Annotated in this window: 100 protein-coding genes, 1 tRNA gene, 1 pseudogene and 1 CRISPR repeat array (2 of these 103 running past the window's edge); of the genes and pseudogenes, 63 read left to right on the top strand and 39 right to left on the bottom strand. The window is 70.2% G+C overall.

The features are described from left to right. From treZ to U1T56_RS04455, 10 genes are all read right to left on the bottom strand, one after another. Positions 1-1081: the 5' portion of a malto-oligosyltrehalose trehalohydrolase gene (gene treZ, locus U1T56_RS04410; RefSeq protein WP_418158229.1), read on the bottom strand. 902 nt of this gene lie to the left of the window's left edge; the window shows 1081 of its 1983 coding nt (coding positions 1-1081); its start codon is at positions 1079-1081; its stop codon lies off the left edge, out of view. A gap of 92 nt (positions 1082-1173) precedes the next feature. Then, complete coding sequence (locus tag U1T56_RS04415) at positions 1174-1647, bottom strand: hypothetical protein (RefSeq protein WP_418158230.1); 474 nt, start codon at positions 1645-1647, stop codon at positions 1174-1176. 26 nt (positions 1648-1673) lie between these two features. Continuing rightward, a complete protein-coding gene (gene malQ, locus U1T56_RS04420) occupies positions 1674-3809 on the bottom strand; it encodes a 4-alpha-glucanotransferase (protein ID WP_418158231.1) in 2136 nt (711 codons plus the stop codon). 265 nt (positions 3810-4074) lie between these two features. Beyond that, a complete protein-coding gene (locus U1T56_RS04425) occupies positions 4075-4491 on the bottom strand; it encodes a DUF2934 domain-containing protein (protein WP_418158232.1) in 417 nt (138 codons plus the stop codon). Between the two features lie 282 nt (positions 4492-4773). Further along, positions 4774-6012, bottom strand: a complete 1239-nt coding sequence (locus U1T56_RS04430; RefSeq protein ID WP_418158233.1) for a M20/M25/M40 family metallo-hydrolase — start codon at positions 6010-6012, stop codon at positions 4774-4776. Positions 6013-6043: 31 nt separating this feature from the next. Beyond that, positions 6044-7252 (bottom strand): allantoate amidohydrolase, encoded by a 1209-nt coding sequence (locus U1T56_RS04435; protein WP_418158363.1) that lies wholly within the window; start codon positions 7250-7252, stop codon positions 6044-6046. A gap of 23 nt (positions 7253-7275) precedes the next feature. Then, a complete protein-coding gene (uraD, locus tag U1T56_RS04440; RefSeq protein ID WP_418158234.1) occupies positions 7276-7791 on the bottom strand; it encodes a 2-oxo-4-hydroxy-4-carboxy-5-ureidoimidazoline decarboxylase in 516 nt (171 codons plus the stop codon). A gap of 24 nt (positions 7792-7815) precedes the next feature. Continuing rightward, on the bottom strand, positions 7816-8727 hold the full coding sequence (gene puuE, locus U1T56_RS04445) for an allantoinase PuuE (protein WP_418158235.1): 912 nt from the start codon (positions 8725-8727) through the stop codon (positions 7816-7818). A 169-nt stretch (positions 8728-8896) separates the two neighbouring features. Beyond that, a complete protein-coding gene (locus U1T56_RS04450) occupies positions 8897-9202 on the bottom strand; it encodes a TM2 domain-containing protein (protein ID WP_418158236.1) in 306 nt (101 codons plus the stop codon). Between the two features lie 117 nt (positions 9203-9319). Next, the gene (locus U1T56_RS04455) at positions 9320-10738 is read right to left on the bottom strand and encodes an MptA/MptB family glycosyltransferase (protein WP_418158237.1); all 1419 of its coding nucleotides are present in this window, start codon (positions 10736-10738) and stop codon (positions 9320-9322) included. 370 nt (positions 10739-11108) lie between these two features. On the opposite strand from U1T56_RS04455, the gene uraH reads away from it, so the two are divergent. The 9 genes from uraH to U1T56_RS04500 are packed head-to-tail and all read left to right on the top strand — an operon-like array spanning position 11109 to position 22316. Continuing rightward, the gene (gene uraH, locus U1T56_RS04460; RefSeq protein WP_418158238.1) at positions 11109-11480 is read left to right on the top strand and encodes a hydroxyisourate hydrolase; all 372 of its coding nucleotides are present in this window, start codon (positions 11109-11111) and stop codon (positions 11478-11480) included. Between the two features lie 35 nt (positions 11481-11515). Beyond that, positions 11516-12904 (top strand): nucleobase:cation symporter-2 family protein, encoded by a 1389-nt coding sequence (locus U1T56_RS04465; RefSeq protein WP_418158239.1) that lies wholly within the window; start codon positions 11516-11518, stop codon positions 12902-12904. An 18-nt stretch (positions 12905-12922) separates the two neighbouring features. After that, positions 12923-14398 carry a xanthine dehydrogenase small subunit gene (gene xdhA / locus U1T56_RS04470; RefSeq protein ID WP_418158240.1) on the top strand — a complete coding sequence of 492 codons (1476 nt, stop codon included), beginning with the start codon at positions 12923-12925 and terminating at the stop codon, positions 14396-14398. Then, complete coding sequence (gene xdhB, locus U1T56_RS04475) at positions 14391-16724, top strand: xanthine dehydrogenase molybdopterin binding subunit (RefSeq protein WP_418158241.1); 2334 nt, start codon at positions 14391-14393, stop codon at positions 16722-16724. The genes xdhA and xdhB overlap by 8 nt, the downstream gene beginning before the upstream one ends. Further along, a complete protein-coding gene (gene xdhC / locus U1T56_RS04480) occupies positions 16721-17596 on the top strand; it encodes a xanthine dehydrogenase accessory protein XdhC (protein ID WP_418158242.1) in 876 nt (291 codons plus the stop codon). Before xdhB ends, xdhC begins: the two co-directional genes overlap by 4 nt. Then, entirely contained in the window at positions 17593-19170 is a 1578-nt protein-coding gene (locus U1T56_RS04485; RefSeq protein WP_418158243.1) for an ABC transporter ATP-binding protein, read from the top strand. The genes xdhC and U1T56_RS04485 overlap by 4 nt, the downstream gene beginning before the upstream one ends. Further along, positions 19160-20257 carry an ABC transporter permease gene (locus U1T56_RS04490; RefSeq protein WP_418158244.1) on the top strand — a complete coding sequence of 366 codons (1098 nt, stop codon included), beginning with the start codon at positions 19160-19162 and terminating at the stop codon, positions 20255-20257. Before U1T56_RS04485 ends, U1T56_RS04490 begins: the two co-directional genes overlap by 11 nt. Further along, positions 20254-21183 (top strand): ABC transporter permease, encoded by a 930-nt coding sequence (locus tag U1T56_RS04495; RefSeq protein ID WP_418158245.1) that lies wholly within the window; start codon positions 20254-20256, stop codon positions 21181-21183. The genes U1T56_RS04490 and U1T56_RS04495 overlap by 4 nt, the downstream gene beginning before the upstream one ends. A 47-nt stretch (positions 21184-21230) precedes the next feature. Beyond that, the gene (locus U1T56_RS04500; protein ID WP_418158246.1) at positions 21231-22316 is read left to right on the top strand and encodes a BMP family ABC transporter substrate-binding protein; all 1086 of its coding nucleotides are present in this window, start codon (positions 21231-21233) and stop codon (positions 22314-22316) included. 188 nt (positions 22317-22504) lie between these two features. On the opposite strand, the gene U1T56_RS04505 is transcribed toward U1T56_RS04500, so the two are convergent. The 3 genes from U1T56_RS04505 to U1T56_RS04515 all read right to left on the bottom strand — a co-directional run bounded on the left by U1T56_RS04505 (position 22505) and on the right by U1T56_RS04515 (position 25377). Continuing rightward, the gene (locus U1T56_RS04505; RefSeq protein WP_418158247.1) at positions 22505-23863 is read right to left on the bottom strand and encodes an SH3 domain-containing protein; all 1359 of its coding nucleotides are present in this window, start codon (positions 23861-23863) and stop codon (positions 22505-22507) included. A 211-nt stretch (positions 23864-24074) separates the two neighbouring features. Further along, complete coding sequence (locus U1T56_RS04510; RefSeq protein ID WP_418158248.1) at positions 24075-24314, bottom strand: hypothetical protein; 240 nt, start codon at positions 24312-24314, stop codon at positions 24075-24077. Positions 24315-24441: 127 nt separating this feature from the next. After that, positions 24442-25377 carry a LysR family transcriptional regulator gene (locus tag U1T56_RS04515; RefSeq protein WP_418158249.1) on the bottom strand — a complete coding sequence of 312 codons (936 nt, stop codon included), beginning with the start codon at positions 25375-25377 and terminating at the stop codon, positions 24442-24444. 147 nt (positions 25378-25524) lie between these two features. Here U1T56_RS04515 and U1T56_RS04520 point away from each other — a divergent pair, with 147 nt between their 5' ends. From U1T56_RS04520 to U1T56_RS04530, 3 genes are read left to right on the top strand one after another with little or no spacing between them, the layout of a single operon-like run. After that, positions 25525-26733 (top strand): urate hydroxylase PuuD, encoded by a 1209-nt coding sequence (locus tag U1T56_RS04520; RefSeq protein WP_418158250.1) that lies wholly within the window; start codon positions 25525-25527, stop codon positions 26731-26733. A gap of 18 nt (positions 26734-26751) precedes the next feature. Next, positions 26752-28062, top strand: coding sequence for a guanine deaminase (gene guaD, locus U1T56_RS04525; RefSeq protein WP_418158251.1), 1311 nt, complete (start codon positions 26752-26754; stop codon positions 28060-28062). Continuing rightward, positions 28052-28663 (top strand): GNAT family N-acetyltransferase, encoded by a 612-nt coding sequence (locus tag U1T56_RS04530; protein WP_418158252.1) that lies wholly within the window; start codon positions 28052-28054, stop codon positions 28661-28663. The genes guaD and U1T56_RS04530 overlap by 11 nt, the downstream gene beginning before the upstream one ends. Before the next feature lie 200 nt (positions 28664-28863). Here the strand turns inward: U1T56_RS04530 and rarD are convergent, their stop codons facing one another. From rarD to fdhD, 3 genes are read right to left on the bottom strand one after another with little or no spacing between them, the layout of a single operon-like run. Continuing rightward, on the bottom strand, positions 28864-29787 hold the full coding sequence (gene rarD / locus U1T56_RS04535; protein WP_418158253.1) for an EamA family transporter RarD: 924 nt from the start codon (positions 29785-29787) through the stop codon (positions 28864-28866). Continuing rightward, positions 29771-30412, bottom strand: a complete 642-nt coding sequence (gene mobA, locus U1T56_RS04540; protein WP_418158254.1) for a molybdenum cofactor guanylyltransferase MobA — start codon at positions 30410-30412, stop codon at positions 29771-29773. The genes rarD and mobA overlap by 17 nt, the downstream gene beginning before the upstream one ends. 5 nt (positions 30413-30417) lie before the next feature. After that, complete coding sequence (gene fdhD, locus U1T56_RS04545; RefSeq protein WP_418158255.1) at positions 30418-31296, bottom strand: formate dehydrogenase accessory sulfurtransferase FdhD; 879 nt, start codon at positions 31294-31296, stop codon at positions 30418-30420. A 104-nt stretch (positions 31297-31400) separates the two neighbouring features. On the opposite strand from fdhD, the gene U1T56_RS04550 reads away from it, so the two are divergent. Continuing rightward, the gene (locus U1T56_RS04550) at positions 31401-33302 is read left to right on the top strand and encodes a transglycosylase domain-containing protein (RefSeq protein ID WP_418158256.1); all 1902 of its coding nucleotides are present in this window, start codon (positions 31401-31403) and stop codon (positions 33300-33302) included. A 518-nt stretch (positions 33303-33820) separates the two neighbouring features. On the opposite strand, the gene U1T56_RS04555 is transcribed toward U1T56_RS04550, so the two are convergent. From U1T56_RS04555 to U1T56_RS04565, 3 genes are all read right to left on the bottom strand, one after another. Further along, positions 33821-34603 (bottom strand): alpha/beta hydrolase family protein, encoded by a 783-nt coding sequence (locus U1T56_RS04555; RefSeq protein WP_418158257.1) that lies wholly within the window; start codon positions 34601-34603, stop codon positions 33821-33823. After that, positions 34587-35747 (bottom strand): DUF3182 family protein, encoded by a 1161-nt coding sequence (locus U1T56_RS04560; RefSeq protein ID WP_418158258.1) that lies wholly within the window; start codon positions 35745-35747, stop codon positions 34587-34589. Before U1T56_RS04560 ends, U1T56_RS04555 begins: the two co-directional genes overlap by 17 nt. A gap of 75 nt (positions 35748-35822) precedes the next feature. After that, positions 35823-36689: a helix-turn-helix transcriptional regulator gene (locus U1T56_RS04565; protein WP_471683463.1), complete on the bottom strand. Its 867-nt coding sequence runs from the start codon at positions 36687-36689 to the stop codon at positions 35823-35825. 114 nt (positions 36690-36803) lie between these two features. Here U1T56_RS04565 and U1T56_RS04570 point away from each other — a divergent pair, with 114 nt between their 5' ends. Both U1T56_RS04570 and U1T56_RS04575 read left to right on the top strand, forming a co-directional pair. After that, on the top strand, positions 36804-37571 hold the full coding sequence (locus U1T56_RS04570; RefSeq protein WP_418158259.1) for a class I SAM-dependent methyltransferase: 768 nt from the start codon (positions 36804-36806) through the stop codon (positions 37569-37571). Positions 37572-37600: 29 nt separating this feature from the next. Then, positions 37601-38902, top strand: a complete 1302-nt coding sequence (locus tag U1T56_RS04575) for an MFS transporter (protein WP_418158260.1) — start codon at positions 37601-37603, stop codon at positions 38900-38902. Here U1T56_RS04575 and U1T56_RS04580 read toward each other — a convergent pair. The 3 genes from U1T56_RS04580 to dusA form a co-directional block, all read right to left on the bottom strand. After that, positions 38814-39797, bottom strand: coding sequence for a zinc-dependent alcohol dehydrogenase family protein (locus U1T56_RS04580; RefSeq protein ID WP_418158261.1), 984 nt, complete (start codon positions 39795-39797; stop codon positions 38814-38816). The genes U1T56_RS04575 and U1T56_RS04580 overlap by 89 nt on opposite strands. 174 nt (positions 39798-39971) lie before the next feature. Beyond that, on the bottom strand, positions 39972-40187 hold the full coding sequence (locus U1T56_RS04585) for a Flp family type IVb pilin (protein ID WP_418158262.1): 216 nt from the start codon (positions 40185-40187) through the stop codon (positions 39972-39974). An 83-nt stretch (positions 40188-40270) separates the two neighbouring features. Further along, complete coding sequence (gene dusA / locus U1T56_RS04590) at positions 40271-41272, bottom strand: tRNA dihydrouridine(20/20a) synthase DusA (RefSeq protein ID WP_418158263.1); 1002 nt, start codon at positions 41270-41272, stop codon at positions 40271-40273. Between the two features lie 98 nt (positions 41273-41370). Here dusA and U1T56_RS04595 point away from each other — a divergent pair, with 98 nt between their 5' ends. From U1T56_RS04595 to mltG, 25 genes are all read left to right on the top strand, one after another. Further along, positions 41371-41574 carry a hypothetical protein gene (locus tag U1T56_RS04595; protein ID WP_418158264.1) on the top strand — a complete coding sequence of 68 codons (204 nt, stop codon included), beginning with the start codon at positions 41371-41373 and terminating at the stop codon, positions 41572-41574. Further along, the gene (locus U1T56_RS04600) at positions 41571-42164 is read left to right on the top strand and encodes a tyrosine-type recombinase/integrase (RefSeq protein ID WP_418158265.1); all 594 of its coding nucleotides are present in this window, start codon (positions 41571-41573) and stop codon (positions 42162-42164) included. Before U1T56_RS04595 ends, U1T56_RS04600 begins: the two co-directional genes overlap by 4 nt. Positions 42165-42323: 159 nt before the next feature. After that, complete coding sequence (gene cas3 / locus U1T56_RS04605) at positions 42324-44933, top strand: CRISPR-associated helicase Cas3' (RefSeq protein WP_418158266.1); 2610 nt, start codon at positions 42324-42326, stop codon at positions 44931-44933. Continuing rightward, entirely contained in the window at positions 44930-46498 is a 1569-nt protein-coding gene (locus U1T56_RS04610) for a type I-E CRISPR-associated protein Cse1/CasA (RefSeq protein ID WP_418158267.1), read from the top strand. Before cas3 ends, U1T56_RS04610 begins: the two co-directional genes overlap by 4 nt. Beyond that, on the top strand, positions 46482-47081 hold the full coding sequence (gene casB, locus U1T56_RS04615; RefSeq protein ID WP_418158268.1) for a type I-E CRISPR-associated protein Cse2/CasB: 600 nt from the start codon (positions 46482-46484) through the stop codon (positions 47079-47081). The genes U1T56_RS04610 and casB overlap by 17 nt, the downstream gene beginning before the upstream one ends. Continuing rightward, positions 47081-48292, top strand: a complete 1212-nt coding sequence (gene cas7e, locus U1T56_RS04620; RefSeq protein ID WP_418158269.1) for a type I-E CRISPR-associated protein Cas7/Cse4/CasC — start codon at positions 47081-47083, stop codon at positions 48290-48292. Before casB ends, cas7e begins: the two co-directional genes overlap by 1 nt. After that, positions 48289-49035 carry a type I-E CRISPR-associated protein Cas5/CasD gene (cas5e, locus tag U1T56_RS04625; protein ID WP_418158270.1) on the top strand — a complete coding sequence of 249 codons (747 nt, stop codon included), beginning with the start codon at positions 48289-48291 and terminating at the stop codon, positions 49033-49035. Before cas7e ends, cas5e begins: the two co-directional genes overlap by 4 nt. Further along, positions 49032-49769, top strand: a complete 738-nt coding sequence (cas6e, locus tag U1T56_RS04630; protein WP_418158271.1) for a type I-E CRISPR-associated protein Cas6/Cse3/CasE — start codon at positions 49032-49034, stop codon at positions 49767-49769. The genes cas5e and cas6e overlap by 4 nt, the downstream gene beginning before the upstream one ends. 7 nt (positions 49770-49776) lie before the next feature. After that, positions 49777-50643: a type I-E CRISPR-associated endonuclease Cas1e gene (gene cas1e / locus U1T56_RS04635; RefSeq protein ID WP_418158364.1), complete on the top strand. Its 867-nt coding sequence runs from the start codon at positions 49777-49779 to the stop codon at positions 50641-50643. Between the two features lie 11 nt (positions 50644-50654). Next, positions 50655-50948, top strand: coding sequence for a type I-E CRISPR-associated endoribonuclease Cas2e (gene cas2e / locus U1T56_RS04640; RefSeq protein WP_418158272.1), 294 nt, complete (start codon positions 50655-50657; stop codon positions 50946-50948). A 63-nt stretch (positions 50949-51011) separates the two neighbouring features. Continuing rightward, a CRISPR array of direct repeats spans positions 51012-55797; the repeat unit is 28 nt; unit sequence GGCTCCCCCGCGCACGCGGGGATGAACC. Between the two features lie 380 nt (positions 55798-56177). Then, on the top strand, positions 56178-56318 hold the full coding sequence (locus tag U1T56_RS04645; RefSeq protein ID WP_418158273.1) for a hypothetical protein: 141 nt from the start codon (positions 56178-56180) through the stop codon (positions 56316-56318). A gap of 334 nt (positions 56319-56652) precedes the next feature. After that, positions 56653-57885: an MFS transporter gene (locus tag U1T56_RS04650; protein ID WP_418158274.1), complete on the top strand. Its 1233-nt coding sequence runs from the start codon at positions 56653-56655 to the stop codon at positions 57883-57885. A gap of 154 nt (positions 57886-58039) precedes the next feature. Next, complete coding sequence (locus tag U1T56_RS04655; protein WP_418158275.1) at positions 58040-59092, top strand: Gfo/Idh/MocA family protein; 1053 nt, start codon at positions 58040-58042, stop codon at positions 59090-59092. Beyond that, the gene (locus U1T56_RS04660) at positions 59089-59814 is read left to right on the top strand and encodes a ThuA domain-containing protein (protein WP_418158276.1); all 726 of its coding nucleotides are present in this window, start codon (positions 59089-59091) and stop codon (positions 59812-59814) included. Before U1T56_RS04655 ends, U1T56_RS04660 begins: the two co-directional genes overlap by 4 nt. 142 nt (positions 59815-59956) lie before the next feature. Next, the gene (locus tag U1T56_RS04665) at positions 59957-62248 is read left to right on the top strand and encodes an NADP-dependent malic enzyme (protein WP_418158277.1); all 2292 of its coding nucleotides are present in this window, start codon (positions 59957-59959) and stop codon (positions 62246-62248) included. Beyond that, complete coding sequence (gene mgtE, locus U1T56_RS04670; protein WP_418158278.1) at positions 62241-63599, top strand: magnesium transporter; 1359 nt, start codon at positions 62241-62243, stop codon at positions 63597-63599. Before U1T56_RS04665 ends, mgtE begins: the two co-directional genes overlap by 8 nt. A 542-nt stretch (positions 63600-64141) precedes the next feature. Beyond that, on the top strand, positions 64142-64549 hold the full coding sequence (gene rpsF, locus U1T56_RS04675; protein ID WP_418158279.1) for a 30S ribosomal protein S6: 408 nt from the start codon (positions 64142-64144) through the stop codon (positions 64547-64549). Between the two features lie 11 nt (positions 64550-64560). Continuing rightward, entirely contained in the window at positions 64561-64869 is a 309-nt protein-coding gene (rpsR, locus tag U1T56_RS04680; protein WP_418158280.1) for a 30S ribosomal protein S18, read from the top strand. Positions 64870-64883: 14 nt separating this feature from the next. After that, complete coding sequence (rplI, locus tag U1T56_RS04685) at positions 64884-65420, top strand: 50S ribosomal protein L9 (protein ID WP_418158281.1); 537 nt, start codon at positions 64884-64886, stop codon at positions 65418-65420. A gap of 122 nt (positions 65421-65542) precedes the next feature. After that, positions 65543-66187 carry a polyhydroxyalkanoate synthesis repressor PhaR gene (gene phaR, locus U1T56_RS04690; RefSeq protein ID WP_418158282.1) on the top strand — a complete coding sequence of 215 codons (645 nt, stop codon included), beginning with the start codon at positions 65543-65545 and terminating at the stop codon, positions 66185-66187. 109 nt (positions 66188-66296) lie between these two features. Further along, positions 66297-67253, top strand: a complete 957-nt coding sequence (gene fabD / locus U1T56_RS04695) for an ACP S-malonyltransferase (RefSeq protein ID WP_418158283.1) — start codon at positions 66297-66299, stop codon at positions 67251-67253. Positions 67254-67258: 5 nt separating this feature from the next. Further along, complete coding sequence (gene fabG / locus U1T56_RS04700; RefSeq protein WP_418158284.1) at positions 67259-67984, top strand: 3-oxoacyl-[acyl-carrier-protein] reductase; 726 nt, start codon at positions 67259-67261, stop codon at positions 67982-67984. Between the two features lie 150 nt (positions 67985-68134). Then, a complete protein-coding gene (locus U1T56_RS04705; protein WP_418158285.1) occupies positions 68135-68371 on the top strand; it encodes an acyl carrier protein in 237 nt (78 codons plus the stop codon). Between the two features lie 76 nt (positions 68372-68447). Then, positions 68448-69710, top strand: a complete 1263-nt coding sequence (gene fabF / locus U1T56_RS04710) for a beta-ketoacyl-ACP synthase II (protein WP_418158286.1) — start codon at positions 68448-68450, stop codon at positions 69708-69710. A 27-nt stretch (positions 69711-69737) separates the two neighbouring features. Then, complete coding sequence (gene mltG / locus U1T56_RS04715) at positions 69738-70727, top strand: endolytic transglycosylase MltG (RefSeq protein ID WP_418158287.1); 990 nt, start codon at positions 69738-69740, stop codon at positions 70725-70727. A 10-nt stretch (positions 70728-70737) separates the two neighbouring features. On the opposite strand, the gene U1T56_RS04720 is transcribed toward mltG, so the two are convergent. After that, entirely contained in the window at positions 70738-71511 is a 774-nt protein-coding gene (locus tag U1T56_RS04720) for an SDR family NAD(P)-dependent oxidoreductase (RefSeq protein WP_418158288.1), read from the bottom strand. A gap of 75 nt (positions 71512-71586) precedes the next feature. Between U1T56_RS04720 and gmk the strand changes: the two genes are divergently transcribed. The 3 genes from gmk (at position 71587) to U1T56_RS04735 (ending at position 74439) form a co-directional block, all read left to right on the top strand. Next, complete coding sequence (gmk, locus tag U1T56_RS04725; RefSeq protein ID WP_418158365.1) at positions 71587-72240, top strand: guanylate kinase; 654 nt, start codon at positions 71587-71589, stop codon at positions 72238-72240. A 95-nt stretch (positions 72241-72335) separates the two neighbouring features. Further along, on the top strand, positions 72336-73643 hold the full coding sequence (locus U1T56_RS04730; protein ID WP_418158289.1) for an Nramp family divalent metal transporter: 1308 nt from the start codon (positions 72336-72338) through the stop codon (positions 73641-73643). Between the two features lie 115 nt (positions 73644-73758). Further along, positions 73759-74439: a restriction endonuclease gene (locus tag U1T56_RS04735; protein ID WP_418158290.1), complete on the top strand. Its 681-nt coding sequence runs from the start codon at positions 73759-73761 to the stop codon at positions 74437-74439. On the opposite strand, the gene rsmA is transcribed toward U1T56_RS04735, so the two are convergent. The 3 genes from rsmA to U1T56_RS04750 are packed head-to-tail and all read right to left on the bottom strand — an operon-like array spanning position 74436 to position 78551. Next, a complete protein-coding gene (rsmA, locus tag U1T56_RS04740) occupies positions 74436-75293 on the bottom strand; it encodes a 16S rRNA (adenine(1518)-N(6)/adenine(1519)-N(6))-dimethyltransferase RsmA (RefSeq protein WP_418158291.1) in 858 nt (285 codons plus the stop codon). The genes U1T56_RS04735 and rsmA overlap by 4 nt on opposite strands. A gap of 33 nt (positions 75294-75326) precedes the next feature. Next, positions 75327-76289 (bottom strand): peptidylprolyl isomerase, encoded by a 963-nt coding sequence (locus U1T56_RS04745; RefSeq protein ID WP_418158292.1) that lies wholly within the window; start codon positions 76287-76289, stop codon positions 75327-75329. 15 nt (positions 76290-76304) lie between these two features. Further along, positions 76305-78551, bottom strand: a complete 2247-nt coding sequence (locus U1T56_RS04750; RefSeq protein WP_418158293.1) for an LPS-assembly protein LptD — start codon at positions 78549-78551, stop codon at positions 76305-76307. Between the two features lie 190 nt (positions 78552-78741). Here U1T56_RS04750 and U1T56_RS04755 point away from each other — a divergent pair, with 190 nt between their 5' ends. The 3 genes from U1T56_RS04755 (at position 78742) to ndk (ending at position 81351) form a co-directional block, all read left to right on the top strand. Next, positions 78742-80232: a leucyl aminopeptidase gene (locus tag U1T56_RS04755; RefSeq protein WP_418158294.1), complete on the top strand. Its 1491-nt coding sequence runs from the start codon at positions 78742-78744 to the stop codon at positions 80230-80232. Between the two features lie 10 nt (positions 80233-80242). Continuing rightward, the gene (locus tag U1T56_RS04760; protein WP_418158295.1) at positions 80243-80716 is read left to right on the top strand and encodes a DNA polymerase III subunit chi; all 474 of its coding nucleotides are present in this window, start codon (positions 80243-80245) and stop codon (positions 80714-80716) included. A 212-nt stretch (positions 80717-80928) separates the two neighbouring features. Further along, positions 80929-81351, top strand: a complete 423-nt coding sequence (gene ndk / locus U1T56_RS04765) for a nucleoside-diphosphate kinase (RefSeq protein WP_418158296.1) — start codon at positions 80929-80931, stop codon at positions 81349-81351. Positions 81352-81575: 224 nt separating this feature from the next. Here the strand turns inward: ndk and U1T56_RS04770 are convergent, their stop codons facing one another. From U1T56_RS04770 to purM, 4 genes are read right to left on the bottom strand one after another with little or no spacing between them, the layout of a single operon-like run. Continuing rightward, positions 81576-82634, bottom strand: coding sequence for a threonine aldolase family protein (locus U1T56_RS04770; protein ID WP_418158366.1), 1059 nt, complete (start codon positions 82632-82634; stop codon positions 81576-81578). A 2-nt stretch (positions 82635-82636) separates the two neighbouring features. Further along, a complete protein-coding gene (locus tag U1T56_RS04775; protein WP_418158297.1) occupies positions 82637-83371 on the bottom strand; it encodes an MBL fold metallo-hydrolase in 735 nt (244 codons plus the stop codon). Between the two features lie 6 nt (positions 83372-83377). Further along, positions 83378-84034 carry a phosphoribosylglycinamide formyltransferase gene (purN, locus tag U1T56_RS04780; protein WP_418158298.1) on the bottom strand — a complete coding sequence of 219 codons (657 nt, stop codon included), beginning with the start codon at positions 84032-84034 and terminating at the stop codon, positions 83378-83380. After that, positions 84007-85107 (bottom strand): phosphoribosylformylglycinamidine cyclo-ligase, encoded by a 1101-nt coding sequence (purM, locus tag U1T56_RS04785; protein ID WP_418158299.1) that lies wholly within the window; start codon positions 85105-85107, stop codon positions 84007-84009. Before purM ends, purN begins: the two co-directional genes overlap by 28 nt. Before the next feature lie 72 nt (positions 85108-85179). Here purM and U1T56_RS04790 point away from each other — a divergent pair, with 72 nt between their 5' ends. From U1T56_RS04790 to U1T56_RS04815, 6 genes are all read left to right on the top strand, one after another. Continuing rightward, positions 85180-86340, top strand: a complete 1161-nt coding sequence (locus U1T56_RS04790; RefSeq protein WP_418158300.1) for a DUF2066 domain-containing protein — start codon at positions 85180-85182, stop codon at positions 86338-86340. Beyond that, positions 86268-86897 (top strand): CDP-alcohol phosphatidyltransferase family protein, encoded by a 630-nt coding sequence (locus U1T56_RS04795; protein WP_418158301.1) that lies wholly within the window; start codon positions 86268-86270, stop codon positions 86895-86897. The genes U1T56_RS04790 and U1T56_RS04795 overlap by 73 nt, the downstream gene beginning before the upstream one ends. Positions 86898-86920: 23 nt before the next feature. Next, on the top strand, positions 86921-87694 hold the full coding sequence (locus tag U1T56_RS04800) for an HdaA/DnaA family protein (protein WP_418158302.1): 774 nt from the start codon (positions 86921-86923) through the stop codon (positions 87692-87694). Beyond that, positions 87694-88473, top strand: coding sequence for an SDR family oxidoreductase (locus U1T56_RS04805; RefSeq protein WP_418158303.1), 780 nt, complete (start codon positions 87694-87696; stop codon positions 88471-88473). Before U1T56_RS04800 ends, U1T56_RS04805 begins: the two co-directional genes overlap by 1 nt. A gap of 7 nt (positions 88474-88480) precedes the next feature. After that, positions 88481-89608 carry an anhydro-N-acetylmuramic acid kinase gene (locus U1T56_RS04810; RefSeq protein ID WP_418158304.1) on the top strand — a complete coding sequence of 376 codons (1128 nt, stop codon included), beginning with the start codon at positions 88481-88483 and terminating at the stop codon, positions 89606-89608. Between the two features lie 78 nt (positions 89609-89686). Next, complete coding sequence (locus U1T56_RS04815; protein ID WP_418158305.1) at positions 89687-90739, top strand: tetratricopeptide repeat protein; 1053 nt, start codon at positions 89687-89689, stop codon at positions 90737-90739. A gap of 15 nt (positions 90740-90754) precedes the next feature. On the opposite strand, the gene htpX is transcribed toward U1T56_RS04815, so the two are convergent. Beyond that, a complete protein-coding gene (gene htpX / locus U1T56_RS04820) occupies positions 90755-91696 on the bottom strand; it encodes a zinc metalloprotease HtpX (protein ID WP_418158306.1) in 942 nt (313 codons plus the stop codon). Positions 91697-91891: 195 nt separating this feature from the next. Between htpX and U1T56_RS04825 the strand changes: the two genes are divergently transcribed. Beyond that, the gene (locus U1T56_RS04825; protein WP_418158307.1) at positions 91892-94228 is read left to right on the top strand and encodes an NADP-dependent malic enzyme; all 2337 of its coding nucleotides are present in this window, start codon (positions 91892-91894) and stop codon (positions 94226-94228) included. Between the two features lie 150 nt (positions 94229-94378). Here U1T56_RS04825 and U1T56_RS04830 read toward each other — a convergent pair whose 3' ends face one another. Next, on the bottom strand, positions 94379-94729 hold the full coding sequence (locus tag U1T56_RS04830) for a hypothetical protein (protein WP_418158308.1): 351 nt from the start codon (positions 94727-94729) through the stop codon (positions 94379-94381). A gap of 219 nt (positions 94730-94948) precedes the next feature. On the opposite strand from U1T56_RS04830, the gene U1T56_RS04835 reads away from it, so the two are divergent. Next, a tRNA-Thr gene (locus tag U1T56_RS04835) sits at positions 94949-95024 on the top strand. Positions 95025-95409: 385 nt separating this feature from the next. Here U1T56_RS04835 and U1T56_RS04840 read toward each other — a convergent pair. Beyond that, positions 95410-95538: pseudogene (locus tag U1T56_RS04840) on the bottom strand (IS481 family transposase); the annotation flags it as partial. 8 nt (positions 95539-95546) lie between these two features. After that, positions 95547-96056, bottom strand: coding sequence for a ComEA family DNA-binding protein (locus tag U1T56_RS04845; RefSeq protein WP_418158309.1), 510 nt, complete (start codon positions 96054-96056; stop codon positions 95547-95549). 159 nt (positions 96057-96215) lie between these two features. On the opposite strand from U1T56_RS04845, the gene U1T56_RS04850 reads away from it, so the two are divergent. From U1T56_RS04850 to U1T56_RS04865, 4 genes are all read left to right on the top strand, one after another. Beyond that, positions 96216-96551 (top strand): HesB/IscA family protein, encoded by a 336-nt coding sequence (locus tag U1T56_RS04850; RefSeq protein ID WP_418158310.1) that lies wholly within the window; start codon positions 96216-96218, stop codon positions 96549-96551. Positions 96552-96574: 23 nt separating this feature from the next. Then, entirely contained in the window at positions 96575-96898 is a 324-nt protein-coding gene (locus U1T56_RS04855) for a 2Fe-2S iron-sulfur cluster-binding protein (protein ID WP_418158311.1), read from the top strand. A gap of 4 nt (positions 96899-96902) precedes the next feature. Next, entirely contained in the window at positions 96903-98072 is a 1170-nt protein-coding gene (gene mnmA, locus U1T56_RS04860; protein WP_418158312.1) for a tRNA 2-thiouridine(34) synthase MnmA, read from the top strand. A gap of 94 nt (positions 98073-98166) precedes the next feature. Then, positions 98167-101550, top strand: a complete 3384-nt coding sequence (locus U1T56_RS04865) for an adenylate/guanylate cyclase domain-containing protein (RefSeq protein WP_418158313.1) — start codon at positions 98167-98169, stop codon at positions 101548-101550. A gap of 23 nt (positions 101551-101573) precedes the next feature. Here U1T56_RS04865 and U1T56_RS04870 read toward each other — a convergent pair whose 3' ends face one another. Beyond that, positions 101574-102752: an NAD(P)/FAD-dependent oxidoreductase gene (locus tag U1T56_RS04870; RefSeq protein ID WP_418158314.1), complete on the bottom strand. Its 1179-nt coding sequence runs from the start codon at positions 102750-102752 to the stop codon at positions 101574-101576. Between the two features lie 155 nt (positions 102753-102907). Between U1T56_RS04870 and U1T56_RS04875 the strand changes: the two genes are divergently transcribed. Next, positions 102908-103306, top strand: a complete 399-nt coding sequence (locus U1T56_RS04875; protein WP_418158315.1) for a hypothetical protein — start codon at positions 102908-102910, stop codon at positions 103304-103306. Between the two features lie 10 nt (positions 103307-103316). Next, positions 103317-104108 (top strand): DUF6338 family protein, encoded by a 792-nt coding sequence (locus tag U1T56_RS04880; protein WP_418158316.1) that lies wholly within the window; start codon positions 103317-103319, stop codon positions 104106-104108. A 9-nt stretch (positions 104109-104117) separates the two neighbouring features. Here the strand turns inward: U1T56_RS04880 and U1T56_RS04885 are convergent, their stop codons facing one another. The 3 genes from U1T56_RS04885 to glcF form a co-directional block, all read right to left on the bottom strand. Continuing rightward, a complete protein-coding gene (locus U1T56_RS04885; protein ID WP_418158317.1) occupies positions 104118-107276 on the bottom strand; it encodes an efflux RND transporter permease subunit in 3159 nt (1052 codons plus the stop codon). Between the two features lie 37 nt (positions 107277-107313). Then, entirely contained in the window at positions 107314-108507 is a 1194-nt protein-coding gene (locus U1T56_RS04890; protein ID WP_418158318.1) for an efflux RND transporter periplasmic adaptor subunit, read from the bottom strand. Positions 108508-108640: 133 nt separating this feature from the next. Beyond that, positions 108641-109939 (bottom strand): glycolate oxidase subunit GlcF, encoded by a 1299-nt coding sequence (glcF, locus tag U1T56_RS04895; RefSeq protein ID WP_418158319.1) that lies wholly within the window; start codon positions 109937-109939, stop codon positions 108641-108643. 333 nt (positions 109940-110272) lie between these two features. Here glcF and U1T56_RS04900 point away from each other — a divergent pair, with 333 nt between their 5' ends. The 3 genes from U1T56_RS04900 (at position 110273) to U1T56_RS04910 (ending at position 112997) form a co-directional block, all read left to right on the top strand. Then, positions 110273-110452 (top strand): hypothetical protein, encoded by a 180-nt coding sequence (locus U1T56_RS04900; protein WP_418158320.1) that lies wholly within the window; start codon positions 110273-110275, stop codon positions 110450-110452. Between the two features lie 94 nt (positions 110453-110546). After that, on the top strand, positions 110547-110981 hold the full coding sequence (locus tag U1T56_RS04905; RefSeq protein ID WP_418158321.1) for an EF-hand domain-containing protein: 435 nt from the start codon (positions 110547-110549) through the stop codon (positions 110979-110981). Positions 110982-111116: 135 nt separating this feature from the next. Further along, entirely contained in the window at positions 111117-112997 is a 1881-nt protein-coding gene (locus tag U1T56_RS04910; protein WP_418158322.1) for a PHA/PHB synthase family protein, read from the top strand. Positions 112998-113126: 129 nt separating this feature from the next. Here the strand turns inward: U1T56_RS04910 and U1T56_RS04915 are convergent, their stop codons facing one another. Beyond that, positions 113127-113349: the 3' portion of a DUF1244 domain-containing protein gene (locus U1T56_RS04915; RefSeq protein WP_418158323.1), read on the bottom strand. It continues 104 nt past the right edge of the window; 223 of the gene's 327 nt are visible here — the last part of the coding sequence; the start codon falls outside the window, past its right edge; it ends in the stop codon at positions 113127-113129.

A 113349-nucleotide genomic window follows, 5' to 3' on the forward strand; every position in this document is an offset into this window, starting at 1 on the left:
TGCCGCGATGGTCGGTGAGATAGGCTTCGTTGCGGCCGGTGAGCGCCACGATGGCGCTGTGGTGGAAATCGTCGTTCCACAAAGCATCGAGCCCGTAGCCGCCCTGCGCGCGCGGGCGGATCAGGCGCGTGATCTGCGGCTCGTTCTCGCCGACGACGAGGATGGTGCGGCTTCCCGCCGCCTCGCGCGCGCGGCGGGTGAACTCGGCCAGAATGTGCTCGCGGCTCTCGTCGAAGTCGTAGATGTTCTGGGTCGCGTCGATGCGGAACCCGTCCATGTGGAACTCGTCGACCCAGTAGATGCCGTTCGTGACGACCCACTCGCGCACGGGGGCGCAGTTCTCGCCGTCGAAGTTGAGCGCCTCGCCCCAGTCCGTGTCGTAGCGTGGGTTGAAGTAGTCCTTCGAGAACTTGCGCAGGAAATCGCTGCCGGGGCCGAGATGGTTGTAGACCACGTCGAGAATCACGCCGAGCCCATGGCGGTGCGCCTCGTCGACGAAGAAGCGCAGATCGTCGGGCTCGCCGTAATGGTGGTAGGGGGCGAACAGGCTCGCCCCGTCGTAGCCCCAGCCGAAGCGGCCGGCGAACTCGTTCACCGGCATCATCTCGATGCAGGTGATACCGATCTCGGCGAGCTGCGGCAGCCGCCCGGCGGCGGCGCGCCAGGTGCCCTCGGGCGTGAAGGCGCCGACGTGGAGCTCGTAGAGCACCTGGCCCTCGCGCGGCACGCCGCGCCAGTCCTGGTCGCGCCAGCGATAGCGGTCGGGGTCGATCACCATGGAGGGGCCCGCAGGGCCTTCGGGCTGGCAGCGCGAGACCGGATCGGGCAGAAGATCGCCGTCGTCGAGCCGGTAACGGTAACGTGTGCCATGGCCGATGCCGGCGATGCTGGCGGAGAAGTGGCCCTCACCCTCGGCCTCGAGCCATGCCGCCTCGCCGTTCCCGAGCACGACGGCGAGCTTTCGCGCCGCGGGCGCCCAGACCCGGAAATGGACGCCGTTGCCGAACGGCTCGGCTCCGACCGGGAGCCGGCGGACGAGCGGATCCCGCCAGGCCGAACGCGCTGCGGCTGCTGTGCTCATCGACCGCCTTTCATCCGCCCGAACGGCCGCCGGCACGAAGGCCCGTCCGCCAGAGCTCGGGCTTCTCCTGGCGATGGGAAAAGGCTTCGACCTCAGTGGTGCACGCCGCGGCGTGCGAGGGACTGCGGCTCCACGAGCGAGGAGCGGTGTGCCGCGAGCCCGTCGAGCTCGTCGTGGTGCAGCCTGATCCGTAAGTAGTGCAGGCTCAGGAGCTCGCGCACGGATTCGCTGAGCCCCGGATCCTGGAGCGCCGCGCGCAGGGCCTGGTGCAGCCTTTTCTCCGCGATCTCGATGTCGATCCAGATCACGTCGACGTCGACCACGGGGATCGCGGCCGGCGGGGACAGGACGACGGCCTTGCGCACCTCGGGCACGGGCACGCCGCGCAGGAGCAGGCAGCGGATGAGATCGACCAGGAGCAACCGGCGATCCTCGCAGAGCTGCTCGATCACCATCTTGCGATAGCCGTCCTCGCAGGCGCGGACCGCGACCGCGCACCGGTCCGTGCTCTGGCAGGTGGCACGGACGAGGTCGTTCAAGATCGCGATCTCCTGATTCTTTCCCACGGCGGTCTCTCCCCTGGTCCCGATCGTCATGCGCCCTCATGGAAGAGAACGTCGTGCGCGGCTTCCGGTTCCGCGCGCGGAGGTTTAGACGGCGGCTGGCGCGGACGCTCCTCGCGCAGCATGGCGAGCAGATGCCGGGCCAGGGGCCGGCTGAACAGCTCCTCGAGCTCGGGCTCGAGGCGATGGTGCTCGTCCGGCTGCTCGGCCGCGAGGACCAGATCCTCGAGCTGGACGAGGAGAAGCGCTGCCGGGGTGCGGGCGAGCCAGCGATAAAGGGCCAGCGTGAGCTCGGGCAGATCGGGCACGGCACCGGTCTCGACGAGGCCCGCGCGCTGCAGGAGGCGCAAAAGGCGCGTGCGGTCGCGCTGCCGCTCGCGGCGGCCCTGGAGCACCTCCTCGGCGCTGGGATAGAGGCCCTGCCGCTCGCGCCGGTCGATGTCGCGCTCCGCGAGGAAGCCCTCGAGCGTCGGCAGGTCACGAGCGCCGATCGAGGCGACGGAGGCATGGCGGTAGCGGCGCTGCGAGCCGAAGCCGCCGTTGCGCTCGCGCTCGAAGTAGAGCACGCGCGAGGACAGGATCCCGACCTTGCGCAGCGCCGGGCGGAAGCCGCGTGGCAGCGCGCCCAGGTCCTCGCCGACGACGAGGCAGCGCTGCCGGTGCGCCTCGACCGCGAGCAGGGCCACGAGCGTGGTGAAGGGATAGCGCACGTAGGCGCCGTCCTCGGGCGCGGCGCCTTCCGGAATCCAGAACAGCCGGCGTAACCCCATGACATGCTCGATCCGCAGCGTGCCGGCATGACGCATGTTGGCGCGGATGTCGTGGAGCCAGGGGCCATAGGCGCGCGCCGCCAATGCTCCGGGCGAGAGCGGGGCGAGGCCCCAGTCTCCGCCCTTGGGATTGAGCGGATCGGGCGGCGCTCCGATCGAGACGCCGCGCGCCACCACGTCCTGCTCCGCCCAGGCGAGCGATCCGGCCGGACTCGTGCCGATGGCGAGGTCGCGGTAGAGCCCGAGCCGCATGCCGCCTGCGCGCGCGCGGGCCTGCACGTCGGCGAGCTGCTCGTCGGCCAGCCACTGCAGCCAGGCGAAGAAGGCGAGGCGGTCCGCGTGCTCGCGGGCGAAGGCCTGCACGTCGGGATGGTCGGGTCGGCGATAGGGCTCCGGCCACTGCCACCAGGCCCATCGTCCGGGCTCGCGTGCCAGCACGTGCTCGTGCAGCGCCTCGAACAGGCAGTGGAGCCGCAGGGGCTCGCCCTGAACCTGCCGGAACGTCTTGAGGCTGCTGCCGCGCGCGGCAGGCTGCGGGCCGAGCTGCTGCGCGCGGAAGTGCTCGAACGCTGCTTCCAGGAGCCGCCGGCGATGGGCGGTGGCGGGATGATCGAGGGGCGTTCCGTCCTGTGCCCGAGCCTCCTCGCGCAGGCGCGGGATCTCGGCGGCGAGGGCCGGGTCCGCGACGAGCTCCGGCACGTGGTCGGGTGCGATCAGACGCCAGTCGAGGAATGCTCGGTGCGAGAAGGTACCAGGACTTGCTGCCGCGGGCGCGGCGGAGAGCAGCGCATGGAGCGGGTCGACGGCGACGAAGTCGGCACCCTCGCGGGCGGCGCGCTCGACCAGGCTCGCGAGATCGGCGAGGTCGCCGCTGCCGAGGCCGCGCCCGGAACGCAAGCTCCGGACCCGGCAGCCGAGCCCGAAGACCTGCCCGACGCCGAGATCCTCCGGCAGCGGGCACGAGCGCGGGGCGGCCACGATCGTGATCGTGTGCTGCTGCCGCTCCGGGCGCTCGAGTTCGAGCCGGTGATAGCCCACGGGCAGCGGTGCGGGCAGGAGCAGGCGGCCGCGGCGTCCGGGATCGCGCGGCATCGAGCCCTCGAGCGTGTCGCCGCTCTCGAGCGTGAGCCGCCATGTGGCCGAACGGGCGTGGGTCGGCAGCGCTATCGCGCCGTCCGCCCCGGCCTCGACGACGAGGACGGGCGGCATCGCCTGCGCCAGGAGCGCCCGCGCCGTCGCCTCCCGCAAGGAGGAGGGGCTGCCCGCATCCACCCCCATCGCCCGGAGCAGCACCCGTTTGGTCTCGGTGCTCACCAGCCGCAGGCGGCCGCTGCTGTCGATGAACGCCCGCTCGATGCCATAGGCAGCGGCTGTCCGGTCGAGGAGACGGCTCATAGGCATCCCTTCTCAACACGCTGGACAGACCGCGAGCCGTCGCGGCCTTGCCGTCAGGAACTCCGACCGGAACGGTCGTGCCGGCGATCCGCCTTCGCGTCGCAGCGCTCGGCGACGCATTGTTTCCCGGGTACAGAACACCCTGCCGGCGTGGCAGTTGCACGCAGCGCTTGCACGAATGCGCTGCGGATCGTCCGCGAGGCAGGACCAGGACGCAGTCGACCCAGGACGACCGGTCGCGCGGCGGGACCTGCCCGCGGTCGGGTCAGCCTTCCGCTTTCTTGCGGGTGCGGCGCTGTTGCACGTGCTCCTCCCGCTCGGCCGTCACGGTCGCGGCTTCGCCGGCTGCGGGCTTGGCCTTGCGCGCCTTGGCGCTCGCAGGCTTGCCGGCGTCGTCCTCGTTGCCTTGGACAGGCTTCGCCTGGCTGCGGCTGCTGCGTCTGGGTGGTGCCTTGCCGCCCTCGCTCACCGGCGCCAGATCGGGCTCGGAGCGGGTTCCGCCGGTCTCGCCGGCCCCGCTCCCGTGCGGCGAGCCCAGATCGGAGCCGTCGTTCTGGGCGAGATCACGCTCGGCCTTCAGCCAGTAATCCAGGTCGTGGCCTTCGGGACGGCCATCCTGCTCCCACAGCTCGTACGCCCGCTGGCGAATACGATCGGCATCGACGGGCCCGCTGCTCGTCATGGTGGAAGGTGCTCCTGCGTCGGTCATTCGGCGCGGCAGGAAAGGCGTCCACGGCTCATGCGAACGGGAACGGCCCGTGGGACGATGCACCCGGCCGTCCTGAAGCGGCATGCTCCCGAGATCGAGGGAATGGATATCCCGCCCCTGCCAGTCTCGCGCGCTGTCGCACTAACGCTCGATGCGCGGCACGGGTTCCGCGATCGGTCCGGGAACCCCGGCCACGGCGCCGATCGTGCGCCTCGGTGTGACAGCGCTCTGCGGGTCGCTCCTGCCGCCAGCAGATCAGGCGGCAAGGAGATCGAGCAGAGAGAGTGCCACCACCTCGGTCGCCTTGTAGAGGTCGGAAAGCGGCAGCCGCTCGTCGGCCCGGTGCGCGTTGGCCTCCTCGATCGTGCGCGGGCCGGCGCCGTAGAGCACGATCGGAATGCCCCGCTCGGCATAGTGGCGCGCATCGGTGTAGAGCGGGACACCCTTGGGCTCCACCGGCTCGCCCATGACGGCACTCGCCCGCCGGCACAAGATCTCGGTCAGCCGTTCCCCGCCCGCGAGCGGCACCAGGGGTCGCGCCAGGAGGATCCGCCGCACGGTCACCTTCGCTTGCGGGAACGCGGCCGCCGCCTCGCCGATCACCTGCACGAGCTCGGCCTCGACCGCCTCCGAGAATTCCTCCGGCACCATCCGCCGATCGAGGCGGAAGGTGACGCGATCGGGCACCACGTTGGTGTTGATCCCGCCCTTGATCAGCCCCACCGTGAGCTGCGGGCTGCCGATGCCGGGAATGGCCGAGCGGCGCTCGGCCAGGGTCTTGCGCCAGGCATAGAGGGTCTCGAGGATGTGGGTCGCGGCCTCCAGCGCGTCCACACCCGTGAAGGGCATGGCGGCGTGCGCCGAGCGCCCGTCCACCTGCACTTCCAGATGCAGGCAGCCATTGTGCGCGTTCACCACCGCATAGGAGAACCCGGCGCCGATCGCGAGGTCGGGCCGGGTGATCCCCTGCTGCAGCAGCCAGCCCGGGCCGATCTCGCCGCCGGCCTCCTCGTCGTAGGTGAAGTGCAGCTCGACCGTGCCGCCCAGCTTCGCGCCGGCCGCTTCCGCCGCCTGCAGTGCCAGGAGCGCCCAAGCGTAGGTGGCGAAGTCGGACTTCGAGACCGCGACCCCACGGCCGTACATCCAGCCGTCCGCGATCTCGGCGCCGTAGGGATCCCTGGTCCAGCCCTCGCCGGGCGGGACCACGTCGCCGTGGGCATTCAGCGCGATCACCGGGCCCTCGCCGAAGCGCCTGCGAACCACGAGGTTGGTGGCGCTGATCATGCCGTTGGCCTGGACGAGGTCCGCGGGCACGGGATGGCGCTCGACCGTGAAGCCGAGCTGCTGCAGCAGGGTGGCCGCGACCTCGGCATGGGGGCGGCAGTCGCCGGGCGGGTTGTCGGAAGCGACCTTGACGAGCTCGGCAAGAAAGCGCGTCTGCGCCTCCCTTTGCTCCTCGAGGAAGCGGTGGATGGTCGAGGTGGCGTCGGTCACGGGCTTGGTTCCCTGGAAAGGAGGCGTGGCATCAGGCGGGCAGGGCGAGCCGGCGCAGGAAGTCGAGCAGGACGGCGACCGCGACGTCGGCATCCTCGGCCGTGATGGCCTCGGCCGGGTTGTGGCTGATCCCGCCCGCGCAGCGCACGAACAGCATGGCGACGTCGCACAAGGCCACCATGGCGAGGCCGTCGTGGCCGGCGCCGCTCGGCAGCAGATGCGGCCGGACGCCGGCGCGCTCGACCGCGGCCGCGAGCTGCCCGACCAGCCACGGCGCGCAGGTCACGGCCGGCTCGTCGTAGGTCTTGTCCAGCTTCATGCGCACCCGTCGCCTCGCGGCACAGGTGGCGAACGCCGCGGCGAGATCCTCCACGGCCTTGTGCCGGTCCTGGTCGGCAGGGGCGCGCACGTCGAGGGTGAAAGCGACCTGGCCGGGGATGACGTTCGGGGCGCCGGGCCGGGCCTCGATCCGTCCGACCGTGGCGACGAGGCCGGGCTCGGCGCCTTTGGCGCGGCGCTCGACGGCGAGGATCATCTCGGCCGCGGCGGCGAGCGCGTCCTGACGCAGGTCCATCGGCACGGTGCCGGCGTGGCCGGCCGTGCCCGTGACCTCGATCGTGAAGCGGGAAGCGCCGTTGATCGCGGTCACCACGCCCACGGGCAGGTTCAGACTCTCCAGCACCGGCCCCTGCTCGATGTGGAGCTCGACATAGCCCAGGACCCGCTCGCGGCGGCGGGCGAGGGCGGGGATCGCGGCGGGATCGCCGCCGAAGCTGCGCAGCGCCTGCTCGAGGCTGGTGCCTTCGGCATCGCGGCTCGCGAGCGAGGCCGGATCGAACGTGCCGGCGATCGCGCGCGAGCCCGAGAGCGTGGTCGGAAAGCGCACGCCTTCCTCGTCGCCGAAGGCGATCACCTCGATGACGTAGGGCAGGCGCTCGCCTCTGCGATGAAGTTCGGCCACGGCCTCGATCGCGGCGACCACGCCGAGATTGCCGTCGTACCTGCCGGCGTCGCGCACCGTGTCGATGTGCGAGCCCAGGAGCAGGGCCGGGCGACCGGGCTCCGCAGCCTCGTAGCGGCCGGCCACGTTGCCGATGGCGTCGATCGCGGCCGCCATCCCGGCTTCGGCCATCCATTGCCGCACCTGAAGGGCAGCCGCCTTGTGCGCCGGGGAGAGATAGAGCCGGGTCAGCCGGCCGGGCTCGTCGGTGAAGCCGGCGAGCGTGTCCAGTCGGTCCATCACCCGCGTGCCGAAGGGGAGTGTCACGGCAGCATCTCCCGAAGGCGGAGAAGGGCGATGCGCTCGATCTCGGCGAGCGCGGTCTCGAACTCGGTGGCCTCGTCGTGGCGGAGGCGCTCCTCGAACGCGGCCAGGATCTCCTCCTTGGTCCGGCCCTTGACCGCCATGATGAACGGAAAGCCGAAGCGCGCCTTGTAGGCCTCGTTGAGGGCCAAAAAGCGCTCACGCTCGGCGTCGGTGAGCCGGTCGAGTCCGGCCGAGGCCTGCTCCTTGGCCGAATCGGCGGTGAGCCGGCCGGCGCGGGCGAGCCGGCCGGCGAGGTCGGGATGAGCCCGGATCAGGGCCAGCTTCCTCTCGCGCGCGGCGGCGCGCACGGCCGCGCACATGGCGCGGTGCAGGCCTTCGGCCGTGTCGACATCGTCGCGCAGGCCGAGATCGTACGTGGCCTCGGCGACCCAGGGCGAAAGCTCGAACACCCCGCCGAAGGCGGCGACGAAGCTCGCCTTGTCCATCGTGGTCGGCCGCAGGGGCGCGGTCATGGTCGTTCTCCTCGGAGGCCGAGCTCAGGCCGGCGGATGATGCTCGTGCCAGTGGCGGGCGATGTCGATGCGGCGGCAGACCCAGGCCTTGTCGTGGCTCTTGACGTAGTCGAGAAAGCGCGCGAGCGCCGCCGCCCGGCCCGGCCGGCCGACGAGACGGCAGTGCAGGCCGACCGAGAGCATCTTGGGGCTGCCGCGCCGCCCTTCCTCGTACAGGACGTCGAAGCTGTCCTTGAGGTAGGCGAAGAACTGGTCGCCGGAGTTGAAGCCCTGGCTGGTCGCGAAGCGCATGTCGTTGGCGTCCAGCGTGTAGGGCACGATGAGCTGGCGCTTGCCGTCGACCTCGGCCCAGTAGGGCAGATCGTCGGCGTAAGAATCGGCGCAGTAGAGGAAGCCGCCCTCCTCGGCCACGAGCTTCAGCGTGTTGGGGCTGCAGCGGCCGGTGTACCAGCCATGCGGCCGCTCGCCCGTGACCTCCTGATGGATGCGGATCGCGTCCTGCATCTGCCGGCGCTCGGCATCGATGCCCATGTACTGGTAGTCGATCCAGCGCAGGCCGTGGCTCGCGATCTCCCAGCCCGCCTCCTTCATGGCGGCGGCGGCTTCGGGGTTGCGTTGCAGCGCCATCGCCACGGCGTAGACCGTGACCGGCATCCGCCGCTCGGTGAACAGCCGGAACAGGCGCCAGAAGCCGGCTCTCGAGCCGTACTCGTAGATCGATTCCATGTTCATGTGGCGCACGCCCAGGAGCGGTTGGGCGCCGACGATCTCGGAGAGGAAGGCTTCCGACGCGGGATCGCCGTGGAGGATGCAGTTCTCGCCGCCCTCCTCGTAGTTGATCACGAACTGCACGGCCACGTAAGCCCCGCCCGGCCAGCGCGGGTCGGGGGGATTGCGGCCGTAGCCGATCAGATCGCGCGGATAGCCCTGATCCATGATGCCCATTCTCCCTGCGTGCCCGTCGCCGGCGTGCCGCCATTCTAGCGGCACGCACGGCGACGCGGCTTTCGGGTTCCTTTGAAGCTGCTTACGCGCCGGTGCCGGGCTGCGCCAGGGACTCCGGCACGGGCGGGCCGGGGAAAGGGGGACTCACGAGGCCCCCGTGCTAGGAGCGGGCCAGCTCGTCGATAAGGCGGTTGTTGTAGACCCGTGCCATGCCCGGGATCAGGAGGGCGTCGATCAGCCACCACAAGCCCAGGATGCCGAAGCCCAGAAAGCCGATCAGGATGAAATGGGTGAGCCAGGACAGGCCGTGCAGCACGAGCATGGCGATGCCGGAGCCGATCCGGCCGAGATAGATCCGATGCAGGCCGAACCAGCCCAGGAAGAACCAGAGGACGTAGGCGACGAGCACCGACTTCCGGTTCGCGTCGTAGCGCATCATCCGCTCGGCATCGAGCTCTGTGCTCATCGCGTGTCGAACCCTCCGGGTTGCGTGGTCGGGCGAGGGGCGGCCCGGCGAGGGACGATACCAGCTCGCCTCCCGTCCGGGGAGAGAAAGAGGCTCCCCGGATAGGCCGGGCCGTCCCTAGTGGGCCTTCTGCACCTCGGCGGCCGGGAAGGTCGGCTGCGGCATCGCGCTGCGCGCGCGGGACCGCAGGCCGAGGGCGAGCAGCGCCCAGAACACGACGTACATGATGAGCTCGGCGTTCTCGCCGGCATCGGAGAAGGCGAAGTAGGTCAGGGGGCTCAGGGCCGTGAGCGCCAGGACCGCCGGCCGCGGCACGAGGCAGGAGAAGAGGACGAGCCAGACGAAGTACCAGGGGTGGGTAGGCGTCATGAACACGATCACCCCGGTGGCGAGGATCAGGCAGTCGCGCGCGACGGCCAGGGTCTCTTCCGGCTCGGGCCGCTGCTCGCGCCAGGCGATGCGCATGGCCAACACCGCCAGCACGGCGAGGCCGCCGCCGACATAGATCGCGGTCGCGATGTGCGGCAGGGTGACGAGCTGCCCGAGCGCGTAGAGTGGATAATAGCCGTCGCCGTGGATCAGGCCCTCGTCGTTGATATGGTCGAGAAGCGAGCCGAACACGCCCATGCCGACGCCGAGATAGGGCAGATAGCCGAGGATCAGGGTCGCCGCGAGGGCTGCTGGCATCCGCCAGTCCCAGCGGCGCCACAAGGCTGGTGCGAGGGTGATCGGCAGGAGCTTCACGAGCGTGGCGCATCCCAGGGTCATCCCCACCCATCCCGGTCGGCGGTACGAGCGGGCGAGGAGGGCCAGCGCCAGGAACGCGACCGCGGCGGCATCGATGTGGCCGTTGCCGGCGATCTCCCAGAGCGGCACGGGATGCCAGGCATAGACCAGCACCTGCTCGCGTGGCAGCCCGGCGCGTCGCAGGAGCCACAAGAGAACGGCGATGGCCAGGGTCTCGAAGCCGGTCAGCGCCAGCTTCATCCCAGCGATGGTCGGGGAGATCCGCGCGACGGCGGCGAAGATCGCCTGTGCTGCCGGCGGGTAGAGGGTGGCTTCGGAATCGACGAAGTTGATCCAGGGATAGATCGTGTCGTCGCGGAGCGCCGCGAGGTGCGGGTCGGCCGGCAGGTAACGGTAGGGATTGATGCCGGCATTCTGGACGCGCCCGTCCCAGACGTAACGATAAATGTCGGTCGACAGGAAGGGCGGGGTGAGAAGGAGGATGCAGCGCATGACCGCGGCGCAGGCGAGAATGCCCCAAAAGGCCCGCCGCGGCAGGCCGGGCCCGAGGACGATGGCAACGGCGCCGAGATAGAGCAGGCCCGCAATGCACAGGATGACGGCGACGATCGCCATGCCCGTGTCGTCGATCGCCGGATCGCCGCCGGCGGGCGGCCGGAACGAGGCGCCCAGGAGCGTCAGGCCCACGAGCAGCGCGCCGATCACGGCGAGGCGGTGTCCGGGCCCGAGCGCGGCCGCCGTCCGGCGCCAGGCCGTCTCGCGCATCCGTTCCGTCTTCCCTGGTCTCATGCCCGCCATCCTGCGCTCCCTCTTCTCGTTCTTCGATGTGTGGTAGCAGAACGAGCGCTCCCGCGTCACCTCGAGAGCAGCGGTGCTCGTGGTCGCGATCGCGGGTACCTGGAGCATGCGGGCGGCCGGCGGCGGCACGGGCTGGAATCCCGCCGGATATGTGCCTAAGGTCGCAGCAGCCGTGCTGGCCTGCCCAGCAACCGGGCAGCCTGCTTCCGATCGAGTGGGCATCCGATCGCCGCTCCGGCCGCTGGCTTCGCATTTGCTTTGAAACTGCTTCTGATGCTGGGACGATTACCGCCGGTGATCGTGTGACCTACCACGATGAGGCCCTACCGGGTCGCCCGGTGGGCCGGGAGGTGATCATAACATGAGCTCCACTGGGAAGACGGGTCGGCTCACGACCCACGTGCTCGACACCATGGCGGGACGGCCCGCCGCCGGCATGCTGATCGAGCTCTACCGCCTCGAGGGCGGAGAGCGCGAGGCTCTGGCTTCCGTCAGGACCAACCAGGACGGCCGCTGCGACGGTCCGCTGCTCGCGGGCGAGGATCTCCGGCCCGGAATCTACGAGCTCGTGTTTCACGTCGGTGGCTATCTGCGCGAGCAGGGGGTGGCGCTACCCGAGCCCGCCTTCTTCGACGTGGTGCCGATCCGCTTCGGCCTGTCTGCGGCCGACCAACATTATCACGTGCCGCTTCTGGTCTCGCCCTACGGCTACGCGACCTATCGAGGTAGCTGAGAGCGGGCCATCATCGGCGATCAGGGAGATCACGCATGGCAACGCCAGCTCGCCCCATCGGCTTGGAACCAACGTCCGCGACCGATGCCGTGGACGAGATCCTGCCGCCTTTGAAGCTGTTCGCTCTGGGCCTGCAGCACGTGCTCGTCATGTATGCCGGAGCAGTGGCCGTGCCGCTGATCATCGGCAGCGCCTTGAAGCTGCCGAAGGATCAGGTGGCGCTCCTGATCAACGCCGATCTCTTCGCCTGCGGCATCGCCACCTTGATCCAGAGCCTGGGTCTCGGCCGGTTCGCCGGCATCCGCATGCCGGTGATGATGGGGGTCACCTTCGCCGCGGTCGGGCCCATGGTGGCGATGGCCGGCAACCCGGATCTCGGGCTCCTCGGCATCTACGGCGCCGTGATCGCGAGCGGTATCTTCGGCATTCTCGTGGCTCCGTTCATCAGCCGCCTCCTGCCGTTCTTTCCCCCTGTGGTCACCGGCACCATCATCGTCATCATCGGTGCCTCCTTGATGCGGGTCGCGGTGGGCTGGGCCGGCGGCGGCATCGGCAACCCCGCATTCGGCCATCCACTCTATCTCGGGGTCGCGGCCTTCGTGCTGGTGGCGATCCTCGCCATCGCGAAGCATGCCAAGGGCTTTCTCGCCAACGTGTCGGTGCTTCTGGGCCTGGTGCTCGGGCTTCTCCTCGCCATGGCGCTGGGCCAGGTCAGCTTCGCAGGGCTCGCCGAGGCGCCCTGGTTCGCGCTCGTGCAGCCGTTCCAGTTCGGATTCCCGAAGTTCGATCTCGTGGCGGCGCTCACCATGTCGGTCGTGATGATCGTGGTGATGATCGAATCCTTGGGCATGTTCCTCGCCTTGAGCGATCTCACCGGCAAGAAGCTCGACGAGGGCGATCTCACGCGGGGCCTGCGCGCCGACGGGCTGGGCACGCTCATCGGCGGCATCTTCAACACCTTTCCCTACACCTCGTTCTCGCAGAACGTCGGCCTCGTCGGTGTCACCGGCGTGCGCTCGCGCTGGGTCACGGTGGCGGCCGGACTCATCATTCTGACCCTCGGCCTCGTGCCCAAGCTCGCCCACATCGTGGCCTCGATCCCGCCCTACGTGCTGGGCGGCGCCGGCATCGTGATGTTCGGGATGGTCGCCGCCACCGGCATCCGCATCCTGGCGTCGGTCGACTTCACGAGCACGCGCCACAATCTCTACGTCGTGGCGATCAGCATCGGCTTCGGCATGATTCCGCTCTCGGCCGAGAAGTTCTTCCAGTACCTGCCGAAGGCGCTCGATCCGCTGACGCACAGCGGCATCCTGCTCGCCTCGGTGGCGGCGGTGCTCCTCAACCTCTACTTCAACGGACGGCGCTCCGAGGCCGAGGCGCGGACGGCGGCCATCGCCACGGCTCACGGCGCCGAGGCCTGAGGCAAAGGATCGAGAACCATGCGCGATTCCGTGCGCTTCCTGCTCGGCCACGAGACCGTGGAGCTCGACCGGGTCGATCCGACCATGACCGTGCTCGACTGGCTGCGCACGTGCGCGCGGCGGACGGGTACCAAGGAAGGCTGCAACGAGGGCGACTGCGGTGCTTGCACGGTCGTGGTCGCGAGGCCGGAGGACGGGCGGCTGGTCTACCGGGCGGTCAATGCCTGCATCCAGTTCGTGGCGACGCTGGATGGCTGCCAGCTCCTCACCGTCGAGGATCTGAAGCGGGCGGACGGGGCGCTCCATCCGGTGCAGCAGGCGATGGTCGAGCTGCACGGCTCGCAGTGCGGCTTCTGCACGCCGGGCTTCGTCATGTCGCTGTTCGCGATGACCCGCGAGGCGGACGAGGTTCCGACCGACGCGGCGATCGACGACGCGCTCGCCGGCAATCTCTGCCGCTGCACCGGCTACGCGCCCATCGTGCGCGCCGCGCAGCGCATGTTCGAGCTCGCGCCGAAGCGCGACCATATCGAGGCCTTCGCCGGCGAGACGCTGGCGCGGCTCGAGGGCTTGCGCGACGAGGAGACCTTGGTGGTGAGCGATGGCAAGCGCCGGTTCATCGCCCCCGCCACGCTCGATGCGCTCGCCGAGACCCTGCTCGCCGAGCCCGAGGCCACGATTCTCGCGGGCTCGACCGACGTGGGCCTGTGGGTCACGAAGCAGATGCGCCGGCTCGATCCGATCGTCTATCTCGGCCGCATCGACGTCCTGCGGCGCATCGAGGAGACCGGGGACACGATCGAGCTCGGCGCCATGGCGAGCCATGAGGACGCCATGAAGGTGCTGGCCCGCCACTATCCCGACATGGGCGAGCTGTGGCGGCGCTTCGCCTCCGTCCAGATCAGGAACGCTGGGACCGTGGGCGGCAACATCGCCAACGGCTCGCCCATCGGCGACGGCTCGCCGGCCCTGATCGCGGCCGGTGCGACCTTGCATCTCCGCCGCGGGCAGGAGCGCCGCTCGCTGCCGCTCGAGGACTTCTTCGTCGCCTACGGCAGGCAGGACCGGCGGCCCGGCGAGCTCGTCGAGCGGATCAGCGTGCCGAAGCCGCCGCCGGGGATGCGCTATCGCGCCTACAAGATCAGCAAGCGGTTCGATCAGGACATCTCGGCCGTCATGGGCGCCTTCCTGATCCGGCTCGGACCGGACGGGCGGGTGGCGGAAGCGCGGCTCGCCTATGGCGGCATGGCGGCCATACCCAAGCGCGCCACCAATGCCGAGGCGGCGCTGCTCGGCCGCCCCTGGAGCGAAGCGACGGTGAAGGCGGCGATGCAGGCACTGGAACGCGACTTCACGCCCATCACCGACATGCGCGCCACGGCCGGGTACCGCCTCAAGGTGGCGCAGAACCTGCTCATGCGCCTGTTCGTCGAGACGACGGACCCGGCTTGCGAAACCCGCCTCGTCGGCGACCGGAGTCTTGCCCATGTCTGATCGCATCGAAGGTGCCGTCCACGAAGCGAGGCCCCACGACAGCGCCGCCCGCCACGTCACCGGCGAGGCGCTCTACATCGACGACCTGCCGGAGCCGCAGGGGCTGCTCCACGTCTATCTCGGGCTCGCGACGAAGCCGCACGCGCGGATCACGAAGCTCGACCTCGCACCCGTCCGGGCGGCGGAAGGGGTGGTGTGCGTGCTCACCGCCGCCGACGTGCCGGGCGAGAACGACGTGAGCGCCACCCACCGCCATGACGAGCCCTTGCTCGCGACCGACCTCGTCCAGTTCGTGGGCCAGCCGATCTTCGCCGTGGCGGCGAGGACGCGCGAGCAGGCGCGGCGCGCGGCGCGCCTTGCGATCGTCGAGTACGAGGAGCTGCCGGCCGTGCTCGACGTCGAGGAGGCGCTTCCCAGGGGCGAGCTGGTGACGGACCCGCTCACCCTGCGCCGCGGCGATGCCAGGGCGGCCATCGCCGCCGCGCCGCGCAGGCTCAAGGGCAGGATGCGGATCGGCGGGCAGGAGCATTTCTACCTCGAAGGCCAGGTGGCGCTGGCGATTCCCGGCGAGGCCGACGAGGTGCAGATCTTCTCCTCGACCCAGCACCCGAGCGAGATCCAGCACATGGTGGCGAAGGTGCTGGGCGTGCCCTCGCACAGCGTGACGGTCGAGATCCGCCGCATGGGCGGCGGGTTCGGCGGCAAGGAGACGCAGGGCAACCTGTTCGCCTGCATCGCGGCGCTCGTCGCCAAGAAGACCGGCCGGGCCGCCAAGATCCGCCCCGATCGCGACGACGACATGATCGTGACCGGCAAGCGGCACGACTTTCTCGTCGATTACGAGGTCGGCTTTGACGACGAGGGCCGGATCCTGGGTCTCGACATGACCTATGCCGCCCGCTGCGGCTGGTCCGCCGATCTTTCGGGGCCCGTCACCGACCGGGCGCTGTTCCACGCCGAGAACTGCTACTTCGTCCCCGACGTCGAGCTGCGCTCGCTGCCGCTCAAGACCAACACGGTCTCCAACACGGCCTTCAGGGGCTTCGGCGGCCCGCAGGGCATGGTGGGCGGCGAGCGGGTGATCGAGGAGATCGCCTTCGCGCTGGGCCTGGACCCGCTCGAGGTGAGAAAGCGCAACTTCTACGGGGTGGAAGAGCGCAACGTCACGCCCTACCACCAGACCGTCGAGGACAACGTCATCCACGAGATCGTGGGCGAGCTGGAAAAGCGCGCGGCTTACGCTGCGCGGCGCGAGGCGATCCGCGCCTTCAACGAGAACAGCCGGATCATCAAGCGGGGTATCGCGCTCACGCCCGTGAAGTTCGGCATCTCGTTCACGCTCACCGCCTACAACCAGGCGGGTGCGCTCGTGCACGTCTACACGGATGGCAGCGTGCACCTGAACCACGGTGGCACCGAGATGGGGCAGGGGCTCCACACCAAGGTGGCGCAGGTGGTGGCCGAGGAGTTCCAGATCGACATCGCCCACGTCAAGATCACCGCCACCACGACGGGGAAGGTGCCGAACACCTCGGCCACGGCCGCCTCCTCGGGCTCGGACCTGAACGGGCAGGCAGCGCTCGCCGCCGCACGCACGATCAAGAATCGGCTGATCGACTTCGCCGCCGAGCACTGGTCGATTCCTGCGGACCAGGTCGTGTTCCTTCCGAACCGGGTCAGGATCGGCAACCAGGAGATCCCGTTCCGGGCCCTCGTCTGGCAGGCCTACATGGCGCGCGTCCCGCTCTCGGCCACCGGGTTCTACAAGACGCCCAAGATCCACTGGGACCGCGCCGCGGGCCGCGGCCGGCCGTTCTACTACTTCGCCTATGGCGCCGCCTGCAGCGAGGTCGCGGTCGACACGCTCACGGGCGAGTACAAGGTCGAGCGGGTCGACATCCTGCACGACGTCGGCCGCTCCCTGAACCCGGCCATCGACATCGGCCAGATCGAGGGCGGGTTCGTGCAGGGCATGGGCTGGCTCACGACCGAGGAGTTGTGGTGGGACGAGGCCGGGCGCCTCAGGACCCACGCGCCCAGCACCTACAAGATCCCGGCCTGCGGCGACCGCCCGCGCATCTTCAACGTGGCGCTCCTCGAAGGAGCGAGGAACCGCGAGGATGCGATCCACCGCTCGAAGGCCGTGGGCGAGCCGCCCTTCATGCTCGCGATTTCGGTCCTGCACGCGATCTCGGATGCGGTCGCGAGCGTGGCCGATTACCGGTTCTGCCCGCGGCTCGACACGCCCGCCACACCCGAGCGCGTGCTCCGGGCGATAGAATCCTTGCGCGAGCGGGTGGCGGAGCCGGAGGAGCGCGCCGCATGAGCGAGCGGCTGGCCGCGACCCTCGAGACCCTGCTCGCCGCGGGCGAGCCCGCCGCACTGGTCACGGTCGCGGCCGCCAAGGGCTCGACGCCGCGCGAGGCGGGTGCCGTCATGCTGGTGACGGCGGCGTGCTGCTTCGGCACCATCGGCGGCGGCCGGCTCGAATGGGAGGCGATCGCCCACGCCCGCGCGCTCCTGGCGGCGGGCGAGGCCGAAGCCGGCCTCGATCTGCCGCTCGGTCCCGCTGTCGGCCAGTGCTGCGGCGGCCACGTGCGGCTCCTGCTGCGCCGCGCCGATGCCGCCGTGCTGGCCGGGCTTGAGGCGATGGAGGCCGAGGCCGCAGCGAGCCTGCCACCCGTGCTCCTGTTCGGCGCCGGCCATGTCGGCCGGGCCTTGGCGCGAGCGCTCGCACCTCTGCCGCTGCGGCTGCGTTGGATCGACGGCCGAGCCGGCGAGTTTCCGGGCGAGCCCCTCGCCGGTGTCGAGACCGTCGTCACCGAGCACCTGCTGGACGAGGTCGCGGCGGCACCTGCGGGTGCCTCCTACTTCGTCCTGACCCACAGCCACGCGCTCGACTTCCATCTCTGCAGTGCCGTCTTGGAGCGGGGCGATTTCGCCTATCTCGGCCTGATCGGCTCGAAGACCAAGCGCGCCAGGTTCGAGCACGGCTTTCGCGAGCTCGGCCTGCCGGCGGAGCGGATATCCCGGCTGGTCTGCCCGATCGGCGGCAGCGCGGTCCGCGACAAGCGGCCGGCCGTGATCGCCGCCTTGGCAGCCGCCGAGCTTCTCGTCACACTCGCCGCGAAACCGGGTACGCAGGCGGGGACGTCGGCCGAGACAATCACCCGGACCGAGAAGGGAAGGGCAGCATGAGCGAGGTCGGGACGGCCGTGAGCGTACCGTCGCGTCTCGAGCTTCGAGGCATCACCAAGCGCTTTCCGGGCGTGCTCGCCAACGACGCCGTGAGCGTCAAGGTGCAGCCCGGCGAGATCCACGCGCTCCTGGGCGAGAACGGGGCGGGCAAGAGCACCCTCGTCAAGATCATCTACGGCGTTCTCCATGCCGACGAGGGCGAGATCTTCTGGGACGGGAAGCCCGTCCACATCGCCGACCCGCACGCGGCGAGGGCTCTCGGCATCGGCATGGTGTTCCAGCACTTCTCGCTGTTCGAATCCATGACCGTGCTCGAGAACGTGGCCCTGGGCGTCGACGGTGCCACCGACATGAAGGCGCTTTCGGCCCGCGTGCGCGAGGTGAGCCACGCTTATGGCCTACCGCTCGAGCCTTCGCGCGCGGTGCACACGCTCTCGGTAGGCGAGCGGCAGCGGATCGAGATCGTGCGCTGCCTCCTGCAGAGCCCGCGCCTGCTCATCATGGACGAGCCCACCTCCGTGCTCACGCCGCAGGAGGTGGAGAAGCTGTTCGAGACGCTGCGCCAGCTCGCGGCCGAAGGCTGCTCGATCCTCTACATCAGCCACAAATTGCACGAGATCAAAGCCCTGTGCGACCGCGCCACCATCTTACGCGGCGGCAAGGTCGTGGCCGAGTGCGATCCCAAGCTCGAGACCGCCAAAAGCATGGCGCAGCTCATGATCGGGGCCGAGATCAGAACGCTCGCTCGCCGCGAGGCGGGAGCGGGCACCGGCAAGCCGCGCCTCGTCGTCGAGGGGCTCGACCTTCCTTCCGAAGAGCCGCACGGGGTCGATCTCAAGCGCATCGGCTTCGAGGTCCGGGCGGGGGAGATCTTCGGCATCGCCGGGGTCGCCGGCAACGGCCAGAACGAGCTGCTCATGGCGCTCAGCGGCGAGCGCATCGCCCCGCACGACAACGCCGTCCTGATCGACGGCAGGCCCGCCGGCCGGCTCGACGCCGCGAAGCGGCGCGCTCTCGGCCTGTGCTGCGTGCCCGAGGAGCGCAACGGCCACGCCGCCGTCCCGGAGATGAGCCTGGTCGAGAACGGGGTCTTGAGCGGTCACGAGCGCATGGGCCTCGTCGCCGGCGGCATCCTGCGGCTGCAGAAGGCGCGCGACTTCGCGGCCAGGATCGTGCGCGAGTTCGACGTGCGGACACCCGGCGTCGATACCCTGGCGCGGAGCCTTTCCGGTGGCAATCTGCAGAAGTTCGTGGTCGGCCGCGAGATCCTGCAGAACCCCGGCGTGCTCGTGGTCTCGCAGCCGACCTGGGGTGTCGATGCCGGTGCAGCCGCCGCGATCCATCAGGCGCTGCTCACGCTCGCCGGCAACGGTGCCGCCGTCCTCGTCATCTCGCAGGATCTCGACGAGCTCCTGATGCTCACGAACCGGCTCGCCGTCATCAATGTCGGCGTCCTTTCCGACCCGCTGCCCACCGCGAGCGCCTCGGTCGAGGAGATCGGCCTCCTCATGGGTGGGCTCCACGGCATGGGCGGCGCCGACACGAACCACGGAGGGCTCGCCCATGTCGCTTAGGATCGAGCCGCGTCGGGAGATCTCCTGGCGGATGCTCTATCTCACGCCGTTCCTCGCCGTGCTGCTCACGGTGATGACGGGCTTCGTCGTCTTCATGTTCATGGGCTACAGCCCGCTCCAGACGCTCAAGAGCTTCTTCATCTCGCCGATCATGACGGGCTACGGCCTCGCCGAGCTCGGCGTGAAGGCGGCGCCCCTCGTCACGATCGCGGTCGGGCTCGCGATCGGCTTCCGCGCCAACGTCTGGAACATCGGCGCCGAAGGCCAGCTCACCATGGGCGCCATCGCCGGCGGCGGGATCGCGCTCGCCACCTTCGGCCAGGAGGGGAGCTGGATCCTGCCCGCCATGATGCTGGCCGGCATCCTGGGCGGCATGGCCTATGCCGCGATCCCGGCCTTCCTCAAGACCCGCTTCGAGGTCAGCGAGATCCTGACCAGCCTGATGCTGACCTATATCGCCACCCTCTTTCTCAGCATTCTGGTCTACGGGCCCTGGAAGGACCCCGAGGGCTACGGCTTTCCGCAGTCGCGCATGTTCTCGGAGGCCGCCATCGTGCCGATCGTTTGGGAGGGGACCAGGCTCCATATCGGGGCGCTGATCGCCCTCGCCGTGGCGGTGGCCGCCTGGGTGCTGATGACCCGCTCGATCATCGGCTTCGAGATCAAGGTCGTGGGCCAAGCGCCGGCCGCGGCCCGGTTCGCGGGCTTCGCCCGCAACAGGATCGTCTGGCTGTGCCTGCTCCTGAGCGGCGGGCTCGCCGGGCTCGTCGGCACCATCGAGGTCTCGGGCCCGATCGGCCAGATCATCCCGAACCTCACGCCGGGCTACGGCTTCACCGCCATCATCGTGGCGTTCCTCGGCCGCCTGCACCCCTTGGGCATCGTCCCGGCCGGGCTCCTGATCGCGCTCTCCTATATCGGCGGCGAGAACGCGCAGGTCGAGGTCGGGCTGCCGCAAGGTGCCACGGGTCTGTTCCAGGGTATGCTCCTGTTCTTCCTGCTGGCATCCGACTTCCTCGTCCGCTACCGCATCGTCCTCACCCGCCCCGCAGCCGCTGCACCGCGCCGGGAGGTCGCCCCCGCATGAGCCTCGATATCGTCGTTCCCGTCATCCTCACCGTCATCAGCGCGGCGACGCCCTTGCTCCTGGCCGGCATCGGCGAGCTCGTGGCCGAGCGCGCCGGGGTGCTCAATCTCGGCATCGAGGGCATGATGCTGGTGGGGGCGGTCGCCGCCTTCGCCGTCGCGCACGTCACCGGCAACTACATGCTCGCGATCCTGGTGGCGGCCATGGCCGGAGCGCTGCTCGCCCTGATCTTCGGCGTGCTGACGCTGACGCTGGTGAGCAACCAGGTCGCGACCGGCTTGGCACTCACCCTCTTCGGCATCGGCCTCAGCGCTCTCGCCGGTGCCGGCTTCGTCGGCTCGCCGATCGCACCGCTCCCGAAGCTCGAGATCCCGGGTCTGTCGGAGCTGCCCTTCATCGGTCCGATCCTGTTCCATCAGGACGTTCTGGTCTATCTCTCGGTAGCGCTCACACTCGGCGTGATCTGGTTCCTCAAGCGCACCCGGGCCGGCATGATCTTACGTGCCTGTGGCGATTCGGACGTCTCGGCGCACTCGATCGGCTACGACGTGATCAGGATCCGCTATCTCGCCGTGCTGTTCGGCGGGGTCACGAGCGGGCTCGCCGGCGCTTATCTCTCGCTCGCCTACACGCCGATGTGGGTCGAGAACATGACCGCGGGCCGCGGTTGGATCGCGCTCGGCCTCGTCGTGTTCTCCTCATGGCGCCCCTTGCGTCTCCTGGGCGGGGCGTACCTCTTCGGCGGCGTCACCATCCTTCAGCTCTACGTGCAGGGCATGGGCGGGATCGGCGTGCCGGCGCAGGTGCTCTCGATGCTGCCCTACATCGCCACCATCGTCGTGCTCACGATCATTTCCGCGGGACCGTGGCGTGGCAGGCTTGACGCGCCGGCCTGCTTGGGCAAGCCCTTCCGGCCAGCCACCTGAGGTTCGATCGACGCTCGAGGTCGTTCAGCGTGAGGGAGAGAAGAACCATGTCGTTGCATCTCCGGCGCCGCAGCTTCGTGCTGGGCAGCGCCGCCACCGGCCTAGGTCTGGCCGCCGGCGTGCGCCCGGTCTTCAGCGCCGACGCGCCCTTGAAGGTGGGCTTCGTCTATGTCGGCCCGGCCACCGACAATGGCTGGTCCTACCGCCACGACGTGGCGCGAAAGGAGGTCGAGGCGGCCTTCCCCGGCAAGGTGACGACGAGCTTCGTCGAGAACGTGCCGGAAGGCCCCGACGCCGAGCGCGTCATCCGCCAGCTCGCCTCCTCCGGCCACGGTTTGATCTTCACGACCTCGTTCGGGTTCATGAACCCGACGCTCAAGGTGGCGAAGGCGTTCCCGAAGGTGAAGTTCGAGCACGCCACGGGCTATCAGACGACGCCCAACGTCGCGGTCTACAACGCCCGCTTCTACGAGGGCCGCACCGTCATCGGCACGATCGCCGGCATGATGAGCAAGTCCGGCACGATCGGCTATCTCGGCTCGTTCCCGATTCCCGAGGTGGTGATGGGCATCAACGCCTTCACCCTCGCTGCCCAGAAGATCAACCCGAACATCAAGACCAAGGTGGTCTGGGTGAACTCCTGGCACGATCCGGGCAAGGAGGCCGACGCCGCCAAAACCCTGATCGACCAGGGTTGCGACATTCTCTCCCAGCACACCGACAGCGCCGCTCCCTTGCAGGTGGCCGAGCAGCGCGGCGTGCACGGCTTCGGCCAGGCCGCCGACCAGAGCGCCTTCGCGCCCAAGGGCCAGCTCACCGCTATCGTCGACAACTGGGGCCCCTACTACATCGAGCGCGTCAAGGCCGTGCTCGACGGCACGTGGAAGACCCACAACATCTGGCATGGCCTCAAGGAGGGCATGGTCTCGATCGCACCCTACGGGCCGGACGTACCCGAGGACGTCAAGGCCGCGGCCGAGAAGGTGAAGGCCGACATCGCCGCCGGCACCCGCCATCCATTCGAGGGCCCGATCAAGGACCAGAAGGGGCAGGTGCGCATCCCCGAGGGCAAGCATGCCACCGACGAGGAGCTCTTGAAGATGGACTGGTACGTCGAGGGCGTGCAGGCCTGAGACAGCGAGGAGGGAGCGGTGGCGCGCTCCCTTCCGAGCCGTTCCCGCCGTGCGCTCGGCCGTCGGCACGCCGCAGAGAGCTCGACGCATACGACCGCGGTTGTTCGGCGCTCGGCCCGTCCGGAACTTCCCCTCGACGACGCCACGGCACCCGGAAGCCATCCGGGCCGTCATGGCTGCCGACCGGCTCAGTTCAGCTCGACCAGGTCCTCCCGGATCCAGCCGAGCGGCTCGTCGGCGCCTACCTGGATCCAGGTGTCGCGCCGTTGCAGGACGGCGAGGCTGTCGCCCCGGCGAGCACGGCCGACGACGGCGGCATCCGCCTTCGGTTTCGCACGGATGTTGGCGGCATCGACCCGGACGATCGCCTTCGTCGGGCTCACCGCCGGGAGCGTGGGATATGAGGCGGCGGGCGGCGGTGCATCGGCAGCACCGGGCCGGCCGGTGAGAAGGTGTACGATTTCCAGGGGGATGGCGCCGCGGAGGAGGCCGGGGTTCGCGACGAGGAGCGCCGTCAGGCCGGCTGCCGCCAGCGCCGCCAGGTCGGCGAGCGGGAACCAGAGCAGGCGGTGCTCCGTCTGCGGTGGCACCACCGCGATGCCGGGTACGGGCCGCGTCGGATCGCCTGCCGGCTCGGGCGCTGCAGCGCTCGCCGCCATGGCCTCGCGGCTGCGTGCCGCGAGGCGGTCGAGTTCGCGCCGATAGGCGTCGTAGGCGTCGCCGAAGGCGAGGGCGGCCGCTGCATCGCCGGCGAGAAAGGTGCCGGATGCGCTGCCAGGAACGCTCCAGCGAAGCAGTGCTGCGTGCGGCAACCGCTCCACCTTCAGCACGAGCTCGCGCGGGTCGAGCGGCACGAATGCCTCGTCACGGCGCTCGAGCAGGGCCAGGCCCGGCAGGAGGTGGAGGCCATCGCCCCTGGCGCTCGCGGGCAGGCGCAGGCTTTGCTCGCCGGCCACGAGCACGGGCCCGGTCCCGACGCGTTCGAGCCGGACCGAAGCCGGCTTTCCCTGCCGGCCGCTGGCACCGGTCGCGGTCGTCACGAGGTCGACCGCCTCCTCGGCCAGACGATCGAAGCTCCTCCCGAGGCGGGCGAACGCGGCCCGCGCGGCAGGGTCCAGATCGATGCGGACCGGCACGGCGCAGCGCTCCAGCTCCTGCCGTGCCGCATGGAGCTGGAGTTCGGCCTCGCGCACCCGCTGCTGCAGGGTCTCGAGCGCCGGCCACATCAAAAGGCGCACCACGACGAGGCTCGCCGCCTGCAGCACGAGTTGCGCCCGCTCCCGCCGCTGGTCAGCGGCGTGCATGGCCTGCCGCAGCCTCTTCCGGCGCAACAGGCACTCGTCGAGCATGCGGGCGAGCGGAACGAGGCCGGTGCTCGCTTCCGGCGCTTCCGCATCCGGCCGGCGCCAGCCGCGGAGGCCGCCCTTCTTGCCGCCGCTGCCGATGGCACCGGCGAGCCCTTCGACCGTGGCGCTGACGCCGCCCTCGCCGAAGCGCACCCGCACGCCGGGCAGCGACGTGGCGCCCATGCCTGACTGAAAGCTCATGAACCGAATCCGCCGTGCCAACCGTCACGGTCGAGGCGGTTCCCCTCCTCGGAACCCCGGTGGGGGACACACGCCATGCTCGACCGAACCGTTATCGCACGACACCATAGGTCATCCGAGACGGTTGACAACGGGGCATCGGCCCATACGGGCAGTACGCCGCGGTTCGCTCCGACGGAAAAGGCTCGATGCTATAACTGGTTGCGTCCGCTCAGCCCGTAGCCGTGGTCGGCGCGGCCGAGGCCCGGTTCCGTACCAACATACGCAGATCCTCGAGCATGGCGCGGGCGGAAGCAGGCTCCAGCCCGTCGCTGCGCCACAGGAGGGTCATGATCGGATCGTCGAGGAGCTCGTCCAGGCAAGGCTCGCCGCTCTCCGGCCGTTTCCAGGTCCGCTCGCCACGAGTCGAGATCAGGGCCTGCGCCCGTCGGTCATCAGCCTGGTGCCACATGGATCGGCGCCTCGGTTCCAAGCATTTTAACCTCTGTTGGTGTTATAGCAGCGCGTCCCCTTTTTGGGTCCTGAAAGCTTCCCAAGGAAAACGTTTTGTGGCCTGCCGGTCCCGTTCCCGATCCGGCTCAGGCAGCCGCGGCCGGCGGCAGCAGGCCGGCGCTCTGGCGGGCGATGATGCCGCCCACCTCCTCGACCATGAAATCGGCGAAGACCTTCACCTTGGGAGGCAAGAGGCGGCGGTGGGGATAGACCACGGCGAGCGTCGCCGGCTCGGGCGGGGCATCCGGCAGGATCCGCAGGAGCCGGCCGGAGCGCAGATGCTCGGCGATCTCGAATACCGGCTTCATGACGATGCCCTGCCCGAGCAGGGCCCATTCGGTGAGCACGTCGCCGTCGTCGGCGTCGAACCGCCCGGCCACGGGCAGCGTCACCGGCCCTTCGGCCGTGCGCAGGGTCCAGCGATATTGCTGCGAGCCGGGAAAGCGCAGGAGCAGGCACTGGTGCTCGAGCAGATCCTCGGGCCGCTCGGGAACCCCGTGCGCCGCCAGATATTCGGGTGCCGCGCACAGAACGCGCGGGCAGTCGGCGATCTTGCGCGCGATCAGACTGGAATCGGTCAGCACCGCGAGCCGGATCGCGACATCCACGGCCTCGCGCAGCAGGTCGAGCAGATGATCGGAGAGGCGGAGTCGCACGCCGATCTGCGGGTAGCGGGCCTGGAACACCGGCACCAGGGGAGCGAGGATGCGGCGGCCGAAGCCGAGCGGGGCCGTGACCCGGAGGTTGCCCTTGGGCGTGCCACCACTGTCGGCGACCACACTCTCGGCGTGCGCCACGGCGGCCAGCACCTCCTGGCAGGCCTCATAGAACGCGGCCCCCTGCTCGGTGGGCTGGACCTGGCGGGTGGTACGATTCAGGAGCCGAACGCCCAGATGCTGCTCGAGCTGCTGCAGGCGGTGGCTCACCACCGCCGGCGACAGGCGGAGATGGCGGCCGGCGGCCGAGAGGCTGCCGAGCTCGACCACCCGCGTGAACACCTGCATGTTCTCGAGGAGCGACATCGCGAACCCCCGCTCCGGCCCATTGTTCGCTTCCGTTTGAAGATCCTACGCTACGCCCGTGGTTCACGGCCGCAACCCCGGGCGTTAGAGGGGTCCGCAGCCTGGAAAGGCTCGGAGTGTCCGACGCAACGAGGGAGGGGCGGCCCCATGGTGGAGCCGGTGATGTGGGAATGGCTGAGCCTCGGCGTGCGCTGGCTGCACGTCATTGCCGGGATCGCCTGGATCGGCAGCTCGTTCTACTTCGTCCACCTCGATTCCAGCCTGAAGCCGCGGCCGGGCCTGCCGGAAGGGGCCGGTGGCGAGGCCTGGCAGGTGCACGGCGGCGGCTTCTACCACATGGTCAAGTATCTCGTGGCACCCGCGCGGATGCCGGAGGATCTCACCTGGTTCAAGTGGGAAGCCTACACCACCTGGCTCTCCGGCTTCGCGCTCCTCGTCGTCGTCTACTACTTCTCGGCCGAGCTCTACCTGATCGACCCGGCCGTGCTGGCGCTTCCGGCCTGGGGCGCGGTGCTCGTCAGCGTCGTCGGCCTCACGCTCGGCTGGCTGGTCTACGACGGCTTGTGCAAGTCGCCGCTCGGCCGCAACGACGCCGCGCTGTTCGGCGTTCTCTTCCTCTACCTCCTCGTCCTGGCTTATGGCTTCACCCACGTCTTCAGCGGCCGCGGCGCCTACATGCAGATGGGGGCGCTCACCGGCACCATGATGGTGGCGAACGTCTTCCTCATCATCATCCCGAACCAGCGCAAGGTGGTGGCCGACCTGATCGCCGGCCGGCAGCCCGACCCGGCGCTGGGCGCCGCCGCCAAGCAGCGCTCGATGCACAACTCCTATCTCACGCTGCCGGTCGTGTTCGTGATGATCAGCAACCACTACCCGCTCGCCTTCGCGAGTCGCTGGAACTGGCTGATCTTCGGCCTGGTGCTGGTCGTGGGTGCCGCCATCCGCCACTTCTTCATCGTCCGCCACAAGGGCCTGCCCTCGCCCTGGTGGACCTGGGGTGTCGCGACCGCCGGCATGCTGGCGATCGTGCTGCTGAGCGCCGCCGGCCCGGCCGGTGCCGGCAGCACCGCGGCAGCGCCCGCGGACGGGCCCGTGAGCTTCGCCGAGGCCGAGGAGGTGGTGATCAGCCGTTGCTCGATGTGCCACGCCGAGGAGCCGGCCTGGGAGGGCGTGCCCGTGCCGCCCAAGGGTGTCATGCTGGACACGCCCGAACGCATCCGACTCCATGCGCGGGACATCGCGTTGCAGGCGGTGATGACCCATGCCATGCCGCCCGGCAACCTCACCGAGATCACGCCCGAGGAGCGGCAGGTCCTGGCCGCCTGGATCGCCTCGGGTGCGAAGGCCGAGTAAGGGCAGAGGCAGCACGCCATGACCACGATCCGGGCCGTCCGCGGCCGCGTTCTCACCTTCCTCGACGACCCGGCGCTCGTCGGCCCCAAAGCGAGCCATCGCTACCTCGCCGACGGCGTGGTCGCGATCCGGGACGGGCGCATCGCGGCGGTGGGGTCGGCCGACGAGGTGTTGGCAACGCTTCCGGCCGACACACCGGTCGACCACCATCCCGACCATCTCGTCCTGCCCGGCCTGATCGACACCCACATCCACTACCCGCAGAGCCGGGTGATCGCCTCCTACGGTGCCCAGCTCCTGGAGTGGCTGCAGAAATACACCTTCGTCGAGGAGCAGAAGCTGAAGGACCCGGCGCACGCCGCCGCGGTCGCCACCTTCTTCCTGGACGAGTTGTTCCGGAACGGCACCACCACCGCCGTCGTCTACTGCACGGTTCATCCCGAATCGGTCGAGGCCTTCTTCGCCGAGAGCCATCGCCGCAACGCGCGGATGATCGCCGGCAAGGTGATGATGGACCGGGGCGCTCCGGCAGGGCTGCTCGACACGGCCGAGCGCGGCTACCGCGAGAGCAAGGAGCTGCTGCAGCGCTGGCACGGAATCGGGCGTCAGCTCTACGCGATCACGCCGCGCTTCGCGATCACCTCGACGGAAGCGCAGCTCGAGGCCGCGGGCGCGCTCGTGCGCGAGCATTCCGATGCCTGGCTCCAGACCCATCTCAGCGAGAACCTCGCCGAGATCGCGCTCGCGAAGGAGCTGTTCCCGTGGGCGAGGAGCTACACCGATATCTACGACCGCTACGGGCTCCTGGGCCCGCGATCGCTCTTCGGCCACTGCATCCATCTCGGCGAGGACGAGCTCGCCCGCCTGTCCGCGACCGGCTCGGTCGCCGTGTTCTGCCCGACCTCGAACTTGTTCATCGGCTCCGGCCTGTTCGATATGGCGAAGCTGCGCGATGCCGCCCGGCCGGTGCGGGTGAGCCTCGCCACCGATGTCGGTGGCGGGACCAGCTACTCGATGCTGCGGACCGCCGCCGAGGCCTACAAGGTGCTGCAGCTCCGCCGCCAGAACCTGCCGGCCCTGGACGCCTTCTACCTCATGACGCTCGGCAACGCCCGAGCGCTCGGCCTCGATGACCGGATCGGCGCGCTCCGGCCCGGCCACGAGGCCGACCTCGTCGTGCTCGACGCCCGTGCCACCCCCGCCATGGCGCACCGGATGGAATCGGTGCGGGGCGATCTCGCCGAGGAGCTGTTCGTGCTGATGACGCTCGGCGACGACCGCGCCGTGCGCGCGACCTACGTGGCCGGCGAGAAGGTGCATGCCGCCTAGGGGCGGCCGGGGACCGCAGACGAGTCCGCGTGACCGGGCGAACCTCGCCTGCCACCCGCTCACCCCTGACCGCTGGGGCGATCTCGAACTGCTGTTCGGCCCGGAACGGGGCGCGGTTGCCGGCTGCTGGTGCATGTGGTTCAAGCTGTCCCGGCCGCAGTGGGAAGCCCGGGGCCGCGCCGGCCGCAAAGCCGCGTTTCGGGCCGAGGTGGAAGCGGGACCGCCGCCCGGCATCTTGGCCTATGCCGGCACGGAGCCGGTCGGCTGGTGCGCCGTGGCCCCGCGCAGCGCCTATCCCGCCATCGAGCGCTCGCGGATCACCCGGCCGGTCGATGCACGGCCGGCCTTCGCCATCACCTGCTTCTACCTGGCGCCGCGCTGGCGGCGCCGCGGCCTGATGCGGCCCATGATCGAGGCGGCGCTCGCTTTCGCGAAGGAGCAGGGCGCTGTTCTGGTCGAGGCCTACCCGCTCGATCCGCCCATCGGCGAGCGGCCTTCCGGCGCCTTCAGGGGCATTCCCGGCCCGTTCCGCGATCTCGGCTTCGTCGAGGTCGCGCGCCGCTCGCCGACACGGCCGATCCTCCGTCGCGAGCTCGCGTGACCGGCGCGCTATCGCGCCGATGGCGACCCGGCATTGGCCGGCGGGGCGGCACGCTCGCATCCTGATCCGCGTCGAGCTCGCGGAGAAGGATCACCGGCCATGCTCGCCCGCACCCTGGTCTACCTCTATGCCCTGTTCTTCGGCCTGAGCCTGCTCCTCGCCGATCCCACCCTGCCGCTTGTGATCGGGCCCTGAGCCGCTCAGGCGGCGCGCCGCGCCCGTAGCCAGCCGTCGCCCGTGTAGAGGGCGAGCGCTGCCCAGATCAGCACGAAGGCCGCGAGCCGCCACGGGTTCAAGGGCTCGCCGAACCACAAGACCCCCTCGAAGAACAGCATGGTAGGGGCGATGTACTGCAGGAGGCCCACGGTCGAGAGCCGGATCCGCCTGGCGCCGAGGCCGAACAGGAGGAGCGGCACCACCGTGATGACACCCGCGAGCAGCAGGAGCACGAAGGTGAAGGGCTCGGCGGTGGGGCCGACCAGCCCGTGCTCGAGCCAGAGCCAGACCGCGAGCGCGGCCGCGGGCGGCAGCAGGAGCGCGCATTCCAGGAAGAGTGCCACGAGCGGGCTCACCGGCAGGCGCTTCTTGAGGAGACCGTAGAGCCCGAACGAGATGGCGAGGAACAGCGCCATCCTCGGCACGATGCCGAGCTTCACGATCAGCATGAGGACGGCGAGCCCGGCCAGCGCGACGGCCGCGACCTGCCCTTTGGTCAGCCGCTCCTTCAGGACCAGCACGCCTAAGGCCACGCTCACGAGCGGGCACAGGAAATAGCCGAGGCTCGCATCCAGCACCTGATCGCCGGTCACCGCCACCACGTAGGCGAACCAGTTGGCGGCGATCAGAACCGTGGTCGCGATCAGCCCCCGACGCAGGCCCGGATCGCGGAGCGCTCCCACCACCTCGTGCCAGCCGCCGCGGGCCTGAATCACGATAGCGAGCAGCAGGCTCGACCACACGATCCGGTGCAGCACGATCTCGAGCGCGGGCACGGCCGCGAGCGCCTTGAAGTAGAACGGGTAGAGGCCCCAGAGCGCAAAGGCGCTGCCGGTGAGGAGCAGGCCCTCGCGCGTGTCGCCGCCCGCCGCCGTCGTCATGGTCGTCCGCTCAGCCAGGCCTGCCATCGTCGCTGCCGTCTCGTGCCAGGAGCCGCTCGGCCTCGGCGAGGTCCTCGGGCCGGTTGGTGTTGAAGAAGGGATCGACGGGCCGGCTCGGGAACTCGACCATCGCGAGCCGGTAACGCGCGGTCCAGGCGTCGATCTTGCGCATACCCTCGTCCACGAGTGCTCGGCGCAGCTCGCCCATCAGCCGCACCGGCCAGAGTCCGAACACGGGGTGGGCCTGTCCGCCGCTCACAGCACAGGCGAGGTCGGCCGCTTGCTCCGCCACGGCTTCGCGCAGCCGCGCCACGAGATCCCGCGGGAAGAACGGCGTGTCGGTGGCGATGGTGACGATCCAGGTCACGTCCGGCCGGTGCGCTTTCGCCCACTCCATGCCGGTGAGTACACCGGCGAGCGGGCCCGCGAACCCCTCGACCACGTCGGGCGCGACCGGCAGGCCAAAGGCGGCGAAGCGCGCCGGATCGCCGTTGGCGTTGAGGAGAAGCGCATCCACCTGCGGGGCCGCGCGTGCGATCACCCGCGCGAGGAGCGGCTGCCCGCCCAAAGGTCGCAGACACTTGTCGCCGCCGCCCATACGCCGCGACAGGCCGCCGGCGAGAAGGAGACCAAGGATGGGCTCGTCCGCCATGAGGCTCAGTCCTCCTCGGCCCGGCTGCTCTTGCGGGAGAAGCGGCGCTCCTCCTCGGGCACGTAATGCGGATCGGCGTCGAAGACGATGCGCTCGGCGCCCGCAAGCGCCAGGAAGCGCTTGCCCTTGGCGCGGCCGATCAGCGTGAGGCCCGCCTGGCGCGCGAGCTCCACCCCCCAGGCGGTGAAGCCCGAGCGCGAGATCAGGATGGGGATGCCCATCTGCACCGTCTTGATCACCATCTCCGAGGTGAGCCGGCCCGTGGTGTAGAAGATCTTGCCTTCCGGCCCGAGCCCGTGGCGGTACATGTAGCCCGCGATCTTGTCGACCGCGTTGTGGCGGCCCACGTCCTCCATGTAGAGCATGACCCGGTCCTCCTCGCACAAGGCACAGCCGTGGATGGCCCCGGCTTTGAGATAGAGCGAGGGCAGGGTGTTGATCTCCCGCATGAGGCTGTAGAGCCAGCTCGTTTTCAGGATGGCGTTTTCCGGCAGGCGGACCTGATCGAAGCGCTCCATCAGGTCGCCGAAGGCCGTCCCTTGCGCGCAGCCCGAGGTCCTCACCTTCTTCTTGAGCTTCTCCTCGAAGTCCGTCTCGCGCTCGGTCCGCACCACCACGACCTCGAGCTCCGGATCGTAGTCCACGCTCGTGACCGCGTCGTCCGGCCGCAGCATGTTCTGGTTGAGGAGATAGCCCAGGGCCAAATATTCGGGATAGTCGCCGATCGTCATCATGGTGACGATCTCCTGCCCGTTGAGGAACAGGGTGAGCGGCCGCTCGTAAATGATGGCGGCCTCGACCGTTCTGCCCTCGTGGTCGATGCCGGTGACCGGCTGGGTCAGGCGGGGATCGTCGGGGTTGGGCAGAAGGAGCGGCGTGTGCAAGAAGGGTCTCTCCGGGTGGGTTTGCCGTGCGCGGCTCGCCTGAGGTATGCTGCCGTCATCGTCGAGCCAAGATGCGCCGACCAGCCGCGAGCCGATCCGTACCCGTGACCCGCAGCCCCCGTCGTCCCGCCCCGCCGCCGCCTCCGCCGCGGCGCGGCCTCCTTCGGCGCCTGCTCGGGCTGGTGCCGGCGCTCCTGCTCCTGGGCCTCGTGGGCTGGGCGGCGCTCTTCTTCACCATGGCGCCGAGCCTGCCCGACACGCGGGAGCTGTTCCAGGAGAGTCGGCAGGCCAAGGTCACGGTGCTCGCCGCGAACGGCCAGGTCATCGCCGTCCGCGGCAGCGACGGGCAGCGCTTCGTGCAGCTCGACGAGATCTCGCCCTGGCTCGTGAAGGCGGTGATCGCGACCGAGGACAGCCGCTTCTACCATCATTTCGGCATCGACCCGATCGGGCTCGCCCGCGCCCTGGTCAAAAACCTTCTCGCCGGCGACGTGGTGGCCGGCGGCAGCACGATCACCCAGCAGCTCGCGAAGAACCTCTATCTCACGCCCGAGCGCTCCTTGAAGCGCAAGCTGCAGGAGCTGACGCTCGCGATCTGGCTCGAGACCAGACTCGGGAAGGACGACATCCTGACCCTCTACTTGAACCGGGTCTATCTCGGTGCCGGCGCTTACGGCGTGGAGGCGGCGGCGCAGCGCTATTTCGGCAAGCCCGCGAAGAACCTGACCCTCGCCGAATCGGCGATGATCGCGGGTCTGCTCAGGGCACCTTCCGCGCTCGCACCCACGAACGACCTCGATCGGGCGCGCGACCGGGCTTCCATCGTGCTCGTCCGGATGCAGGACGAGGGCTTCATCACCGCCGAGCAAGCCACTGCCGCCCGGATGAAGCCCGCGAAGCTGGCTCCCGAGGCCGGGGAGATGGCGGGCTACTTCGTCGACTGGGTGCTGGACGGCCTGACCCGGCATCTGGGCAAGCCCGAGCACGACCTGTTCGTCTACACCACGCTCGACCCGAAGCTGCAGGCGGCGGCCGAGAGCGCGCTCGGCAAGGTGCTGGCGCGCGCCGGGGAGCGCAACGCGGTCGCGCAGGGAGCGGTGGTGCTGCTCGACCGGACGGGGGCGGTGCGCGCGATGGTGGGTGGCCGCAGCCATCTCGAGAGCCCGTTCAACCGTGCCGTCAACGCCCATCGTCAGCCGGGCTCGGCGTTCAAGCCGTTCGTCTATCTCACGGCGCTCGAGGCGGGCTGGCAGCCCGGCAACACGATCGACGACCGGCCCTTCCGCTTGGGCGACTGGCAACCCGCCAATTTCGACGGCAAGTACCGGGGCAGGATCACGCTCACCGAGGCGTTCGCGCACTCGGTCAACACCACGGCCGTGCGGCTCGCCCAGACCGTGGGCCCTGCTGTGGTCGTGAAGAAGGCGCGTCAGCTCGGCGTCGTCTCCGAGCTTCAGGCCGTGCCGTCGATAGCACTCGGCACTTCCGAGGTGACGTTGCTCGAGCTCACCGGCGCCTATCTCCCGTTCGCCACGGGTGGCCTGCGCCGGCCGCTCTACGGGGTGACCACGGTCGAGGAGGACAGCGGTCGGGCGCTCTATCGGCACGTGCCGACCGAAGCGCGGGTCATCAGCCCGGCCGTCGCGGACGCGATGCAGGCCATGATGGCCGCCGTGATCGAGACCGGCACCGGCCGGGCGGCACGGCTCGGCGACCGGGTCGCCGCCGGCAAGACCGGCACCACCCAGAACGGCCGCGATGCCTGGTTCGTGGGCTTCAGCGGCGACTACGTCGCCGGAGTGTGGCTCGGCAACGACGACAACACGCCGATGAAGGGGGTGCTGGGCAGCAACCTGCCGGCGCAGATCTGGCGCGAGGTCATGCTCGCGACCCCGAAGCCGTCGCGGCCCGAGCCGCAGCCCGTGCCGGTGGCGAAGCGCGAGGAGAGCGGCTTCGACTGGCTCATGAACCTCATCGACGGCGTGGTGGGACGGGCCACGAATTGAAGCCGCGATGAGGGGCGCACAGCCGCAGAGACGAGGCTTCTCCGATCGACGTTCTGGGCTATTTTCCTAATACATGCCATGCTCCCGGCAGCCTCGCCGCCACGCGAGACCAGCCCGTGACCGACGCTGCTGCCCCACTCCCGAGAAGCGGAGCCCCAGGCCTCCCGAAGGCGGGGCGCGCTCGGCGACGAACGCGCCGAAGCACGGCCTGCGCGCCCGCCGCTTCGGCCTCCTGCCCGGCGAGGACCAAGCCGAATGGGCGCCGCTCGTGCGCCTGCTGGACCGCAAGGCGCTGCGGCGGGCGGGGATCGCGATCGATGGCGAGACGCTGAACTGGCTCGGCAGCCGCGAACTCGAAAAGGCGTGCCGGCAGGCCGCCCGAAGCGCCATCGCGTCCGGCAGCGAGCGCCTCCGAAAGCTCTTTTGGGCTCGGTTGAAACAGTTCATGCACGTTCATGGCACCAGGTACCATGAAGGAATTCTGAGCATATGTGCTCCCGACCCGACCGGAAAGGGCTTTAGCCGGTCTCGAGCCAGGTCAGCTCCGCTTGCGAGACGGCACGCGGCTCGCGCGCACCCAGCACCATCTCGGTCGCCCAGTTCACCAGGATCGAGGCGTAAGCGCGCTGGCACTGCTTTCCGGAAAGCGCATGGTCGGCGCCGTCGATCACCCGGTAAGTCAAGGAATGCGCCTGCGTGAACGCCGCCCGGTAGCTCACGATCGTCGGGTGCGGCACGAGGTCGTCGTGCTCGGCTTCGACGATCAGCACGTCGCCGGCGAACGCCGCGCACGCCCGGAGTGCCCGGTTGGTCTCCGGGCTCACCGGTCCCCGCCGGTAACGGGCGAGCTCGGTCCGGTCGAGCTGCCGCTTCGGCACGGCCCAGTCCTCGTCCTTGTAGAGGGCGGGCACGCATAGCGCCAGCCACCGCACCGGCCGCAGCGACGTCAGGATCGTGGCGAGATAGCCGCCATAGGAGGTGCCGATGACGGCGATGGACGTCCGGGCGACGGCGGGATGGCTCGCCAGCACGTCGAAGGCCGCCACCACGTCGCGCAAGTTCTCCTCGCGCGTCACGGTCTCGTGCTGCGGCTCGGTGCGCGCGTGGCCACGCAGGTCGAAGGTGAGGCAGATGCAGCCCAGGGCCGCGATCCGGCGCGCCCGCGCCAGGTCCTGCTCCTGGCTGCCGCCCCAGCCGTGCACGAACAGCAGGCCCGGCATCACGGTCGGCGGGGCGAGCAGCGTGCCGGCGATGCACTGGCGGTCGACCGCGATCTCGATGGGATCAGCGCGTGTGGTCATGAGGCTCGACCAATGTGTACTTGGTGACGAGGCCCACCCGCTCGTCGACGCCGCGGAACGACAGGGTGGCATGGGACGGGAACTCGGCGCTTTCGCCGTAGACCTCGACCGTGGCGGTCCGCACGACCTCGAGGCTCGGGTCGGCGCGGAAGGCTTCGAGGGCGGCGATCTCGGCGCCGCTGGCACCGCCGATGCGCCAGGACTGCTCGAGGACGCCGGAGCGCCACCGCCCGCGGGCGTCGAGCCCTTGCGCGACGTCGTAGTTGCGCCGCGAGAGGATGGCGTTCGGGAAGGACGCCGTGGCTGCCTCGTCGTAGGTATGGGCCTGCGCCACCGCGAGGCGGAGGGGATCGGGCAGGTCGAGCCGGAGCAGGCCGTCGAGGCCGCCACGGATCACCACGAGGTCGGACCCGCCATAGACGACGGCACCGCTGTTGTCCGTCGTCGTGCGCTGCGTGCCGTAATAGCTCACCACGAGCTCCGCCACCCGTACCTCGCCGATGCTCAGGGTCGTGACCTCGGCCAGGTCCTCCTCGAGCACGAGGCCATGCGTGACGAGTTCCGCCTCGTCCAGCGCCTCGAGCACCTCCTCCAGCTCGGCGAGCGTCGTGGCCACGGCCTGGCCGGTGCCGCCGGCCGCACGCACGCGCTTGAGGCGCACGAGCCCGCGCTCGAGGAGGCGGGCACCGGCGCGCCGTGCGTCCGCGGGTGTAAACACGGAGAAGCCTTCGAGCACGATGTCCTTCGTCCGCTGCCCGAACGCGTGCGACCAGCCGGCGGGAGCCGCGGCATCGGGCTCGACCAGCGGATGGGTGATGACCTTGGTGGCGGCGAAGGGGTAGGGCACCACACCGCCGAACAGGTCGTGCTCGGTGCGAATACCCAGCGCCTCGGCCGTCCCGATGTCCGTGATCGTGTCGCTCGGCACGACATAGACCGGGCCGGCATAGGGCCGTGTCGGATCGTGGTCGCCCGCGAAGTCGTAGCCTTTGAGCGCTGCGAGGCGCCGGGCGAGGCGGTGCCGGGTGACCTTCTCGTGGGCATCGGTGAAGCCGAGCTCCTCGGGCGCGTGCACGACGACGATTCCGGACGGAGCCGGAATCGTTGCCGGGCCATGCGCCATGACCGCCTCACGCTGCTGCATCTTCGCGCGAATACCTCGAAAGCAACGCGTCCGACCGGCCGCAAGGGGAGGCAGCGGCCCTACGCTCCTTGCCCGTCATCTTATAATTCCGCTGCCGGCCGATCGTTTCGCCACGAGCCCTGTTTTGGCGTCAGAAGGTGGTTCAGGAACGGCGGTGCGGTCGAGCAGCATCACGAGCTTCCAGCCGACGTGAGCGGCGAGCTGGAAGGTGGTCTGACGGTAGCGCACGAGACCGCGCTGCGGATGCTGGAAGGTCCGTTCGCCGCCCTCGCGGGCGACCACGTCCTGCTCTTGCCAGCATCGGGCGAAGAGGGTGCTCCTTCGGGCGAGCTCCTCTATCAGCGCTCCTGTGCGCGGATCGTCGAGATGGGCGCTCACGTCCGCGCGGAACTCGGCCACGACCCGCCGGGCGCGCAGCTCCCAGTCGCAGACGAGGCTTCGCGCCACGGGATCGAGAAAGATGAAGCGCAGCAGGTTCTTCTCGGCTCCGTCGAGCCAGCCGGTGAAGAGGTCGCGCGCGGCCACGTTCCAGGCCCGCGCGTTCCAGAGGCGGTCCAGAACATAGGCCGGGCTGCGGATCGCCTCGACGCAGTCGGCGAGCACGTCCGGCAGATCGGTTGCATCGCCGTGCGGATCGAGCTGCGGGTCCTTCCGCCCGGCGAGCTCGAACAGATAGGCCCGCTCGGCGCGATCCAGCCGCAGGGCCCGCGCGATCCGGGCCAGTGCCGTCGGCGAGACCGAGACGTCGCGGCCCTGCTCGATCCAGCTATACCACGTGACGCTGAGGCCGCAGAGCTGTGCCACCTCCTCGCGCCGCAGCCCCGGCGTCCGTCGCCGCGGTCCGGCCGGGATTCCGACGTGCTGCGGCATCAGCCGCTCGCGGCGCACGCGCAGGAAATCCCCGAGGCTGCGGCGCTGGGCGGCGGAGAGCGGTTTGTGCATGGTGGTTTTCATACCAGTATGAACGCCTGCCTTGTACCGGCGACGGAGCCGCCCGACCATGGGGCCGTCGGTGCGCCCGGCATCCCTACCGGGCATGCGAAAAGGAAGTGCTGCATGCGTTCGCCGGTCAGAAGCCACGAGAGCCTCGTCGTCGACCAGTTCGGCGGGCAGGCCCATGCCTATCTCGCGAGCACGGTCCACGCGCAGGGCGAGGATCTCGAGCAGCTCGCCGCCATGGCACGCGCCCGCCCCGAGGCCGTGGTGCTTGATCTCGGCTGCGGCGCCGGGCACGTGAGCTTCCACGTGGCCCCGCACGTCGCATCGGTCACAGCCTGTGATCTCTCCGAGGCGATGTTGGCCGTGGTCGCGCGCACGGCCGCCGAGCGCGGACTGCGCAACGTCGCGACCCGGGCCGGTGCCGCGGAGCGTCTGCCGTTCGCCGACGCCGCGTTCGATCTCGTCCTCAGCCGCTACAGCGCCCATCACTGGCTCGACCTCGGCCTGGCGCTGCGCGAGGTGCGCCGCGTGCTGAAGCCGGGCGGACAAGCCGTGTTCGTGGACGTGATGTCGCCGGGCGCACCTCTGCTCGACACCTTTCTCCAGACGGTCGAGATGCTGCGCGATCCCTCGCACGGGCGGAACTACGGCGCCGACGAGTGGCTGCGCCTCGTCGCGGAGGCCGGCCTGATCCCGGAGAGCTTCACCCGCCGCCGGCTCCGGCTCGAGTTCGCTTCCTGGGTGGCACGGATGCGCACGCCCGAGCTCCACGTCCAGGCGATACGCTCGCTTCAGGCTGCCGCCCCGGCCGAGGTGCGGGCCCATTTCGCGATCGAGCCCGACGGCAGCTTCACCATCGACACCATGACGCTCGAGGCATCGTAGCGGAACGCCGCCCGGCGGAGCGCTGGTGGATGCGGTACGACCTGCGTCTCGATGCGCTCAACTTCCTCCTCGCCGACGTGCGGGGCGGGCTCGGCCCCTATGTCGGCATGTTCCTGCTCGGCCAGGCGCACTGGGATCAGGCGACGATCGGCGTGGTGCTGACCATGAGCGGCCTCGTCGGCATCACGCTGCATACCCCTGTGGGAGCGCTGATCGACGCCACGCACAGAAAACGCGAGCTTCTCGTCGCCGGCGTGGCGGCGCTGGCGGCGAGCGCCCTCGCCATCGCCGCCACGCCGGTGCGGCCGGTCGTGCTCGCGGCCGACATCGTCATGGCCGTGCTCGGGGCCGTGTTCGCGCCGACCGTGGCGGCGATCACGGTGGGTCTGGTCGCCCGGGGCGAGCTGACCGCCCGGCTCGCCCGCAACGCCGCCTGGGATCGCGCCGGCAACATCTTCGTCGGTGTCGTGGCGGGGCTGGCCGGCTGGGCCTTCTCGTCGCGGGCCGTGCTCTACCTCGCACCCTTCTTCGCCCTGCTGACGGCCGTGGCCGCGCTCTCGATCCCGGCCCGCGCCATCGACCACGCGCGGGCGCGCGGCCTCGACGGCGAACGGGCCGCGAGCGGCCGGGCGCATCCCGCCGGCTGGCGCATCCTGCTCCACGACCGGCCGCTCCTGATGCTGGCCGCGGGCGTGGCGCTGTTCCACTTCGCCAACGCGCCGATGCTGCTCCTCGTGGGCCAGGAGCTCACGCTGGGCCATCCCGGCGAGGCCACCGTGCTGATGTCCGCCTGCATCGTCACGGCGCAGCTCGTCTCGATTCCGGCGGCGCTCGTGGTCGGCGCCGAGGCCGACCGCCGGGGGCGCAAGCCGCTCCTGCTCGCGGCCTTCGCCGCACTGCCGGCGCGGTGCCTCCTGTTCGCCGCCGTCGACCGTCCGTTCTGGCTCGTGGCCGGGCAGATCCTGGACGGGGTGGCGCTCGGCATGCTGGATGCGCTCCTCGCCCTGGTGCTCGCCGACGTGATGCGCGGCACCGGCCGGTACAATCTCGCCCGCGGGCTCGTCGGCACCGTCCAGGGCATCGGCGGCTCGTCGAGCAACGCCGTGGCGGGGCTGCTCGTCGTCTGGGCCGGCTACCCGGTGACGTTCCTCGTGCTGGCGCTCGTGGCGCTCGCGGCCTTCCTCCTGATGGCGCTGGCGATGCCCGAAACGGGGAACGCCGTTCCGCCCGGTACTGCGGGCCTCACGGCACCAGCACCGCGGCCCCTTGCAGACGGCCCTCGCGCAGATCGGCCAGCGCTTCGTTCGCGGCCGCGAGCGGGTAGGGGGTGACCTCGATCCGGATCGGCACCTCGCCCGCGAGTGCCAGGAACTCGATCGCGTCCTGCCGGGTGAGGTTCGCGACCGAGCGCACGACCCGCTCCTCCCACAACAGGCGATAGGGGAAGCTCGGGATGTCGCTCATGTGAATGCCGCCGCAGACGACGACCCCGCCCTTGCGCACCGCCGCGAGCGCTGCCGGCACGAGGCCGCCTACGGGCGCGAACAGGATCGCGGCGTCGAGCGGCACGGGCGGGGCCGCCGTCGAATCGCCCGCCCAGACGGCGCCGAGCCCCGCCGCGAAGGCCTGGGCGGCCGCGTCGCCGGGGCGGGTGAAGGCGAAGATCTCCCGACCCTGGTGCCGGGCGACCTGGGCGATGATGTGGGCGGCGGCGCCGAAGCCGTAGATGCCGAGCCGTCTCGCGTCGCTCGCCATGCGCAGGGAGCGGTAGCCGATCAGCCCGGCGCACAGGAGCGGTGCGGCCGCGATGTCGTCGTAGCGCTCGGGCAGGGGAAAGCAGTAGGCGGCATCGGCGACCGTGTATTCGGCATAGCCGCCGTCGATGGTGTAGCCGGTGAAGCCCGGCGCGTCGCACAGGTTCTCGTGACCGCTTCGGCAGTAGGGGCAGACGCCGCAGGTATGGCCGAGCCAGGGTATGCCGATCCGCTCGCCTGCACGGAAGGTGTCGACACCTGCGCCGGCCGCCACCACCTCGCCCACGATCTCGTGGCCGGGCACCAGCGGCAGCTTCGGCTGCTCCAACTCGCCGTCGACGACGTGGAGGTCGGTCCGGCACACCGCGCAGGCCCTCACCTTGACCAGGACCTGACCGGGACCGGGCGAGGGGATCGGGATGTCGGCCGGCCGCAGGGGCCGCCCCGGCGCATCGAGCAGCATCGCCCGCATGGTCTGTGGTCTCCCTTGGCTGCCAGCCGATCCTACAGGGTCGGAGGGGCTGCAGGGTAGGGGAAGCGGAGCACGGCTGTGAGCCTCTCTCCCGATCGGGCCGAGGCTCGGCGCATGGCGCAGGAGGCCGCCTCGGCTCCAGCGCCCCGCACGGCCGGCGCAGCCGCGCCGTGCTCAGCGGAGGAGCACGGCCGCGATCGCCCGGCCGATCGCCTCGAGGGTAGCATAGAGGCCATCCGTGCTCACCGACACGGCTTCGATCCCGGCGACGATCGCGACCGCGACGAGGCTGGCGGTGAGAGCATACTCGACGGCCGTAGCTGCCCACTCGTCGGCGAGCAGCGAGCGGGCACGGCGGCGATCCGGCGCGCATGGTGAAGGCTGCGACATCTTCGGCTCTCCTCGGTCGGCCGGGCGGGAGCTTAGCCGGAGCGAGATGAAGGAAGGCTTGATGTGGCCGGCTGCCGGCGCGGTCAGGCGGCGAGCCGGCTGCGGCTCGTGACCAGGGCCGCCGCCTCGCGCAAGGCCGAGGGCCCTTCGTCCGCGCCCAAGGCCGTCAGCCGGCGCCGCCAGGTGCGGGCACCGGGCAGCCCGTTGAACAGGCCCAGCATGTGGCGGGCGATCGCCCGCAAGGGCACGCCGCGCCGGCTCTGGGCCGCCGCATAGTCGGCCATCGCCTCGACCACGCCCCACCGGTCGGGCGTCGCCGGCGCGTCCCCGAGCAGTGCCGCCTCGAACGCGACGAGCGACCAGGGATTCTCGTAGGCCTCGCGCCCGACCATGACGCCGTCGACCGGGCCGAGCTGCTCGCGCGCCGCCACCGGCGAACGGATGCCGCCGTTCACCACGATCTCGAGCATGGGGAACGCCTCTTTGAGGCGATGGACGACCTTGTAGCGCAGAGGCGGGATCTCGCGGTTCTCTTTGGGGCTCAGCCCCTCGAGCCAGGCTTTGCGAGCGTGGACGACGAAGGTGCCGCAGCCGGCGGCGGCCACGGTCTCGACGAAGCGGGCGAGGAAGGCGAACTCCTCGCTGTCGTCGATGCCGATCCGGCACTTGACCGTGACCGGGACCGCCACGGCCGCGCGCATGGCGGCGATGCACTCGGCCACACGTGCGGGCTCCGCCATCAGGCAGGCGCCGAAGCGGCCCTGCTGCACGCGGCCGGACGGGCAGCCGCAGTTGAGGTTGATCTCGTCGTAGCCGCGATCCGCGCCGATCCGCGCGGCACGGGCGAGATCACGGGGCTCGCTGCCGCCGAGCTGCAGCGCCACCGGATGCTCGGCGGGGTCGAAGCCGAGATGCCGCTCGGCGTCGCCGAACAGGATGGCCCCGGTGTGCACCATTTCCGTGTAGAGGAGGGCACGGGGGGCGAGCAGGCGATAGAAATAGCGGCAATGCCGGTCCGTCCAATCCATCATCGGAGCGACGCTGAGCCGGCGATCCAGGGTTTGGGCGGGTTTCACGAGATCCATGCGGGCATAGCTCGATTTACTTCCGGTACGGTGATGGCGCAGTTTCCATGCGGCGCGACATGGTCTTGCGCCGGTGCCGCTGTACCAAGGTTTGCGCCATGGCGACCATCGTCAAGCGCGGCAACGCTTACCGGGTACAGATCCGCGCGAGCCACGCCGAGGCGAAGCGCTGGGCGACACGAGCGGAAGCCTCTGTCGATAGGGGCAAGCGGGTCGACCTGCGCACGACGACTTTCGCCGATATCCTGACCGCCTACGCCGAGAGCGTCGGTTCCATGTCGCGCTCGAAAGAGGCGGGTTGAACCTGATCCGCGCCGAGTGCGGCAGGGTGCCGTTCGCCTGCGCCACGGCCATGCTTCTGTCGGAGATCGCGAGCCTGGAGTGGTCCGGGCTGGACGCCGGCAGCCGCACGATCCCGATCCGGGATAGGAAGCACCCGCGGCAGAAGCAGGGCAACCATCAGGCGGTGCCGCTCCTGCGCGGCCATTTCGCGGTCGGGGGCGAGGTCATCGACCCCTTGGCGATCATCGAATGGCAGGCCCGGCGCGGCTTTCGCATCTTTCCCTCCAGGCCCGACAGCATATCGACCGCTTTCATGCGGGCCGTCGCGGCGTGCGGGAGCGAGGACCTCCCCTCCCACGACCTGCGGCACCACGGTTGCAGCTTGTTGTTCGAGGCCGGCTACGGGATCGAGGAAGTATCGCTGGTGAGCGGGCATCGGGACTGGAACATGCTGCGCCGCTACCCGCGGATCGAACCCGAGCCGCTGCATCGGCGACGGGCCGGGCAGACGAACGTGGTAGATGCCGTAGACCGATTGCCCGAGGCCCGAGGGAGGATTCGAGCCGCCTTGACGCCACAGGCGTTTTTGGGCATCGAATTTGAATCATAAGCTGCATGTTCGTGGTCGGAATAAACGTAGAATGTTTGTCCTTTGCCGATTCGATTCGATGTCGGGTTATTCAAGCACTTGGCCGTCCCTGCATTGCTTTAGATGCAGGATTCGGGGACCGGCTCTGCTAACGGTGCGCTTCCGTACGGGTTCGCGGTAATGAGAGGCTGGCCGGGTTCCGGCGATCTTTGGGGCAAGTTTGCCGACGAGGCGCGTGGCGGGCCGGCTTGGCATCCCCTGGTCGATCACTGCACCGATGTGGCCTGCGCCTTGGAGGCGCTGCTCGGGCAGCCCACCATCCGTCGCCGCCTGGCCCGCACCGGTGGGCTCGACGATCTCGAGGATGTGCAGGTGGCGCGGCTGTGCTTTCTCGGCTTCCTGCATGACCTCGGCAAGTGCAACTGGGGCTTCCAGCGCAAGATCCAGCCGGGCGTCCCGCCTGCCGAGCACGGCGGGCACGTGGCGGAAGTGGCCGCTCTCCTGCTCGCGCCGGAGCTGCAGCCGAAATTCCTGAGAATTCTGCCGCTGGAGGCGATGGCCACCTGGGGCGACGAGGCCGCCATCGACGAGCTCTTCTGCGCCGCCGTCTCGCACCACCGCCGGCAGCTCGTCCTCGACCAGGGTGGTGCCCTGCCCGGCCTCGATAAGCGTTCGATCCGCTTCTGGCAGCCGCGGCACGGCCATGAGCCCCTGCGGCGCCTGGAAGAACTCGTCGCCGCTGCGCGCGCGACGTTCGCGGCGGCATTCCGGGCCGGCGGCGGTCCGCTTCCGGGGGGAGCGCCCTTCCAGCACGCTTTCTGTGGCCTTCTGATGCTCGCCGACTGGCTCGGCTCCAGCGAGACCTTCTTTCCGTTCCGGGCGACGCCCGACGAGGACCGTCCGGCTCTCGCCCGCGAGGCCGCTGCCCGGGCGGTGACGGCGGTCGGGCTCGCCGTCGAGGGGCGCCGTGCCGGGCTTCGGGCGCGGCCGGTCCAGGACGCGACGTTCAACGGCTTCCCGCTCAATCCCGCGCAAGCCGCGGTCGCGGCGCTTCCGCGCGACCCGCCCCCGCCGCTCGTCGTGCTCGAAGCGGAGACCGGCTCCGGCAAGACGGAGGCGGCACTGCTCCACTTCAAGCGGCTGTTCGAGGCCGGCCAGGTGGACGGCCTCTATTTCGCGCTCCCGACCCGCTCGAGCGCCAGCCAGATCCAGGAGCGTATCCGGCGCGCACTGCAACGGCTCTTTCCCGAGGACGACCGCCCGCCCGTGATCCTCGCCGTGCCGGGCTACATCCGCGCCGACGACCGCAGCGGCTCGCGGCTGCCGGGCTTCGAGGTGGTCTGGGACGACGACCCGGGCGAGGCGGGGCGGCAGCGGCGCTGGGCGGCCGAGCACCCCAAGCGCTACATGGCGGGGCAGATCGTGGTCGGCACCGTCGATCAGGCGCTGCTCGGCAACCTCCAGGTGCCTTACGCTCACCTGCGCTCGAGCGCGCTCCTGCGCCATCTCCTGGTGGTCGACGAGGTGCACAGCTCCGATGCCTACATGACCGCGGTGCTGGGCTCGCTGCTGCGGGCGCATGCGGCCGCGGGCGGCCATGCGCTCCTGATGTCGGCCACGCTCGGCGGCGCTGCGCGCGCGGCCTATCTCGACGAGCCCGTCCCGCCCCTCGCCGCGGCGGAGATGGTCCCGTATCCGCTGCTCTCCTTCTCCGGCGGTGTCCGCCCGATCCCGATCGCCGGACCGGACAAGGCGGTGCGGCTCGAGCCGCTGGCGGCGATCGACCAGCCCGCGGCACTCGCCTCACGGCTGATCGAGGCCGCGACGGCAGGCGCCAAGGTGCTCGTCGTGCGCAACACCGTGGGCGACGCCGTGGCGCTGTTCGAGACCGTGCGCAACAGCCTGGAGGCGCAGGGCCGTGCGGGCCTGCTGCTCGAGGTGGCGGGTGTGCCGACCCTGCATCACGGGCGGTTCGCGGGCGAGGACCGCAAGCTGCTCGACGAGGCGGTCGAGAAGAGGCTGGGTCGCGAGCGTCCCGAGGGCGGTGCCATCGTCATCGGCACGCAGACGCTCGAGCAGAGCCTCGACATCGATGCCGACCTCCTGGTCACGGATCTCTGCCCGATCGACGTGCTCCTGCAGCGCATCGGTCGGTTGCACCGCCATCGCGATCGGACCCGGCCGGCCGGCTTCGCCGAGGCGCGCGCCGTGATCCTCACGCCATCGGCGCGAGGTTTGGCGCCGTTCCTGACCAGCCGCGCGCATGGCCTCGGCAGCGTCTACCCCGACCTGCGCGTCGTCGAGGCGACCTGGCGGCTGATCGAGGCGCACCCCGTTCTCGAGATCCCGGCCATGAACCGGATGCTGGTCGAGCGCGCTACCCATCCCGAGGTGCTGCGGGCGGTCGAGGCCGAGGGCGGCGATGCCTGGCGCGAGCACGGGCAGGCCGTCCTTGGCAAGGAGTTCAGTCAGCGCGGCATTGCAGCCCTGCATGTTATCTGTCGCGGCAAGCCGTTCGGCAAGTTCGCGTTCCCCGATGCTGAGGAGAAGATCGTCACCCGTCTCAGCGCCAACGACCGGGTTCTGGCCTTGCCCGAAGCGGCGCGCGGCCCGTTTGGTGCGATGGTGAGCTCGCTCAAGCTGCCGGCCCATCTCCTGCGCGGCGTGGCGGGCGACGCCGCTGTGACAAAACTCACAGACACGGGACGGGGTTTTACTTTCGCCTATGGCGGCGAGGCGTTCCGCTACGACGAGCGCGGGTTGGCACGGGAGGGTACGGCGAAAGCATGAGGTACAATCTGCTCACGGAGCGGATCATTCGCGTACGCTCGATGACGCAATCGGAAGCTGTCCAATATACCTTGCCGGAAACGTTGTGCCTGCTGCTGGCCGACGCGGTGCAGAGCTTTCCGGCGCTGCGGGCGCACCAGCGTTTCCCCTGGCATGCGTTCCTGGTGCAGCTCGCGGCCCTGGCGCTGCACCGGGCCGGGCTCGACGAGCCGCCGCGGGAGGCGGAGCGCTGGTGCGCGCTCCTGCGCGGGCTGACACCCACCTTTCCCGAGGACGAGCCCTGGTGTCTCGTGGCACAGCCCGACCGCCCGGCGCTGCTGCAGGCGCCGGTCCCGGGCGGCAGGCTCGACGGCTTCAAGCCGGTGCCGACACCCGACGCCCTCGACATGCTCGTCACCTCGCGCAACCACGACCTGAAGCGCGAGGCGATGGCGGGGGCGGCGCCGGACGACTGGCTGATGGCGCTGGTATCCCTGCAGACGCAGGAGGGTGTGATGGGTGCGGGCAAGTACGGCATTGCCCGTATGAACGGTGGCTACGGCAGCCGCCCCTGCTTTTCGATCCGGCCTCCCGGCGGGCCAGGGGCGTGGTTCGCCCGCGACCTGCGCCTGCTGCTGGCACGTCGCAGCGAGATCCTGAAGCGCCGGCCGGAATTCGCGGCGGAGAACGGGGTGGGACTCCTCTGGCTCGAGCCTTGGCCCGAAGGCGACCAGCTCACCCTCGATCGCCTCGATCCCTTTTTCGTCGAGATCTGCCGGCTGGTACGGTTGATCGAGACTGGAGACGGGATTGCCGCCGTCGAGCGTGGGAGCGCCAAGCCCAGAATCGACGCCAAGGCGCTGAACGGGGTGACGGGGGATCCGTGGGCGCCGGTCGAGCGAAGTGACGGCAAGTGCTTCTCGATCACCGGCGCCGGCTTCGACTACCGGACCGTGCTGCGGCTCCTCGGTCCCGACTACCAAGCCCCGGTGCTGCTCGACCTCGGGTCGGACGACGCCGACGCAGGGCTCTCGCTGTTCGCCTGCGCCATCGCCCGCGGCCAAGGCAAGACCGAAGGCTATCACGAGCGCCGCATTCCGATCAGCAGGCGCGTCGGCCGCCTGATCGCCGCCCGCGCCACCGACGAGCTCGCCCAGGCCGGGCGCGAGCGCGCCGAGGCAGCCGGGCGGCTCGCGGGCTCGGTGCTGCGCCCGGCCCTGTTCTGCCTGCTGCGCGAGGGCCGCACGGACGAGCCGCTCTCGCCCAAGGCGCGCGAGAACCTGCGGCGCACGACCGACCGTTATACCGACCGCCTGGACCAGGAGGTCGATGCCGACTTCTTCCCACGGCTCTGGGAGGAGCTCGACACCGACGACCCGGCCGAGCGGAACCGGCGGCGTACCGCCTGGCTCGGGGCCAAGGTGAAGGTGGCGGAGGATCTCCTGGACGAGGCGATCCGAAGCCTGCCCGTCGCCTCCATCCACCGCTACCGCGCCCGCAGCCGCGCGCGCGGCCTGTTCCACGCCCTGAAGCGCAAGCATTTCCCTCAGCTCCAAGAGGACGAGGCCGATGACGCTGCCGCCTGATGCGCCTGCGCGGCACCATGGCGTGCCCGAGGCGATCGCCGCCGTCGCGCGCGAGCTCGCGCGCGAGACCTTCCCCAAGGGCGACCTCGCCGCGCTGCGGCGCATGGACCCGGACCGGCCGGGTACCACGGCCGCCTTCTGGTCGCTCGTGACGCGGCACGTGCCGGAGAGCCTGCGCCGCGATGAGGACGCGATCCGGCGCTGGGCGCTCGTGCTCCACGGCATGGCGCTGATGGCGCCTGACCACCACCGTGGACTCCGCCTCCAGGGCGGCCGGACGGAGCGCCTGGGTGCTGCGTTGCGCGGATCCGATCCCGAGCGGCCGATCTATGCCGAGGCGCGGCTCGCCCGCCTGCTTGGTGCCCGCGGTACCATGTTCCGAGCACTCGTTCCCCGGCTCTGCCGGCAGATGAAGGCCGCCGACCGGCCGCTCGCCTGGGAGGAGCTGGCCGAGCTCGTTCTGACCGAGGGCCGGGACGAGGAGCGGGCCGAGCGCTGCCGCGAGCGGATCGCTACCGCCTACTACCGCGCCGCCACCGCGGATGCGACCGACCACCAAGCCGAGATGAAGGACGTCGCCTGATGACCGAGCCGCGCTTCGTGCAGATCCACACCCTCCATTCCTACCCGGCGGCGCTCCTGAACCGCGACGACGCCGGCCTCGCCAAGCGCCTGCCCTTCGGCGGCGTCACCCGCACCCGCATCTCCAGCCAGTGCCTGAAGCGACACTGGCGGATGGCGGAGGGCAAGTGGGCCCTTCGCGAGCTTGGGCTCGACGCTGCGAAGAGGTCGCGACGCATCTTCTCCCATGCGGTGCTGGCGACGCTCGTCGAAGAAGGTTTCGAAAGGAGCGAGGCGCGATCCCTGGTCGAAACCCTTCGCGACCGGCTGCTGGGCAACGACAAGAAAGGAGGCGCCACCAATGGCCGCGATTCGCTGGAAACCGAGCAGGCGTTGATGCTGGGCGTGCCGGAGATCACCTACCTCACCGACATCGTTCGCAAGATCCTGACTGGGGACGAGCAGCTCCGCCAGGCGCTCTTGGAGAAGCCGAAGAAGAAGGGCCAGCTCACGGGTTTCCAAAAGCAGCTTCGCAGCGATCTCAACGACAACCTGACGGTTCTCCTCAAGACAACCAAGCTGCCCCAAGGGCTGGAATCCGCCCTGTTCGGCCGGATGGTGACCTCGGACCTGATCGCCAACACCGACGCTGCGATCCACGTCGCGCACGCCTTCACCGTGCACGAGGAGGAGAGCGAGAGCGACTACTTCACCGTCGTGGACGACCTCAAGGACCGGGCGGAGGGCGACGACGCGGGCTCGGCCGGCATCTTCGACACCGAACTGACCAGTGGCCTCTATTACGGCTACGTCGTCGTGGACGTGCCGGGACTCGTCGCCAATCTCGGCGGCGAGCGCGCGCTCGCCGGCCGGGTCGTCGAGCATCTCCTGCACCTGATCGCGACCGTCTCGCCCGGCGCCAAGCTCGGCTCGACCGCCCCTTACGGCTGGGCGCAGCTCATGCTGGTCGAGCTCGGCGACCGCCAGCCGCGCAGCCTCGCCAACGCTTTCCGCGACCCCGTCCCGCTCGATCGCCGCGGCGACACGCTCCCCAAAGCTCTGCGTCAGCTCGCCGCACATCTGGCCAAGCTGGACGCCGCCTATGGGGTGGAGGAGGAGCGCCGGTTCCTGAGCGTCGAGGACACGGAGCTGCCGCGGGCCGAGCGCAGCTCGCTCGATCTTCTGGCCCGCCGGGTGGCGGAGGCGATCGCCGCGGGCGGGAGCGGGCAGTGAAGGCGCACCTGATCCTGCGCCTTGAGGCGCCGCTGATGAGCTTCGGCGCCGAGGCGATCGACAACCGCGGCGTCGTCCAGGACTTCCCCGCGCTCTCCATGGTCACCGGGCTTTTGGGTAACGCGCTCGGCTGGCGACGGGGGCACGATGCGGCGCGCCTCCAGCGCCTGCAGGGCCGCCTCGTCATGGCCGCCCGTCTCGACCGACCCGGCAGCCGGCTGACCGACTTCCAGACGGCGCAGCTCGCCAAGGACGACAAGGGCTGGACCACGCGCAACCGACCTGAGGGTCGCGGCGGCGGCGACGAGACCTACCGGTCGCCGCACCTGCGCTACCGCGACCATGCCGCCGACGGCCTGTGCATCGTGGCGCTGCGGCTGGAGCCGTCCGGTGAGTCGCCGACCCTGGATGACCTGGAGGAGGCGCTGGAGCGGCCGGCGCGGCCCCTGTTCATCGGCCGCAAACCGTGCCTGCCCTCTGCACCGATCCTCGTGGGCAGGGTCGAGGCCGACGACGTGCTGGCGGCGCTCCGCACTCTCCCCTGGCAGGGCGAGGCCAGCGCCACCCGGCGCGAGCGGCGTCGGCCGCCGGGCCGCGCGCCGGCGACCTGGCCCGAGGGCGAGGGCAATGCCCGCGGTGTCGCCGTCACGGTCACGGACGAGCGCAACTGGCACGCCAGCGTCCATGGCGGGGCGCGGGCGACCCGCCGTGGCGAGATCGAGCTCGTGGGGGCGGCCCCGTGACCGCCCCACTGCTCATGCTCAAGCTCGCTCCGGACCGGCCGCTCGTCGCGGCCTGGGGAGCCGAGCGCGGGCTGGTTGGCCGCGACGGCGATCTCGGGTACACGCTGCACGCCCTGCTCACGGCCGCCTTCGGCGAGCTGGCGCCGAAGCCGTTCCGGCTGCAGGAGCGTCGTTCCGGCGGCGAGGCCACCCTCTACGCCTATGGCAGCCGGCCCGAGGCGCAGCTCCTGGAGCAGGCGCGGAGCTTCGCCGAGCCCGATGTGTTCACCGCACTCGGCCTCGACCGCCTGCGTGCCAAGCCCATGCCCGAGCGCTTCACGGCCGGCCGGCGGCTCGGCTTCGAGGTGCGCGTGCGACCGGTCCGGCGTCGCGACCGGGCCGAGAATGCAGGCGGTGTGCGCGAGCGTGACGTGTTCCTGATCGCCTGCGACCGGGCGGGCGAGGGGGCGGTGGTGCGGCGCGACGCGGTCTATGGCGCCTGGCTCGGCGAGCGGCTCGCGGAAGCCGGTGCGCGGCTCACCATGCCCGTCCGGCTCGATGCCTTCCGCCGCACGCGCGTCGCCCGCAAGGACGCCACGCGCCGCCTGCGCTGGATCGAGGGGCCCGACGCCGTGCTCTCGGGCGAGCTCGAGGTCACCGACCCCGACCGCTTCGCGGCACTCCTCGCCCGCGGCGTCGGCCGGCACCGCGCCTTCGGCTTCGGCATGCTGCTGCTCAGGCCGCCCGGAGGCTGAGGCGATGGTGCTGCTGGGCCGGCTCGGTCTCGAGACCGCGCGCATCCCGCACGTGGACCGGCATGGGCTGGTCTGGCTCGAGCGCGGCGCGCTCCATGCCGAGGACGGCACCCTGCGCTTCCGGGCGGCAGGCTCGCCGACGCTCGCGGCCGGCGTCTACGACATTCCGTTCCAGATGCTCTCGCTGGTGCTCCTGGGTCCGGGCGGGTCGGTGACCCACGACGCGCTCCGCCTCCTCGCCCGCCACGGTACCGGGCTCGTCGCCGTGGGCGAGGGTGGGGTGCGGCTCTACTCCGCGCCGCAGCTCGGGCCGGACGACAGCCGGCTCGCGCGGCGCCAGGCCCGGCTCTGGGCCGATCCCGACACGCGCATCGGCATCGCCCGGCGCATGTTCGCGCTGCGCTTCGGCGAGGTGCTGCCGCACGAGAGCCCGGACGTGCTGCGCGGGATCGAGGGGGCGCGGGTCAAGGAGAACTATCGGCTCCTGGCGGAGAAATACCGCGTGCCCTGGAAGGGCCGCCGCTACGACCGGCAGAACCCGGGCGCGGCCGACGTGCCGAACCAGGCGATCAATCATGCCGCCACCTGCGTGGAGGCGGCGGCCATGATCGCGGTGGCGGCCACCGCCACCATTCCGCAGCTCGGTTTCGTCCACGAAGACAGCAGCAACGCCTTCGTCCTCGACATCGCCGACCTCGTGCGGACGACGGTGACGGTGCCGGTCGCCTTCGCGGCGGCGCGCGCCTGCATGGACGACCCGCTGCTCGTGCTCGAGCGCGAGGTGAGAAAGCGTGCCGCGGATGCGTTCCGCAAGGAGAGCCTGATCGACGCGCTGATCGAGCGAATCAAGACACTGTTTGAGGCGGACGCTTAGGGGGGCGGGCCATGGTGGTGATCGTTACCCGCGACGTCGCCGACCGGTTCCGCGGCTTTCTCGCCGGGTGCATGCTGGAGATCGCCCCCGGAGTCTACACGGCGCCGCGGATGAGCGCGGGCGTGCGCGAGCGGGTCTGGGCGGTGGTGGCCGAGTGGTACGCCGGCCTCGGGGGCGGCTCGATCGTCATGACCTGGCGCGATCCGAAGGAACCCTGCGGGCAGGGCATCCGCACGCTCGGGCTGCCGCCGCGAACGTTTGCGGAACTCGATGGCGGGCTTGTGACAACTTTCGAGAGATCGTGATGATCCGAAATTCGCCTGCATGCTCTTTGACATCGTAGGTATTTCAGGTACTTCTCGTCCAGAGGCTCCCCCGCGCACGCGGGGATGAACCCGGATCGTGCTGGCCGCGCGCCCCGAGCGCGGGGGCTCCCCCGCGCACGCGGGGATGAACCCGTGTTCAGCCGGCGGCGCCGATCAGGAGGTGCGGCTCCCCCGCGCACGCGGGGATGAACCCGGCGCTCAGGCCGGCCCGTTCGGCGTCTGCGCGGCTCCCCCGCGCACGCGGGGATGAACCTGCGCGCCGGCTGCTGGCGCTCGCCAACAAGGCGGCTCCCCCGCGCACGCGGGGATGAACCCGCCCGCAGCCAGCGGGCGGTGAAGCGGACCCGGGCTCCCCCGCGCACGCGGGGATGAACCTGGGGGCTGGTCATATCGCCGTCTGCAGGTGACGGCTCCCCCGCGCACGCGGGGATGAACCCGGGCGTCTGGAAAGATTTTGCCACCGACGAGGGGCTCCCCCGCGCACGCGGGGATGAACCCGACTGGCTTGGCTGACCGCTTCCCGGCGTTGAGGCTCCCCCGCGCACGCGGGGATGAACCTCCGCCGGACGGATGGCGCTTTTTCGTGCAGCCGGCTCCCCCGCGCACGCGGGGATGAACCCAGCCTCAATCGCGCCAACAATCCGCGCGAAATGGCTCCCCCGCGCACGCGGGGATGAACCCGAGATGCTCTGGAAGGACGGCACTCAGGACGCGGCTCCCCCGCGCACGCGGGGATGAACCCTGGGTGCCCGTGGCCGTCCGCCGTGGCCTTCGGGCTCCCCCGCGCACGCGGGGATGAACCCGCTGCCGATCCCAGCACCTTCAACATCTCGACGGCTCCCCCGCGCACGCGGGGATGAACCCCCGGCGAACATCAAGGTCGCCACCTATCCGTGGGCTCCCCCGCGCACGCGGGGATGAACCCGAGGACACCTCGATCGGTCTGCGCCAGACCAAGGCTCCCCCGCGCACGCGGGGATGAACCCGCGCCGATGGGATTACGTCACCATCGACGGCGGGCTCCCCCGCGCACGCGGGGATGAACCGCACCTGATCATGGCCGCCCCGCTCGAAGGCATGGCTCCCCCGCGCACGCGGGGATGAACCTGGATCCATGGTTCTTTTCAGTCCAGAGAAATGGGCTCCCCCGCGCACGCGGGGATGAACCGCGGCTTCAGCCGATGGTGCCGTTCGTCTTATGGGCTCCCCCGCGCACGCGGGGATGAACCCAAAGGCGGCGGCATGCGCGGTAGCACTGCCCTGGCTCCCCCGCGCACGCGGGGATGAACCCGACACCGTGCTCTCTGTCGAGCACGACGAAGGGGCTCCCCCGCGCACGCGGGGATGAACCCGGCCTCAGCCCGCGCACGCGCAGAGATGCGCCGGCTCCCCCGCGCACGCGGGGATGAACCCATCACCCTCGCGGCCACGGGGGCGGACGGCCGGGCTCCCCCGCGCACGCGGGGATGAACCGTACGACGGAGGTGCATACAAAGAGATCGTTCTGGCTCCCCCGCGCACGCGGGGATGAACCCAAGTTGGCGTGCCTGTTGGCGTCGTTGTTGGTGGCTCCCCCGCGCACGCGGGGATGAACCCGACGATCCCGCGGGCTCGGCCCCGAGGCTGCCGGCTCCCCCGCGCACGCGGGGATGAACCCGGATTCGGCGACGCCGAGGCGAGGCCCTATGGGGCTCCCCCGCGCACGCGGGGATGAACCCCCCAATTCCCACCATCGGCGCGACGATAGAGGGGCTCCCCCGCGCACGCGGGGATGAACCCAGCACGTACCGCAACCTCGACACGGCCCGCATGGCTCCCCCGCGCACGCGGGGATGAACCGCGTGATGCTCTGTTCGCCGACGTCCACGACCCGGCTCCCCCGCGCACGCGGGGATGAACCTCAGATTCATCTCATCGAGACAGCGGCATGAGAGGCTCCCCCGCGCACGCGGGGATGAACCCGAATTGGCGCTGGCACGCAAGAAGTATCTCATGGCTCCCCCGCGCACGCGGGGATGAACCGTACGCATCGGGCGGCGAGATGCCGGACGAGCTGGCTCCCCCGCGCACGCGGGGATGAACCCCGCGCGCTCAAGCGCGCCTACAGCCGGGCGTGGGCTCCCCCGCGCACGCGGGGATGAACCGTGGAGCGCTGTGGGCTCGGCCGACATCGCCGGGGCTCCCCCGCGCACGCGGGGATGAACCCACGCAAGGCGCTGTCACCGGAAGAGCTAGCCAGGCTCCCCCGCGCACGCGGGGATGAACCACGAGGACGCTTGCAGGTATTCTTTCGGTAGAGGGCTCCCCCGCGCACGCGGGGATGAACCCATGGCTGGACGGATGGCGTCGAAGTCGGCGTTGGCTCCCCCGCGCACGCGGGGATGAACCTCCTACATCAGACCGCAATATAGGCCAATATACGGCTCCCCCGCGCACGCGGGGATGAACCCATGGCGTCGTCGTGCTGCGCAAAGGTGCTCGGGGCTCCCCCGCGCACGCGGGGATGAACCTGAGATACCGACATAATACACGCGAGGTGTACGGGCTCCCCCGCGCACGCGGGGATGAACCCCCGACGCTTCCGAACTTCCTGACAAGGTTCCGGGCTCCCCCGCGCACGCGGGGATGAACCCGGCACGCGGAACGTTCTCGGCTGTGTCGCCTGGGCTCCCCCGCGCACGCGGGGATGAACCCATTTGCAGCGACGCAGCGTCGTGCGTCGCCTCGGCTCCCCTGCGCACGCGGGGATGAACCTCTTGCCTCGTCCCAGGCGAGCCCATCGGCAATGGCTCCCCCGCGCACGCGGGGATGAACCCCATGCAAAAGCCTGATCCGGTCATCGAGCCCGGGCTCCCCCGCGCACGCGGGGATGAACCGTACACGCTTGTCTGTGCCACGGTTGGCCTCGAGGCTCCCCCGCGCACGCGGGGATGAACCCGGTGATCTCCTGCCCTTCGGCCGTCAGCTCGAGGCTCCCCCGCGCACGCGGGGATGAACCCCGTGCCGTTCGGCGCCGGTCCGGCAGCCGTGCGGCTCCCCCGCGCACGCGGGGATGAACCCCGCAGCAGGTATATCTGTACCTGCTGACGCGGGGCTCCCCCGCGCACGCGGGGATGAACCTTCGACACGGTCGAGCGCCGCATCGGCACGCGCGGCTCCCCCGCGCACGCGGGGATGAACCGCGGCACCTCATAGGCGATCTCGTCGAAGACCCGGCTCCCCCGCGCACGCGGGGATGAACCTGCGTGCGGTACTGCCGCGCACGACGAGCGGATGGCTCCCTCGCGCACGCGGGGATGAACCCGTATATGCCGGCCGGCGATGACGGAGAACTTAGGCTCCCCCGCGCACGCGGGGATGAACCCCGAAGCGCTTGGCGGAATAGGCAAAGGTCATGGGCTCCCCCGCGCACGCGGGGATGAACCTGATGCCGCAGCCAAGGCTTTTGGCCATGAAACGGCTCCCCCGCGCACGCGGGGATGAACCCTGGGAAAGCTGCTAGCCGAGGTCGACAAGGCGGGCTCCCCCGCGCACGCGGGGATGAACCTGCTTTGCGGCAGTTTGGCGATGTCATGAAGGCGGCTCCCCCGCGCACGCGGGGATGAACCCGTGGTCGGGCAATCATGGCGAGCGCTCCGATGGGCTCCCCCGCGCACGCGGGGATGAACCCGACCGTGACAATCTCGTTTGGTCGCAGGCCGTGGCTCCCCCGCGCACGCGGGGATGAACCCGCATGCGCCGGTTTTCCATTCGTGCGCCCGAGGGCTCCCCCGCGCACGCGGGGATGAACCGCTCGCGCTTGGCACGGGCGTCGTGCCACGCCTGGCTCCCCCGCGCACGCGGGGATGAACCTGTCGTGGAAGTTGCAGAAGCGGCATATGTAGAGGCTCCCCCGCGCACGCGGGGATGAACCTGGGACGAAGCTCGAAGGCCATCAAGAAAAGAGGGCTCCCCCGCGCACGCGGGGATGAACCCGTGCGCGGTGTCTGCTGGGGCAAGAGCACCTAGGCTCCCCCGCGCACGCGGGGATGAACCCATGGCGGCGTTTCGACGGTCACGTCCGCAGCAGGCTCCCCCGCGCACGCGGGGATGAACCCCTTTGCCGTATGCCGGTTCTTCGATCGACTGCGGCTCCCCCGCGCACGCGGGGATGAACCTTACGAGAACGCTCTATCGCGCGGCATTCCAGCGGCTCCCCCGCGCACGCGGGGATGAACCTGTGCATCAATCTATTGGTTTTTACCAAATGGTGGCTCCCCCGCGCACGCGGGGATGAACCGTCGACGGCAGAGCGCGACTGCGGCGAGCGCATGGCTCCCCCGCGCACGCGGGGATGAACCCTTTTTGAGCACAGTGCGTTGCATTTTTGTAACGGCTCCCCCGCGCACGCGGGGATGAACCCGGTTGGCGGCAGCGGCCAGCGTCAGCGGCTGAGGCTCCCCCGCGCACGCGGGGATGAACCGTGATAGCACCTCCCCGCGCCTCATGCCTGTATGGCTCCCCCGCGCACGCGGGGATGAACCACAGCACTACCCTTTTGCGCTCATACTCCTGATGGCTCCCCCGCGCACGCGGGGATGAACCCTAGCAAAAATGTTGTGCGCTTCTTGTTGTTGCGGCTCCCCCGCGCACGCGGGGATGAACCCAATGAGCTTCTTTGCCGATCCGCTGAAAGATGGGCTCCCCCGCGCACGCGGGGATGAACCCGATGCCGTGCTGGCCGGTGCGTCCCTGTGAGCGGCTCCCCCGCGCACGCGGGGATGAACCGTCCTCGTCCCGCATCCGATATGCTTGCGCCACGGCTCCCCCGCGCACGCGGGGATGAACCCGTTCCTCGTCGGATACGTCGGACGGGTAAGGTTTGCGGACAGTCATCGCCCCAGAACTTGGGAACACCTGCCCGCTCAGTCCATACAGCCTCTAGACTGAAACGGGCGGCTTCCTGAGGAAACAGCAGGAAAGCCAGCCAGCGCGGGTTGGGCAACCTGCGTTACAGGAGAGTTCGAGTCTTCTCGACCACACCATATTCTCTCAGCCGCAAACCCTTGTGGCGCCTCGGGTGTGCTCCACGTGCTGCGCCGTGGGCGAGGTTCGCTTCCGTACCCCGGCACGATCGTCGGACCATGCGCTGCCGCCGGGCGATGACGCCGACGGAACCGTGTGGAGCCCTGTCCGTTCAGGAGGCGAACCCCAGCCCAAGGTGCCGCCATGTCTCCGCACCAGCATCGGCGCGAGGATCAGGACGCGCGCGACGTGCTCCAGGGGATCGCCGCGGCGCTACCGCCATCCCTCGTACTCTGTGGCGTCGTCGCCTTCGTGCAGACCGTGCTCGACCTGGCCATCCGCTAGGCCGCCTGACCGGCAGGCGCAGGAAAGGACGCCCCACGCCATCGATGTCGCCCCTTCCGCACGAGGTCGTCGAGCGCAGAAAGTCCGACCACCACTGCTGTCCGTTCGACCGGGCACACCGCAACGCGGGATGGGACCGTCGACTTCGATGCATCGTGGTCTCGAAGCGGATCCCGGCCCTGGCCCGGTCGCGCCCTCGCCAGCGCTTCCGCCCGGTCGGGGCGGCGACCTTTCGACCGCCCACGCCACGATGCATCGTGCACGGGCTCCGACCGAGGCGCACCTTGTCCGAGCGCGCCTCTCTGCGGCAGCATGCGGCCACATGACAGCGGAGATGCCTCGGCCTGGGCGCGCCGCGATCGTCGGCGTGCTCGGCCTGACCCAGATCCTGGCCTGGGGTTCGTCCTACTATCTGCCGGCTGTGCTGGCCCGGCCGGTGGCGGCCGCGACCGGCTGGCCGCCCGCCTGGGTCGTGAGCGGGCTCTCGCTGGGGCTTCTCGCCGCCGGTAGCGTCTCGCCCTGGGTCGGGCGCACGATCGAGCGTACCGGTGGCCGGCCGGTCCTGGCGCTGAGCGCCGTCCTGCTCGCGCTCGGCCTCGTCGGTCTGGCGCTCGCGACCGACCTCGCCGTCTGGCTCGTCGCCTGGATCGTGATCGGGCTCGGCATGGGTACCGGGCTTTACGATGCCGCTTTCGCTACGCTGGGCCGCCTCTACGGCCAGGATGCGCGCCGCGCCATCACCGACCTGACCCTTCTCGGCGGCTTCGCCAGCACGGTCTGCTGGCCGCTGAGCGCCTTTCTCGTCGAGACCGTAGGTTGGCGCGGCACCTGCCTCGCCTATGCCGGCCTGCAGCTCGCCCTGGCCCTGCCGGTCCATCTTCTTCTCCTGCCCCGGACCCCGCCGCCTGCAAGACCGGCCGCGGCACCGGTCGAGTCTCCGACCGATGGCGCGCCCGGGGCAGTGCTGCGCTCGACGCGGGCGGAGCGGACGGCGCATCTCGCGCTCCTCGCCGCCGGCCTCACCCTCGGCACGGCGATCCAGTCGGTCGTGTCGGTGCATCTGCTGACCCTCCTGCAGGTGCGCGGCGCCGAGCTCGCCGTCGCGGTCGGGCTGGGCGCCCTGGTCGGCCCCTCCCAGGTGGTGGCACGGGCGGTCGAGAAGGTCCTGGGCAGCCGCTTCCATCCGATCTGGACCATGCTGGCCTCGACGAGCCTCGTCGCGGGCGGCCTCGGCCTTTTATGGGCCGGGCTGGGCGTGCCGGCGCTCTGCCTCGTGCTCTACGGGGCGGGCGTGGGCATCGGCTCGATCGCACGGGGCACGTTGCCCCTGGTCCTGTTCGGCAGCACCGGCTACGCTACCCTCATGGGCACTCTCGCCCTGCCGATCTGGGTCGCAGGCGCGCTGGCACCCCCGGCTGGCGCTTTCCTTCTGGAGCGGATCGGCGCTTCCGCCACGCTGGCCGGCCTCGCGACAACGGCCCTCGTCAACGTCGCGCTGACGGCGGTTCTCCTGCTCTTTGTCCGCAAGCAAGCGACCCGGGCGGTCTTCCGCCCGCGTTCGTCTTAGGATAATATTCAGATCGACCGGCGGCGATCGCCGATCGTGTCGATCGGGCGGGTGGCTCCCCGCTCTTGCCTGTCGCCCGGCATCGAGGCGGACGGACCCGTTCCGACCTTCGGGCGTTTTCTGTCCGGCGACGCTCGCAGGGGAAGGGTCCGTCATGACGCTTCGGCTGCTGCAGGTCGGCCTCGGTGGCTGGGGCCGCAACTGGGTCAAGGAGATCACCCGGGAGGTGCCCGGTGTGGAGCCGGTCGGATGGATCGACACCGATCCGGCGAGCCGCGAGCGCGCGATCCTGGAGCTGGGCCTGCCGCCCGCGTGCGTCTTCGCCTCCCTGGCCGAGGCTCGGGCCGCCGTGGCCGCCGATGCTGCGCTCGTCGCGGTGCCGCTCGCCGCGCACGCGGCCGTCACCGAGGCGGCGCTCGCGGCCGGGCGGCACGTTCTGGTCGAGAAGCCGTTCACCGAGCGGCTCGAGGACGCCGTGCGCCTGACCCGGCTGGCGCGAGCGCGCAGCCTCGTGCTCATGGTGAACCAGAATTACCGCTGGTTCCCGGCACCCGTCCTGGCACGCCGGCTGGTGCGGGAAGGCCGGATCGGCCGGCCCATGGTCGTCTATCTCGACTTCCACCTCCTCTACGGCCCGGATTACCGCTACTTCTTTCTCGACGAGCCGCTGCTCGCCGACATGGCGATCCACCATTTCGACGGGCTGCGCTACGTGCTCGCCGACGAGCCGGTCGAGGTGACCTGCCAGAGCTGGAACGAGCCCGGCTCGCCTTTCCAGGGCCGCCCGGCAGCGGTCGTGACCGTGCGCTTCGCGGGCGGCACGCTCGCCAGCTACCGTGGCAGCTGGATCTCGCGCGGGCCCACGACCCCTTATGGCGGCCACTGGCGCATCGACGGGACCGAGGGGACGATCGAGTTCACCTTCCGCGGCGCATTCCAGCAGCGCGAGAAGCTCGACCGGCTGATCCTCTACCTGCCCGGCCGGCCGGCCGAGGCCGCGCTCCTGCCGGACGTTCCGCTCAAGGACAGGAAAGGCGCGCTCCACGCCTTCGCCCGCTGGATCGAGGCCGGGACACCCCCGGAAGCGGCCAGCACGGCCGAGGACAACCTCATGAGCCTCGCCCTGATGCTCGCCGCCATCCGCTCGGCAAGGGAGGGCGGGACGGCGGTCCGGGTGCGGGCCCTGCTCGAGGAGGCCGACGCATGAGCGAGAGCCTGCGGGTCACGATCTGGAACGAGTTCCGGCACGAGCGCAGCAACCCCGCCGTGGCGGCGATCTATCCCGAGGGCATCCACGCCGCCCTGGCAGCACCCTTGCGCGCGGCGGGCCATGCCGTGCGCACGGCGACGCTCGACGAGCCCGAGCACGGGCTCTCGGCCGAGGCGCTGGCCGCGACCGACGTTCTCCTCTGGTGGGGGCACAAGGCGCACGACGCGGTGCAGGACGAGGTCGCGGCCCGCGTGCAGGCACGGGTGCTCGACGGCATGGGCCTCGTCGCCCTCCACTCCGCCCATTTCTCGAAGCCCTTCAAGCGCCTGATGGGAACGAGCTGCGATCTCAAATGGCGCGTCGCGGACGAGCGCGAGCGGCTCTGGGTCGTGGCCCCCGGCCATCCGATCGCGGCGGGCCTGCCCGAGCGGATCGAGCTCGAGCGGGAGGAGATGTACGGCGAGCCGTTCGACGTGCCGCCGCCGGAGGAACTCGTGCTCGTGAGCTGGTTCCAGGGCGGGGAGGTGTTCCGCAGCGGCTGCTGCTGGCGCCGCGACCGCGGCCGCATCTTCTACTTCCGCCCCGGCCACGAGACCTACCCCAGCTACCATCACCCGCTGATCCGGCGTGTCGTCCTGAACGCGGTTCGCTGGGCGGCGCCGGTGCCGGGGGCGGCGCCGGTGCACGGTCGCTGCGAGCCTCTGGAGCCGATCGGCTAGGGCGGACCGACCCGGCCGAAAAACGACCGGGCAGTCCGTGGCGGCGCGCGGTTGCGCCGTCACCGCACATGACCTAGGAGCACTTCGGCGCGCCCGCGCGTTCGCGCACCGGCGCAGCACACTTCCAGGAGGCAAAGGCGTCATGTCGGATCGCCTGGCGGAAGAGGCGCTGGACTATCACCGCCTGCCCGTGGCGGGGAAGCTGGCCGTGATGGCGACGAAGCCGCTCGCCACCCAGCGCGACCTGTCGCTGGCCTACTCACCGGGTGTCGCCGCCGCGTGCGAGCTGATCGTGGGGGACCCGGTGGCGGCTGCCCACGTCACCGCGCGCGCCAACCTCGTGGCGGTGGTGACGAACGGCACGGCCGTTCTGGGCTTAGGCGCCATCGGCCCGCTCGCCGCCAAGCCGGTGATGGAGGGCAAGGCGGTCCTGTTCAAGAAGTTCGCCGGGATCGATGCCTTCGACATCGAGGTCGACGAACGCGACCCCGAGAAGCTGGTCGAGATCATCGCCTCGCTCGAGCCCACATTCGGCGCCATCAACCTCGAGGACATCAAGGCGCCCGAATGCTTCGAGGTCGAGCGCCGCCTGCGCGAGCGGATGAAGATCCCGGTGTTCCACGACGACCAGCACGGCACGGCGATCATCGTGGCGGCGGCGATCAGGAACGGGCTCCACCTCGTCGGCAAGAGGATCGAGGAGGTCCGCCTCGTCACGAGCGGGGCAGGGGCGGCAGCGCTCGCCTGCCTCGATCTCCTCGTGAGCCTCGGCCTGCCGCGCGAGAACATCATCGCCACCGACATCGAGGGCGTGGTCTTCGAAGGCAGGACCACGTCGATGGACCCGTGGAAGGCGCGCTACGCCCAGCCGACCGCGATGCGCACGCTCGCCGAGGCGATCCGGGGAGCGGACATCTTCCTCGGCCTCTCGGCGGGTGGGGTGCTCAAGCCCGACATGGTGAAGACCATGGCGGAGAAGCCGCTGATCCTGGCGCTCGCCAATCCCACGCCCGAGATCTTGCCCGAGGTGGCGAAGGAGGCACGGCCCGATGCGATCATCGCCACGGGGCGGAGCGACTACCCGAACCAGGTCAACAACGTCCTGTGCTTTCCCTTCATCTTCCGCGGCGCGCTCGATGTCGGCGCCACCACGATCAACGAGGCGATGAAGCAGGCCTGCGTGGAGGCGCTGGCGCGGCTCGCCCGCGTACCCGCACCCGAGTCGGTGACCGCGGCCTACGGGCTCGAGCATCTCTCCTTCGGGCCGGACTATCTGATCCCCAAGCCCTTCGATCCCAGGCTCATCGTCGAGGTCTCGGCCGCGGTCGCGAAGGCCGCCATGGACACCGGTGTCGCGACCCGGCCGCTCGACGATCTCGGTGCCTACCGCGAGAGCCTGTCGCGCCGCGTGATCAAGACCGGGCTTCTCATGCGGCCTTTGTTCGAGCGCGCCCGCGCCGAGCCGCAGCGGCTGGTCTATACCGACGGCGAGGAGGAGCGGGTCCTGCGCGCCGTCCAGATCGTGGTTGACGAAGGCTTGGCACGCCCGATCTTGATCGGCCGGCCCGAGGTGATCGAGGCCAGGGTCGAGCGGCTGGGGCTGAGTCTCAGGCTCGGTGTCGACTGCGAGCTCGTCAACCCCAACAGCGACCCCCGCTACAACGACTACGTCGCCTTCTACCTCGAGCGCATGGGGCGAAAAGGAGTGACGCCGCAGGCGGCGCGCGAGATCGTGCGCACCCGACGCACGGTGATCGCCGCCATCATGGTGGCGCGCGGCGAGGCGGACGCGATGCTGGCGGGGCCGGTCGGCCAGTTCCCGACCCATCTGCGCCACGTCGGCAACGTCATCGGCCTCAGGCCCGAGATGCACGAGGCGTCGAGCGTGCATGCCCTGGTGCTGCAGACGAGTGTGCTCTTCATTGCCGACACGAGCGTCAGCTACGACCCCAGCGCCGAGCTCATCGCCCAGACCGCGATCAAGGCAAGCGAGATCGTGAGAGGCTTCGGCATCGAGCCCAAGGTAGCGCTGATCAGCCACAGCAACTTCGGCAGCCGCGATACGCCGTCGGCCCAGAAGATGCGGCAGGCGCTCGCCATCTTGCGCCGAGTGGCTCCTGCGCTCGAGGTCGACGGCGAGATGCAGGCCGACACCGCCCTGAGCCAGGCTCTGCGCGACCGGATGTTGCCGGGCTCGATGCTGAAGGGTTCGGCCAATCTCCTGATCATGCCGAACCTCGACGCGGCGAGCGCCGCCTACAACCTCCTGAAGGCGGTCACGGGCGCGATCACCGTCGGTCCGATCCTGATCGGCCCGAAGCTGCCGGCGCACATCGTCAACGCCAGCGTGACCAGCCGCGGCATCGTCAACATGAGCGCCGTTGCCTGTGTCGATGCGATCACCGCCCGGCAACAGGATACGGCGCGTGGATGAGGCGGGGGCGCCTCCGCTCGAGCTTTCCGACGCGCTCGTCGAGAAGGTGCGGGCGGCCCTTGCGGTTGGGGATACGTCCGCGGCCGCGGCACTCGCCGCACCGCTGCACGCGGCCGATCTCGCCGATCTCCTCGAGCGTCTGGACGGCGAGGCGCGCCGGGCGCTGATCGCGGCCTTGGGGCCGGCTTTCGACGCCGACACACTGCCCCATCTCGACGAGTACGTCCGCGATCAGGTGATCGAAGCGCTCGGGCCCGAGGCCACGGGCGAGGTCGTGGCCCGGCTCGAGACCGACGATGCGGTCGAGGTGCTGGCCGATCTCGACGAGGCCGAGCAGGCGGCGATCCTGGCCGGGCTGCCGCTGCCGGAGCGCGCCGCGATCGAGCAGGGTCTGGCCTTTCCGGAATACAGCGCCGGCCGGCTCATGCAGCGCGACGCGGTCGCGGTGCCGGAATACTGGACCGTCGGCCAGACCATCGATTATCTGCGCGCCCAACCCGACCTTCCCGACGAGTTCTACGACATCTTCCTGATCGATCCGCGCTTTCGCGTCGTGGGCGCCGTGCCTTTGAGCCGGGTGCTCAGGAGCCGGCGCGCGGTGCCGTTGAAGGAGCTCCGGCTCAAGGAGCTGAGGACCTTCCCGGCCGAATGCGACCAGGAGGAGGTCGCCCGCGCTTTCCGCAAGTACGGTCTGGTCTCCGCCCCGGTCGTCGGCGCCGACGGGCGGCTTCTGGGCGTCATCACGGTCGACGACGTGGTCGACGTGATCGAGGAGGAGGCCGAGGACGACATCCTGAAGCTGGGCGGTGTCCTCGAGACCGACTTCTTCGCCGGCCCCTGGCAGAGCGCCCGCCAGCGCCTGCCCTGGCTCGTGGTCAACCTCGCCACGGCCGTTCTGGCAGCGACCGTGATCGGGCTGTTCGAGGGGGCGATCGAGAAGCTCGTGGCCCTTGCCGTCCTGATGCCGATGGTGCCCTCAATGGGCGGCAATGCCGGCACGCAGACCCTGACCGTCACCGTGCGAGCCCTTGCGGTGGGCGAGCTCACCCCGAGCAACACGCTGCAGATCTTGTGGAAGGAGATCGCCGTCGGCCTCGTCAATGGCGCCGTCTTCCTCGTGCTCGGCGCTCTCATCGTCGCCTTGTGGTTCCGCGACCCCTATCTCGGCCTCGTCTTCGGGCTTGCCATGATCGCGAATCTCACTGCTGCCGGCCTCGCCGGCGTCACGATCCCGCTCGCCCTCCACCGCCTCGGCTTCGATCCTGCCGTCTCCTCGGCCGTGTTCGTCACGACCGTGACGGACTGCGTGGGCTTCGGGGCATTCTTGGGCCTCGCGACGCTGCTGCTCTGATGATCCCGGCGTTCCGCCGGCAGGCCCAGCGGCGCCACGGTCGAGGATGGCAGCAAGGTGTACAGGCGACGACGGCACGTCTCGATGCACGATGAGGGACGGTCCCGGAGTCCGCCCTTGGACTGAAGCAGGGAGGATAGGAGCAGTTCTCCATCGGGAGAACTGATGTCCAACTCTGCTCGCGGTTCCTGCGCGCATCGCGCGGCACGATGCCGCCCGGCCGGCTGTTCGGGCCCCGAGCCGTCCTTCTCCCACCGCCCGGTCCGCCTGTCTCGGTCGGGAGCGTCGACCCTCGGTCGCTCTCGCCTTTACCGCTGACACAGGGGGAGACGGCGTTCTGTCCTCATCCTGCGTTCCGCTCGCCTGCACGCGCACCCTTGCTCTTCCCGGGCGAGCGTGTATAAGCCTGCCTCTCGTCGCGCGAGCGGGACCCTCTCGGCGTTCCTTCGCTCGCGCCGTGCCAGAGGAAGACCGGGCGCAGGAGCGTCGGATCGGCCGACGGTCCCTGCCTTGTTGTCCAACGGGAAGGATATCCCCAGAGCATGCCCCTCTACGAGCATACGGTGATCGCGCGGCCGGATCTGTCCGCGCAGCAGGCCCAGGCCCTGGCCGATCAGTTCGGGCAGGTGATCGCGGATCAGGGCGGCAAGGTTGCGAAGGTCGAGTATTGGGGCCTGCGGAACCTGGCCTACCGCGTGAAGAAGAACCGCAAGGGCCACTACCTCCACCTCAACGTCGACGCGCCGGCGGCCGCCATCGCCGAGCTCGAGCGCACGCAGCGGATCCACGAGGACGTGCTGCGCTATCTGACGGTGAAGGTCGAGGCGTTCGAGGAAGGCCCCTCGGCGGTGATGCAGGCCAAGTCCAGCCGCGACGAGCGTGGCGGCCGGCGCGAGCGCGATCGTGATCGCGAGCGCGGCGAGCGTGATCGTGGCGAGTTCCGCAGCTGAGGCGTTGAGAGATGGCTAGAGAAGACGATACCGATCAGCTCGACGAAGCCGGCGTGCCCGAGCGCCGTCGCCCGGTCGAACCCCCCAACATCACCATCCGCCGCCCGTTCTTCCGCCGGCGCAAGTCGAGCCCGTTCGCCCATGCGGACGCGCCCAAGATCGACTACAAGGACGTGAAACTCCTGCAGCGCTTCATCTCCGAGCGCGGCAAGATCGTGCCCCGGCGGATCACCGCCGTGACCGCGAAGGAGCAGCGGCTGCTCGCCCAGGCGATCAAGCGCGCGCGCGAGTTGGCGCTCCTGCCCTACGTCTCCGGCTGAGCGGGGTTCCTGCGATGCAGATCATCCTTCTGGAGCGCGTGCCCCAGCTCGGCCAGATGGGCGAGATCGTCAACGTCAAGCCCGGCTACGCGCGCAACTTCCTGATTCCGCAGGGCAAGGCCTTGCGCGCGACCAAGGCCGCGATCGCCGATTTCGAGAAGCGGCGCGCCCAGCTCGAGGCGCGCAACCTCGAGCGCAAGGAGGAGGCGCAGAAGCTCGCGGCCAGGGTCGACGGGCAGAGTGTCACCATCCTGCGCCAAGCCAGCGAGACCAGTCACCTCTACGGCTCGGTCAACGCCCGCGACATCGCCGCCGCCTTCACCGAGGCCGGCATCTCGCTCGACCGGCAGCAGGTCCGCCTGCCCGAGCCGATCAAGACCCTGGGCCTGCACAAGGTCACGGTCGCCCTCCATCCCGAGGTCGAGGTCACCGTCACGGTGAACGTCGCCCGCTCGCAGGAGGAGGCCGACATCCAGGCCGGCGTCGTGCAGCCGATGAGCGAGGAGGAGCAGGAGCCCTCGATCGAGGAGCAGATCGACGCCGCCCTCTAGGCGGCGTATGCTCCTACATTTCCGCGTGTCCCCGGCGATTGGTGCTTGTTTGCGCCGGTCGACGGGGATAGCGTGCCCCGCGGGTGGCGACGTCTGCTGATGTGTGGGCGACAGGAGCTGCGATGAGCCTAAGGAAGGCCGATCCGGAGAACGAGGCCACGGCCAAGGTGGCGGTGGTCAAGAAGTACGCGAACCGCCGGCTCTACAACACGGCCACCAGCTCTTATGTCACGCTCGACGAGCTGAGCCAGATGGTCAGGAGGGGCGAGGACTTCGTCGTCTACGATGCGAAGACTGGCGAGGACATCACCCGCTCCGTGCTGACGCAGATCATTCTCGAGGAGGACAGCAAGGGCCGGAACCTCCTGCCGATCGGCTTCCTGCGCCAGCTCATCAGCTTCTACGACGACAATCTGCAGTCCTTCCTGCCGCGCTATCTCGAACTCAGCATGGAGAACTTCGCGCGGCATCAGGACCAGATCCGCCATTACATGGAGCAGACCTTCGGCCGGTTCTTCCCCTTGAACCAGTTCGAGGACATAGCGCGCCAGAACATGGCCCTGTTCCAGCGCGCGGCCAGCATGTTCCGGCCGTTCTCGCCCGAAGGCGCGGAAGAGGAGGCAGCCGAGGAGCCGGCCGCCCAGTCGGCTGCCCCGGCCGATAGGAGCGCTTCCCTCGACAAGGAGATGCGCGAGCTGAAGGAGCGCATGGAGCTCCTGCAGCACCAGCTCGAAGCGCTCCAGCGTGGCCAGAAGCCTGCCGACTAGCTGGGAAGGCCGAGCCGCCCGCAACCTGCGCGAAGCGTCCCCTGTTCTTGACACAGGGGTAGTGGCCGCTATCACCACCCCACCGCCGTGAGGGGTCTTTGCCGCAGCGATGATCAGGATTGCCATCTTTCCGGGCCAGGGTGCCCAGACCGTGGGCATGGGCAAGGCCCTCCACGATGCTTTTCCGGCCGCACGGGCCGTGTTCGAGGAGGTCGATGCGGCCTTGGGCGAGCCGCTCTCGACCTTGATCTTCGAGGGACCCGCCGAGCGGCTCACCCTCACCGCCAACGCCCAGCCGGCGCTGATGGCGACCTCGCTCGCCGCGGTCCGCGCCCTCGAATCTGTTGTCGGCCGCAAGCTCGGCGAGCTCGTCGGCTATGTCGCCGGCCACAGCCTCGGCGAGTACTCGGCGCTCGCGGCCGCTGGCGCCATTGCCGTCGGCGACGCCGCCCGGCTCTTGCGGCTGCGCGGCGAGGCCATGCAGGACGCCGTCGCTCCGGGCGAGGGAGCCATGGCCGCGATCCTGGGCGCCGACGTTCCGACCGTGGAGGCGATCGCGCGCGATGCCGCCGCCGAAGGGGGAGTGTGCGAGCTCGCCAACGACAACGGCGAGGGCCAGCAGGTGATCTCCGGTGCCAGGGCCGCCGTCGAGCGCGCGGTGGCTCTCGCCAAGGAGCGGGGGGCGAAGCGCAGCGTGATGCTGCAGGTCTCGGCCCCCTTCCACTGCGCCCTGATGCAGCCGGCGGCCGACCGGCTCGCCGGTGCGATTGCCGCCACCACCTTTGTGGCACCTGCCGTGCCGGTGATCGCCAACGTGACGGCCGAGCCGGTGCAGGACCCCGCCACGATCAAGGCCCTGCTCGTGCGCCAGGTCACGGCGCGGGTGCGCTGGCGCGAGAGCATGGCCACGATGGCGGGGCTCGGGGTGGACGAGATCCTCGAGCTCGGTGCCGGCAAGGTGCTGACCGGCCTCGCCAAGCGCGGCGTGCCCGGTGCCTTGCTCCTCAACATCCAGGAGCCGGCGGACGTCGAGGCCGCAGCGGCCCGGCTCGCCGGGGAGGGCTAGATCCCATGTTCGATCTTTCCGGCCGGCGGGCGCTGGTCACCGGAGCTTCCGGTGGCATCGGCAGTGCCATCGCCAGAGGCCTGCACGCGCAGGGCTGCCACGTGATCCTCGCGGGCCGCCGGCGCGAGGCGCTGGAGGAGCTGGCCGCCTCGCTCGGCGAGCGCTGCGGGATCGCGACCGGCGACATCGCCGACGCCGCGGCGGCCGATGCCCTGATCGCCGCGGCCGAGCCCGTCGACATCCTGGTCAACAATGCCGGTATCACCCGCGACATGCTGGCGCTCCGGCTCAAGGACGCCGACTGGCAGGCGGTGCTCGACACCAACCTCACCGCTGCCTTCCGCCTCGCGCGCGGGGCCTTGAAGGGCATGCTCAAGCGCCGCTTCGGCCGGATCGTCAACATCACCTCGATCGTTGGCGTCACCGGCAACCCGGGTCAGACCAACTACGCCGCGGCCAAGGCCGGGCTGATCGGCATGACGAAGGCGCTCGCCCAGGAAGTGGCCGCACGCGGTGTGACGGTGAACTGCGTGGCCCCAGGCTTCATCGACACCGCGATGACCCAGGCTCTCGACGACAGACAGCGCGAGGCGCTTTTGGACCGGATCCCGGCAGCGCGGCTCGGCACGGGCGAGGACGTGGCGGCAGGTGTGGTCTATCTCGCGAGCACGGAGGCCGGCTACGTCACCGGCCAGACGCTCCACATCAACGGCGGCATGGCGATGATCTGAGCGGCAGCGTGGCCCGTCTGCCGAGGCCCGCGCCTAGCCAAGCCAAAACCCTTCGTGTAAAAGCCTCGGCGCCGCACGCATTGAGCCCTAGCAACCGATGCAGGCGCCCGGGATCAAGCGACAAGCCCCAAGTGGCGGAGAAGAGAACCGATGAGTGATATCGCTGAGCGCGTCAAGAAGATCGTCGTCGAGCACCTTGGCGTTGATGAGTCCAAGGTAACCGAAGAGGCGAGCTTCGTCGACGACCTGGGCGCCGACAGCCTCGACACTGTCGAGCTCGTGATGGCCTTCGAGGAGGAGTTCGGGGTCGAGATTCCGGACGATGCGGCCGAGAAGATCCTCACGGTGAAGGACGCCATCGAGTTCATCAAGTCGCACGCGTCTTGAGCTGACGCCGGCTCGGTCGGTCTCCTCTAGGCCGACGGGGCCGGCCATGTCGGCCTTAACGGGAGTATCGGGGAAGATGAGGCGCGTCGTTGTCACCGGGCTGGGCATGGTCACACCGCTGGGTAGCGGTGTGGAGACCACCTGGTCCCGGCTTCTGGCCGGGCAGTCCGGCATCCGGCGGATCGAGCATTTCGACGTGTCGGATCTTCCCGCCAAGATCGCCGGCATCGTGCCCAAGGGCGACGACGCGGGCGCCTTTCGGGCCACCGACTACGTCGATGCCAAGGAGCTTCGCCGCAACGACGAGTTCATCGTCTACGGCATCGCGGCCGCCATCCAGGCGGTCGAGGACTCGGGCTTCAAGCCCGAGACAGACGAGGAGCGGGAACGAGCCGGCGTGCTGATCGGCTCGGGCATCGGCGGTCTCAACACCATCGCCGAGACCACGCTTCTCCTCGAGAAGAGTGGTCCCCGCCGCGTGAGCCCGTTCTTCATTCCCTCGGCCCTCATCAACCTCGCGAGCGGCCAGGTCTCGATCCGCTACGGCCTCAAGGGGCCGAACCATGCCGTCGTCACCGCCTGCTCGACCGGGGCGCACGCCATCGGTGATGCGGCGCGGCTGATCCAGCTCGGCGATGCCGACGTGATGGTGGCGGGCGGCTGCGAGGCGGCGCTGGGGCGGATCGGCCTCGCCGGCTTCGCCGCGGCACGTGCCCTTTCCACCAACTTCAACGACGCACCCGAGAAGGCGTCGCGCCCCTGGGACAAGGACCGCGACGGCTTCGTCATGGCCGAGGGTGCCGGCTGCGTCGTGCTCGAGGAGTACGAGCACGCGAAGCGGCGCGGCGCCAGGATCTATGCCGAGGTTAAGGGCTACGGCCTCTCGGGTGACGCCTACCACGTGACCGCACCCGCCCCCAACGGCGACGGCGGGTTCCGCTCGATGCGGGCGGCCTTGAAGCGGGCCGGCATGAGCCCGGACGAGATCGACTACATCAACGCGCACGGCACCAGCACGCCCTTGGGCGACGAGATCGAGCTCGGGGCGGTGAAGCGCCTGTTCGGCAACGCGGTCGCGAAGCTTTCCATGTCCTCGACCAAGTCCGCCATCGGCCACCTTCTCGGTGCCGCCGGCGCCGTCGAGGCGATCTTCGGCATCCTCGCCATCCGCGACCAGATCGTCCCGCCCACGCTCAACCTCGACAATCCGTCCGAGGGCTGCGGCGACGTCGATCTCGTGCCGCACAGGGCGAAGGAGCGCGAGGTGCGCGCCGTGCTCTCGAACTCCTTCGGCTTCGGCGGCACCAACGCCAGCCTGATCCTCACCAAGGTGTCCTAGGCCCCGGCTTCCGTCCGAGCCTTGGCCTTGCTGCGCCGCCTCCTCGCCGCCGTCGCCGCGCTCCTCGTCGTGGCGGCGATGGCTGCCGGCGCTGCCTGGCATTACGCCGACTCCTATCTGCACGCGGCCGGCCCGCTGCAGCAGCGGGCCGTGATCGTGCTGCCGCGCGGCGGCCATGTCGGCACGCTGGCACAGAGGCTCGCCGCGGCCGGCGCCATCGAGCATCCCTGGCTGTTCGAGACGCTGGCCCGCCTCACCGGCCGCGACCGCGGCCTCAAGGCCGGCGAGTACGCCATTGAGCCCGGCATGTCGCCGCTGGACGTCCTGGCTCTCGTCGCGAGCGGCAAGGTTCTTCTCCATCCCATTGTGGTGCCGGAAGGCCTCACCGTGCAGGAGGTCTACGCGCTCTTGCGGGAGTCGGACGTGCTCGCGGGCGAGCTGCCGCCGCCCCCGCCCGAAGGCAGCCTGCTTCCGGAGACCTATCTGGTGCCCCGCGACGAGCCGCGGGCGAAGCTGGTCGAGCGGATGCAGGCGGCGATGCGCAAGACGCTGGACGAGCTCTGGACGCAGCGCCGGCAGGGTCTCGGCTTGCGCACGCCCGAGGAGGCGCTGACGCTGGCCTCGATCATCGAGAAGGAGACGGCGAAGCCCGAGGAGTACGGCCTCGTCGCCGCCGTGTTCTACAACCGGCTCGAGAAGGGCATGAAGCTCCAGACCGATCCTACGGTCATCTACGCCCTCTCGCAGGGCAGAGGCCCGCTCGGCCGGGAGCTGACCCGAGCCGATCTCGAGGTGGACAGCCCCTACAACACCTACCGGGTCGAGGGCCTGCCGCCGGGGCCCATCGCGAACCCTGGCAAGGCGGCGCTCGAGGCGGCGCTCGATCCGGCCCCGGTCGACTATCTCTACTTCGTCGCGAGCGGCGACGGCGGCCACGTCTTCGCGCGCACCCTCGAGGAACACAACCGCAACGTCGCCCGCTGGCGCAAGCTGAAGAGCCAGAACGGCAGCGGCTGAGCCGCAAGGCTCATTCCTTCCCCGGCCAGTGGCCGCTCAGGCGCTGCTGCAGCGAAGCCGGCAGGAGCCCGGCGAGGCGCGCACCCCAGTAGACCGGCTTGGGAAAGGCGATCCGGGCATCGCCGCGGGCGAGCCGGTCCTTGATCAGCGCCGCCGCCGCCTCGGCTGTCATCAGCATCGGCATCGGGAACGGATTTTTGCGGGTGAGCGGCGTGTCGACGAAGCCCGGGCAGATCACGCTGACCTCGACCCCATGCGGCAGGAGCCGCTCGCGCAGACCCTCGCCCCAGATCCGCACCGCCGCCTTGCTGGCGCAGTAGGCCGCGGCACCGGGGCGGGCCACGAACGAGGCGAGCGAGCTCATCAGCGCCACCTGGCCACGTCCACGCTGCACGAGGCGGGGCAGAAGCGGCTCCACGGTGTGGACGACACCCATGACGTTGACCGCGAACAGATGCGCGGTGCCGTCGCCGCTCTGCAGCATGGTGCCGGCGATGCCGGCGTTGGCGATCACGAGATCGAGCGGGTGCGCGTCGTCGACGAGTGTCACGGCCTGCGCCATCGTCTCCCGGTCGGTCACATTCACCAGGATCGCCGCGACGAGCGCACCCTTGGCGCGGCACGCCTCGGCCACGGCGCGCGTCCTGTCCTCGTCGCGGCCGAACAGTGCCAGCCGCATGCCCGGCCCGGCATAAGCGCGCGCGAGCGCGGCGCCGATCCCGCTGCTCGCGCCCGTGATCAGAACGTGCTCGGGTTTCGCCCGGGCTTGGTTCGAGGAAGTCATCGGACTAGAAGCGGGCAGGCGATGCCCCGGCCCGTGCCCGTGGCTGGTGGTGTCCTCATGGGAGTGTGGCCCTCGATGCTCGATGCGGTGATGCCCGACCCCGGCCGGCGGCGGGGATTGATGCTCGTCATGTCCTCGCCTTCGGGCGCTGGCAAGACCTCGATCTCCCGCCGCGTGCTGGAGCTCGAGCCCGAGCTCACGCTGTCGATCTCGGTGACGACGCGCCCGCAGCGGCCGGGCGAGATCGACGGCGTGCACTATTTCTTCATCGACCAGGCACGCTTCGACGCCATGGTCCGGGACGGCGAGCTCCTCGAGCACGCGCGTGTCTATGGCTACTGCTACGGCACGCCCAGACGGGCCGTCGAGGCGGCGCTGGCCTCGGGTCGTGACGTGCTGTTCGACATCGACTGGCAGGGCGCCCAGCAGCTCCGCAGCGCCGCGGCCGAGGACATGGTGGGTCTCTTCATCCTGCCGCCGTCCCTCGAGGAGCTCGAGCGCCGCCTGCGCGTCCGGGCCCAGGATTCCGAGGAAACGGTCCGCTACCGCCTGGCGCAGGTGACCTCCGACGTCACCCACTGGCCCGAGTACGACTACGTCCTCGTCAACAAGGACTTCGATGCCAGCGTGCAGGCCGTGCGCGCGATCCTCACCGCCGAGCGGCTGCGCCGGCGCCGTCAGCCGGGCCTGGGCGAGTTCGTCGAGCAGTTCCGCAGCCTCGGCGGCTGAGCGGGCGCAAGGAACGCGCATCTCGGTCCCGCCGTTCACGACCGGCGTCACACTGGTCGAGGAGGGACGGGGTGTCCGGGGAGAACATGCGAGCCATGGACCGGGCGAGAGCCGGACGCAGCCCGGTCGTGGGCCCGAGCAAGCCGCGCCTACTCGCGGTGCTGGGCCCTGGCTTGATCAGCGGTGCCGCCAACGACGATCCCACCGCGATCGCCACCTATGCCCAGGCCGGAGCGCGCTTCGGCTACGGCCTGTGCTGGGTCGTCCTGCTGGTCTACCCGCTCATGGTCGTGGTGCAGGTGATCAGCGCCCGCGTCGGCCGCACGACCGGGCGCGGGCTTGCCGGCAACATCCGCCGCTACCAGCCGGCCTGGCTCCTTCACGTCTGCGTCGGGCTGCTGCTGCCCGCCAACATCGTCGCGATCGCAGCCGATCTCAGCGTCATGGCGGACGCGCTCAGGCTCCTGATCGGCGGGCCGCGCCTGCCCTACGTGCTCCTGATCGGGACCGTCTGCGTGGTGACCCAGGTGTTCATGCAGTACACCCGCTACGTCGCCGTCCTGAAATGGACCACCCTCTCGCTTCTGGCCTACGTGGCATCGGTCCTGCTCGTGAACGTCCCTTGGGGGGAAGTCGCCCGGAGCATCGTACTGCCGCCGCTCGCCTTCGACGGCGATTATCTTGCCAGCATCGTCGCGATCTTCGGCGTGGCGCTGAGCCCCTATCTCTATTTCTGGCAGGCCTCGCAGGAGGCCGAGGACCAGCGGGTGAAGCCTCTGCGCGAGCCTTTGGTCGAAGCGCCGGAGCAGGCGCCGCGCGCCATCGAGCGGATCCGGCTCGACACTTATGCCGGCATGGCCGTGGCGAGCCTCGTGGGCCTCGCCATCATGATCACGACCGCGGCGACGCTCCACGCCGAGGGCAGGACCGGGATCGCCACCTCGCTCGAGGCGGCCGAGGCACTTCGCCCCGTAGCGGGGCCGCTCGCGTTCGCCGTGTTCGCCGCCGGGATCATCGGTACGGGCCTCCTCGCCATCCCGGTGCTCGCGGGCTCGGTGGCCTATGCCATCGGCGAGGCGAGACGCTGGCCGGTGGGCCTCGCCCGGCAGCCGCTCGAGGCCAAGGCGTTCTACGGTACCGTCGCCGTCGCCACGCTGATCGGTGCCGCCTTGAACTTCACCGGTCTCGACCCGATCCGGGCCCTCTACTGGAGCGCCGTCCTCAACGGCGTCGTCGCCGTTCCGGTGCTGGCGATGATGCTGAAGCTGGCCGCCCATCCCGAGGTCATGGGCGAGCTCGCGATCCCCAAGGGCCTTCGGCTCGGCGGCTGGGTTGCCGTCGCCGTGACGGCGCTGGGCGTCGTGGCCATGATCGCGACCAGCGTCCCGGGCCTTCTGTCCTAGGGGTGCCGGAAAGCCGGTGGAATTGTGACGCCAAGGGAGCTAATGTCGGCAAACTATTGTCGTAGCACGAAATCCTGCCATTCTTTCTGTCTGCCGACATGTTGGGAAGCCGATCTTGATCGAGGCTGCCGCTGCCGTCGCTGCCGTCCTCGTCGTGCTGACGCTGTGGGGCATCCTGCGCGAGCGCTCGCTGAGCCGCACCCGCCACCGCTTCGATGCGCTCGTGGGCGAGCATCTGCCGGTGCTCGTGCGCAAGCGCCGCCAGCTCGTGCGTGTCGACGACTACGGTGTCGTCGACCGCAGCCGCTGGGAGAAGGAGATCCGCTACTTCTTCGACAAGGTGATATTCCAGTCCTTGCCGCCGGCCGATGTCGAGCGGATCCAGGAACGGCTCGCCGACTTCACGGCGCGGCTCGAGGCGGCGGTCGAGGCCCGTCAGGCGGACGCCGCCGCCGAGATGCGCTTCGATCGGGTCAAGACCGGCGCCGAGTTCGAGCTGTTCTGCGCCGACGAGCTCAAGCGCGCCGGCTGGCAGGTGATGCTGACGGGAGCATCGCGCGACCAGGGGGCCGATCTCATCGCCGAGCGCGGCGGCGACCGGCTCGTCGTCCAGTGCAAGCTCCTGAGCCGCCCGGTCGGCAACTACGCCGTGCAGGAGGTGGTGGCGGCGCGCTCGCATCACCTGTGCAACCGGGCCGCGGTGGTCTCGAACCAGCGCTTCACCGCGAGTGCCATCGAGCTCGCGGCCACCAACAATGTCGAGCTCTGGCACTGGAGCGAGCTGGCGCGGCTTTAGGCCCGGGGTGTCGTGGCGGCGAGATGCAGCTCCGCGAGCCGACGGAAGGTCGCGACGTCCAGCTCCTCCGCACGGCGGGTGGGCTCGACTCCGGCCGCCTCCAGAAGCCTCGAGGGATCCCCGCCGAGCGCCTTCAGGCTCGCCCGCAGCATCTTGCGGCGCTGGCCGAAGGCCATCCGGGTAACGGTGCCGAGCGCCTTGCGTAGCGCCGGGGACGGCTGATCCGGGCGAGGGGTGAGCCGGACCACGCTCGAGCTCACCTTGGGCGGCGGCGTGAAGGCGGCAGGCGGCAGGTCGAACAGGCGCTCGACCCGGCACAAGAGCTGCGCCATCACCGCGAGCCTGCCGTAATCGGCGCTGCCGGGTGCCGCTACCAGGCGCAGCGCCACCTCCTTCTGGAACATGAGCACCATCCGCTCGATGCAGGCGAGGTGCTCGAACCAGAGAAAGACGAGGGGTGTCGCCACGTTGTAGGGCAGGTTGGCAACGATCCGGATCGGGGCGCCGTCGGCGACGCTGCAGGGATCGAACGCGAGCGCGTCGCCCTCGACGAGGGTGAGCCTTCCGCCGGCATGCTCCTCGAGCTCGCGCAGGTGCCGGACGAAGCGAGGGTCGCGCTCGACCGCGACCACGCGCGCGGCACCGGCCTCGAGGAGGGCGCGCGTGAGCCCGCCCGGTCCCGGTCCGACCTCGAGGACGGTCATACCTTCGAGCGCGCCCGCGGCGGCCGCGATCCGCCGCAGGATGCCCGGATCGAGCAGGAAGTGCTGGCCGAGCCGCTTGTCGGCCCACAAGCCGCGCTGGCGGAGCTGCTCGCCGAGCTTCGGCAGAGGTGCGCTGGAATCGTCGGTCATACCGGCTCGGCCCGTCCGCACCCCGGCCCGCCGTCAGAGCCGGATGTCGATGAAGGCGTCCTTGCGGAGGTCGCGCAGGTAACGGTTGGCCTGGCGCTCGAGCTGCTCCTGCTCGAGCGTCTGGCGCACCTTGTCCGGGTCGACGGCAGCGTTGGCCGCCCGGTTGCGCCGGTCGCGGAGCTGGAAGATGTGCACACCCGCCGGGCTCACGACCGGATCGGATACCTGGCCCGGCTGAAGGGCCATGACCTTGTCGCGCAGATCCGGCAGCACCGAGGAGGCGCGCACCCAGCCGAGATCGCCGCCGTTCTCGGCACTCGCCGCGACCGAGACCTGGCGGGCGAGCGCCGCGAAGTCGCCTCCGCTTCTGATCGTCGCCACCAGCCGGCGCGCATCGTCGAGCACGGCCCCTTCCTGGGCGCGATCGTAGATCGGCAGCAGGATCTCCGAGAGCAGGAGCTCGGTGTCGCCGTTGCCGGAAGCGCCGCGCTTGAGCGCCAGGTCGATCTGCTCCTGGGTCACGACGATGCGCGGCCGCACCTCGCGCGCGATCACCTTGATCCAGGCGATCTGCGCCTTGAGCTGGCTGCGCAGCGTGGCGGGCTTGATGTTGTGCGCGGTGAGATAGCGGACGAGATCGGCGCGGGTGGTGTTGTTGCGCGCCGCGATCGTGTCCATGGCCTGGTCGATCTCGGCCTCGGTCACGTCGAGCCCGAGCCGCTTCGCTTCCTGGAGCTCGAGCTTCTCGTCGATGACGCCGCGCAGCACCTGCGGCGCCAGGCTGCGCCGCGCCTCGGGCTGATTCGGCAGGCCGCTCGTGACGAGCGCCAGATCGAGCCGGTCGGCGAGGTCCTGGACGGTGACGATGTCGTCGTTCACGACGGCGGCGATGCGCTGCGGCGTGGCCTGCGCCACGGCATCGGTCGCTGTGCCGGAAGATCCGGCGAGAACCAGCACGGCCACGACCCAACGGATGGCCAGACGAAGAAACGGCAAAGTCGGCGACCCCTCTTACTGCTGCGACCCGAACAGGCCGCCGCCCGCCTCGATCGCGCCGAGATTCTCGAACGCGATCCGGACCAGGAAGACGGTCTCGTTGCCCAGCTTGGCATCGGGCGTGAAGCGTTGCTCGAAACCGGCTGCCAGCACAAGGCACGGATGCGTATAGAGGAGACCGAGCTGGTTGGCCACGGTCTGGTGCGCGCTCAGGTCCTGGCGCGTCTGGGCGCCGATCGCGATCCGCGGCGTGAGCTGGGCGCGAGCGCCGAGGACGAGCTCCTCGCGCGACACCGTGCCGATCTCGCCGCCGCTCGTGACCGTGCCGGGCTCCTTCGAGAGGTTGACGTAACCGACGTTGAACCGCAGGAAGGCGGGCCCCAGCGCCGCCAGCGCCTCGCTCCGATGGAAGCGCAACTCGTCCTTGGCGAGCCGGAAGCGGTAGCTGAGGTCGAGCAGCGGGCTCGGCCGCACGTACAAGCCGCCGACATAGTCCGAGAAGCCGTCGCCCACGCCCGCCTGGTCGCTGAGGTCCGTGCCGCCGGAGAAGGCATAGCTCTGGCCGAACACGCCGCTGAGCTCGGTGGCGCGAGGGCCCAGCGAGCTGAAGCGCAGGCCGTAGGCGACCTTGGTGCCGCCATCAAAGCGGTCGAGGCCGGGATAGCGGCTCGGCTCGAACAGGTTGGTCTCGTCCAGCTCGAACACCCGGCTGTCCTCGTTCGGGATCTCGCTGCTGTTGGCGTCGGCGGGGGCCATGGTGAAGCTCACCATGGGCTCGACCTCGTGCACCCACGCGTCCGTCATGTCGGCGAGCGGCCAGCTCCAGTCGAGGGTGGCGCGCGGCAGGACACGGCCCGTGCTGTTGGTGCCACCGCCGGCCTCGAGCGTCTGCGGGTCGCCGTCGGTGTTGTAGGCGTCGCCGCGCAGGCTGAGGTCGAGCCGGTAGACGTCGCCGATCGCGCCCACGTGCGGCACCGTCCAGCCGAACCGCGTCGACAGGCGCCGCGTGTCGAGACCCTTGGAGCGGGTGAGGCCCAGCACGCTCGAATCGAGCGTCAGCACCGAGCCCCAGCGCAAGGGCTGGCTGATCAGGCGGGTCTGCGCGTAAGGTAGCGCTACCGGGATCCGGTCCTGGTCGTCGAACGTGCGCAGGCCCTGGAAGTAGTAGCCGTCCACCGTCCAGAAGTTGCGGTCCTCGAAGCCCTCGAAGTAGACACGGTTGCGCAGGACGTCCTCATCGCTGAGCTTGTAGCGGTCGAGATAGGTCTTGTCCGAGCTCAGGAAGATGTTGTAGCCGGCGCGGCTGTTCCGAGTGGCGCCGTAATCGCCGTCGGCCTTGACGTGGCCGCGCAGCTCCTTGCCCTGCTCGGTCTCCTGGTCGCTCTCCGCCATCTCGGCATAGGTGCCGCTCGCGGCGAGCCTGGTGAAGCCGTCCCGGTGCTGCTGCCGATACTCGCCCGCCAGCACCACGCCCGCAGTCTGGGTGAAGATCGGCGCGAAGGTGAAGTCGGCACTCGGGCTCAGGGCGAAGTAATAGGGAACCTGCGTGATGAGCCCGGTCTCGGAGGTCGTGCCGAAGGTGGGGGTGAGAAAGCCCGACTGCTGCTCCACGCCCGGTGCCGGGTGACGGAAATAGGGCGTGTAGAGGAACGGCAGGCCGAACAGCTCGAGCCGCGCGTCGCGGTAGCTGACCGTCTGCGCATCCTGATCATAGATCACGCGCCGCGACTTGATCTGCCACAAAGGGCCGCCTGTGCCATCCTTGCAGATGGGGCAGGGCGAGTAGACCGCCTTCTCGAGCTCGACGATCCTGCCCTCGCGCCGGGTGCCCTGGGCGGCCGCGAGGCGCGATTCGTCCTTCATCAGCATGGCGACGCTCTTCGCCATGCCTTCGCGCAGATCCCCTGTGACCTCGGCCTCGTCGGCAAAGGTCGCATCGCCCGAAGGCTCGATCAGGACGACGTTGCCGCGCGCCACCATCCTGCCGGTGGTCTGGTCGTAGACGACCTGATCCGCGAGCAGCCGCCGCTCGCCGCTGCTGATCTCGACGTCGCCGGTCGCGGTCACCGTCTTCTTGTCGGTGTCGTAGATCAGCTTGTCGGCGGTGACGACGAAGGGCTCCTTGCCCGTCCGCGCGGCGGCAGAGGCCTGGGCGAGCACGGGCTGTGGGGCGACGCTGCCCAGAAGCGCTACGGCCAGGGCCGCCAGCAGCCGAGCCGCGACGCCTCTGCTCGAACCCGGCCGCGATCCTCTCCGACCCATGCACCCGACCCGTCTGGCACCACGTTTTTTGGACAACCCGGCCGTTCTAATGATCCCCGCCGGAAGCGTCCATGCCGTGGGCGCAACGTTGACAAGCTGCCGTGTGACAGCGCAGGGAGAGCGGACAGCGACGTCATGCGCCGGCGGGGGCGGCGCTCGTTCCGCCGGCCGTCTGCGAGCAAGAGGCGGGATGATGGAGATCAAGGTCGAGCCGGGCAGGCTGCCCGAACGCGGCACGGTGATCGTGCCGGTGGGCCACGACGGGGCGCTGAGCGCCGCGGCGGCGGGCCTCGATGGCGCCAGCGGCGGCCTGATCCGCCGCGCGCTGGAGGCGGCGGGCGAGAAGAAGCACGGCCGGGTGATCGACCTGTTCCTGCCGAGCGGCCTCATGCTCGAGCGGCTGCTCCTGCTCGTGGTCGGCAAGCCCGAAGGGGTGAGCCGGCTCGACCTTGAGCAGCTCGGCGGCAAGCTCGTTCAAAAGCTGAAGAGCCTGCAGGTCCGCGAGGCGCACCTCGCCTCGATCGAAGGGCTCGAGCTCGGCTTCTCGCCGGTGGAAGCCATCGGGGCCATGGCGCTGGGCGCCCAGCTCCGCGCCTACCGTTTCACGAAGTACCGCACCGCCGCCGAAGGCGGCGACGAGGAGGAGGGCGAGCCGGCACGGCTCTGGCTCCTCCTGCCCGAGGGCGAGGCGGCGCTGGCGCCGGTGCGCGCCGTCGCCGACGCGGTGTGCCGAGCGCGCGACCTCGTGAGCGAGCCCGCGAACGTGCTGACCCCGAAGGCCTTCGCCGAAGCCTGCGCCGACCTTGCCGACATGGGCGTCGAGGTCGAGATCCTGGCTCGGGACGCGCTCGAGGAGCTCGGCATGCGGGCGCTCCTCGCCGTGGCCCAGGGCAGCGCGCTTCCGCCCTACGTCGCCGTCATGCGCTGGCAGGGTGGCGGCAGCGAGGCGCCGCTGGCCCTCGTCGGCAAGGGCATCTGCTTCGACACGGGCGGCATTTCCATCAAGCCCGCGCAGGGCATGGAGGAGATGAAGTGGGACATGGCCGGGGCCGCCGCCGTCTACGGCGCCATGCTGGCCGTGGCCGGCCGCAAGGCCAGGGCCAACGTCGTGGGCGTGGTGGGCCTCGCCGAGAACATGCCCTCGGGCACCGCCCAGCGTCCGGGCGACGTGATCCGCAGCATGGCCGGCAAGACCATCGAGGTCGTCAACACCGACGCCGAAGGCCGCCTCTTGCTCGCCGACGTGCTCCACTACACGAAGGAGCGTTTCAAGCCCAGGGCGATGATCGACCTCGCCACGCTCACCGGCGCCGTCATCGTCGCGCTCGGCCACGAGCAGGCGGGCCTGTTCGCGAACGACGAGAGCCTGGCGCAGCAGCTCCAGACGGTGGCGGAGGAGACGGGCGAGCTCTTGTGGCGCCTGCCGCTCGGCAAAGCCTACGAGAAACACATCCGCTCCGACATCGCCGACATCAAGAACGTGGGTCGCGGCCGCGAGGCCGGCAGCACCGCCGGAGCCGTGTTCCTGCAGCAGTTCGTGGGCGACGTGCCCTGGGCGCATCTCGACATCGCCGCCATGGCCTGGACCTCGCGCGACCAGCCCTTGGCCGGCAAGGGAGCGACGGGCTTCGGCGTGCGGCTGCTCGACCGCCTCGTCGCCCGCTACTTCGAGGCACGGTGAAGGCCGCCCCTTGACCGAGGTCGGCTTCTATCATCTCACCCGGAGTACCCTCGAGGAGGCGCTGCCGCGTCTCCTCGAGAAGGCCTATGCCGCCGGCCTGCGGGCCGTCGTCCGGGTCGGCGATCCCGAGCGGGTGGAGCTCCTCAACCGGGCCTTGTGGACCTACGCCAAGGAATCCTTCCTGCCGCACGGCACGCGCGCCGACGGCTGGCCGGAGCGGCAGCCGATCTATCTCTCGGCCGAGATCGACAACCCGAACGGCGCTTCCCTCCTCGTCCTGGTCGAGGACGCGCCTGCCCCGGACCTCGCCGGCTTCGCCCGCTGTCTCCTTCTGTTCGACGGCAACGATCCCGCCGCCGTCGGACGCGCGCGGACGCGCTGGCGCGAGGCGCTGGCGCAGGGCCACAAGTGCGTCTACTGGCAGCAGACCGCGCGCGGCGGCTGGACCAAGGCGGCGGAGAAGGACGGTGCTCCGCCGGATTAGGCGCTCGAGGCGGCCCGTCCGCCTCATGCCGAGCCGGGATACGGCTGTGGGGCCGCTTGCTGCAGGGACGGGGCCACATCCGATGACGGCCTCTTGTGATGCCGAATATGCCTGCCTCGAGGATGCTGCGTGCCCGACGCACCTTTCCCGGCCCTCTCGGCGTCGCTATAAGGCCCGCGATCTTCGCCCAGCCAACATCTGGAACAGAGCTCATGGCCATCGAGCGCACCCTCTCGATCATCAAGCCCGACGCCACGCGCCGCAACCTGACCGGTGCGATCAACGACCGCTTCGAGAAGGCGGGCCTGCGCATCGTGGCCCAGAAGCGGCTCTGGCTCACCCGCGCTCAGGCCGAAGCGTTCTACGCCGTCCACCGCGAGCGCCCGTTCTTCGGCTCCCTCGTCGAGTTCATGACCAGCGGCCCGGTCGTGGTCCAGGTGCTCGAGGGCGAGAACGCGGTGGCGAGGAACCGCGAGGTGATGGGCGCCACCAACCCTGCCAACGCGGCACCGGGCACCATCCGCAAGGACTTCGCCGAGAGCATCGAGGCCAACTCGGTCCACGGCTCGGACAGCCCCGAGAACGCGGCGATCGAGATCGCCTTCTTCTTCGCCGGCATCGAGATCGTCGGTTGAGCCTCTGCCGCTCGTGGGGAGCGCCGAGCGTTTCCCATGAGCGGCGGCTGCGCGCCGGCCTGTCCCCGGCGAAGCTCTGGGCCGGTCGGGGCTGCAGGGGAAGAGCCTTAGCGCTCTTGGAGCCGATGCTGAGAGCTTTCACCGAAGGCGGTGACGTTCCGGGGATCCGGTTCGGGCGAGGTGGCTTCTCGTGAGCCTTCCCTGAGCCCGTAGCTGCGTCCTTCTCAGGCCGCGGCATCCCCTGCATCCGCCGCGAAGCGCTCGATCTCGGCAGGCTCGGTGCTCCAGGCCGTCACCAGCCGGCAGCCGCTCGGCCCGAAGACGGGATAGGGGTTGAAGGCCCAGCCGCGCCGCTGCAGCCGCTCCTGCACCACAGGCGCCATGCGCACGAAGACCTCGTTGCCCTGCACGGGCCCGCAGACCTCGACACCCGGAACCCCGTCCAGCGCCCGTGCCAGAAGCTGCGCCATGGCGTTGGCGTGGCGCGCGTTCGCGAGCCACAAGTCCTCCTCGACATAGGCGAGGAGCTGGGCCGAGAGATAGCGCATCTTGGAGGCGAGCTGGCCCGCCCGCTTGGCGCGATAGGCGAGGCCGCGCGCGAGCGCGGAATCGAACACCACGATCGCCTCGGCGTTCATGGCCCCGTTCTTGGTGGCGCCGAACGAAAGGATCTTCACCCCGGCCCGCCAGGTGAGCTCGGCCGGCGTGCAGCCGAGCTCGGCCACGGCGTTGGCGAAGCGTGCACCGTCCATGAAGAGCGAGAGGCCGTGGTCCCGGCACACGGCACCGAGCTCCCGGACCTCCTCGACCGTGTAGATGGCACCCAGCTCGGTCGCCTGGGTGATCGCGAGGGCCGCGGGCTGTGCCGCGTGCACGTCGTCGATCGGCCAAGCCGCGAGCCGCGCGCGCACGGTCGCGGCCGCGAGCTTGGCCCGCTCGCCCGGAAGGGCGACGAGGCGCGCTCCCCCGGTGAACAGCTCGGGTGCGGTCGATTCGTCCGTCACGAGGTGGCTCGCCTCGTGGCAGAGGATGGCGCCGTAGGGTGGGGTAAGGGCCGAGACGGCGAGCACGTTGGCGATGGTTCCGGTCGAGACCGGAAAGACCGCGACCTCGGTCTCGAACAGCTCGCGGAACCGCTCCTGCAGGCGACGCGTCCACGGATCGGCGCCGTAGGACGGCACGGGCTCCCGGTTCGCCCGCAACAGCGCCTCCATGATCGCCGGCGCCACCGGTGCGGTGTTGTCCGAGGCGAGCCCGGCCAGGACCTCGTCGCCGCCCCGCATCGTCACGCCTCGAGCCCCTTCGCTTCCAGCCAGCTCCGGATCAGCGCACGGAAGCGCTCGCCCGGGCAGCTCGGGAAATGCCCGCCGTGCATCACGCGCACCGGCAGAGTCAGGAGGCGGCGCATGCTCGCGACATAGGCTTCGGCATCCGAGCCGGGGCAGTCCTCGACCAGAGCGCCGTCGTAGACGATGTCGCCCGAGAACAGGATCCCGGTCTTGCGCTCGAACAGCGCGATACCGCCCGGCGAATGGCCGGGCGTGTGGATCACCTCGAACATCCGGTCGCCGAGATCGACCACGTCGCCATCCTCGAGGAGCCGCGTGGCCGGCGCCGCCTTCGGGCAGTAGGTGGCCGAGCGGTAGGGCTCGGGCGGCAGCGCCTCGAACACCTCGTCCGTGACATAGGGTTCGACCAGGGTGTTGACCCGGTCCGGCCGTGCCAGCGGCAGGGCTTCGGCAGCGTGCACCCAGCGCTCGGCGAACTCGTGATGGCCGCCGATATGGTCGAAGTGGGTATGGCTCGCGACCGCCACGAGCGGCTTTTCGGTCAGGAGCGGGATCTGCTCGCGCAAGGAGACGACGCCCCAGCCCGAATCGATCAGGAGATCACGGTCCCGACCCCGCACGTGCCAGATGTTGCAGCGGTAGAACTCCCTGATCCAGGGCTCGTCGATCCAGGTCACGTCGTCGCCGACGCGGCGGACCCGGAACCAGTCGGCGGCAGGAATCCGGCGCAACGCTCCTCAGCCCTCCATGCTCTGCTTCAGGAGCGGGTGCCGCAGGAGCCGGGGTGCCGCCGCCTCGACCCGCTCGCCCGCCACGCGCACGGCACCCGAGGCCAGGAGCTGGAGCGCCAGCGGGTAGCAGCGGTGCTCGAGCTCGAGTACTCTCGCGGCGAGCCGGGCCTCGTCGTCCTCCGGCAGGACGGGCACGATGCCCTGGACCAGGATCGGCCCGTCGTCGAGCTCGGGCCGGACCAGATGGACGGTGCAGCCGTGCACGAGGACACCGGCGGCGAGCGCCCTCGCATGGGTATGAAGGCCGCGGAACGCGGGCAGGAGAGAGGGGTGGATGTTGAGCATCCGGTCGCGCCAGGCCTCGACGAAGCCCGGGGTGAGGATGCGCATGAACCCGGCGAGGCACACGATCTCCACCTCCGCCGCGTGGAGCTCCGCCATGATCGCGGCCTCGAACGCGGCCCGGTCCGGATGGTGCCGATGATCGACCACGACGGCGGGGATGCCGGCGCGCTCGGCTCGCACGAGCCCGAAGGCATCGGCACGGTTGCTCACGACGAGCACGATCTCGGCCGCCGAGTCGCTCCGCGTGCCGGCGTCGATCAGCGCCTGCAGGTTCGAGCCGCTGCCCGAGATCAGAACCGCGACGCGACGGCGGACCATGCGGCCTCGAGATTCTCGAATTCGACGTGCGGGCGGCCCCGGCCTTCCGCGATGGTGCCGATGGTGTAGACGGTCTCGTTCGCACCTTCGAGGGCCCGGCGGACCGCTTCCGCCTGCTCGGAAGCCACTACCAGCACCATGCCGATGCCACAGTTAAAGGTGCGCAGGAGCTCGAGCGCGTCGAGCCGGCCGACCTCGGCGAGCCAGCGGAACATGGGCGGCAGGGTCCAGCGGGCGACGTCGAGCCGCATCACCTGCCCCTCGCCCAGGACCCGCGGCGGATTCTCGACGAGGCCACCGCCCGTGATGTGCGCGAGTGCTTTGACCCCGCCGGTCGCGATGCCGGCGAGGCAACTTTTGACGTAGATCCGGGTGGGGGCGAGGAGAGCATCGCCGAGGCGCTGCTCCGGCGCCCAAGGGCAGGGGTCGTCGAGTCCCAGCCCCTGTTCGCGGAGCACCAAGCGCACGAGCGAGAAGCCGTTCGCGTGCACACCCGAGGAGGCGAGACCCAGGACGACGTCGCCGGCCCGGATCTCGGTCGTGCGCGGCAGGATGGCGTCGCGCTCGACCGCGCCCACCGCGAAGCCGGCGAGATCGAACTCGCCCCGGCCGTAGAGTCCCGGCATCTCGGCGGTCTCGCCGCCGATGAGAGCGCAGCCGGCGAGCCGGCAGCCCTCGCTGATGCCGGCGATCACCTCGCCCGCCATCGCGGGCACGAGGCGGCCAGTCGCGAAATAGTCCAGGAAGAACAGAGGCTGGGCACCCTGGACGACGAGATCGTTGACGCACATGGCGACGAGGTCGATCCCCACCGCTCGGTGCGCGCCCGCCTCCGCCGCCAGCAGCACCTTGGTGCCGACACCGTCGGTGGTGGCGACCAGGACCGGGTCCTTGAAGCCGCAGGCCGCGAGGTCGAACAGGCCGCCGAAGCCGCCGATGGATCCCATCCAGCCGGCCCGGCGGGTCGCCTTGGCCATGGGCTCGATATGCGTGACCAGGTCGGCTCCGGCGTCGATGTCGACGCCGGCCTCGGCATAGCGGCCGCCGCTGGTGCGAGTTCCTTGTGTCGTCATGCGCGCGTGGCTAGTTGACAGCTATCCGCTTCGGTCGGCGTAGGACGACAAGGCATACAGAGTGGGACGGGAATGCGCAACGAAGCTTCCGCCTGGCTTGGGACGTGGCGCAGCGCCGCGCTCCTTCTCCTGGCATGGCTCGCCCTGCCCGGAGCGGCCGGGGCGGCCGACCTCTACCGCGTGCAGGGCATTCCGGTCGATGTCACGGCCGCGAGTGCCGTGGCGGCACGCCAGATCGCGATCGACAGCGGCGAGCGCGAGGGGCTCGTCCGGCTGATGCGCCGGCTGACCTCGCCCGACGATCACGCCGCCCTGCCACCGGTCGACCGGCTGCCGGTCGAGCGGTTCGTCAACAGCTTCGAGATCGCGCAGGAGAAGCTGGGGCCCACCCGCTACATCGCCACCCTCAACGTCAGCTACGTCGCGGCCGAGGTCCAAGGCCTGCTGCGGAGTGCCGGCATCCCGTTCGTCACCCGCCGCTCCGATCCGATCCTCGTGGTTCCGGTCGAGGCCTCGGGCGAGGCCGCACCCGCGGCCTGGGTCGAGAACGGTCCCTGGCGTGCGGCCTGGGACGAAGGCGTGAGCCGGGCTACCGTCACCGTGCTCGCCCTGCCTTTGGGCGATCTCGCCGACATTTCGGCGGCGCCGGGAACGGCGGTCGCGGCCGGGGACAAGGCGGCGCTCGACGCGCTGGCGGCGCGCTACGGCAGCGGGACGGTAGCGGTGGCGAGCGCCAGGCTCGAGCGTGCTCCCGACACGGGCAAGCTCACCCGGATCACCGTCAGCGTCCGGCGCGCCGATGCCTGGGGCAAGCCTCTCTTGGATGCCGCCCTCGACGTGGCGCCGAACGAGACCGAGCCGGCCGCTCTGGGGCGGGCGGTGGATCGCGTGATCGGCGCCGTCGAGAACGACTGGAAGCGGCAGACGCTCGTGCGCAAAGGCCCGGTTTCGCTGCTTTCGGCGGCGCTGCCGCTTGCCGATCTGGCGAGCTGGGTGCAGATAAGAAGGCAGCTCACCGGTCTGCCCGAGATCCGTTCCGTGCAGGTCGATGCCTTCGCGCAGACCGAAGCGCGCCTGACGATCGGCTATGCCGGGGATCTGCCGCAGCTCGCGGCGGCCGTCGAGCGGATCGGGCTCTCGTTGGCCCAGGAGAACGACGGATGGCACTTGCGACCAGCGGGCGGCCCGGCGGCCTATCCGGCGCCGTCGCCCGCCTTGCCTGCTACGCCATGAGCGCTGCCGCGCAGAACGCCGCCAATCTCCTGACCCTGGCGCGGCTGCTCTGCGTGCCGCCGATCGTGCTGCTCACCGCGAGCGGGGCCTATCGCGACGCGGCGTTCCTGTTCCTTCTGGCGGCGCTCACCGACTTCGCCGACGGCTTCGTGGCGAAGCGCATCACCGGCCCGACCCCGCTCGGTGCCGTCCTCGATCCTCTGGCCGACAAGCTCCTGATGGCGGCTCTGCTCCTCACCCTCGTCCTCGAGGGCCATCTGCCGGCCTGGATCGTGCTTCTCGTGATCGGCCGCGACCTTCTGATCGTCTCGGGCACCCTGGCCCTGCGCCTCCTCGTCGGCCGGTTCCGGGTCGAGCCGCTGCTGATCGGCAAGCTCTCGACCTTCTTCCAACTCGTGCTGGGCGGGGCCGTGCTCGCCGAGCTCTCGGTGCTGCCGGGTTTGGGGGCATGGCTCCACCCGCTCCTGATGTGCACGGCGGCGCTCGTGGTGGCTTCCGCGCTCGCCTACCTCCATGCGGCCGCGCGCATCTGGTCGCTGGCGCGGGTGGCCCGCTGATCCAGCCCGTACCGGCCGCCCGCGTGACCGACCCGGTTCCGGCAGACCTCGACGCCCGCCCGCCCGCGAGCATCGCGGCGGGAGCGCCCGACGGCCGCCAGCTCGTGCTCGACCTGCCGCATCCCGTGGGCGAAGGGCTCGCCGACTTCCTCCCGGCCCCGTCGAACCGGGCAGCGCTCGACGCCGTGCTGCGCTGGCCCGCTTGGCCGGCGCCGGCCTGCCTGCTCGTGGGCCCGCCCGGCAGCGGCAAGACCCACCTCGCCAAGATCTGGGCCGAACGCGCGGGCGCCGTCGTGCTGCAGGGCCGCGAGCTCTGGGAGCCGGCCGAGCCGCTCCGGCGTTTGGGCGACGCTCGCGCCTGCGTCGTCGACGAGGCCGAGGACCTCGCCGACGAGGCGCTCCTGTTCCATCTCTACAACCGCATTGTCGAGCGGCGGGGCAGCCTCCTGCTCACGGCCGGCCGACCGGTAGCGGCCTGGGGCTTGGCACTTCCCGACCTCCGCTCGCGCCTGCTCACCGCCTGGACCGTCCGGATCGAGCCGCCCGACGACCAGCTTCTGGCAGCGCTCCTGGTCAAGCAGTTCGCCGACCGTCAGCTCAAGGTCGACGGCGAGGTCGTCGCCTTCCTCGTCAACCGGATCGAGCGCTCCTTCGCCGCCGCCCGGACCGTGGTGCGTGCGCTCGATCGCGCCTCGCTGCGCGCCCGCCGGCCCGTCACCATGCCGCTCGCACGGCTCGTCCTCGAGGAGCTCGAGCAGCAGCAGATCGAGCAGCAAACCGAACAGGGAAACCGTTGATGGATCTCGGCATCAAAGGCAGGAAGGCCATCGTCTGCGCCGCGAGCAAGGGTCTCGGCCGCGCCTGCGCCATGGCGCTGGCCGAGAACGGCGTGGACCTCGTCGTCAACGCGCGCGGGCAGGAGGCTCTGGAGGCGACCGCGGCGGCGATCCGGCAGGCGACCGGCGCGAGCGTCACGGCGGTCGCGGCCGACATCACCACACCCGAAGGGCGGGCCGCGGTGCTGGCCGCATGCCCCGCACCCGACATCCTGGTCAACAACGCCGGCGGGCCGCCGCCCGGCGATTTTCGCGACTGGGGCGAGGCGGAATGGATCGCAGCGCTCCGCGCCAACATGCTGACCCCGATCGAGCTGATCAAGGCGGTGGTCGACGGCATGGGCGAGCGTGGCTTCGGCCGGATCGTCAACATCACCTCCAGCGCCGTGAAGGCGCCGATTGCCGAACTCGGCCTCTCCAACGGTGCTCGCGCCGGGCTCACGGGCTTCGTGGCCGGGCTCGCCCGCGCGGTGGCGGGAAAGGGGGTCACGATCAACAACATCCTGCCGGGCCGGTTCGCGACCGACCGGCTCATGAGCAATTTCGCCGCGAACGCCAGGAAGCGCGGCGTTCCCGTCGAGGAGGTCGCGCGCGCGGCGCGAACCGCCATCCCGGCCGGCCGGTTCGGCGAGCCCGAGGAGTTCGGCCAGCTCTGTGCTTTCATCTGCTCGCGCCACGCCGGCTACATCACCGGGCAGAATCTCCTGATCGACGGCGGCGCCTTCCCGGGCACGCTGTGAGGCCGGCATGACGACGGAGCGGATCGTCGCCGGCCTGATGAGCGGCACGTCGATGGACGGCATCGACGTCGCGATCTGCCGCATACCGCGCGGCGAGCCCCGCTCGGTGGCCCTCCTGGGTGCCCGCACCGTGCCCTGGCCCGAGCCCCTGGCCGAGCGGCTGCGCCGGGCGCACCTCGCCGATGCGGCGGAGCTGGCCCGCCTCGACCGGCTCGTGGGCGAGGCCTTCGCCGAGGCCGCGGCCGGGCTCGCCGACGAGCTGGGTGTCACGGTCGATCTCGCCGGCAGCCACGGCCAGACCGTCTACCACGAGCACCGGGCCACCACGCTCCAGATCGGCGAGGCCGCGTTCATCGCGGCACGCCTGCTTTGCCCGGTCGTGAGCGACTTCCGGCGGAACGACATCGCCGTCGGCGGCTGCGGGGCGCCGCTGGTGCCCATCGTCGACCGCTGGCTTCTCGCCCGCCCCCGCGAGGCCGTGCTCGCGGTCAATATCGGCGGCATCTCCAACCTCTCGGCCGTTCCGCCGCGCGAGGAGACGCGAGCGCCGGTCATGGGCTTCGACTGCGGCCCCGGCAACATGATTCTGGACGAGCTCGCGCGCCGTCGGACCGGCGGGGCGATGGACTGCGACCGTGACGGCCGGTTCGCCGCCGCCGGGCGGGTCGATCCGGATCTGCTCGCCCGGCTTCTCGCCGACCCGATCCTCTCGCAGCCGCCTCCGCGCTCGTTCGGCCGCGAACAGTACGGGGCCACCTTCGTCGACCGGCTCCTCGCCGAACGGCAGCCCGCCACGGATGCCGACTGGTGCGATCTGTTCGCGACCCTGACCGAGCTCACCGCCCGTGCGATCGCCGATTCGTACGCGCGCTGGGTGGCGCAATGCTGTCCGGTAGCCGAGGTCGTGATCGCGGGCGGCGGTGCGCGCAACCCGGAAGTCATGCGCCGGCTCGCCGCCGCCATGGCGCCGATTCCGGTCGTGACCAGCGACAGTCGCGGACTCTCGGCCGACTTCAAGGAAGCCGTCGCCTTCGCGCTCCTGGCCTCGGCCCGCGTCGACGGGATTCCGGCCAACCTCCCCGAGGTGACGGGCGCCCGCCGCCGCGTGCTCCTCGGCAAACTCACCGAGCTCTGACCCGTCCTGGCATCGTTCATCGAATGCTAACGCTTGCTCACCATAGTGCGGGCAACGCGAGTTCGCGTGGAGCCTTGGATGAGCAAGCTGCGCTGCTGCGCGCGTCACGGCGGATGGTTCATCGTGCTGGCGCTGGCCCTGATATTGTCGGGCTGCGCCACCTCGAACGGGCCGGTCCTGCCTGCGACCACGGGCGGCCTCGGCGGGCCGGAGGCGGCCTCCTCGCGGGCCATGAGCCTGGTCAGGCTCGGCGAGACCGCGCTGCGGACCGGAGAGAGCACGTCGGCGGCCCAGCTCTTCGAGCAGGCGCTCGTGACGGACGGCCGCAACCTCGCGGCGGCGCTGGGGCTCGGCCGGGCGCTCCTCCTGCTCGACCGGCCGCTCGATGCCGGCCGTGCGTTCGAGCGGGCGCTCGCGATCGATTCCACCGCCGCTGCTGCTCACTACGGCTATGCTCGCGCAATGATGGCGCAGCGCCGGCCGGAGATGGCAGTCGAGCATCTGCGGGCCATTCTGGAGCGCCAGCCGGACGATGCCTCCGCGCTCAACGCACTGGGCGTCGCCTACGATCTCGAGGGCCGGCACGATCTCGCCGCCGAAAGCTACCGCAAGGGTCTCACCGTGGCGCCGGCCTCGGTGCCGCTGCGGAACAATCTCGGCCTGTCGCTCGTCCTGCAGGGCCGGTTCGACGAGGCGCTGGCGATCCTGAAGCCGCTCGCCGACGGCACCGGCTCCACGCGACGCACGCGCCAGAACCTCGCTCTGGCATTTGGCCTGATGGGCGACACGACCACGGCCGAGCGTCTCAGCCGCATCGACCTCGGCGAGGAGGAGACCCGCGACAATCTCGCCTACTTCACCGCCGTGCGCGCCCTGCTCGACACACGGCTGCAGGCCGAAGCGCTGGCGCCGAGGCCGCCCGCGGCAGGCATCCCGGAAGATCTGCAGGAAAAGATGCCAGGGCCTGCCGCCGGCTCCGTCCCGGGCGCGCCACCGGCGGCGATCTCGGCCATCGACCCGCCTTCCCGAGCGGCATCGGCCCCGGCCGCGCCGGCTGGTACCGAAGCGCTTCGACCGCCGACCGGGGCGAGGATGATGGGTATGGACGATGGCGGGCCGATGCGCCTTTGAGTGCGCCGAGGGTGCTCAGCGCCTCCACGGGCTCCGACGGCCGCCCGCCCTGGGCACGCTGCCGTAGCGGACCTGCGGCCGGGAGGCTATCGGGCCGACGGCTGCGGCCGGGGCGAAGCCGCCCGGCTCCAGCGCCAGCAGCCGGCGGATCCGCTCCTCCGTCGGGGGATGGGTGCGGAACAGGCCGTCGATCCCACCCATCCGCAAGGGGTTGACGATGAAGAGATGGGCGCTCGCCGGGTTGTGCTCGGCCGACGGCATGATGCGGCCGGCCGCGAGCTGCTCGATACGGGCGAGAGCGCTCGCGAGCCAGCGCGGGTCGCCGCAGATCTCGGCCCCGGCCCGGTCGGCCGAGTATTCGCGGGTGCGCGAGATGGCGAGCTGGACCAGCGTCGCGGCGAGCGGGGCCAGGATCATGATGAGGATCGCCGCGATCGGATTCGGGCGCTCGTCGTTCTGCGAGCCGCCGAAGAAGAAGGCGAAGTTGGCGAGGAAGCCCACCGCGCCCGCGAGCGTGGCGGCGATCGTCATGGTGAGGGTGTCGCGGTTCCTGATATGGCCGAGCTCGTGCGCGATGACGCCGGCGAGCTCCTCGCGGCCCAGGCTCTCGAGGAGGCCCCGCGTGACGGCGACGGCGCTGTGCCGCGGATCGCGACCGGTCGCGAACGCGTTGGGCTGGTCGGTCTCGATCAGGTAGACCGCCGGCGTCGGCAGCCCGGCGCGCCGCGCCAGCTCCTCGACGAGACCGTAGAGCTCGGGAGCGCTCGCCCGCGTCACCAAGCGGGCGTCGTGCATGCGCAGGACCATGCGGTCCGAGTTCCACCAGGCGAAGAGGTTCGTGGCGAGGGCGAAGAGCAGCGCCACGACGAGCCCGCCCCGCCCGCCGAGCAGGAAGCCCACGACCAGGAACAGCGCGGTCATGGCCGCGAGCAGGAGACCGGTGCGGACCAGGTTCATCGCATCCTTTCCCACCACGTGATCGCAAGTGATCCACGAGCATCAGGTATGATGCGAACATGCCGCGGCCAAGTCGGGAGCGAGAGGCTCGCGTCGCGCTTGCGGCCGGCACGGCACGGCTCCTACAACAGCAGCCCCCAACGAGAACGTGCCAGCACGAACGGCGGACAGCCGGGCGGGGTCGGGAGAGACGGAATGGACGGGCAGGACGATGGGCTCGGCGGGATCGAGCCGGCGGCGCAGAACGCACCGGTCACGGGCGAGGAGGCGCTGGCGCTGCATGCGCGCGGCCGCCCCGGCAAGATCGAGGTGACGCCCACAAAGCCGCTCGCGACCGCCCGCGATCTGTCGCTGGCCTACTCGCCGGGCGTCGCCGCGCCCTGCCTTGCGATCCACAAGGAGCCCGACCGGGCCTACGACTACACGGCCAAGGGCAATCTCGTCGCGGTGATCTCGAACGGCACCGCCGTCCTGGGCCTGGGTAATCTCGGAGCCCTCGGCTCCAAGCCCGTGATGGAAGGCAAGGCCGTCCTGTTCAAGCGCTTCGCCGACATCGACGGCATCGACCTCGAGGTCGATACGACCGATGTCGACGCGTTCGTGAGCTGTGTCAGGCTGCTCGAGCCCACCTTCGGCGGGATCAATCTCGAGGACATCAAGGCGCCCGAGTGCTTCGTCATCGAGCAGCGCCTGCGCGAGCTCATGAACATCCCGGTGTTCCACGACGACCAGCACGGCACGGCGATCATCGCCGCGGCGGCGCTCATCAACGCGCTCGACCTCACCGGCCGCTCGCTGCAGAGCACGCGCATGGTGGTGAACGGCGCCGGTGCCGCCGGCATCGCCTGCGTCGAGCTGATCAAGGCCATGGGGATGCCGCATGAGAACGTCATCCTGTGCGATACCCAGGGTGTCATCTATCAGGGCCGCACGGCCGGCATGAACCAGTGGAAGTCGGCACACGCCGTGCCGACCGAGGCCAGAACGCTGGCCGATGCCATGCGCGGGGCCGACGTGGTGATGGGCCTCTCGGTCAAGGGCGCCTTCACGCCCGAGATGATCGCCTCCATGGCCGAGAAGCCCATCATCTTCGCCATGGCCAACCCCGATCCCGAGATCACGCCCGAGGAGGCGCGGGCGATCCGGGCCGATGCGATCATCGCCACCGGCCGCTCGGACTACCCGAACCAGGTCAACAACGTCCTGGGCTTTCCCTACATCTTCCGGGGTGCCCTCGACGTGCGGGCCTCCACCATCAACGACGCCATGAAGATCGCGGCGGCCTATGCCATCGCGGCGCTCGCGCGCGAGGACGTGCCGGATGCGGTCGCCGCCGCCTACAAGGGCAGACGCCTGCGCTACGGGCCCGAGTACCTGATCCCGACCCCGTTCGACCCGCGTCTGATCACGGCCGTGCCGCCGGCCGTGGCGAAGGCGGCGATGGACACGGGCGTGGCAAGAAAGCCGATCGTGAGCTTCGAGCGCTACCGCCAGATGCTCCGGAGCCGGCTCGATCCCACGGCGAGCCGGATGCAGCTCATCATCGAGCGGGTCCGGGCCCAGCCCAAGCGCGTCGTGTTCGCCGAGGGCGAGGAGGAGAAGAGCATCAGCGCGGCGCTGGCCTGGCGCAACGACGGGCTCGGTACACCGATCCTGATCGGCCGCGAGGAGCGGATCCGGCAGACGCTGCAGGGCATGGGGCTGCAGACGCTGGACGGGGTCGAGATCCACAATGCCAGGGTCTCCGAGCACAACCGGCTCTATGCCGAGTTCCTCTACCGCCGGCAGCAACGCAACGGGCTCCTGTTCCGCGACTGCCAGCGGCTCGTGAACCAGGACCGCAACGTGTTCGCGGCCTGCATGGTGGCGCACGGCCATGCGGACGCGGTGATCACGGGCCTGACGCGCGCCTACCATACCGTGCTCGAGGACGTGCTCCGGGTGATCGACCCCAAGCCCGGCAGCCGGATCTTCGGCATGACCATGATGGTGGCGAAGGGCCGGACCGTGTTCATCGCGGACACGACCGTGCACGAATTGCCGGATACCAAGACGCTCGCCGACATCGCGATCCAGGCGGCGCGGATGGTGGAGCGGATGGGCTTCACGCCGCGCGTGGCGCTGCTCTCCTTCGCCACCTTCGGCAACCCGCCCGTCTCCAAGGCCGCGCGCATCCGCGACGTGGTGACGGAGCTCGACCGGCGGCAGGTGGACTTCGAGTATGACGGCGAGATGGGCGCCGACGTGGCGCTCGATCCCGAGCTCATGGCGCTCTACCCGTTCTGCCGCCTCAAGGGCCCGGCCAACGTGCTGATCATGCCGGCCCTGCACTCGGCCAACATCGCCTCGAAGCTTTTGCAGCAGCTCGGCGGCGGGACGGTGATCGGTCCCTTGCTCGTGGGCCTGTCGCGGCCGGTCCACATCGTGCCGATGAACGCCACCGTCTCGGACATGCTGAACCTCGCCGCGATCGCGGCGCACGACGCGATCGTGGAGGAGCCGGTGGAGAACGGGCGGGCGGCGGCGGAGTAGGAAACGGGAGGCACGTGGCATCCCCGCGATCGCGGGCCGATCTCCCGCGGCACCGGACGACGAGGCCCCCGCGGCCGCGCCAGGGAAGGTGCCGTCAAAAGGTCAGGCCCGAGCCGCCATCGACGCAGAGCATCCCCGGGTCGTCGCCGGTCAGACCGCAGCGGAACAGGTCGCTCGGGAAGCGCTCCCATTCGGCGGTGCTCTCAGCACCGGGCGGCGGATGGCGCTGGCGCCGGTCTTGCGGCCGGTACCACGCCATCCGGCATCGGCACCCGGTAGCGGCTGGTGGCGGCTGCGCGGCACTGCCAGCTCGATCTCGCTCGGCTCGCTCAGCAGGTGCCGGCGATAGCCGCCGTTGCGCCGGCCGGCTGCGCCGCGCCGGGCCATCCGCTCCAGGTGCCGGTCGATCGAGTGCGCCATCTGGCTTTCCAGGATGTCGCACGGCACCTCACCGGCTGCCGAGCGATAGTCCTGGCTCCACTCCAGCCCTTCGATCTGCATTGCCTTCATCATCTCGAACGCAGCCGGTAAGCTGGCAATCGTTACTGCATGTGGCATTGGGGGACGCTCCTGGTGCGGGCTTCAGCAACGCCGCTGGGAGCATCCGCTCTCGGACCTCGACACGAAACCCCGTGCGTCCCCGCCAGGGAGCAGAGCATTGACGACACGCCCAGGATCGGCTAGTCCCGAGCCCGCCACCGATCCTGGTGGTGCTGGCGCGCCGCAGTAGCTCAGTCGGTAGAGCAGCGCATTCGTAATGCGCGGGTCGGGAGTTCGAGTCTCTCCTGCGGCACCATATCTTCCAGAGACTTGGCTGCGTTCCGTCTTCTTGGCCTAGAGCCATGTCGTCACCGCGTGGAAAGTTGCGGCTACGTGGGGTATCAGGGCCTGCCGCCTCCAGCGCCGCCCGCACACGAGCTTGCCCTGCCCGTCGTCCTGTCCGGTTGCGAGACCTCCTCGGCGGCTTCGACGACCATTAGGGCTCGGGGCAGCGTGCAGGGATCGGCGGGCGGCTCGTGGTGGGGACTGGCGGGCCGTTTGCAGCGTCGGAGCCGCTCGCGGACGACGTTCTCGGCTGATCGTCCCGCCGGGACCCGCTGGCGGCGGGCGTGGCAGGCTTGGTTGCAGCCCTTGAGCAGACGTTCCAGGTCGCGGTGGCTGTGGATCGTGATGCCCGGCACCTCGCGGATGGTCTCGGTGCTGACCCCGTAGCGCCGGACCAGCATGCCGGTGCGCTCGGGCGAGCGGGCGATCTCGGCGCGTACGGCGGGCGTGGCACGGGCGTTGGGATGGAGATCGAGAGCAACCAGACAGCCCCCTAGACCGTGAGATGCTGCTTCACGGCCTTGTAGACCCGCTTGGGCAGCACCTTCTTCAGATCCTTGATCCGTCCGAAGGGCCGGTGCGCGACGATCTTGCGCGCCCGCTTCTTGCCGATCTTGCGCAAGGACATCAGCATGTCCGGCGAGGCCCGGTTGAGATCGATCAGTGCTTCGGCCAAGCCCGTGACCGCACCCACAGCGCCGAGCGTGCGCCCGAGCATGCCGGTCTCGGGCTCGCCCGCGGACTGCTTGGGTGGCTCGCCGCTTCCTGCCGCCTCGCGCCTGATCGCGCGCGCGGCGGCACCGGCAGCACCCGGCAGCCGGTCGCCCGCCACGGTTCGAGCCGGCTCCTGCTGCCGGCCGTCGCCATCCGACAGGCCGTCCTGGCATGCACGATGCTCGAAATAGGCGTCGTAGGCCATCGACGCGAGGCCGATCCCGGCTGCCGCCAGATCGACCGCGGTCCTCAGCCCGCTGCCTTTGCTGCTCTTCTTGCTCTTGCCCATGGCGTTGTCCTTCTCTCGGCAGAGGAAACCAGCGGGCGCCGCCCACCGTTCCCCTGCGCGTTCGCGAGGGCTTGTCGGCGTGCGTTTCGTCCCGACATAAGAGGGCAGCGCGGAAGGAGCAGGCTTTCGCGGACGGTGGATGGTGGAGAGAGAAAAAGGATGGCACGGGCTGCGATCTCCTTGACGCCGGCGGCAGTCGAGCGTGTGCGCTCGCTGCTCGCGACCAGGGGCGAGGGTGCGCTCGGTCTGAAGCTCGGCGTGAAGCCCTCGGGCTGCTCCGGCTTCAGCTATCGGCTCGACTTCGCGCGCGAGATCGAGCCCGGTGCCGAGGTCGTCGACGTCGATGGCCTCAAGGTCGTGATCGAGCCCTCGGCACTCATGTACGTGCTCGGCACCGAGCTCGACTTCGTCGAGGACAAGCTCGGCGCTCAGTTCGTGTTCAGGAACCCGAACGAGAAGGCGCGCTGCGGCTGCGGCGAGAGCTTCTCGGTCTGAGGCGGCATAGAGGACGTGCCCGCTTGCCTGCCGTGACCTTCGTGCTGCCCGATGGGCGGCGGCGCAGCTTCGACGTGGCGGAGGGGCTCACCCTGCTCGACGTGGCGCGCCTGCACGACATCGCGATCGAGGGGGCGTGCGGTGGCTCGATGGCCTGCGCCACCTGCCATGTCGTGGTGGACGAGGCGTTCTGGGACCTCCTGCCCGAGCCTGCGCCGGAGGAGGAGGACATGCTGGATCTCGCCCCCGAGCTTGAGGCCACCTCGCGCCTGGGCTGCCAGATCAGGATGACGCAGGCCCTCGACGGTCTCGTCGTCCGTGTCCCGCGCACGACGCTTCTGGAGTAGGCCCATGCGCCTGGATCTGGGCCTGGGCAAGCGCCCGGCCGACAGCCGCATCGTCGTCGCCATGTCGGGCGGGGTCGACAGTTCGGTGACCGCGGCCCTTCTCGCCGAGGCGGGCTACGAGGTGGTCGGCATCACGCTCCAGCTCTACGACCACGGCGCCGCCGTCGGCCGCAAAGGGGCCTGCTGCGCCGGCCGCGACATCCACGACGCGCGGGCCGTCGCCGACCGGCTCGGCATCCCGCACTACGTCCTCGACTTCGAGGCCCGCTTCAAGGCAGCGGTGATCGACGACTTCGCTGCGGCTTATGCCGAAGGCCGCACGCCGATCCCCTGCGTGCGCTGCAACGAGCGGGTCAAGTTCCGGGATCTCCTCGCGGTCGCGCGCGACCTCGGCGCCGACGCGCTGGCGACCGGCCACTATGTCCGCCGCGAGGAGGGGCCGGACGGTCCCGAGCTGCACCGCGCCGCCGATCCCGCCAAGGACCAGAGCTATTTCCTGTTCGCGACCACGCGCGAACAGCTCGGCTTCCTGCGCTTCCCGCTGGGTGCTTTCGACAAGGCCACGACCAGGGAGCACGCCCGCCGCTTCGGCCTGTCCGTGGCCGGGAAGCCCGACAGCCAGGACATCTGCTTCGTGCCTGCCGGGCACTACAGCAGCGTCGTCGCCCGCCTCCAGCCCGGCGCTCTCGAGCCCGGGGAGATCGTCCACGTGGACGGCCGCGTGCTGGGTCGCCACGCCGGCACGGCGCACTACACGGTGGGCCAGCGGCGCGGCCTCGGCGTCGCCGACGGCGAACGGCTCTACGTGGTCGGCATCGAGCCGCGTGCCCGGCGCGTCGTGGTCGGCCCCAAGGAGGCGAGCTACTGCGGGACGATCGAGCTCATGGGCGTCAACTGGCTCGCCGGTCCGGCGCCTGAGGGCGGACTCGAGGTCGAGGTCAAGACCCGCTACAACGAGCCCGCCGTCGCGGCCCGCGTTTTCGATCTCGGGGCAGGCCGCGCCAGGGTCGAGCTTCAGGAGCCGCAGCCCGGCATCGCTCCGGGCCAGGCCTGCGTGTTCTACGCCGGCACGCGCCTTCTGGGCGGCGGCTGGATCGAGCGGGCACCGCTGCTCTGGCAGCGCCCGCAGGCAACGCAGGCCGGGTTCAGGCCGGCGGCGGCGATCGCCGGTTGACGCTAGGGGGGCCGCCGAGGATCATCTGATCCTCGGGCTCGCTGCCAACGGAGAGGAACGCCGTACCTGGGGCGGCCATGGAGCGTTCGGTACGATGGTCGGGCAAAGCTTCGACATCGGCGCTTGGCTGAGGATCCTCGGCCTCGGCCAATACGAGGCCGCGTTCCGCGACAACGATGTCGATCCGCCGCTGCTGCCGAGCCTCACGAGCGACGATCTCAAGGATATGGGCATCGCCTCGGTCGGGCATCGCCGTCGCCTCCTCGAGGCGATCGCGGCGCTGCACGCCGCGGACATGCCAACGACGGACGGCACGCTGGCGGCCGGGACCGCAGCACCGTCGGGCGCAGCGGCTCTTCCGCGTGCCGAGCGCCGTCAGCTCACGGTGATGTTCGTCGATCTCGTCGGTTCGACGGCACTCAGCCAGCGGCTCGATCCCGAGGAGATGGGCGAGCTCATCCGTGCCTACCAGAACACCGTCGCCGGCGAGGTCGTCCGCTTCGAGGGCCACCTCGCCAAGTACATGGGCGATGGGGTGCTGGCTTATTTCGGCTGGCCCACGGCGCACGAGGACGAGCCCGAGCGCGCGGTTCGGGCCGGGCTCGCAGTTGCGAAGATGGTGGCGGGTCTCGCGACGCCTGCGGGGGCGCCGCTCGAGGTCCGGGTCGGCATCGCCACCGGCCTCGTGGTCGTGGGCGATCGGATCGGCAGTGGCAGTGCCCAGGAGGAGGCGGTCGTCGGCGAGACCCCGAACCTCGCATCCCGGCTGCAGGAGCTGGCCGAGCCAGGAAGCATCGTCGTCGCCGAGGGCACGCGCCGCCTTTTGGGCGATCTCTTCGCGCTGCGTGAACTCGGAGCGGTGCGCCTCAAGGGCTTCGCCGAGCCAGTGCGGGCTTGGCAGATCGCCGGCGAGGGAACGGCCGAGGACCGTTTCGAAGCCCTGCACGCCGCCGGGCTGGCACCGCTGGTCGGCCGCGAGCACGAGCTGGCGCTCCTGCTCGACCGCTGGGAGCGGGCGAGAGATCGTGAAGGCCAGGTGGTCCTGCTCGCGGGCGAGGCAGGCATCGGCAAATCCCGTCTCGTCCGAGCCCTACGCGAGCGTTTGACCGGGGAGCCGCACACGCCGATCAGCCACTTCTGTTCGCCCTATTACCAGAACACCGCGCTTCATCCCATGGCCGACCTGCTCGAACGGGCGGCGGGGCTGCGGCGCGAGGATCCGCTCGAGCGCCAGTTCGACAAGCTCGAGGCCCTGCTCGGGCTCGCAACGAAGGACGTCCGCGAGGTCGCGCCGGTTCTCGCCGACCTGCTCGCGATCCCGGTCCCGGAGGGCCGTTACCCGCCGCTCGCACTGAGCCCGCAGCAGAAGAAGGAGCGGACCTTCCGGGCCCTGCTCGACCAGCTTGCCGGCCTCGCGGCGCACAGGCCGGTGCTGGCGCTCTACGAGGACGTACACTGGGCCGACCCGACCACGCTCGAGATCCTGAGCCGAATGGTGGAGCAGGTGCAGCGCCTGCCGGTGCTGGCGGTGATCACCTTCCGGCCCGAGTTCACTGCACCCTGGACGGGGTACGGTCACGTCACCGCACTTTCGCTGAGCCGGCTGGGTCGACGGCAGGGCGGGGCGATGATTCAGCGAGCGAGTGGCGGCAAGGCGCTTCCGGCCGAGGTGGTAGAGCAGATTCTGGCCCGCACCGACGGCGTGCCGCTGTTCGTCGAGGAGCTGACCAAGGCGGTGCTCGAGTCCGGTCTGCTCGTGGACAAAGACGGCCGCTACGAGCTGGCCGGCCCATTGCCGCCGCTGGCAATCCCTTCCACCCTGCAGGACTCGCTCATGGCCCGACTCGACCGGCTGGCACCGGTCAAGGAGGTGGCGCAGGTCGCGGCCGTGATCGGGCGGGAGTTCTCCTTCGAGCTGCTGGCTGCCGTGGCGGCCATGAGGGAATCGGAGCTGCGTCAGGCCCTGGACCGGCTGGTCGCGGCCGATCTCGTGTACCCTCGCGGTACCCTTGCCGATGCTCGCTACGTCTTCAAGCACGCCTTGGTTCAGGATGCCGCCTATGCCAGCCTTCTGCGCAGCCGGCGGCAGCTTCTCCATGCGCGGATCGCGACGGCCCTGGAGGAGCGCTTTCCGGATACGGCCCAGGCCGAGCCGGAACTCCTGGCGCATCACTGCTCCTCGGCCGGCCTCGCCCGGAAGGCGACGGAGGCCTGGGCCAGGGCCGGCCGGATGGCGCTGGCCCGCTCGGCGACGGCCGAAGCGATCGCGCATTTTCGCGCGGCGCTCCAGGAACTTGCCGGCACGCCTGAGGGGACGGCGCGCGATCGCGAGGAGCTCGCCATCCAACGTGCCCTGGGCAGCGCCATGATGGCGGCACATGGCTTTGCGGCTCCCGAGACCGGCCGTGTCTACGAGCGAGCCTTGGCGCTGAGCGAGCAGATGGGCGAGGTAGAGGAGCTGTTCCCGGCGCTTTACGGTTTGTGCCTGTTCCATCTCTACCGTGCCGAGCCGGAGGCCGCACGCGAGGCAGCCGTACGCCTTCTACAGCTCGCTGCGCAGGACGGCGATCGGGGCCGCCTGTTCTTCGCTCACCGCGCCGCCGGGGTGAGCGCCTACCCGGCCGGCGACTTCATGGCGGCACGGCAGCATCTTGAGCAGGCGCTCCTGCTCTATGATCCGGTCGAGCACCGTGCTCCGACGTTCGTCTATGCTTTCGACCCGCAGGTCGTCTGCCTGGACTATCTGGCGCGCAGCTTGTTCCCCATGGGCCGGGTCGCCGAGGCGCTGCGCTGCGGCGAGCAGGCGCTCACGGAGGCGCGTCGTCTCGGCCATCGCAACTCGCTCTGCCTGCCCCTGTTCTTCGGCGCCACGCTGCACCAGCTTCTGGGCGACCGGGAGCGCGTGCTGGCACGTATCGACGAGCTTGGTGTGATCGCCGTGGAAGAACGGTTCCCGATCTGGGCCGCGGGCGCACAGGTGCTGCGCGGCTGGGTTGCAGCCGACCGGCGGACGATCGAGGAGGGGATAGGGGCCTGGCAGGCGACCGGCGCCGGCTTCATGGTCCCCTACTTCCAGGCCCTTCTGGCGGAGGTGCAGGAGGGTGAGGGACAGGTCGAGGAAAGCGCGGCACGGCTGCGCGAGGCGGTGGGGCGTGCCGAGGCGACCGGCGAGCGGTGGTACTTGGCCGAGCTGTACCGTTGCCTGGGAGAGAGGCTTGCGAGCCTCGGCGAGCAGAAGCAGGCCGGCTCCTGGCTCGAGCGCGCGTTCGAGCTTTCGGGGCAGCAGAGCGCCTGGCTCTGGCAGTTACGTGCCGCGATCGGCATGGCGCGCCACCGGCTCGGTGCGGAGGATCCGGCTGTGACGCTGGCATCGGTCCATGCCCGCTTCGCCGCTGATGACGACGTGCCGGAGCTTGCCGAGGCCGATCGGCTGCTTGGGGGCGGCCGGGCGGTGGCAGGCCCGGTCCCCGCCGGATAAGGCCGAGAGGCGGTCCCGCAGTCTCAGATCACGTTGCGCTCGATCAAGGGCTCGCCTCGCAGGATGCGCTCGAGGCCCAAGGGCGAGAGGTCGAGCGTGCGGTAGCGGCCGTGCACGACGAGCTCGGCGATCCCGCGGCCCACCGCTGGTGATTGCTGGATGCCGTGGCCGGAGAAGCCGTTCGCGAAATAGAGATTTCTGATCTCGGGATGCGGCCCGACGATGCCGTTGTGGTCGAAGACGTTCATCTCGTAGTAGCCGGCCCAGGCGTTCACCACCTTGAGCCGCTCGAAGGCCGGCACGCGGGCGGCGAGCGCCGGCCAGATCACCTCCTCGAACAGGCCGTGGTCGGGCTCGAGCGGCAGATCGTCCAGATCCTCGCCGGGTCGGGGCGGCGCACCCGTGATGAAGTGCTGCCCTTCCGGCCGCAGCCAGAAGCCCGAAGGATCGATCAGGAGCGGGCAGCCCGGCAGCCGCTCCGGGCAGGACAGGACGAACACCGAGCGCGCCCGTGCCCGCACCGGCAGATCGACCTCCGCCATGGCGGCGATGCGCGCGGCCCAGGGACCCGCGGCGTTGACGACCGCATCGCAGGCGAGCGTGCCGCCATCGGCGAGGCGGACGGCCTCGATCCGCTCGCGGCCGCGCACGAGGCCCACGGCCTCGGCCTTGAGGTAGCGCGCCCCTTGCGCGATCGCCTTGGCGCGAAAGGCGCGCAGGAGGCCGTAGCCGTCGAACCAGCCTTCGCCCGAGAGCCCGAGCGAGCCGCCGGCGAGCCCCTCGACGTCGAGCCAGGGAAAGCGCTCGCGCAGCTCCGCGGGCGTTAGGAGGACGACATCCGCACCGTGCGCACGCTGGACGGCATGGTTGGCACGCAGCGTCTCCATCCCAGCCGGAGTCGCGAGATAGAGATAGCCGGGCTCGACAAGGCCGATCTCCGGCGGCGGCTCGCCCTCGACCCGGAGCCTTTCGCCCAGCGTGCGCAAAAAGCCGATGCCGAACCTGCCGATCTCGATGTTGACCGGACTCGAGAATTGCTGGCGGATCGAGCTCGCCGAGAGGGCCGAGCTCGCCATGGCATAGCCGGGGTCGCGCTCGACCACGACGACCTCGCCCACGAAGGCCGGGTCGGCGGTGAGCCAGTAGGCGACGGCGCTGCCGATGGCGCCACCGCCGATGATCACGACACGCTGTCGGGTCACATGTCCTCTCCGCCGCCGGCCATCTCCGTTTTCGGGATGACTACTGCGACGCGGCACAGGAGTCACCGTCGTCGGCTGCAGAGGTCGGTCGCGTCGATGGTTCTTCGGCCGCTGCTGCGGTATGGTTTCACGACGGGAGGAGAAGGGGGACCGCCATGCCGACCAAGGGGGCCGACCATCTTGTCGACATGCTCAAGACGGCGGCCGATCATCTGCGCAGCCTCGAGCTCGACCCGAGCCTAGATCTCGACCCTGCCACCCGGAACCTGATCCGGAAGACCGCCCAGGAGCTCCTGTCGCTCGGCAGCGACGTCGATGCCGTGGTCGCCGGGCGGATGGACCTGCCGCGCGCCAGCGACGATCGGGCCGCCGCGGTCGCCGGGGATCTGGATCGGGCGTTGCGCCACGTCACGGACGCCGCTGCGCGTGGGGGCGAGCTCGGCAAGGCCGTGGGCGACATGGCGCAGGTCGCGGACGACTTCCGCGACCAACTGAGGCGGGCGGGTGGTGCCGGCGGTCCGGGTGGTGGTGGCGGTAGCCAGGGATGGCCGTGAGCGCCGTGCCATGGACCTCTCCGTCACCGGCCTGAGCCTCGGCGCCTTCCTGGTGCTGCCCGGCTACTGGGCGAGCACGCTCCAGATCTGGTGTGCCGGCGCGACGCAGGCCGAAGGTGCCGGCGAGTGGCTGGCGATGAGCCTCCTGCGCAGCATCGCGCTGAACGCCATCGCCCTGCCGCTGGCGCTGCTGCTCCCCGGCCTGAGCGTGTCGGTTCCCCTCGACGCGAGCATCGAGAAGGTCGGGCAGGCGATCGTTGCCCTGCCGGTGATCACGTTCCTGCGCTATGCCGGGGTGCTCTACGCGCTGGCGACCCTGCAGGGCCTCGCCTTCGGCCTCCTGCAGCGCTGGACCAAAGGGCTCGCCTGGGCGTTCGGCTGGACCTCCATGACACCGTACGAGGACGTCTGGAACGACGTCCTCTCGGAGCGCTTCCGCAGCGCCGAGAATCTCGCCCGCAAGGGCACGGCGTCGCTCTTGTGCCCGTGGCTGCGCCTGACGCTGCCGGACGGGCGCGTCATTCTCGGGCGGATGCAGCGCAGCAGCGTGCGGATCGAGCAGGACAAGCCGATCGAGGTGTATCTGGAGCCGGTCTACCGGCTCGACGCGGGCAGCCGCACGATCCGGAGCCTCGCACACGATCTCGTCGGAGCCACGGACGAGGCGCTCTACCTCCGGCTCGAGCCCGGAACCGCCGTCGAGATCATTCCCGCCGTCGCCGGATGGCGGCCGAGCTTCGCCGCTGCTCCGCCGCCCGTGGCACCGGTCCCGTTCGCGCCGCGCAGGACGGCTCGGCCCTGAGGCGGCGGCTCAGCCCGGCTGAGATGCCGGTGCGTCACGCCGCCGGCCCAGACGTGCGAGCCGGCGGGTGACGACGTAGAACACCGGCGTGAACAGGAGACCGAACAGCGTCACGCCGAGCATGCCCGAGAACACGGCCGTGCCGAGCGAGCGCCGCATCTCCGCACCCGCCCCGGTCGCGATCACGAGCGGCACCACGCCCAGGACGAAGGCCATGGAGGTCATGAGGATCGGCCGCAGCCGTACCCGTGCCGCATCGACGGCGGCCACGTGCGCCGCCTCGCCCTCCGTCTCGCGCTGCTTCGCGAACTCGACGATCAGGATCGCGTTCTTGGCGGCGAGGCCGACCAGCACGATCAGCCCGATCTGGACCAGGATGTCGTTCTCGAGGCCGCGGAAGAGCACGCCGGCCATGGCGGCGAGCAGGCACATCGGCACGATCAGGATGACGGCGAGCGGCAGGAGCCAGCTCTCGTACTGGGCCGCGAGGAACAGGAACACGAACACGACCGAGGCCATGAACACCCAGATCGCGGTGTTGCCGGCGAGCTTCTCCTGGTAGGCGAGCTCGGTCCACTCGAAGCCGAAGCCGTCCGGCAGCACCTCGGCCGCGAGTCGCTCCATGGTGGCGATCGCTTGGCCCGAGGAGAAGCCGGGAGCGGCAGCACCCTGCACCTCGGCCGCCGGATAGAGGTTGTAGTGCGGCACGCGGTAGGCGCCGGTGAGATCCCGGAAGGTCGCGACCGAGCCCAGAGGCACCATGTCGCCGCGCTCGTTCCGGGTCTTGAGGTTGGCGACGTCGCGCAGCTCGCGCCGGTAGGGTCCGTCGGCCTGGATCTGAACGCGGAAGGTGCGCCCGAGATAGTTGAAGTCGTTGGCGTAGGTCGAGCCCAGATAGACGCCCAGCGCATCGAACACGTTCTGCACCGGTACGCCCAGCATTTCGGCCTTCACCCGGTCGATGTCGGCATAGATCTTGGGCGTGCGCGTGTTGAAGAGCGTGAACACCGAGACGAGGCCCGGCTCCTGGTTCGCACGCGCGACGAGCGCGTCGGTCGCGGCCTCGAGCGCTTCGGGGCCACGGCCGCGGCGGTCCTCCACGTAGAGCTTGAAGCCGCCGCCGGTGCCGATGCCGCGCACGGGCGGCGGGCTGATGACGAGCGCCGAGGCCTCTTGGATGCCGCCCAGCGACCTGCGCAGATCGGCGGCGATGTCCTCGGTCCGAATGCCCTTCTTCACCCGCTCCTCGAACGGCTCGAGCGTCACGAAGACGGCACCGGCGCTGGGGGCGTTGGTGAAGGTCGCCCCGTCGAAGCCGGCGAAGCCCGCCGTGTGGGCGACACCCTCGACCGCGAGGGCCCGCCTGGTCGCCTCGCGCACGACGCGGTCGGTGCGCTCGAGCGAGGCGCCCGGCGGGAGCTGGATCGCCGTGATCAGGTAGCCCTGGTCCTGCTGGGGAATGAAGCCCGTGGGCGCCTTCTGGAAGCTCGAGGCTGCGAGCCCGATGAGGCCGGCATAGACGACGAGCACGAGCAGGCTCAGCCGGACGAGCCGGCGGGTGAGCCCGCCATAGCCCAGCGAGAGCCTGTCGAACAGCCAGTCGAAGCCGCGAAAGAAGACCCGGATCGGTGCGGTCAGCCGCGAATGCCGCGCGTGCTCGCCGTGCGGCCGCAGCAGCAGCGCGCATAGCGCCGGCGAGAGGGTCAGGGAGACGAGGCAGGAAATCAGGGTCGAGGCGGCGATGGTGACCGCGAACTGACGGTAGAACTGTCCCTGGATGCCCGTGACCGCCGCCGCCGGGATGAACACGGCCGAGAGCACCAGCGCTATCGCGATCAGAGCGCCGCCGACCTCGTCCATGGTCCGATGCGCGGCCTCCTCGGGCGAGAGGCCCGCGCGCAGGTTGCGCTCGACGTTCTCGACCACGACGACGGCGTCGTCCACGACGATGCCGATCGCGAGCACGAGGCCGAACAGCGAGAGGTTGTTGAGGCTGAAGCCCAAGGCCGCCATCACGGCGAAGGTGCCGACGAGCGAGATCGGGATCGCCACGATCGGAATCACCGCCGCCCGCCAGATCTGCAGGAACAGGACGACCACGACCACGACGAGGGCCACGGCCTCGAAGATCGTCTTAATCACCTCGTCGACCGATTGCTGGATGAACTCGGTCGGGTTGTAGATGATCGCATAGTCGAGGCCCTCGGGGAAGCTCCGCTTGAGCTCCGCCATGGCGCGCTCGACCGCCGCGGCGGTCTGCAGCGCATTCGAGCCCGGGAGCTGGAACACGCCCAGGGCCGTCGCCTGGCGCTCGTCGAGATAGGCGTTGCGCAGATAATCCTGCGCCCCGAGCTCCACCCGGCCCACGTCGCGGATCCGGGTCACCCGGCCGTCCGCATCGGTCTTGACGATGATATCCCCGAACTGGCGTGCATCGGCCAGCCGGCCCAGCGTCTCGATGCTGAGCTGCCAAGCACCCGGGTTCGGCACCGGGAGCTGGTTCAAGGTGCCCGAGGCGACCTGGACGTTCTGCGCCTGGACGGCGCGCACGACGTCGCCGGCGGTGAGGCCCAAGGCCGCCATGCGGTCCGGGTTCAGCCAGATCCGCATGGAATAGTCGCGCGCTCCGAACACCTGGATGTCGCCGACCCCCTTGATCCGCGCCAGCACGTCCTTGATCTGCAGCGTGGCGTAGTTCGAGATGTAGAGCTGGTCGAGCGACCCGTCCGGCGAGTTGAGATGGATCACCATCATCAGGTCGGGCGAGTTCTTCCTGGTCGTGACCCCGCGCCGACGCACCTCCTCGGGCAGCCTGGGCAGGGCGGTCGCCACCCGGTTCTGGACCAGCACCTGCGCCTCGTCGAGGTCGGTGCCGAGCGCGAAGGTCACGGTGATCTGGGCGTTGCCGTCGCCGGTCGACTGCGAGGTCGTGTAGAGCATGTTCTCCACACCGTTGATCTCCTGCTCGAGCGGTGTGGTGACGGTCTCGGCCACGACCTCGGCCGAGGCGCCCGGGTAGCTCGCCGAGACCACCACGGTCGGCGGCGCCACCTCGGGGTACTGGGAGACCGGCAGTGCGTAGTAGGCGATGCCGCCCACGAGGGTGATCACGATCGCGATCACGGCGGCGAAGATCGGCCGGTCGACGAAGAAGTGCGAAAAGCGCATCGGCTCTTGCCTCCAGGGCGGCTGGGATGCACGCCGCTCAGCCGGCGCCGTCGGCCATTTCGGTGGGCCCGGGCTCGATCCTGCCGTCCTCGGGCGTCACCTTGGCGCCGGGGCGCGCGCGGATCAGGCCATCGATGATGATGCGGTCGTCCGGTTCCAGCCCGCGGCGCACGATGCGCAGGCCGCCGGACTGGCTCGGGCCGGGGCGGATGATCTTGGGTCGGACCGTGTTCTCGCCATCGACGGTGAGCACGATCTTGCGCGACTGGTCCGTGACGATCGCCGCATCGGGGATCAGCAGCGCATCGTACGCGCGCGAGCCCGGGATGCGGATACGGCCGAACTGGCCCGGGGTGATCAGGTTGTCGGGGTTGGGGAACATGGCGCGGGCCCGGATCGTGCCGGTGCTCCGGTCGACGACGTTGTCGACGAAGTTCATGGTCCCCTGGTGCGGCCAGCCCGCCTCGTCGACGAGATGGGCCGAGACGATGGTCTCACGGTTGCGGGTGGAAGGCAGCTCGCCTTTCTGCACGGCGCGCTGATAGGCCAGGAAGTCTGCCTCGGACATATCGAAGGCGAGATAGATCGGGTCGAGCTGGACGATCGTCGTCAGGAGCGTCTGGTCGCTCACCAGGTTGCCGACATCGACACGCCGGTTGGAGATGCGACCTTTGAAAGGGGCGGTGACCCGGGTGAAGCCGAGATTGAGCTCGGCGTCGCGGAGCTGAGCTTCTGCCGCGGCGAGCTTGGCCTCCGCCGCCTCGAGCTCGGCGTTGCGCTGGTCGAGCACGGCCTTGGCGGCGGCCGAGCTGCTCACGAGCCTTTCCGTGCGCTGCTGCTCGAGCCGGGCGAGCTCCAGCTGGGCCCGAGCCTCTCCGATCTGTGCCTTGATGCGGTCGGCGGCGGCCTCGTAGGGGCGCGGGTCGATCACGAACAGGAGCTGGCCCGCCTCCACGATGTCGCCGTCGTTGAAATGAACCTCTTGCAGATAGCCCGAAACGCGGGCTCGCACCCCGACCTGTTGCACCGGCTCGAAGCGCCCGGTGAACTCGTCCCATTCGGTCAGCCGACGCACCAGAGATTTCGCAACCGTCACCGTCGGCGGTGCCGGCGGTGGATTCTTCGCCTGGGCCTTGCCTCCTGCATCCTCGTTGCACGCCGCGAGCAGCAGCATCACGGCAACGGTCAGGCTGAACCGGGCTGCGGTTCCCCCTGCGCCACCTTCCACCATCCGGCTTTCTCCCATCCCTCGATGCACCCTCTGCCCAGGTACAGGACAGGAGGTGGGGGGCGGGATCAGGTGATCAACGAGGCCGCGCCTGCGGTCAGGTCATGACGGGCATCCGCCGCCTTTGTGATCCCTGTCACAGACCGCACTCGGCCAGTGTCTTCGGCTTGGGTCCGCCCGTCGCCCAGTCGAGCAGTTCCACCGTGTGGACGATGGGAATGGCGGTGCCCGAGGCGATCTGGGTCATGCAGCCGATGTTGCCGGCGGCGATCACGTCGGGCCGGATGCGTTCGATGTTGGCGACCTTGCGGTCGCGGAGCTGCCGGGCGAGCCCGGGCTGGAGCATGTTGTAGGTACCGGCCGAGCCACAGCAGAGATGGCCTTCCGGAATGTCCTTCACGGTGAAGCCGGCCCGAGCCAGGAGCTGCTTGGGGTGGGTCGTGATCCGCTGGCCGTGCTGCAGCGAGCAGGCGGAATGGTAGGCGACGACCAGGTCGCTGTCGGCCGTGGCGGGCTCGAGGCCGATCGTCGCCATGAACTCGCTCACGTCCTTGGCGAGAGCGGAGATCCTGGCCGCCTTCTCGGCGTAAGCCCGGTCCTCGCGGAACATGTGGCCGTAATCCTTGATCGTGGTGCCGCAGCCCGAGGCGTTGATCACGATCGCGTCGAGGCCGCCCGTCCCGAGTTCGCGCGTCCAGACGTCGATGTTGTTGCGGGCGAAGGCGAGGCCCGACTTCTCGCGGCCCATGTGATGGGTGAGGGCACCGCAGCAGCCCATGCCTTTCGGGATCACGACCTCGACCCCGTGCCGGGTGAGGAGCCGCACCGTCGCCTCGTTGATCTCGGGCGCCAGCACCTGCTGGGCGCAGCCCGTCAGCAGCGCCACCCGTGCGCGCCGCTCGCCTTCGGCCGGGAAGACCTGCGGCCGGTTGATCGGCGAGGGGCCGGGCACGCTGTGCGGTGCGAGGGTCAGCATCGGGCGCAGCTTCTCCGGCAGGATACCCGCGAGCGGCCGGGCGAGCGCCGCACCGATCAGCGACAGGCGGAACAGGAAGGGGTAGGGGATCGTGTGCTCGATCAGCCAGCGCGCCAGCCGGTCCTGCCAGGGTCGCCGGAAATGCTGCTCGATATAGGCCCGGCCGTGGTCGACGAGATGGCCGTAATGCACGCCCGAAGGGCAGGTCGTCATGCACGAGAGGCAGGACAGGCAGCGGTCGATGTGCTTGACGACCTCCGGCGTCGGCTTCTGCCCGCTCTCGAGCATCTGCTTCATGAGGTAGATGCGGCCGCGCGGGCTGTCGAGCTCGTCGCCCAGGAGCACGTAGGTCGGGCAGGTCGCGGTGCAGAACCCGCAATGCACGCAGGTCCTGAGGATCTTCTCGCTCTCGCGGTTGTCCGGGTCCTCGAGCTGTTCGGCGGTGAAGTTGGTCTGCATGCCAGGCTCTCGCTCTCTCGAGCGGCTTATACAGGCATCCCGACGACCCTGTCCTCCTTTCTCGTCCGCATGCCCGCACCGCCCCCGAAGCGGGCCGGCGGCGCTGATCGCCTGCTGAATGGTTCATCCGGCAAGTTGCGGGGTATGGTGGTGGCCTCTCCTGGATGGGCCATGCGTGGCCCGCCGGTTTGCCTGCATGACCTGCCCGCCGAGGAGCGCTCGGCGGTGGAGGCGCTGGCCCGCTCGCGGCGGCCCCGGCGCGGCGGCTGGCGCGCGCCCGCGGCGGCTGGCGCGCCAGCCGGGGCGAGACACCGCCCGGCATCGCGGTGGAAGGTGCTGCGCTCGCGCGCCCTCGCGGGGCGCCGCTTCGAGACCTGGGAGGAGGTCGCCGAGGCCGTCGCGCAGGCGACCGAGCGCTGGAACGCGCACCGCCAGCCCGTCACCGGGGGACAGCGACGGCGCCATCGCCCGCACCGCCAGCCCGGCATCGCCCTCCTGCCCAAGGCCGCATGACTTGCCGGATGGAGCAGTAAGGACGTCTTAACCAACTCGTGATATGTCTCGCGCGGGATTTCCCCCCTGGTTCGGCAACTTCGCGGAGAGAGGCATGAAGGGGCGGGCTGGATGTCAAGGTGCGCTGCGGATCGGGGCGGCGCTGATCGTCTTCTGGCCTCTGGTCGGATCGGCGCAGCCAGCGAACTCCTGGCTCGAGCGGCTCGACACCAACGGCGACGGTGCCGTTGACCTGGGTGAGGTCCGGCATGCGCGCGGCGTCGTGTTCGATCGTCTGGACACGGATCACGACGGCTTTCTGTCCCGAGACGAGCTGGCTGCCGCCCGCAAACCGCGGCGCAATGCCACGGCACAGCCCGGCAGCCGGCTGCTCGTGCGCGCCGATGCCGACAAGGACGGCAGGATCTCGCGCGACGAGTTTCTGGCGCTGGCCGGCCAGACGATGAAGCGCCGCGACCGCAACGGCGACGGCCGGATCACCGCGGACGAGTTGCCGCCGCCGCGCCCGCGCCAGCCTTCTCGGCCGTGAGGTGGGCGCCGGCTTTCTTGTTGCGCTGCGAAAACGGCGCTAGCCTGAGCCCGGTCGAACTCCGTCGGCCGATGGCGGTGATCCCGCTGCGTGACGCCGGAGCGCCGAACAGGAACGACGGGTGGCAGTGTCGCCATGGCTACCAAGATCGTGCGGGACGATGCCGCGGCCGTGTTGCGGCCCGCCGGCGAAGCGCGGCTCGCCGAGGAGAAGGCTGCGACCGGGCCGGGCGAGGATGTCCGGACGCATCGCTTTCTTCCGCCGGCGCCCGCCACTGCAGCGCCACGGCCGCCCTTCGTCCAGAGCTTCGAGAACCTTGACCGTCTGCTGCACGCGTTCCAGGCGCGGCTCACCGCCGGCATCTCGCTGGCGGCCGTGGCGGGAGCGTGGGCGGACTGGTTCGCCCACTACGCCAACGCGCCGGGCAAGCAGCTCGGCCTCGCGCAGAAGGCCGCGTTCGACGGCTGGCGGCTCGCCGCTTACGCTCAGCGCCGGCTACTGGGCCTGGAGGTCGAGCCGCCGTTTGCGCCCCGGCCGGACGACCGGCGGTTCGCCCATCCGGGCTGGCGGAGCCTGCCATTCGATCTCGTGGCCCAGGCCTTCCTGGCCACGGAGAACTGGTGGGACGCCGCCACGACGGGCGTGCGCGGCGTCACGGCACAGCACGAGCGACAGGTCCGGTTCATGATCCGCCAGCGGCTCGACCGGCTGGCACCCTCGAACTTCCCCTTCACTAACCCCGAGGTCATCGAGCGCACGATCGCGGAAGGCGGTCGCAATCTCGTTCGCGGCTTCGGCTACTGGCTCGAGGACGCCGAGCGCTGGCTCACGGGCCGCAGACCGGTCGGAGTCGAGAAGTGGGTGGTCGGGCGCGACGTCGCGGTCACACCGGGCGAGGTCGTCTACCGCAACGAGCTCATGGAACTGATCCAGTACCGGCCGGCGACGCGGGAGGTCCATCCTGAGCCCGTGCTGATCGTCCCGGCCTGGATCATGAAGTACTACATCCTGGATCTCCGGCCGGAGAACTCGCTGATCCGTTACCTCGTCGAGCGCGGCCATACCGTGTTCGCGATCTCGTGGAAGAACCCGACCGAAGCCGACCGCGAGGTCGGGCTCGACGACTACCGCCATCAGGGGATCATGCACGCGATCCAGGCCGTGCAGGCGATCCGGCCGGGGCAGCGCGTCCATGCCTGCGGCTATTGCCTCGGCGGCACCATCCTCGCGATCGCCGCCGCCAAGATGGCGCGCGACGGCGACGACCGGCTGGCCTCGCTCACGCTGCTCGCGGCGCAGACCGACTTCACCGAGGCCGGCGAGCTCATGCTGTTCATCGACGAGAGCGAGCTCGCCTTCCTCGAGGACATGATGTGGGACCAGGGCTATCTGGACACGACCCAGATGGCCGGCGCCTTCATGCTGCTCCGCGCCAACGATCTCGTCTGGTCCCGGATCGTGCGGCAGTACCTTCTGGGCGATCGCGAGGAGATGAGCGATCTCATGGCCTGGAACGCCGATGCCACGCGCATGCCGGCGCGGATGCACAGCCAGTATCTGAAGGCGTTGTTCCTCGAGAACCGGCTGAGCCGCGGCCGCTACGCCATCGAGGGCCGGCCGGTGGCGCTCTCCGACATCCGCGTGCCGATCTTCGCGGTCGGGACCGAGAAGGATCACGTCGCACCCTGGCAGTCGGTCTACAAGATCCGCCTCCTGAGCGACACCGAGGTGACGTTCGTCCTGACGAGCGGCGGGCACAATGCCGGCATCGTCAGCGAGCCCGGCCATCCGGGACGGCATTTCCGCATGGCGCGCATCCCAGCCGACGCGCCCTATCTGGCCCCCGAGGACTGGGCCGTGACGACGCCGCCGCAGGAAGGCTCCTGGTGGCCGGCCTGGCAGGCCTGGCTCGCCGCGCACAGCGGACCGCCGACGGCGCCACCGCCGCTGGGAGCGCCCGAGAAGGGCTATCCCTGCCTGATGCCCGCACCGGGCAGCTATGTGCTGGAGCCCTGAGCGGCTTTCGTGAGCCGGGCCGGGGCTCAGGCCGTTCCTTCGCCTTCGATGGAGGAGCAGCGATGCCGGGCCGATCGGGATCACGGCCGGCGAGCGGGAACGCCCTGCCCGCGGGGCATCGCAGCCGGCTCAGGATCCGTGCGGGTGGCCGTGGGTCCGCCGATAGGCCTCCTGGAACGCGGCCTGCTTCTCGGGTCCGGCCTCGGTCTGGTGCTCGGCCTTCCACGTCTCGTAGGGCATGCCGTAGACGATCTCGCGCGCCTCGGCGTCGCTCATGGCGAGCCCGCGCTCCTCGGCCGCCGCCCGGTACCATTTCGCGAGGCAGTTGCGGCAGAAGCCGGCGAGGTTCATG

This window comes from Benzoatithermus flavus, assembly GCF_037908215.1.
Classification (GTDB): Bacteria; Pseudomonadota; Alphaproteobacteria; order Geminicoccales; family Geminicoccaceae; genus Benzoatithermus; species Benzoatithermus flavus.

Bases quoted from the DNA above. Each gene is read 5' to 3' on its own strand.
- U1T56_RS04425 (WP_418158232.1), bottom strand. From the start codon at position 4,491: ATGACGAGCAGCGGGCCCGTCGATGCCGATCGTATTCGCCAGCGGGCG.
- purN (WP_418158298.1), bottom strand. From the start codon at position 84,034: ATGGTCCGCCGTCGCGTCGCGGTTCTGATCTCGGGCAGCGGCTCGAAC.
- U1T56_RS04770 (WP_418158366.1), bottom strand. From the start codon at position 82,634: ATGCGGGGCGGCGACGAGGTCCTGGCCGGGCTCGCCTCGGACAACACC.
- U1T56_RS04795 (WP_418158301.1), top strand. From the start codon at position 86,268: ATGGCACTTGCGACCAGCGGGCGGCCCGGCGGCCTATCCGGCGCCGTC.
- cas2e (WP_418158272.1), top strand. From the start codon at position 50,655: ATGGTGGTGATCGTTACCCGCGACGTCGCCGACCGGTTCCGCGGCTTT.
- U1T56_RS04660 (WP_418158276.1), top strand. From the start codon at position 59,089: ATGAGCGAGAGCCTGCGGGTCACGATCTGGAACGAGTTCCGGCACGAG.
- U1T56_RS04790 (WP_418158300.1), top strand. From the start codon at position 85,180: ATGCGCAACGAAGCTTCCGCCTGGCTTGGGACGTGGCGCAGCGCCGCG.
- cas3 (WP_418158266.1), top strand. From the start codon at position 42,324: ATGAGAGGCTGGCCGGGTTCCGGCGATCTTTGGGGCAAGTTTGCCGAC.
- rsmA (WP_418158291.1), bottom strand. From the start codon at position 75,293: ATGACCGACGATTCCAGCGCACCTCTGCCGAAGCTCGGCGAGCAGCTC.
- cas7e (WP_418158269.1), top strand. From the start codon at position 47,081: ATGACCGAGCCGCGCTTCGTGCAGATCCACACCCTCCATTCCTACCCG.
- U1T56_RS04825 (WP_418158307.1), top strand. From the start codon at position 91,892: ATGGACGGGCAGGACGATGGGCTCGGCGGGATCGAGCCGGCGGCGCAG.
- htpX (WP_418158306.1), bottom strand. From the start codon at position 91,696: ATGAACCTGGTCCGCACCGGTCTCCTGCTCGCGGCCATGACCGCGCTG.
- U1T56_RS04560 (WP_418158258.1), bottom strand. From the start codon at position 35,747: ATGCAGCAGCGTGAGGCGGTCATGGCGCATGGCCCGGCAACGATTCCG.
- guaD (WP_418158251.1), top strand. From the start codon at position 26,752: ATGACCACGATCCGGGCCGTCCGCGGCCGCGTTCTCACCTTCCTCGAC.
- U1T56_RS04880 (WP_418158316.1), top strand. From the start codon at position 103,317: ATGGACCTCTCCGTCACCGGCCTGAGCCTCGGCGCCTTCCTGGTGCTG.
- U1T56_RS04665 (WP_418158277.1), top strand. From the start codon at position 59,957: ATGTCGGATCGCCTGGCGGAAGAGGCGCTGGACTATCACCGCCTGCCC.
- rarD (WP_418158253.1), bottom strand. From the start codon at position 29,787: ATGGCAGGCCTGGCTGAGCGGACGACCATGACGACGGCGGCGGGCGGC.
- U1T56_RS04450 (WP_418158236.1), bottom strand. From the start codon at position 9,202: ATGAGCACAGAGCTCGATGCCGAGCGGATGATGCGCTACGACGCGAAC.
- rplI (WP_418158281.1), top strand. From the start codon at position 64,884: ATGCAGATCATCCTTCTGGAGCGCGTGCCCCAGCTCGGCCAGATGGGC.
- U1T56_RS04485 (WP_418158243.1), top strand. From the start codon at position 17,593: ATGAGCGAGGTCGGGACGGCCGTGAGCGTACCGTCGCGTCTCGAGCTT.
- U1T56_RS04505 (WP_418158247.1), bottom strand. From the start codon at position 23,863: ATGAGCTTTCAGTCAGGCATGGGCGCCACGTCGCTGCCCGGCGTGCGG.
- U1T56_RS04845 (WP_418158309.1), bottom strand. From the start codon at position 96,056: ATGGGCAAGAGCAAGAAGAGCAGCAAAGGCAGCGGGCTGAGGACCGCG.
- U1T56_RS04515 (WP_418158249.1), bottom strand. From the start codon at position 25,377: ATGTCGCTCCTCGAGAACATGCAGGTGTTCACGCGGGTGGTCGAGCTC.
- glcF (WP_418158319.1), bottom strand. From the start codon at position 109,939: ATGCAGACCAACTTCACCGCCGAACAGCTCGAGGACCCGGACAACCGC.
- U1T56_RS04435 (WP_418158363.1), bottom strand. From the start codon at position 7,252: ATGGACCGACTGGACACGCTCGCCGGCTTCACCGACGAGCCCGGCCGG.
- uraD (WP_418158234.1), bottom strand. From the start codon at position 7,791: ATGACCGCGCCCCTGCGGCCGACCACGATGGACAAGGCGAGCTTCGTC.
- xdhC (WP_418158242.1), top strand. From the start codon at position 16,721: ATGAGCGAGCGGCTGGCCGCGACCCTCGAGACCCTGCTCGCCGCGGGC.
- xdhA (WP_418158240.1), top strand. From the start codon at position 12,923: ATGCGCGATTCCGTGCGCTTCCTGCTCGGCCACGAGACCGTGGAGCTC.
- phaR (WP_418158282.1), top strand. From the start codon at position 65,543: ATGAGCCTAAGGAAGGCCGATCCGGAGAACGAGGCCACGGCCAAGGTG.
- U1T56_RS04495 (WP_418158245.1), top strand. From the start codon at position 20,254: ATGAGCCTCGATATCGTCGTTCCCGTCATCCTCACCGTCATCAGCGCG.
- casB (WP_418158268.1), top strand. From the start codon at position 46,482: ATGACGCTGCCGCCTGATGCGCCTGCGCGGCACCATGGCGTGCCCGAG.
- U1T56_RS04595 (WP_418158264.1), top strand. From the start codon at position 41,371: ATGGCGACCATCGTCAAGCGCGGCAACGCTTACCGGGTACAGATCCGC.
- U1T56_RS04910 (WP_418158322.1), top strand. From the start codon at position 111,117: ATGGCTACCAAGATCGTGCGGGACGATGCCGCGGCCGTGTTGCGGCCC.
- mobA (WP_418158254.1), bottom strand. From the start codon at position 30,412: ATGGCGGACGAGCCCATCCTTGGTCTCCTTCTCGCCGGCGGCCTGTCG.
- U1T56_RS04805 (WP_418158303.1), top strand. From the start codon at position 87,694: ATGGATCTCGGCATCAAAGGCAGGAAGGCCATCGTCTGCGCCGCGAGC.
- U1T56_RS04830 (WP_418158308.1), bottom strand. From the start codon at position 94,729: ATGCAGATCGAAGGGCTGGAGTGGAGCCAGGACTATCGCTCGGCAGCC.
- U1T56_RS04490 (WP_418158244.1), top strand. From the start codon at position 19,160: ATGTCGCTTAGGATCGAGCCGCGTCGGGAGATCTCCTGGCGGATGCTC.
- rpsR (WP_418158280.1), top strand. From the start codon at position 64,561: ATGGCTAGAGAAGACGATACCGATCAGCTCGACGAAGCCGGCGTGCCC.
- U1T56_RS04905 (WP_418158321.1), top strand. From the start codon at position 110,547: ATGAAGGGGCGGGCTGGATGTCAAGGTGCGCTGCGGATCGGGGCGGCG.
- U1T56_RS04555 (WP_418158257.1), bottom strand. From the start codon at position 34,603: ATGACCACACGCGCTGATCCCATCGAGATCGCGGTCGACCGCCAGTGC.
- U1T56_RS04885 (WP_418158317.1), bottom strand. From the start codon at position 107,276: ATGCGCTTTTCGCACTTCTTCGTCGACCGGCCGATCTTCGCCGCCGTG.
- purM (WP_418158299.1), bottom strand. From the start codon at position 85,107: ATGACGACACAAGGAACTCGCACCAGCGGCGGCCGCTATGCCGAGGCC.
- U1T56_RS04755 (WP_418158294.1), top strand. From the start codon at position 78,742: ATGATGGAGATCAAGGTCGAGCCGGGCAGGCTGCCCGAACGCGGCACG.
- rpsF (WP_418158279.1), top strand. From the start codon at position 64,142: ATGCCCCTCTACGAGCATACGGTGATCGCGCGGCCGGATCTGTCCGCG.
- fabG (WP_418158284.1), top strand. From the start codon at position 67,259: ATGTTCGATCTTTCCGGCCGGCGGGCGCTGGTCACCGGAGCTTCCGGT.
- U1T56_RS04610 (WP_418158267.1), top strand. From the start codon at position 44,930: ATGAGGTACAATCTGCTCACGGAGCGGATCATTCGCGTACGCTCGATG.
- uraH (WP_418158238.1), top strand. From the start codon at position 11,109: ATGAGCTCCACTGGGAAGACGGGTCGGCTCACGACCCACGTGCTCGAC.
- U1T56_RS04570 (WP_418158259.1), top strand. From the start codon at position 36,804: ATGCGTTCGCCGGTCAGAAGCCACGAGAGCCTCGTCGTCGACCAGTTC.
- U1T56_RS04750 (WP_418158293.1), bottom strand. From the start codon at position 78,551: ATGGGTCGGAGAGGATCGCGGCCGGGTTCGAGCAGAGGCGTCGCGGCT.
- U1T56_RS04730 (WP_418158289.1), top strand. From the start codon at position 72,336: ATGGACCGGGCGAGAGCCGGACGCAGCCCGGTCGTGGGCCCGAGCAAG.
- U1T56_RS04720 (WP_418158288.1), bottom strand. From the start codon at position 71,511: ATGACTTCCTCGAACCAAGCCCGGGCGAAACCCGAGCACGTTCTGATC.
- U1T56_RS04655 (WP_418158275.1), top strand. From the start codon at position 58,040: ATGACGCTTCGGCTGCTGCAGGTCGGCCTCGGTGGCTGGGGCCGCAAC.
- U1T56_RS04705 (WP_418158285.1), top strand. From the start codon at position 68,135: ATGAGTGATATCGCTGAGCGCGTCAAGAAGATCGTCGTCGAGCACCTT.
- U1T56_RS04565 (WP_471683463.1), bottom strand. From the start codon at position 36,689: ATGCACAAACCGCTCTCCGCCGCCCAGCGCCGCAGCCTCGGGGATTTC.
- U1T56_RS04575 (WP_418158260.1), top strand. From the start codon at position 37,601: ATGCGGTACGACCTGCGTCTCGATGCGCTCAACTTCCTCCTCGCCGAC.
- U1T56_RS04465 (WP_418158239.1), top strand. From the start codon at position 11,516: ATGGCAACGCCAGCTCGCCCCATCGGCTTGGAACCAACGTCCGCGACC.
- U1T56_RS04580 (WP_418158261.1), bottom strand. From the start codon at position 39,797: ATGCGGGCGATGCTGCTCGATGCGCCGGGGCGGCCCCTGCGGCCGGCC.
- U1T56_RS04890 (WP_418158318.1), bottom strand. From the start codon at position 108,507: ATGGTGGAAGGTGGCGCAGGGGGAACCGCAGCCCGGTTCAGCCTGACC.
- U1T56_RS04520 (WP_418158250.1), top strand. From the start codon at position 25,525: ATGGTGGAGCCGGTGATGTGGGAATGGCTGAGCCTCGGCGTGCGCTGG.
- fabD (WP_418158283.1), top strand. From the start codon at position 66,297: ATGATCAGGATTGCCATCTTTCCGGGCCAGGGTGCCCAGACCGTGGGC.
- U1T56_RS04530 (WP_418158252.1), top strand. From the start codon at position 28,052: ATGCCGCCTAGGGGCGGCCGGGGACCGCAGACGAGTCCGCGTGACCGG.
- ndk (WP_418158296.1), top strand. From the start codon at position 80,929: ATGGCCATCGAGCGCACCCTCTCGATCATCAAGCCCGACGCCACGCGC.
- U1T56_RS04810 (WP_418158304.1), top strand. From the start codon at position 88,481: ATGACGACGGAGCGGATCGTCGCCGGCCTGATGAGCGGCACGTCGATG.
- U1T56_RS04455 (WP_418158237.1), bottom strand. From the start codon at position 10,738: ATGAGACCAGGGAAGACGGAACGGATGCGCGAGACGGCCTGGCGCCGG.
- U1T56_RS04850 (WP_418158310.1), top strand. From the start codon at position 96,216: ATGGCACGGGCTGCGATCTCCTTGACGCCGGCGGCAGTCGAGCGTGTG.
- U1T56_RS04650 (WP_418158274.1), top strand. From the start codon at position 56,653: ATGCCTCGGCCTGGGCGCGCCGCGATCGTCGGCGTGCTCGGCCTGACC.
- U1T56_RS04585 (WP_418158262.1), bottom strand. From the start codon at position 40,187: ATGTCGCAGCCTTCACCATGCGCGCCGGATCGCCGCCGTGCCCGCTCG.
- xdhB (WP_418158241.1), top strand. From the start codon at position 14,391: ATGTCTGATCGCATCGAAGGTGCCGTCCACGAAGCGAGGCCCCACGAC.
- fabF (WP_418158286.1), top strand. From the start codon at position 68,448: ATGAGGCGCGTCGTTGTCACCGGGCTGGGCATGGTCACACCGCTGGGT.
- mnmA (WP_418158312.1), top strand. From the start codon at position 96,903: ATGCGCCTGGATCTGGGCCTGGGCAAGCGCCCGGCCGACAGCCGCATC.
- U1T56_RS04815 (WP_418158305.1), top strand. From the start codon at position 89,687: ATGAGCAAGCTGCGCTGCTGCGCGCGTCACGGCGGATGGTTCATCGTG.
- U1T56_RS04500 (WP_418158246.1), top strand. From the start codon at position 21,231: ATGTCGTTGCATCTCCGGCGCCGCAGCTTCGTGCTGGGCAGCGCCGCC.
- puuE (WP_418158235.1), bottom strand. From the start codon at position 8,727: ATGGATCAGGGCTATCCGCGCGATCTGATCGGCTACGGCCGCAATCCC.
- U1T56_RS04865 (WP_418158313.1), top strand. From the start codon at position 98,167: ATGGTCGGGCAAAGCTTCGACATCGGCGCTTGGCTGAGGATCCTCGGC.
- malQ (WP_418158231.1), bottom strand. From the start codon at position 3,809: ATGAGCCGTCTCCTCGACCGGACAGCCGCTGCCTATGGCATCGAGCGG.
- U1T56_RS04875 (WP_418158315.1), top strand. From the start codon at position 102,908: ATGCCGACCAAGGGGGCCGACCATCTTGTCGACATGCTCAAGACGGCG.
- dusA (WP_418158263.1), bottom strand. From the start codon at position 41,272: ATGGATCTCGTGAAACCCGCCCAAACCCTGGATCGCCGGCTCAGCGTC.
- U1T56_RS04510 (WP_418158248.1), bottom strand. From the start codon at position 24,314: ATGTGGCACCAGGCTGATGACCGACGGGCGCAGGCCCTGATCTCGACT.
- gmk (WP_418158365.1), top strand. From the start codon at position 71,587: ATGCTCGATGCGGTGATGCCCGACCCCGGCCGGCGGCGGGGATTGATG.
- U1T56_RS04645 (WP_418158273.1), top strand. From the start codon at position 56,178: ATGTCTCCGCACCAGCATCGGCGCGAGGATCAGGACGCGCGCGACGTG.